Annotated in this window: 106 protein-coding genes and 1 pseudogene (1 of these 107 running past the window's edge); 102 read left to right on the forward strand and 5 right to left on the reverse strand. The window is 56.1% G+C overall.

Going from position 1 to position 115,343, the window contains the following annotated elements; translation table 11 throughout:
- From CDO73_RS26850 to CDO73_RS20175, 3 genes and pseudogenes are all read left to right on the forward strand, one after another.
- Positions 1-802, forward strand: a pseudogene (locus CDO73_RS26850) (flagellar hook-length control protein FliK); the annotation flags it as partial.
- Positions 799-1,104: an EscU/YscU/HrcU family type III secretion system export apparatus switch protein gene (locus CDO73_RS20170; RefSeq protein ID WP_088490331.1), complete on the forward strand. Its 306-nt coding sequence runs from the start codon at positions 799-801 to the stop codon at positions 1,102-1,104. The pseudogene CDO73_RS26850 and the gene CDO73_RS20170, both read left to right, overlap by 4 nt.
- Positions 1,101-1,541 carry a YraN family protein gene (locus CDO73_RS20175; protein WP_088490332.1) on the forward strand — a complete coding sequence of 147 codons (441 nt, stop codon included), beginning with the start codon at positions 1,101-1,103 and terminating at the stop codon, positions 1,539-1,541. The genes CDO73_RS20170 and CDO73_RS20175 overlap by 4 nt, the downstream gene beginning before the upstream one ends.
- A gap of 102 nt (positions 1,542-1,643) precedes the next feature.
- Here CDO73_RS20175 and CDO73_RS20180 read toward each other — a convergent pair whose 3' ends face one another.
- Entirely contained in the window at positions 1,644-3,227 is a 1,584-nt protein-coding gene (locus tag CDO73_RS20180) for a YifB family Mg chelatase-like AAA ATPase (RefSeq protein ID WP_088490437.1), read from the reverse strand.
- A 349-nt stretch (positions 3,228-3,576) separates the two neighbouring features.
- Here CDO73_RS20180 and CDO73_RS20185 point away from each other — a divergent pair, with 349 nt between their 5' ends.
- The 87 genes from CDO73_RS20185 to pduL all read left to right on the forward strand — a co-directional run bounded on the left by CDO73_RS20185 (position 3,577) and on the right by pduL (position 96,042).
- Complete coding sequence (locus CDO73_RS20185; RefSeq protein WP_088490333.1) at positions 3,577-4,044, forward strand: MarR family winged helix-turn-helix transcriptional regulator; 468 nt, start codon at positions 3,577-3,579, stop codon at positions 4,042-4,044.
- 303 nt (positions 4,045-4,347) lie between these two features.
- Complete coding sequence (sucC, locus tag CDO73_RS20190; RefSeq protein ID WP_088490334.1) at positions 4,348-5,505, forward strand: ADP-forming succinate--CoA ligase subunit beta; 1,158 nt, start codon at positions 4,348-4,350, stop codon at positions 5,503-5,505.
- Positions 5,506-5,567: 62 nt separating this feature from the next.
- Positions 5,568-6,497 carry a succinate--CoA ligase subunit alpha gene (gene sucD, locus CDO73_RS20195; RefSeq protein ID WP_088490438.1) on the forward strand — a complete coding sequence of 310 codons (930 nt, stop codon included), beginning with the start codon at positions 5,568-5,570 and terminating at the stop codon, positions 6,495-6,497.
- A 143-nt stretch (positions 6,498-6,640) separates the two neighbouring features.
- Entirely contained in the window at positions 6,641-7,783 is a 1,143-nt protein-coding gene (gene dprA / locus CDO73_RS20200; protein ID WP_088490335.1) for a DNA-processing protein DprA, read from the forward strand.
- Positions 7,784-7,880: 97 nt separating this feature from the next.
- Entirely contained in the window at positions 7,881-9,980 is a 2,100-nt protein-coding gene (gene topA / locus CDO73_RS20205; RefSeq protein ID WP_088490336.1) for a type I DNA topoisomerase, read from the forward strand.
- A 17-nt stretch (positions 9,981-9,997) separates the two neighbouring features.
- Entirely contained in the window at positions 9,998-11,332 is a 1,335-nt protein-coding gene (gene trmFO, locus CDO73_RS20210) for an FADH(2)-oxidizing methylenetetrahydrofolate--tRNA-(uracil(54)-C(5))-methyltransferase TrmFO (protein ID WP_088490337.1), read from the forward strand.
- 28 nt (positions 11,333-11,360) lie between these two features.
- Entirely contained in the window at positions 11,361-11,900 is a 540-nt protein-coding gene (gene hslV / locus CDO73_RS20215) for an ATP-dependent protease subunit HslV (protein WP_087800869.1), read from the forward strand.
- Positions 11,901-11,994: 94 nt separating this feature from the next.
- Positions 11,995-13,401 carry an ATP-dependent protease ATPase subunit HslU gene (hslU, locus tag CDO73_RS20220; RefSeq protein WP_088490439.1) on the forward strand — a complete coding sequence of 469 codons (1,407 nt, stop codon included), beginning with the start codon at positions 11,995-11,997 and terminating at the stop codon, positions 13,399-13,401.
- Positions 13,402-13,768: 367 nt separating this feature from the next.
- Positions 13,769-14,173, forward strand: a complete 405-nt coding sequence (gene flgB, locus CDO73_RS20225; protein WP_088490338.1) for a flagellar basal body rod protein FlgB — start codon at positions 13,769-13,771, stop codon at positions 14,171-14,173.
- Positions 14,173-14,625, forward strand: a complete 453-nt coding sequence (gene flgC / locus CDO73_RS20230; protein WP_088490339.1) for a flagellar basal body rod protein FlgC — start codon at positions 14,173-14,175, stop codon at positions 14,623-14,625. Before flgB ends, flgC begins: the two co-directional genes overlap by 1 nt.
- 51 nt (positions 14,626-14,676) lie before the next feature.
- A complete protein-coding gene (gene fliE / locus CDO73_RS20235; protein ID WP_088490340.1) occupies positions 14,677-14,988 on the forward strand; it encodes a flagellar hook-basal body complex protein FliE in 312 nt (103 codons plus the stop codon).
- A 42-nt stretch (positions 14,989-15,030) separates the two neighbouring features.
- Positions 15,031-16,620 (forward strand): flagellar basal-body MS-ring/collar protein FliF, encoded by a 1,590-nt coding sequence (gene fliF / locus CDO73_RS20240; protein ID WP_088490341.1) that lies wholly within the window; start codon positions 15,031-15,033, stop codon positions 16,618-16,620.
- Between the two features lie 12 nt (positions 16,621-16,632).
- The gene (gene fliG, locus CDO73_RS20245; RefSeq protein ID WP_088490342.1) at positions 16,633-17,649 is read left to right on the forward strand and encodes a flagellar motor switch protein FliG; all 1,017 of its coding nucleotides are present in this window, start codon (positions 16,633-16,635) and stop codon (positions 17,647-17,649) included.
- A complete protein-coding gene (locus CDO73_RS20250) occupies positions 17,642-18,463 on the forward strand; it encodes a FliH/SctL family protein (RefSeq protein WP_088490343.1) in 822 nt (273 codons plus the stop codon). Before fliG ends, CDO73_RS20250 begins: the two co-directional genes overlap by 8 nt.
- 174 nt (positions 18,464-18,637) lie before the next feature.
- The gene (gene fliI / locus CDO73_RS20255; RefSeq protein WP_088490344.1) at positions 18,638-19,957 is read left to right on the forward strand and encodes a flagellar protein export ATPase FliI; all 1,320 of its coding nucleotides are present in this window, start codon (positions 18,638-18,640) and stop codon (positions 19,955-19,957) included.
- Between the two features lie 12 nt (positions 19,958-19,969).
- Positions 19,970-20,413 carry a flagellar export protein FliJ gene (gene fliJ / locus CDO73_RS20260; protein WP_088490440.1) on the forward strand — a complete coding sequence of 148 codons (444 nt, stop codon included), beginning with the start codon at positions 19,970-19,972 and terminating at the stop codon, positions 20,411-20,413.
- A gap of 40 nt (positions 20,414-20,453) precedes the next feature.
- A complete protein-coding gene (locus CDO73_RS20265; RefSeq protein ID WP_088490345.1) occupies positions 20,454-21,413 on the forward strand; it encodes a MotE family protein in 960 nt (319 codons plus the stop codon).
- A gap of 29 nt (positions 21,414-21,442) precedes the next feature.
- Positions 21,443-22,849 (forward strand): flagellar hook-length control protein FliK, encoded by a 1,407-nt coding sequence (locus CDO73_RS20270; protein WP_088490346.1) that lies wholly within the window; start codon positions 21,443-21,445, stop codon positions 22,847-22,849.
- A gap of 21 nt (positions 22,850-22,870) precedes the next feature.
- The gene (locus CDO73_RS20275; protein ID WP_088490347.1) at positions 22,871-23,473 is read left to right on the forward strand and encodes a flagellar hook capping FlgD N-terminal domain-containing protein; all 603 of its coding nucleotides are present in this window, start codon (positions 22,871-22,873) and stop codon (positions 23,471-23,473) included.
- A 1-nt stretch (position 23,474) separates the two neighbouring features.
- Positions 23,475-23,849 carry a TIGR02530 family flagellar biosynthesis protein gene (locus tag CDO73_RS20280; protein WP_088490348.1) on the forward strand — a complete coding sequence of 125 codons (375 nt, stop codon included), beginning with the start codon at positions 23,475-23,477 and terminating at the stop codon, positions 23,847-23,849.
- Positions 23,850-24,013: 164 nt separating this feature from the next.
- Positions 24,014-24,835 carry a flagellar basal body rod protein FlgG gene (gene flgG, locus CDO73_RS20285; RefSeq protein WP_088490349.1) on the forward strand — a complete coding sequence of 274 codons (822 nt, stop codon included), beginning with the start codon at positions 24,014-24,016 and terminating at the stop codon, positions 24,833-24,835.
- Positions 24,836-24,906: 71 nt separating this feature from the next.
- Entirely contained in the window at positions 24,907-25,131 is a 225-nt protein-coding gene (locus CDO73_RS20290) for a flagellar FlbD family protein (protein WP_088490350.1), read from the forward strand.
- Positions 25,128-25,595, forward strand: a complete 468-nt coding sequence (locus CDO73_RS20295; RefSeq protein WP_088490351.1) for a flagellar basal body-associated FliL family protein — start codon at positions 25,128-25,130, stop codon at positions 25,593-25,595. The genes CDO73_RS20290 and CDO73_RS20295 overlap by 4 nt, the downstream gene beginning before the upstream one ends.
- An 83-nt stretch (positions 25,596-25,678) precedes the next feature.
- Positions 25,679-26,677 carry a flagellar motor switch protein FliM gene (gene fliM / locus CDO73_RS20300; RefSeq protein ID WP_088490352.1) on the forward strand — a complete coding sequence of 333 codons (999 nt, stop codon included), beginning with the start codon at positions 25,679-25,681 and terminating at the stop codon, positions 26,675-26,677.
- Positions 26,667-28,004, forward strand: a complete 1,338-nt coding sequence (gene fliY / locus CDO73_RS20305) for a flagellar motor switch phosphatase FliY (protein ID WP_088490353.1) — start codon at positions 26,667-26,669, stop codon at positions 28,002-28,004. Before fliM ends, fliY begins: the two co-directional genes overlap by 11 nt.
- A 28-nt stretch (positions 28,005-28,032) precedes the next feature.
- Positions 28,033-28,398, forward strand: a complete 366-nt coding sequence (locus tag CDO73_RS20310) for a response regulator (RefSeq protein WP_087800886.1) — start codon at positions 28,033-28,035, stop codon at positions 28,396-28,398.
- Positions 28,399-28,413: 15 nt separating this feature from the next.
- Positions 28,414-28,959, forward strand: a complete 546-nt coding sequence (locus tag CDO73_RS20315; RefSeq protein ID WP_088490354.1) for a flagellar biosynthetic protein FliO — start codon at positions 28,414-28,416, stop codon at positions 28,957-28,959.
- Positions 28,956-29,735 carry a flagellar type III secretion system pore protein FliP gene (gene fliP, locus CDO73_RS20320; protein ID WP_088490355.1) on the forward strand — a complete coding sequence of 260 codons (780 nt, stop codon included), beginning with the start codon at positions 28,956-28,958 and terminating at the stop codon, positions 29,733-29,735. The genes CDO73_RS20315 and fliP overlap by 4 nt, the downstream gene beginning before the upstream one ends.
- A 39-nt stretch (positions 29,736-29,774) precedes the next feature.
- Positions 29,775-30,044 carry a flagellar biosynthesis protein FliQ gene (gene fliQ / locus CDO73_RS20325; RefSeq protein WP_088490356.1) on the forward strand — a complete coding sequence of 90 codons (270 nt, stop codon included), beginning with the start codon at positions 29,775-29,777 and terminating at the stop codon, positions 30,042-30,044.
- 12 nt (positions 30,045-30,056) lie between these two features.
- Entirely contained in the window at positions 30,057-30,845 is a 789-nt protein-coding gene (gene fliR / locus CDO73_RS20330; protein WP_088490357.1) for a flagellar biosynthetic protein FliR, read from the forward strand.
- Positions 30,846-30,874: 29 nt separating this feature from the next.
- On the forward strand, positions 30,875-31,963 hold the full coding sequence (gene flhB / locus CDO73_RS20335; protein ID WP_179218773.1) for a flagellar biosynthesis protein FlhB: 1,089 nt from the start codon (positions 30,875-30,877) through the stop codon (positions 31,961-31,963).
- 28 nt (positions 31,964-31,991) lie between these two features.
- Entirely contained in the window at positions 31,992-34,025 is a 2,034-nt protein-coding gene (gene flhA / locus CDO73_RS20340) for a flagellar biosynthesis protein FlhA (RefSeq protein WP_088490358.1), read from the forward strand.
- A complete protein-coding gene (flhF, locus tag CDO73_RS20345; protein WP_088490359.1) occupies positions 34,022-35,461 on the forward strand; it encodes a flagellar biosynthesis GTPase FlhF in 1,440 nt (479 codons plus the stop codon). Before flhA ends, flhF begins: the two co-directional genes overlap by 4 nt.
- On the forward strand, positions 35,458-36,354 hold the full coding sequence (locus tag CDO73_RS20350) for a MinD/ParA family protein (RefSeq protein ID WP_088490360.1): 897 nt from the start codon (positions 35,458-35,460) through the stop codon (positions 36,352-36,354). Before flhF ends, CDO73_RS20350 begins: the two co-directional genes overlap by 4 nt.
- A 34-nt stretch (positions 36,355-36,388) precedes the next feature.
- The gene (locus tag CDO73_RS20355) at positions 36,389-37,900 is read left to right on the forward strand and encodes a chemotaxis protein CheB (RefSeq protein ID WP_088490361.1); all 1,512 of its coding nucleotides are present in this window, start codon (positions 36,389-36,391) and stop codon (positions 37,898-37,900) included.
- A 29-nt stretch (positions 37,901-37,929) separates the two neighbouring features.
- Positions 37,930-40,029 (forward strand): chemotaxis protein CheA, encoded by a 2,100-nt coding sequence (locus CDO73_RS20360; protein WP_088490362.1) that lies wholly within the window; start codon positions 37,930-37,932, stop codon positions 40,027-40,029.
- Between the two features lie 81 nt (positions 40,030-40,110).
- Entirely contained in the window at positions 40,111-40,572 is a 462-nt protein-coding gene (locus CDO73_RS20365) for a chemotaxis protein CheW (protein ID WP_088490363.1), read from the forward strand.
- Positions 40,573-40,574: 2 nt separating this feature from the next.
- Positions 40,575-41,201, forward strand: a complete 627-nt coding sequence (locus CDO73_RS20370) for a chemotaxis protein CheC (protein WP_088490364.1) — start codon at positions 40,575-40,577, stop codon at positions 41,199-41,201.
- Complete coding sequence (locus CDO73_RS20375) at positions 41,194-41,691, forward strand: chemotaxis protein CheD (RefSeq protein ID WP_088490365.1); 498 nt, start codon at positions 41,194-41,196, stop codon at positions 41,689-41,691. Before CDO73_RS20370 ends, CDO73_RS20375 begins: the two co-directional genes overlap by 8 nt.
- A gap of 2 nt (positions 41,692-41,693) precedes the next feature.
- On the forward strand, positions 41,694-42,155 hold the full coding sequence (locus CDO73_RS20380; protein ID WP_088490366.1) for a hypothetical protein: 462 nt from the start codon (positions 41,694-41,696) through the stop codon (positions 42,153-42,155).
- A gap of 2 nt (positions 42,156-42,157) precedes the next feature.
- Complete coding sequence (locus CDO73_RS20385) at positions 42,158-42,946, forward strand: FliA/WhiG family RNA polymerase sigma factor (RefSeq protein WP_088490367.1); 789 nt, start codon at positions 42,158-42,160, stop codon at positions 42,944-42,946.
- Between the two features lie 66 nt (positions 42,947-43,012).
- Positions 43,013-44,416 carry a FapA family protein gene (locus tag CDO73_RS20390; RefSeq protein ID WP_256972786.1) on the forward strand — a complete coding sequence of 468 codons (1,404 nt, stop codon included), beginning with the start codon at positions 43,013-43,015 and terminating at the stop codon, positions 44,414-44,416.
- Positions 44,417-44,440: 24 nt separating this feature from the next.
- The gene (locus CDO73_RS20395) at positions 44,441-44,758 is read left to right on the forward strand and encodes a hypothetical protein (protein WP_088490369.1); all 318 of its coding nucleotides are present in this window, start codon (positions 44,441-44,443) and stop codon (positions 44,756-44,758) included.
- 14 nt (positions 44,759-44,772) lie between these two features.
- Entirely contained in the window at positions 44,773-45,357 is a 585-nt protein-coding gene (locus tag CDO73_RS20400) for a hypothetical protein (RefSeq protein WP_088490370.1), read from the forward strand.
- Positions 45,357-46,175, forward strand: a complete 819-nt coding sequence (locus CDO73_RS20405; protein WP_088490371.1) for an endolytic transglycosylase MltG — start codon at positions 45,357-45,359, stop codon at positions 46,173-46,175. Before CDO73_RS20400 ends, CDO73_RS20405 begins: the two co-directional genes overlap by 1 nt.
- Positions 46,176-46,439: 264 nt before the next feature.
- The gene (rpsB, locus tag CDO73_RS20410; protein ID WP_087800905.1) at positions 46,440-47,138 is read left to right on the forward strand and encodes a 30S ribosomal protein S2; all 699 of its coding nucleotides are present in this window, start codon (positions 46,440-46,442) and stop codon (positions 47,136-47,138) included.
- 138 nt (positions 47,139-47,276) lie between these two features.
- The gene (tsf, locus tag CDO73_RS20415) at positions 47,277-47,924 is read left to right on the forward strand and encodes a translation elongation factor Ts (RefSeq protein WP_087800906.1); all 648 of its coding nucleotides are present in this window, start codon (positions 47,277-47,279) and stop codon (positions 47,922-47,924) included.
- Positions 47,925-48,046: 122 nt separating this feature from the next.
- Positions 48,047-48,775 carry a UMP kinase gene (gene pyrH / locus CDO73_RS20420; protein ID WP_087800907.1) on the forward strand — a complete coding sequence of 243 codons (729 nt, stop codon included), beginning with the start codon at positions 48,047-48,049 and terminating at the stop codon, positions 48,773-48,775.
- Positions 48,775-49,329: a ribosome recycling factor gene (gene frr, locus CDO73_RS20425; RefSeq protein WP_088490372.1), complete on the forward strand. Its 555-nt coding sequence runs from the start codon at positions 48,775-48,777 to the stop codon at positions 49,327-49,329. The genes pyrH and frr overlap by 1 nt, the downstream gene beginning before the upstream one ends.
- Positions 49,330-49,410: 81 nt before the next feature.
- Complete coding sequence (locus CDO73_RS20430; protein ID WP_088490373.1) at positions 49,411-50,187, forward strand: undecaprenyl pyrophosphate synthase; 777 nt, start codon at positions 49,411-49,413, stop codon at positions 50,185-50,187.
- 28 nt (positions 50,188-50,215) lie between these two features.
- Positions 50,216-51,016, forward strand: a complete 801-nt coding sequence (locus CDO73_RS20435) for a phosphatidate cytidylyltransferase (RefSeq protein ID WP_088490374.1) — start codon at positions 50,216-50,218, stop codon at positions 51,014-51,016.
- A 47-nt stretch (positions 51,017-51,063) separates the two neighbouring features.
- Positions 51,064-52,203, forward strand: a complete 1,140-nt coding sequence (locus CDO73_RS20440) for a 1-deoxy-D-xylulose-5-phosphate reductoisomerase (RefSeq protein ID WP_088490375.1) — start codon at positions 51,064-51,066, stop codon at positions 52,201-52,203.
- 135 nt (positions 52,204-52,338) lie between these two features.
- Positions 52,339-53,625: an RIP metalloprotease RseP gene (rseP, locus tag CDO73_RS20445; RefSeq protein ID WP_088490376.1), complete on the forward strand. Its 1,287-nt coding sequence runs from the start codon at positions 52,339-52,341 to the stop codon at positions 53,623-53,625.
- 87 nt (positions 53,626-53,712) lie between these two features.
- The gene (gene proS, locus CDO73_RS20450) at positions 53,713-55,170 is read left to right on the forward strand and encodes a proline--tRNA ligase (RefSeq protein WP_088490377.1); all 1,458 of its coding nucleotides are present in this window, start codon (positions 53,713-53,715) and stop codon (positions 55,168-55,170) included.
- A 155-nt stretch (positions 55,171-55,325) separates the two neighbouring features.
- A complete protein-coding gene (locus CDO73_RS20455; protein WP_088490378.1) occupies positions 55,326-59,657 on the forward strand; it encodes a PolC-type DNA polymerase III in 4,332 nt (1,443 codons plus the stop codon).
- Positions 59,658-59,885: 228 nt separating this feature from the next.
- On the forward strand, positions 59,886-60,347 hold the full coding sequence (gene rimP / locus CDO73_RS20460; protein ID WP_088490379.1) for a ribosome maturation factor RimP: 462 nt from the start codon (positions 59,886-59,888) through the stop codon (positions 60,345-60,347).
- A 34-nt stretch (positions 60,348-60,381) separates the two neighbouring features.
- Complete coding sequence (nusA, locus tag CDO73_RS20465; protein WP_088490380.1) at positions 60,382-61,479, forward strand: transcription termination factor NusA; 1,098 nt, start codon at positions 60,382-60,384, stop codon at positions 61,477-61,479.
- A gap of 32 nt (positions 61,480-61,511) precedes the next feature.
- Positions 61,512-61,823: an RNase P modulator RnpM gene (gene rnpM / locus CDO73_RS20470; RefSeq protein WP_087800917.1), complete on the forward strand. Its 312-nt coding sequence runs from the start codon at positions 61,512-61,514 to the stop codon at positions 61,821-61,823.
- On the forward strand, positions 61,816-62,139 hold the full coding sequence (locus tag CDO73_RS20475; RefSeq protein ID WP_088490381.1) for a L7Ae/L30e/S12e/Gadd45 family ribosomal protein: 324 nt from the start codon (positions 61,816-61,818) through the stop codon (positions 62,137-62,139). Before rnpM ends, CDO73_RS20475 begins: the two co-directional genes overlap by 8 nt.
- Complete coding sequence (gene infB, locus CDO73_RS20480) at positions 62,132-64,717, forward strand: translation initiation factor IF-2 (RefSeq protein ID WP_088490382.1); 2,586 nt, start codon at positions 62,132-62,134, stop codon at positions 64,715-64,717. Before CDO73_RS20475 ends, infB begins: the two co-directional genes overlap by 8 nt.
- 19 nt (positions 64,718-64,736) lie before the next feature.
- Positions 64,737-65,150 carry a 30S ribosome-binding factor RbfA gene (rbfA, locus tag CDO73_RS20485; protein ID WP_088490383.1) on the forward strand — a complete coding sequence of 138 codons (414 nt, stop codon included), beginning with the start codon at positions 64,737-64,739 and terminating at the stop codon, positions 65,148-65,150.
- Positions 65,137-66,114, forward strand: a complete 978-nt coding sequence (locus CDO73_RS20490; protein ID WP_088490384.1) for a DHH family phosphoesterase — start codon at positions 65,137-65,139, stop codon at positions 66,112-66,114. The genes rbfA and CDO73_RS20490 overlap by 14 nt, the downstream gene beginning before the upstream one ends.
- Positions 66,111-67,025 (forward strand): tRNA pseudouridine(55) synthase TruB, encoded by a 915-nt coding sequence (gene truB, locus CDO73_RS20495; protein ID WP_088490385.1) that lies wholly within the window; start codon positions 66,111-66,113, stop codon positions 67,023-67,025. The genes CDO73_RS20490 and truB overlap by 4 nt, the downstream gene beginning before the upstream one ends.
- Before the next feature lie 67 nt (positions 67,026-67,092).
- Positions 67,093-68,034: a bifunctional riboflavin kinase/FAD synthetase gene (locus tag CDO73_RS20500; protein WP_088490386.1), complete on the forward strand. Its 942-nt coding sequence runs from the start codon at positions 67,093-67,095 to the stop codon at positions 68,032-68,034.
- 171 nt (positions 68,035-68,205) lie between these two features.
- Positions 68,206-68,475, forward strand: a complete 270-nt coding sequence (gene rpsO / locus CDO73_RS20505) for a 30S ribosomal protein S15 (protein ID WP_087800924.1) — start codon at positions 68,206-68,208, stop codon at positions 68,473-68,475.
- Between the two features lie 130 nt (positions 68,476-68,605).
- Positions 68,606-70,708, forward strand: a complete 2,103-nt coding sequence (locus CDO73_RS20510; protein ID WP_088490387.1) for a polyribonucleotide nucleotidyltransferase — start codon at positions 68,606-68,608, stop codon at positions 70,706-70,708.
- Between the two features lie 226 nt (positions 70,709-70,934).
- Positions 70,935-72,200 (forward strand): M16 family metallopeptidase, encoded by a 1,266-nt coding sequence (locus tag CDO73_RS20515; RefSeq protein ID WP_088490388.1) that lies wholly within the window; start codon positions 70,935-70,937, stop codon positions 72,198-72,200.
- Positions 72,172-72,624, forward strand: a complete 453-nt coding sequence (gene dut, locus CDO73_RS20520) for a dUTP diphosphatase (RefSeq protein WP_088490389.1) — start codon at positions 72,172-72,174, stop codon at positions 72,622-72,624. Before CDO73_RS20515 ends, dut begins: the two co-directional genes overlap by 29 nt.
- 194 nt (positions 72,625-72,818) lie before the next feature.
- Positions 72,819-73,862, forward strand: a complete 1,044-nt coding sequence (locus tag CDO73_RS20525) for an aspartate-semialdehyde dehydrogenase (protein ID WP_088490390.1) — start codon at positions 72,819-72,821, stop codon at positions 73,860-73,862.
- 15 nt (positions 73,863-73,877) lie between these two features.
- Positions 73,878-75,098: an aspartate kinase gene (gene dapG / locus CDO73_RS20530; RefSeq protein WP_088490391.1), complete on the forward strand. Its 1,221-nt coding sequence runs from the start codon at positions 73,878-73,880 to the stop codon at positions 75,096-75,098.
- A 79-nt stretch (positions 75,099-75,177) separates the two neighbouring features.
- Positions 75,178-76,062 (forward strand): 4-hydroxy-tetrahydrodipicolinate synthase, encoded by an 885-nt coding sequence (dapA, locus tag CDO73_RS20535; RefSeq protein ID WP_088490392.1) that lies wholly within the window; start codon positions 75,178-75,180, stop codon positions 76,060-76,062.
- 381 nt (positions 76,063-76,443) lie between these two features.
- Positions 76,444-78,126 (forward strand): ribonuclease J, encoded by a 1,683-nt coding sequence (locus tag CDO73_RS20540; protein ID WP_088490393.1) that lies wholly within the window; start codon positions 76,444-76,446, stop codon positions 78,124-78,126.
- Positions 78,127-78,400: 274 nt separating this feature from the next.
- Entirely contained in the window at positions 78,401-81,166 is a 2,766-nt protein-coding gene (locus CDO73_RS20545; RefSeq protein WP_306437538.1) for an FtsK/SpoIIIE family DNA translocase, read from the forward strand.
- A 238-nt stretch (positions 81,167-81,404) separates the two neighbouring features.
- Positions 81,405-82,691 carry an EF-P 5-aminopentanol modification-associated protein YfmF gene (gene yfmF / locus CDO73_RS20550; protein ID WP_088490395.1) on the forward strand — a complete coding sequence of 429 codons (1,287 nt, stop codon included), beginning with the start codon at positions 81,405-81,407 and terminating at the stop codon, positions 82,689-82,691.
- A gap of 2 nt (positions 82,692-82,693) precedes the next feature.
- Positions 82,694-83,974, forward strand: coding sequence for an EF-P 5-aminopentanol modification-associated protein YfmH (gene yfmH / locus CDO73_RS20555; protein WP_088490396.1), 1,281 nt, complete (start codon positions 82,694-82,696; stop codon positions 83,972-83,974).
- Positions 83,974-84,747: an elongation factor P 5-aminopentanone reductase gene (gene ymfI / locus CDO73_RS20560; RefSeq protein ID WP_088490397.1), complete on the forward strand. Its 774-nt coding sequence runs from the start codon at positions 83,974-83,976 to the stop codon at positions 84,745-84,747. The genes yfmH and ymfI overlap by 1 nt, the downstream gene beginning before the upstream one ends.
- A gap of 178 nt (positions 84,748-84,925) precedes the next feature.
- Positions 84,926-85,693 carry a YmfK family protein gene (locus tag CDO73_RS20565; protein WP_088490398.1) on the forward strand — a complete coding sequence of 256 codons (768 nt, stop codon included), beginning with the start codon at positions 84,926-84,928 and terminating at the stop codon, positions 85,691-85,693.
- A gap of 61 nt (positions 85,694-85,754) precedes the next feature.
- The gene (locus CDO73_RS20570) at positions 85,755-86,828 is read left to right on the forward strand and encodes a RodZ domain-containing protein (protein ID WP_088490399.1); all 1,074 of its coding nucleotides are present in this window, start codon (positions 85,755-85,757) and stop codon (positions 86,826-86,828) included.
- A gap of 194 nt (positions 86,829-87,022) precedes the next feature.
- On the forward strand, positions 87,023-87,514 hold the full coding sequence (locus tag CDO73_RS20575; RefSeq protein ID WP_088490400.1) for a YajQ family cyclic di-GMP-binding protein: 492 nt from the start codon (positions 87,023-87,025) through the stop codon (positions 87,512-87,514).
- Between the two features lie 175 nt (positions 87,515-87,689).
- Positions 87,690-88,277, forward strand: a complete 588-nt coding sequence (gene pgsA / locus CDO73_RS20580) for a CDP-diacylglycerol--glycerol-3-phosphate 3-phosphatidyltransferase (RefSeq protein WP_088490401.1) — start codon at positions 87,690-87,692, stop codon at positions 88,275-88,277.
- A gap of 199 nt (positions 88,278-88,476) precedes the next feature.
- Positions 88,477-89,742 carry a competence/damage-inducible protein A gene (locus tag CDO73_RS20585; protein WP_088490402.1) on the forward strand — a complete coding sequence of 422 codons (1,266 nt, stop codon included), beginning with the start codon at positions 88,477-88,479 and terminating at the stop codon, positions 89,740-89,742.
- Positions 89,743-90,027: 285 nt separating this feature from the next.
- Entirely contained in the window at positions 90,028-91,089 is a 1,062-nt protein-coding gene (recA, locus tag CDO73_RS20590; protein WP_088490403.1) for a recombinase RecA, read from the forward strand.
- A 145-nt stretch (positions 91,090-91,234) separates the two neighbouring features.
- A complete protein-coding gene (locus CDO73_RS20595; RefSeq protein WP_088490404.1) occupies positions 91,235-92,035 on the forward strand; it encodes a regulatory protein RecX in 801 nt (266 codons plus the stop codon).
- A 313-nt stretch (positions 92,036-92,348) separates the two neighbouring features.
- A complete protein-coding gene (gene rny / locus CDO73_RS20600; protein ID WP_088490405.1) occupies positions 92,349-93,893 on the forward strand; it encodes a ribonuclease Y in 1,545 nt (514 codons plus the stop codon).
- A gap of 110 nt (positions 93,894-94,003) precedes the next feature.
- Complete coding sequence (locus CDO73_RS20605) at positions 94,004-94,801, forward strand: TIGR00282 family metallophosphoesterase (protein WP_088490406.1); 798 nt, start codon at positions 94,004-94,006, stop codon at positions 94,799-94,801.
- Between the two features lie 159 nt (positions 94,802-94,960).
- Complete coding sequence (locus CDO73_RS20610) at positions 94,961-95,221, forward strand: stage V sporulation protein S (RefSeq protein ID WP_088490407.1); 261 nt, start codon at positions 94,961-94,963, stop codon at positions 95,219-95,221.
- 248 nt (positions 95,222-95,469) lie between these two features.
- A complete protein-coding gene (gene pduL / locus CDO73_RS20615; protein WP_088490408.1) occupies positions 95,470-96,042 on the forward strand; it encodes a phosphate propanoyltransferase in 573 nt (190 codons plus the stop codon).
- A 78-nt stretch (positions 96,043-96,120) separates the two neighbouring features.
- Here the strand turns inward: pduL and CDO73_RS20620 are convergent, their stop codons facing one another.
- Complete coding sequence (locus tag CDO73_RS20620; RefSeq protein WP_088490409.1) at positions 96,121-97,191, reverse strand: transglutaminase domain-containing protein; 1,071 nt, start codon at positions 97,189-97,191, stop codon at positions 96,121-96,123.
- Positions 97,192-97,405: 214 nt separating this feature from the next.
- Here CDO73_RS20620 and CDO73_RS20625 point away from each other — a divergent pair, with 214 nt between their 5' ends.
- From CDO73_RS20625 to CDO73_RS20670, 10 genes are all read left to right on the forward strand, one after another.
- Positions 97,406-97,831 carry a YlbF/YmcA family competence regulator gene (locus CDO73_RS20625; RefSeq protein WP_088490410.1) on the forward strand — a complete coding sequence of 142 codons (426 nt, stop codon included), beginning with the start codon at positions 97,406-97,408 and terminating at the stop codon, positions 97,829-97,831.
- Between the two features lie 89 nt (positions 97,832-97,920).
- The gene (locus CDO73_RS20630; RefSeq protein ID WP_179218775.1) at positions 97,921-98,988 is read left to right on the forward strand and encodes a GNAT family N-acetyltransferase; all 1,068 of its coding nucleotides are present in this window, start codon (positions 97,921-97,923) and stop codon (positions 98,986-98,988) included.
- Between the two features lie 79 nt (positions 98,989-99,067).
- Complete coding sequence (locus CDO73_RS20635; protein ID WP_088490442.1) at positions 99,068-99,868, forward strand: NUDIX hydrolase; 801 nt, start codon at positions 99,068-99,070, stop codon at positions 99,866-99,868.
- A gap of 41 nt (positions 99,869-99,909) precedes the next feature.
- On the forward strand, positions 99,910-100,449 hold the full coding sequence (locus CDO73_RS20640; protein WP_088490412.1) for a cysteine hydrolase family protein: 540 nt from the start codon (positions 99,910-99,912) through the stop codon (positions 100,447-100,449).
- Positions 100,450-100,563: 114 nt separating this feature from the next.
- Positions 100,564-102,030: a nicotinate phosphoribosyltransferase gene (locus CDO73_RS20645; protein ID WP_088490413.1), complete on the forward strand. Its 1,467-nt coding sequence runs from the start codon at positions 100,564-100,566 to the stop codon at positions 102,028-102,030.
- A gap of 265 nt (positions 102,031-102,295) precedes the next feature.
- Positions 102,296-103,291, forward strand: coding sequence for a 2-oxoacid:acceptor oxidoreductase family protein (locus CDO73_RS20650; protein ID WP_088490414.1), 996 nt, complete (start codon positions 102,296-102,298; stop codon positions 103,289-103,291).
- A gap of 30 nt (positions 103,292-103,321) precedes the next feature.
- Positions 103,322-105,628 (forward strand): thiamine pyrophosphate-dependent enzyme, encoded by a 2,307-nt coding sequence (locus CDO73_RS20655; protein WP_088490415.1) that lies wholly within the window; start codon positions 103,322-103,324, stop codon positions 105,626-105,628.
- Between the two features lie 188 nt (positions 105,629-105,816).
- Positions 105,817-106,818 carry an acrylyl-CoA reductase family protein gene (locus tag CDO73_RS20660; protein ID WP_088490416.1) on the forward strand — a complete coding sequence of 334 codons (1,002 nt, stop codon included), beginning with the start codon at positions 105,817-105,819 and terminating at the stop codon, positions 106,816-106,818.
- A 259-nt stretch (positions 106,819-107,077) separates the two neighbouring features.
- Positions 107,078-108,070 (forward strand): CobW family GTP-binding protein, encoded by a 993-nt coding sequence (locus tag CDO73_RS20665; RefSeq protein WP_088490417.1) that lies wholly within the window; start codon positions 107,078-107,080, stop codon positions 108,068-108,070.
- Between the two features lie 94 nt (positions 108,071-108,164).
- The gene (locus CDO73_RS20670; protein WP_088490418.1) at positions 108,165-108,509 is read left to right on the forward strand and encodes a four-helix bundle copper-binding protein; all 345 of its coding nucleotides are present in this window, start codon (positions 108,165-108,167) and stop codon (positions 108,507-108,509) included.
- 100 nt (positions 108,510-108,609) lie between these two features.
- Here the strand turns inward: CDO73_RS20670 and CDO73_RS20675 are convergent, their stop codons facing one another.
- From CDO73_RS20675 to CDO73_RS20685, 3 genes are all read right to left on the reverse strand, one after another.
- Entirely contained in the window at positions 108,610-109,521 is a 912-nt protein-coding gene (locus CDO73_RS20675; RefSeq protein WP_088490419.1) for a carbohydrate ABC transporter permease, read from the reverse strand.
- Positions 109,521-110,477, reverse strand: coding sequence for a carbohydrate ABC transporter permease (locus tag CDO73_RS20680; RefSeq protein WP_088490420.1), 957 nt, complete (start codon positions 110,475-110,477; stop codon positions 109,521-109,523). Before CDO73_RS20680 ends, CDO73_RS20675 begins: the two co-directional genes overlap by 1 nt.
- A 105-nt stretch (positions 110,478-110,582) precedes the next feature.
- Positions 110,583-111,914, reverse strand: a complete 1,332-nt coding sequence (locus CDO73_RS20685) for an ABC transporter substrate-binding protein (protein WP_256972790.1) — start codon at positions 111,912-111,914, stop codon at positions 110,583-110,585.
- Between the two features lie 557 nt (positions 111,915-112,471).
- Between CDO73_RS20685 and argS the strand changes: the two genes are divergently transcribed.
- Positions 112,472-114,157, forward strand: coding sequence for an arginine--tRNA ligase (argS, locus tag CDO73_RS20690; RefSeq protein WP_088490422.1), 1,686 nt, complete (start codon positions 112,472-112,474; stop codon positions 114,155-114,157).
- Positions 114,158-114,310: 153 nt separating this feature from the next.
- On the forward strand, positions 114,311-115,343 hold the 5' portion of the coding sequence (gene bcaP / locus CDO73_RS20695) for a branched-chain amino acid transporter BcaP (protein WP_373446995.1). Its footprint extends 365 nt past the window's final position; the window shows 1,033 of its 1,398 coding nt (coding positions 1-1,033); it begins with the start codon at positions 114,311-114,313; the stop codon falls past the right edge of the window.

Consider the following 115,343-nt stretch of genomic DNA (forward strand, 5'->3'; position numbering starts at 1 on the left):
GGCGCAGCAGGCCGCTCCGCAGGGCGGCGCCGCTTCGGCGCAGTCCGCCGCCGCGCCTGCCGCGGTGGGAACCCCGGCCGCCGCCGAGCAGGCGGCCTCCGCCCCGAACGCGGATTCTCGTCCGGGGGTCTCGGCGGCCGTGCGAGCCGCCGCCGAGCAGGCGCTGCGCGCGGTTCAAGGCGACGAGCTTCGCCCCGACGCCGCGACCGCCGACGGCAAAGCCGCGCAGCCTCAAGCCGCCCAGCCTGCGGCCGCCGAAGTGCGGGAGACGTTGAAGTCGCTGCTTCTGCAGCTCTCCTCGTCGGACACGCTTCCGGCCGGAATCAAAGACGCCGCGCAGCAGGCCGTCCAGCAGTTGACCGGACAGCAGCTTCTGCTGAATACGGACCGCACCGCGCCTTTCGCGCAGGTGACGATGTTCCTGCCGTTCGTCGGTCCGGACGGCAATCAGACGGCGTCCGTGCAGATCGAATCGAAGCGGGGACCCAAAGGCGAACTCGACGCTTCGAACTGCCGATTGTGGTTCGATCTCGACATGAAAGCGCTGGGACGTACCGTGATCGACGTGCAGGTGGTAGACCGCAAAGTCAGCTTGAATTTCCGCAACGACGAAGAATGGGCGCGTCCGCTGCTCGAAGCCGGACAAGCGGAGATTTCGTCGGCTTTGCATGCGGCGGGCTACCAACTGATGGCGCTGCGCACCGACGCGCTGCCTCAACGCACGGTGGACGCCGTCGGCGAAGGGAATACCACGCTCTCTTATACGCCGCAATCTTATCGCGGGGTGGATGTGAAGATATGAACGGGAAAGAACCGAAACCCGAAGAAACGGCCCGCAAACGGGCCGTCGCGCTTAAATATTCGCCGGATCAGATGAACGCGCCGGTGGTCGTCGCCAAAGGCAAAGGCAGCATCGCGGAAGCTATTCTCGCCCGCGCGCAGGATGCCGGCGTTCCGATTCAGGAAGACGCCGCATTGGTCGAAGTGTTATCCAAGCTCGATCTGGATCAGCAGATTCCGGCCGAACTGTACGGGCTGGTCGCCGAGCTGTTGGCTTTCGTTTATCGAAGCGACCGGGAAGCAGGCAGAAGGAGCGGCCGATGAGCGATAACGAACGCAAGACGAAGGAAGCGCCTGCTTCGGCCGGAGCCGCTTCCTTACATAGAGGACCCGCGCGGACGGCTTATACCCGCAAAGAAAAAGGCAAAGCCGCCGAAGACGCGGCGGCTTTGCATTTGGAGCGGAACGGCTGGACCGTCAAAGAACGCAATTGGAGCTGCCGGACCGGAGAGCTGGACCTGATCGCGGTCCGAGGCGAGACGATTCTGTTCGTCGAAGTGCGCAGCCGAAGCGGCAGCGGATTCGGTCTTCCGGCCGAATCGGTCGATGCCCGCAAGATTCGCAAAGTGCGCCATACGGCGGAAGCGTATCTGCACCGCTTCGGTTTGTCCGACCGACCGATCCGTTTCGACGTGATCGCGGTCATGTTGGGCCGAAATCTGGAGATCCGTTCGCTGGAACAGATCGAAGAAGCTTTTTGACTTTTGATTGGGGATAAACGACAAACAGGACCGCTCCCCGCGAGCGGTCCTGTTCGGTTTGTCCATATGCGAATCGCTTCGGAGTTTCCGTATCCGTCCGATTCAATCCCGCTCTCTGCGGTCCATCTGCCGATACTGCAAAGCCTCGGCGACATGTTCGGTGCGGATCTCCGCGCAATCTTCCAGATCGGCGATCGTCAGCGCCAATTTCAGAATCCGGTCCCGCGAACGCATGCTGAGTCCCAAAGCGCCGATCGCGGTATCGAGCAGCAGCGCCGCTTCGCGGCCGGGCGAAGCGTATTTGCGGAGCAGCGCTCCGCTCAGGTCGCTGTTCGATTCCGCCGGCAGTTCCCGATAGCGGGCCCGCTGACGTTCCGCAGCCGCTTCGACCCGATTTTTCAAATCGGCGGACGACAGACCGGGCGCGGCCGAATCGCCGGATGAAGGCTGCGGGACTTCGATCTGCATATCGATACGGTCGAGCAGCGGCCCCGAAATGCGGCTGCGGTAACGGGCGATCGCCGAAGCGGAACAGGTGCAGGCGGAATATCCGTCTTCGCCGCGTCCGCCGCCGCAAGGACAAGGATTCATCGAACAGGCCAGCATGAAATGGGCCGGGAAAGTAAACGAAGCCCGCGCGCGGCTGATCGTGACGATCCGGTCTTCGAGCGGTTGGCGCAGCACTTCGAGCGTGCCTCTGGAGAATTCCGGGAGTTCGTCGAGAAACAGCACGCCGCGGTGAGCCAAGCTGACTTCGCCCGGCCGCGGAATCGAGCCGCCGCCCGCAAGTCCCGAAGGCGAGATGGTATGATGCGGCGAACGGAACGGACGTTTCCGGATCAGGCCTTGACTCGCGCTTGGCAATCGTCCGGCCGCGCTCAGAATCTTGGTCGCTTCCAGCGCTTCGTTTTCGGACAACTCGGTCATGATGCTCGGCAGCCTTTTGATCAGCATCGTTTTGCCGGTACCGGGCGGACCCGAGAGCAGAATGTTGTGCATGCCCGACGCCGCGATCGTCAGCGCGCGTTTGGCATGTTCTTGCCCGAAGACGTCGATATAATCGTCGCCGTCCGGCGAAGCGGCAGCCGGAAAAGAAGCGGGCAGGCTTGCCTGCGGCAGATAGAGCAGTCCGTCCGCGTCGAAATCGTAACGCCGCTCCCGCCCGGCCGCCAATTCTTCGCGCTGGCTTTCGGGAACGAGCATGCGCAGATGGGGAAGCGCATAGATGTCGATCCCGTTGACCAGCGCGGCTTCGTTCGCGTTTTGCGGAGGGATCAAGACGGCGTCGAAGCCTTGCCGCTTAGCGCAGTCGGCCATCGCCAACACGCCGGGAACGGGCCGCAGCGTTCCGTCGAGCGAGAGTTCCCCGATCGCGACGAAGCGGCGCCCTTCGGGAAGCCGAAGCTGTTCGTCGGAGAGCAGGATTCCCAGCGCGATGGCGAGATCGAGCGAAGAGCCTTCTTTTCGCAGATCGGCTGGAGCGAGACTGATCGTGATCCGTCGATTGGGAAAGCGGAACCCGCAGTTTTTGAGCGCGGCTTTGACCCGGTCGGTCGCTTCGCGCACGGCGGAGTCCGGAAGTCCGATCACCGCCGTCGCCGGCAGCCCGTTCGTGATATCTACCTCGACTTCGACGATGACGCCGTCCACGCCGTACAGGCACGCGCTATAACTTTTTCCGTACACCAAAAACACCTCTTTTTCGTAAAATGGCGGCATGCTGCCGCGCGGCTCGAAAAAGGGTGCTTCCTCTTTTTTCGGAAATAGAACAGGGGCGATAACCGATCCCCTTCGACTTCTTCTATTGTAACGGGAGCTTGAAGGAAGTCAAGACGATCGAAGCGATCGAACGGGCGGCCGGACGATTCGATGTGCCGTATCCGGATCCGGCGCAAAAATCCGAAACCTGCAAAAAAGTGACCGTTCGAGTGAATTTTTCGACAAATTCTAGCCCAACGTATTTACAACAATCAAATTTAATGCGATTATGTTTGTAAATGAAAATCGGAAACGATCTAGGAGAGGGGTACGCATTATGGGCAAAACCGACGAGTATCCGCAGCTTCAATTGGACAACATGCTGTGCTTCTCGATCTATGCCAGTTCGCGCGAGATCACGAAGATGTATCAGCCGTATCTGGAACAATTGGGCGTGACTTATTCGCAGTATTTGGTGCTGATCGTGTTATGGGAACAAGACGAACGCACGGTGAAGGAATTGGGCGAGGAATTGTTCCTCGATTCGGGAACGTTGACTCCGCTGCTCAAACGTCTGGAGAGCGCCGGGTTGGTCGAACGCAACCGCTCCACCGAAGACGAACGCAAAGTATTCATTTCCTTGACCGAGAAAGGCAAGGAATTGAGAGAGAAAGCCGCTCCGATTCCCGAATGCATGGCGAGAGACCTGCAAATGGAAGTGCCGGAGTTCTTGGAACTGCTCGGCCGTTTCCAGAACCTGCTGGCTCGGGCGCATGAAGTCAATATCAAATCGTCGGGCAAATAAACAACGGATCGATCGTCACGAAAAGATTCGTTTACGCGGAAGCCGGAGTCCTAGGGGACTTCGGCTTTTTCGGCGTTCGATCGTTCGGAGAGACCGGGAGGGGAAACTCTTTTTGTCGAAAAAGAAAAGAGATGGCGAAAAGGGCGAACGAACGAAAAGAAAAACGTGTCGAAAAAAGCGGAATAGTTCGAATTTTAAGAAAGCGTTTTAAAATCACCTATCAGTCGTGCTATAATGATTGAGGTTGTACTTTTCTGCCTGGCAACCCGCCTGGTGCGAGCCAATTTGATAGGAGGATTCAAAATGAATATCCACGAATATCAAGGCAAAGAAGTTTTGCAGCAGTACGGAGTATCCGTGCCGCGCGGGAAGGTAGCGTTCAACGTCGAAGAAGCCGTGAACGCGGCCCGCGAACTCGGAAGTCCGGTCGTCGTCGTAAAGGCACAGATCCATGCGGGCGGACGGGGCAAAGCCGGAGGGGTCAAGATTGCGAAAAGTCTGGATGAAGTACGGACTTACGCCGAGGAGCTGCTCGGCAAAGTGCTCGTAACCCATCAGACCGGACCCGAAGGCAAAGAGATCAAGCGTCTTCTGATCGAAGAAGGCTGCGACATCAAAAAAGAATATTACGTCGGCGTCGTCGTGGACCGGGGAACCGGCAGCGTGGTGCTGATGGCTTCGGAAGAAGGCGGAACGGAGATCGAAGAAGTGGCGGCCGCCACTCCGGAGAAGATCTTCCGCGAAGTGGTCGACCCGGCCGTCGGATTGCAGCCTTTCCAGGCTCGCCGTCTGGCTTACGCGATCAACATTCCGAAAGAACTGGTGAACAAAGCGGCGAAGTTCATGATGGCGCTCTACACGGCCTTCGTGGACAAAGACTGCTCGATCGCCGAGATCAATCCGCTCGTCGTGACGGGCGCGGGCGACGTGATGGCGCTTGACGCCAAACTCAACTTCGATTCCAACTCGCTGTTCCGCCACAAAGACATTTTGGCGCTGCGCGATCTGGACGAAGAAGACGAGAAAGAAATCGCCGCATCCAAATTCGACCTGAGCTACATAGCGCTCGACGGCAATATCGGCTGTATGGTCAACGGCGCGGGCCTTGCGATGGCGACGATGGATATCATCAAATACTACGGCGGAGAACCCGCCAACTTCCTGGACGTAGGGGGCGGCGCGACGAAGGAGAAAGTTACCGAAGCCTTCAAGATCATTCTGTCCGACCCGGAAGTCAAAGGGATCTTCATCAACATCTTCGGCGGCATCATGCGCTGCGACGTCATCGCGGACGGCGTGGTGGAAGCGGCGAAGCAGATCAAACTGGACAAACCGCTCGTCGTGCGCCTCGAAGGCACGAACGTCGAACTGGGCAAGAAGATCCTGAACGAATCGGGACTCAATATCGTATCCGCGGACTCGATGGCCGACGGCGCGCAGAAGATCGTGGAATTGGTATAATCGACTGAAGCACCGCAGCGTCAGTTTCGCAAACCGACTTTAAACGGAGGATGTGGATCGGCATGAGTATTCTGGTGGATAAAAATACGAAGGTCATTACGCAGGGCATTACGGGCGAGACGGGGCTTTTCCATACGAAAGGCGCCTTGGAATACGGTACGCAGATGGTCGGCGGCGTTACGCCGGGCAAAGGCGGCACCGAAGTCGAGATTACCCTCGAAAACGGCAGTACCGTTAAACTTCCGGTATTCAATACGGTCAACGAAGCGGTAAAAGCGACAGGCGCGACGGCGAGCGTAATCTACGTTCCGCCGGCATTCGCCGCGGACTCCATCATGGAAGCCGTAGACGCCGAGCTGGATCTGGTCATCTGCATCACGGAAGGCATTCCGGTGCTGGACATGGTTAAGGTCAAGCGTTACATGGAAGGCAAAAAATCCGTGCTGATCGGACCGAACTGTCCGGGCGTCATCACGCCGGAAGCGTGCAAGATCGGCATTATGCCGGGCTATATTCATAAAGCGGGCAAAGTAGGCGTCGTATCCCGAAGCGGAACGCTGACGTACGAAGCCGTGCATCAGTTGACGACGCGCGGCATCGGCCAGTCTACCGCTGTAGGCATCGGCGGCGACCCGGTCAAAGGTTCGGAATTTATCGACATCCTGAAGCTCTTCAACGAAGACGAAGGCACGCAGGCGGTCGTCATGATCGGCGAGATCGGCGGTACCGCGGAAGAAGAAGCGGCCGAGTGGATCAAAGCCAACATGACCAAACCGGTCGTAGGCTTCATCGGCGGCGCTACCGCGCCTCCGGGCAAACGGATGGGCCATGCCGGCGCCATCATCTCGGGCGGCAAAGGTACGGCGGCCGAGAAGATCGCCAAGCTCGAAGAGTGCGGCATCCGCGTCGCGCCGACGCCTTCGGAGATGGGTTCGACGCTTGTCGCGGTTCTGGAAGAACGCGGCATTCTGGATACGTTCACGGCAGGTTGATTTTCGGCTTGATTCGAATCGAATAGCGTTCGTTTGTTGATTAGGCAAGCAGCCTTTCTTTCCCTATGGGGAGAAAGGCTGCTTTTTTTGCGCTGCGCGTCGAATAACGGAATCTCGAGGGAATTAAAAAGGAGGCATTCGGCATGACTTTATATTTACCGGCAGAGTCTCTCTGGCTGATCGGGCTGCACGAGACGCCGGGGATCGGTTGGTTAAGCATTCAAAGGTTGAAGGCGATCGCGGATGAACGGCAGATTCGCGCGGAAGACTTATTCGATCTTTCCCCGGAAGATTGGTCGTCGTTCGGAGCGGAACGGAAGCTTGCCGCGGCCGCCGGCAAACTGAATCGGAAGCGAACCGAAGAACGCGCGGAGATTTTGGCAAGCAAAGGCATCGTTCCGGTAACTTTCGCGGACGGAGAATATCCTACTTTAATGAAGGAAACTGCTCAGGCTCCGTGGGTGCTGTATACGATCGGCCGACGGGAACTGCTGGCCGATTTCGGAATCGCCGTAGTGGGAACCCGAATGCCGACTTCTTACGGACGCATCGTCTGCGAACGCATCTCCGGCACGCTGGCCGAACGCGGCGTCTGCCTGATCAGCGGCATGGCGCGGGGCATCGACGGATTCTGCCACCGGGAAGCGTTGAAGCGCGGAGGTTCCACCATCGCGGTGCTGGGGGCGGGCGTGGACGTCGTCTATCCGCCCGAACATCGGCAGCTGCATCAAGACATCGCCCGTCACGGATTGTTGGTTTCGGAATTTCCGCCGGGAACTCGTCCTTCGCCGGGACTGTTCCCTCTGCGCAACCGGATTATCGCCGGACTGTCCAGAGGCGTGCTGATCGTCGAGGCGGCGCAGCGGAGCGGTTCGCTGATCACCGCCGACTATGCCCTGGAAAACGGGCGCGACGTGTTCGCGGTACCCGGTTCCGTGACTTCGCCCAAAAGCGCGGGAACGTTCGAATTGATCAAACACGGGGCCAAACCTTGCGCGACCGCGGACGATATTTTGGAGGAGTATTCGCATTTGTTCGTTTCGGCCGCGGCGGATCGCGAAAAAAAAGAGGTACATGAAAAATTGACAAAAGAGGAGCGGAAGATATACGTTATATTGGAGCAAGGGGATGCAAGCATCGACGAACTGCAGCGGGAGACGTCCTGGGAGTTTGGACTTTTACATTCCGTTCTGCTATCGTTAATCATAAAAAGCCAGGTGAAGTCGCTCTCCGGCGCCGTGTATACCTGGACAGGTGACCGATCCGCTGACCCCGACCTACACTAAACCAATATTCGTACCACCCAACAATCGAAGAATGGCGCGGTTCAGGGCAAGGGGCCCGGAAAGCCGCGCGCATACAACTTGAGAGGAGGCCGAACCTATGGCAGATTCGCTCGTCATCGTGGAATCGCCCGCAAAGGCGAAAACGATCGGCAAATACTTAGGCAGCAAGTTCATCGTCAAGGCGTCCATGGGCCATATTCGGGATCTTCCGAAAAGCCAGATCGGGGTCGAAGTCGAGAACGAATTCAATCCGAAATACATCACGATCCGCGGCAAAGGTTCGATCTTGAAAGAACTGAAAGACGCGAGCAAAAAAGTCAAAAAAGTCTATCTGGCGGCCGACCCCGATCGCGAAGGCGAAGCGATTGCCTGGCATCTGGCGCACGCGCTCGATATCGATAACGTCCAAGACTGCCGCGTCGTGTTCAACGAAATCACCAAGCAGGCGGTCAAAGACGCGTTCAAGACGCCGAGACCGATCAATATGGATCTGGTCAACGCCCAACAGGCTCGCCGGATTCTGGATCGCCTCGTCGGGTATAAGATCAGCCCGCTGCTCTGGAAAAAAGTCAAAAAAGGCTTGTCGGCAGGACGCGTGCAGTCGGTAGCGGTGAAGCTGATCATCGACCGGGAAAACGAGATCGCGGAATTCGTGCCGGAAGAATACTGGAGCATTACCGCGCGTTTGGCCGTGAAAGGCAACGAATTCGAAGCCAAGTTCCATCAACTGAACGGCGCCAAAAAAGAGCTTCACAGCGAACAGGACGTGCAGGAAGTCATGGCCGCCTTCGAAGGCAAAGACTTCGTCGTGGGCGAAGTCAAAGAAAGAGAGCGTCAGCGTCACCCTTCGCCTCCGTTCACCACAAGCTCCCTGCAGCAGGAAGCCGCGCGCAAACTGAATTTCCGCGCCGCCAAAACGATGTCGGTCGCCCAACAGCTCTATGAAGGCATCGATCTCGGCAAGGAAGGCACGGTCGGTCTGATCACTTACATGCGTACCGACTCCACGCGAATCGCCGGAAGCGCGCAGGAAGAAGCGAAAGAGTTCATCGGCGAACGTTACGGCAGCGATTTCGTTCCGGAGACGCCTCGGCAGTACTCCAAGAAATCCGCCGGCGCGCAGGACGCGCACGAAGCCGTTCGTCCGACGTCGATCTCGCGCGATCCGGAATCGGTCAAAGCGTTCATGAGCCGCGATCAGTTCCGGCTGTACAAATTGGTATGGGAGCGTTTCGTCGCCAGCCAGATGTCTTCGGCCGTGTTGGACACGATGTCGGTCGATATCGAATCGGGCAGCGCGACGTTCCGGGCGGTCGGTTCGAAAGTCCGCTTCCAAGGTTTCATGAAAGTGTACGTGGAAGGCAACGACGACGGCAGCGTGGAAGAAGACAAGTTCCTTCCGGCACTTGCCAAAGGCGACAAGCTGACGCGCAAAGAAGTCGAACCGAAGCAGCATTTCACGCAGCCGCCTCCGCGTTACACGGAAGCCCGGCTCGTCAAGACGCTGGAGGAACTGGGGATCGGGCGTCCGAGTACGTACGCGCCGACGCTGGAGACGATCCAGAAGCGCGGCTACGTCGCGATCGAAGAGAAGAAGTTCGTTCCGACGGAACTCGGCGAACTGATCAACGAGCAGATGGAACAGTTTTTCCCGGAAATTCTCGACGCGGAATTCACGGCTCATATGGAAGAAAGCCTCGACCACGTGGAAGAAGGCGAAGAAGAATGGGTGCGGGTACTGCAAGAGTTCTACGGCACGTTCGAAAAAAGACTCGAAGTCGCCGAAGAAGAAATGAAAGAAATCGAGATTCAGGACGAAGTGTCCGACGAAATCTGCGATAAATGCGGCAAACCGATGGTCTACAAAATGGGGCGTTTCGGCAAGTTCTTGGCCTGCTCGGGCTTCCCGGACTGCCGCAATACGCGCCCGATCGTCAAAAATATCGGCGTGATCTGTCCGAAGTGCAAAGAAGGCCACGTGGTGGAACGCCGAAGCAAAAAAGGCCGCGTCTTCTACGGCTGCGACAAATATCCGGAATGCGATTTCGTATCGTGGGATCGCCCGTCGGCGAAGCCTTGCCCGGTATGCAGCTCGCTGATGGTCGAGAAGCGCAGCAAACAGGGCACGAAGCTGCAATGTACGTCGTGCGACCACACGGAAGTGCTCGAAGACAACGAAGATACGGCGGAAGCTTAACATAGGGGGAACATGAAGTGAGCAGCAATCAACGGGTAACGGTAATCGGTGCGGGACTGGCGGGAAGCGAGGCGGCTTGGCAGATCGCCAGCCGCGGCGTTCCGGTCACGCTTTACGAGATGCGGCCAAAAGTGAAGACGCCGGCGCATCACACATCCTATTTCGCGGAGCTGGTGTGCAGCAACTCGCTGCGCGCGAACGGCTTTACGGGCGCGGTCGGCGTTTTGAAAGAAGAGATGCGCAGGCTCGACTCGCTGGTCATCGGCAAAGCCGACGCCAGCGCCGTTCCGGCGGGCGGGGCGCTCGCGGTCGACCGGGATCTGTTCTCGGGCGGCATCACGCAGGCGCTCAAAGAGCATCCGCTCGTCGACGTGCGCGAAGAGGAAGTCACCGAGATTCCGGAAGACGGAATCACCGTCATCGCGACGGGACCTCTGACTTCGCCGTCGCTGTCGCAGCAGATCAAAGGCTTTATGGGCGAAGAATATTTCTACTTCTACGACGCGGCGGCGCCGATCATCGAGAAAGATTCGATCGATATGGACAAAGTCTATCTGGCTTCCCGCTACGACAAAGGCGAAGCGGCTTACTTGAACTGCCCGATGACCGAAGAAGAATTCGACCGCTTCTACGAAGCTTTGATCTCGGCGGAGACGGCGGAATTAAAAGAGTTCGAAAAAGAAATCTATTTCGAAGGCTGCATGCCGATCGAAGTGATGATGCGCAGAGGCCGTCAGACGGCGCTGTTCGGCCCGATGAAGCCGGTCGGTCTGCCCGACCCGCGTACCGGCAAGAACCCGTTCGCGGTCGTGCAGCTGCGTCAAGACAACGCTGCGGGCACCCTGTACAATCTGGTCGGTTTCCAGACGCACCTCAAATGGGGCGAACAGAAACGCGTGTTCCAGATGATTCCGGGACTCGAAAACGTGGATATCGTGCGCTACGGCGTCATGCACCGCAACACGTTCATCAATTCGCCGAAACTGCTCGAGCCGACGTACCAATGCAAGACCCGTCCGAATCTGTTCTTCGCCGGTCAAATGACGGGCGTGGAAGGATATGTCGAGTCGGCGGCTTCGGGGCTGATCGCGGGCATTAACGCCGCGCATCTGGCGCTCGGACAAGAGCCGATCGTCTTCCCGGAAGAAACGACGCTCGGCGGTATGGCCCGTTATATCACGACGGCCGACCCGGATCATTTCCAACCGATGAACGCGAACTTCGGCCTGCTGCCGAAACTCGAACAGAAGATCCGCAACAAAAAGGAAAAGAACGAAGCTTTGGCGCAGCGCGCATTGGATAAGCTTGCGGCCTTTACGGCGGAACGATCGCTGACGACCGCTCAGGGCTGATCCGCGCGCCCCGAAAAGGAGGATCACGATGGAGACTACGTTTCACGCCACAACGATTTGCGCGGTGCGCAAAAACGGCAAAGCGGCTATCGCCGGCGACGGCCAGGTCACGATGGGTCAGAACGTCATCATGAAACAGCACGCGAAAAAGGTTCGTCGTCTGTACCGCGGTCAGGTATTGGCCGGATTCGCGGGTTCGGTCGGCGACGCGATCACGCTGTTCGAGAAATTCGAAGGCAAGTTGGAAGAACATCAAGGCAACTTGCAGCGCGCGGCCGTCGAATTGGTCAAAGAATGGCGTACCGATCAGATGCTGCGGAAACTCGAAGCGCTGATGATCGTATTGGACAAAGAAGGCATGCTGCTGATCTCGGGCAACGGGGAGATCATCGAACCGGACGACGACATCATCGCGATCGGCTCGGGCGGCAACTTCGCGTTGTCCGCTGCGCGCGCGCTCAAACGCCACGCGGAGATGGACGCCAAAGAAATCGCTCAAGCTTCGCTGAAAATCGCGGCCGAGATCTGCGTGTATACCAACGACAACATCATCGTCGAGGAACTTTAACGCCAATAACGGCGCGCCCGGCCTTGCGAATCGGTCTTCCGCCGATCCGTACGAGCGGCCGCGCGCCCCAGAGTGGAGGGTATGGCTAATGGCTATGAAGAACGAAACCCTGACACCGCGAGAAATCGTGGCGGAACTGGATAAGTACATCGTGGGACAGAAAAAAGCGAAACGTTCGGTCGCGGTCGCTCTGCGGAACCGTTACCGCCGCAGCCTGCTGCCGGAAGAAACGCGCGACGAAGTCGTGCCGAAAAACATCTTGATGATCGGACCTACCGGCGTCGGCAAAACGGAAATCGCGCGACGTTTGGCGAAACTTGTCGGCGCTCCTTTTATCAAAGTCGAAGCGACAAAATTCACGGAAGTGGGTTACGTGGGACGCGACGTCGAAGCGATGGTGCGCGATCTCGTCGAGACTTCGATCCGCATGGTCAAAGCCGAACGTACGGAGAGCGTCAAAGACCGGGCCGAAGAAATGGCGAACGAACGGATCGTCGAGATTCTGGTTCCGGCCGCCAAGTCGGCATCCTCGCAGCGCAATCCGTTCGAAATGCTGTTCGGCGGCCAAGCCGCCAAAACGCCGGAACCGGAGCCGGAGAAAACGCGCTACGAAGAAGGCAGCCTGAGCGAACGCCGCCGCAAAGTCCGTTTCGATCTGTTGTCGGGCAAGCTGGAAGACGACGTGATCGAGATCGATATCGAGGACGCGATGCCGAACATGTTCGACATGTTGGCCGGTCAAGGCAACGAGCAGATGGGCAACATTCAAGAAATGCTCGGCAATTTCCTGCCTAAGCGCACCAAGCGGCGCAAACTGCCGATCCGCGAAGCGCGCAAAGCGCTGATCCAAGAAGAAGCCGCCAAGCTGATCGATATGGACGACGTCAATCAGGAAGCCGTTCGCCGCGCCGAGCAATCGGGCATCATTTTTATCGACGAGATCGACAAAGTGGCCGGAAGCGGCCGCGGGCACGGTCCCGACGTCTCGCGCGAAGGCGTGCAGCGGGATATCCTTCCTATCGTCGAAGGTTCGACCATCATGACCAAGTACGGTCCGGTGAAGACGGACTACGTTCTCTTTATCGCCGCAGGCGCTTTCCATGTCTCCAAGCCGTCCGATCTGATCCCCGAACTTCAAGGGCGTTTCCCGATTCGGGTAGAGTTGGAGAGCCTGACGTTGGAGGACTTTATCGCGATCTTGACCGAGCCGCAGAACGCGCTGACCAAACAGTATGTCGATCTGTTGAAGACCGAGAATATCGAGATCGGGTTCTCGGACGAAGCGATTCGCGAGATTGCGAGCATCGCGGCTTCCGTGAACCAGAATACCGAGAATATCGGCGCGCGCCGTCTGCATACCATTTTGGAAAAGCTGCTCGAAGATCTTTCTTTCGAAGCGCCGGAACTGAATCTGGAGCAGATGGTCATCACGCCGGAATACGTACGCGAGAAGCTGGCCGATATTGCCAAAGACCGCGACTTGAGCCAGTACATCCTCTAGGAAGTCACTAAGGGTTCCAGGCGGAGTATTCGACGTCCGATGGAAGAGTTGAGCCGTGTAAGCATATTCATTTTTCGAAATGCGTTTCAATGAAGCAACGGCTTAATCAAAATAAGAAAAAGCCCTGTCTTTCAACTAAGGAAAGATAGGGCTTTTTTCTTATTGTTTTATAGGTCCAACTCGAAGAAACTTAAGTAAGACGTTACGAAAAGCATAGGAATCTATCTGCTCTCCATTCATAAAGTCCGATAAAAAGAGCGCACTCGAAATATCGGTAACTTTTTTCAGAAAAACAATAGTTTAGCCGAATTTAATTTTGTATAATTTATAGAACGCACAATGCTTAATAACAGAAGGAGTGGAATCGATGAATATTTTCAACGATACGGGTTTTAACCGCCTGCGGAGCGCCATCGATGCTTCGAACACCAGACAGCAAGTCATTTCTAACAACATCGCCAATGCGGACACTCCGTTCTTCAAACGTTCCGAAGTGTCTTTCGAAAGTCTGCTTCAGTCGGAAATGAATGGTGTAGGTTCTATTAAGGGGCGAATTACCAATTCCCGCCATATCGCCATCGGTTCCGCTTCCGTTCCGACCGCTCAAGTCACGACCGACAAGAGCACCGTAATGAACAACAATTCCAACAACGTGGACATCGATACGGAAATGACGAACCTGGCGGAAAACCAGCTTCGCTACAATACGTATCTCGAAGAAGTCACCCACCAGATCAAGATGATGAGAACCGCATTGGGAGGTAACGCTTAATGAGAATCAGCAACGGATTTGACGTTAGCGCATCGGCTCTGACGGCTCAGCGGCTTCGGATGGACGTGATTTCTTCCAACATCGCCAACGCGGACACGACGAGAGCGCAAGTGGTCGACGGAAAAGCTCAACCTTATCGCCGCAAAGTGACCGTTTTTTCGGAAAACGAGACGAACTCGTTCGCGAACAAGCTGAAAACGGCGATGGACGGCAAAAGCTCGGCTTCGGGCGTGAAGGTTACCCAGATCCAAGAAGACCAAGAGCCGTTCAAACTGGTCTACAACCCGACTCATCCGGATGCGGACGCTAACGGATACGTGCAAATGCCCAACGTGGATATCGCCAAAGAAATGGTCGACATGATCTCCGCTACCCGTTCTTACGAAGCGAACGTGACGGCCCTCAACGCGAGCAAAGCCATGATTACCAAAGCGCTGCAAATCGGCAAGTAATCCCGCATTTAACATCACAGAGGCGAAGTCAAGCCGGAAAAGGAGCCTACCATGATTCAAAATCATATGTTTAACCCGGTACAAATGGCGAATCGCGTCGCTTCGAGCGTTCAGGAAGGAACGAAAGCGACCCCGCACGAGTCGATGCAGGAGTTCGGCCAATATTTGCAGAACGCGCTGCAAGGAGTCTCCGATATGGAAAAAACAGCGGACAACACCGGAAAGCAGTTCATGGTGGGTCAAGCGAGCGTGGATCAAGTCATGATCACCGCCGAACAAGCGCTGCTGGGTCTTCAGATGACTTCGCAAGTGCGCAACAAAGTGATCGAGGCTTATCAGGAGATCATGCGAACACAATTGTAACGGGAAGGAAATCAAGCATATGCTGCCTAGCGGGGTGAAAATGTGAACGAAAGATTGACCCGAATAAGGGATTCGCTCCTGGGCTACTGGAACCGGCTCAGCAAAACGCAAAAAGCCCTTCTGGTATCGACCGTCGCCATCACGCTGCTGACGATCGTCATACTGACCATGCAGTTCTCGAAAACGGAGTACGAGGTGGCTTTTCAAGATCTGAGCGCGGAAGACTCGGCGGCTACCATGACTTATCTGGATTCGGCAGGCATTCCTTACAAACTGAGTTCGGACGGCAAAACGTTGTCCGTGCCCAGCACGAACGCCGCCAGAGTTCGAATCGACGTAGCGTCCCAGGGCATCATTCAGAACGGTTCGATCGGCTTCAATAAGATGTTCGGAACGACGACGTCGGCATTGGGGATGACCGAAAACGAGTTTAACGTCAAATATAACAGCGCATTGAACGGCGAGGTCGAATCTTTACTCAAAATGATGGACGGCGTTGCCGGGGCAAAAGTTTTGGTGAATTTGCCGAAAGAAAGTCTTTTTGCCAGCGAAGAAGATCAAAGTCAAGCTTCGGCTTCGGTCGTGATGACGTTCAAACCGGGATTCCGTCCGAATCAGGACGTGATCGACAGTTACTTCAATCTCGTCAAAACGTCGGTGCCGAATCTGCCGATCGATAACATCACGATTTCGAGCGATAATACCATCTTGTACGCTTCCAATTCGGGAGAAGGATTCGGAGCGGGCTCGGCAGGCGCCATTCAGGACAATCTGACGATGCAGCGCAAATACGAGAGCGACATCGAAAAAAGCGTGAAGATGTTCCTCGGCAGCATCGTGGGAGCCGATAAAGTGAACGTATTGGTCGCTTCCAAGCTGAATTTCGATCAGGTGAATACCACGGAGAACTTGTATACGCCGGTTGACGAAGCCAACATGAAAGGCATCGAGATCAGCGTGCAGGACGTGCAGGAGAGTTATACCGGAGCGGCGGCAGCCGATAGCGGAGTAGCGGGAACGGGAACGCAGGCCGTGCCGACTTACCCGGGAAGCACCTCCAACGGGCAATCGACTTCGGAATCTTCCAACAAGATCGTGAATTACCAAGTTAACCAGATTACCAAGCAAATCGCGCAAAGCCCATATATCGTAAAAGATTTAACCATTAACGTCGCGATTGAACCACCCGACGGAGCGACGACGTTAGACGGAACGGTAAGAACCAACATCGAAGGGATCTTGTCCAATATCGTGGGCGCTTCGCTTGCCGATTCCGGAGTGACCTATTCGCCCGAGGAACTGGCCGCCAAAATCAAAGTCATTCCTTCGGTAGCCACGACTCAACCGGCACCAACTGCTGCAGGCATGTCTCCGGTTCTTTTCTGGAGCATCATCGGCGGCGTCGTGCTTCTGGCCGTAGTCGCGCTCTTCCTGATCTTGCGCCGCAGAAGAAAAACGCGCGAAGAGGAACTGCTCGAAGAAATGGCTCTGCCTACGCCGGCGGAAATGCCTTCCATCAATCTCGATACCGTCAGCGGAGAAAGCCAGATGCGCAAGCAGTTGGAATCTCTCGCCAAGAAAAAGCCGGATGAATTCGTTAATCTGCTGCGTACCTGGCTAGCCGATGAATAGGAGTGAAGAAGTGTGGCCAAAGCAAGCTCGCAAACGTTAAGCGGACGGCAGAAGGCAGCCATTCTGTTGATCTCGCTGGGGCCTGAGGTGTCGGCTCAAATCTTCAAGCATTTGCGGGACGAAGAAATCGAGCAATTGACTCTCGAAATCGCAAACGTACGTAAGGTGGACAGTTCCGAGAAGGACTCGGTGCTTGCCGAGTTCCACCAGATCTGTCTGGCTCAAGAATATATTTCCCAAGGCGGGATCAACTACGCCAAAGAGATTCTGCAAAAAGCGCTCGGCGAGCAAAAAGCCTTGGAAGTCATCAATCGATTGACCGCAACCTTGCAGGTGCGGCCGTTCGATTTTGCGCGTAAAGCCGATCCGAGCCAAATCTTGAACTTTATTCAAAACGAAAATCCGCAAACGATCGCGTTGGTGCTGTCGTATTTGCAGTTCGATCAGGCATCCATCATCCTTTCTTCGCTTCCGCAGGAAAAGCAGGCGGAAGTGGCACGGCGGATCGCGATGATGGACAGCACCTCTCCGGAAGTCATCGCTCAAGTCGAACGCGTGCTGGAACAGAAGCTGTCTTCGACCGTTACGCAGGACTTCGCGACGGCAGGCGGCATCGAATCGATCGTTTCGATCCTCAACGGCGTAGACCGGGGAACGGAACGCACGATTCTGGATTCGCTCGAAATTCAAGATCCGGAATTGGCGGAAGAAATCAAAAAGAGAATGTTCGTGTTCGAAGATATCGTCAACATCGACGACCGTTCGATTCAGCGCATCATCCGCGATGTGGAAAACGCCGACTTGCAGCTTGCGCTTAAAGTGGCCAGCGAAGAAGTTCGCGAAGTCGTATTCAAGAACATGTCCAAACGGATGGCCGAAACGTTCCGCGAGGAAATGGAATTCATGGGTCCTGTACGGCTGCGCGACGTCGAAGAAGCGCAGACTCGTATCGTAACGATTATCCGTAAGCTGGAAGAAGCTGGAGAGATCATTATCGCTCGCGGCGGAGGAGATGATATCATTGTCTAACCTCATTAAATCTTCGCAATACGTGCCTAAAGAAGAGTTTGTCAAACTGGATCTGCACCGGCACTATGCTTCGAAACACCAGCCTGAAGACGAGCAGAACGGACTTCGGGCTCCGGTTGCCGATCAACAGACGGTTATGCTCAAAGACGAGATGATTCGGGACGCCAAAGACTTCGCCGAGCTTCAGATTCGCGAAGCCGCCGATCAAGCGGAACGCATGTTGGCGGAAGCGCAGCAGCAGATCGAACTCTGGTGGCAGGAAAAGCGGGAGCAGGACGAGCATCTGATCGAAGCGGTCAAATCTCAGGGGTTTCGAGAAGGTTATGAGGAAGGCAAAGCTCAAGCCGAAGCCGAATTGGCTCTGCGGATGCAGCAGGCGGCCGAAGAAGCGCAAGCGCTGATCCAAGAAGGTGTCAGAACCAAAGAAGAAATGATTCAAGAAGCGGAACCTTTCCTGGTCGAGCTTAGCACGGCGATCGCGGAGAAAGTCATCGACCGCAAGTTGGCCGACGACGAAGAGCTGACGGTCGGCTTGATCCGTCAGACGCTTTCCCGGAAAAGAGAACAAGGCACGATCGCTTTGTGCGTAGCGCCTTCGCAATTTTCGATGATCAACTCGGCGCGCGAAGAGCTTGCCATGTCGATCGATTCGCAAGCCGAACTCGAGATTTTGCCCGATTCCACGGTCAAAGACCGCGGATGCGTGATCCGGTCGAATTTCGGCAGCGTGGATGCCCGAATCGATACTCAGCTTACCGAGATCAAACGGGAATTGCTCAGATTGGCTCTGCATGAGGAAGGTTCCGGGAACTAGAGGAATGCAGGACTTCCTAGTCCGGTCGGAAACCTATAGGAATTCCGGTAGGCTGCCGGGTTTTTTTAAATTCAGGAAATAGCACTTTTTAGCCTTAGCGGGTTTTTTATAAACGTGTAGAATAATCCTTGTAAGCATCACCGATAAACATTACAACGAAACGGAGGTGAGAGGGTGAAGAAAATTTTGGTCGACAAGTACTTGGATCAGCTCAGGCAGCTCGATCCGATCCGGGTGAACGGCAAAGTGACGCAGGTCATCGGACTGATGGTCGAATCCGAAGGACCGGACGCAAGCATCGGCGAAGTTTGCTACATTTACCCGACCAAGACGGCCCCTCCGCTCCAAGCCGAAGTCGTCGGTTTTCGGGACAACAAAGTGCTGCTGATGCCGCTCGGCGAACTGCAGTCGATCGGCCCGGGATGCGACGTGGTCGGCACGGGCAAGCCGCTGACGGTTCAAGTCGGATCGGAACTGCTGGGCAAAGTGCTCGACGGCCTCGGAAGACCTCTTGACGGCTCGATGCTTCCGGCGAGAATGGCGCATGCTTCGACCTTCAACATTCCGAGCAATCCGCTTCAGCGTCCGAGAGTGCACGAGCCGATCAGCGTCGGCGTAAGAGCGATCGACGGACTGCTGACGATCGGCAAAGGACAGCGGGTCGGCATCTTCGCCGGCTCGGGCGTCGGCAAGAGTACGCTGATGGGGATGATCGCCCGGAACACTTCGGCCGATATCAACGTGATCGCGCTGATCGGCGAACGGGGACGCGAAGTGCTGGACTTTATCGAACGGGACCTCGGCCCCGAAGGCTTGGCCCGCTCGGTAGTCATCGTCGCCACTTCCGACCAGCCCGCGCTGGTCCGGATCAAAGGAGCGTTGATTGCGACCAGCATCGCCGAATATTATCGGGATCGCGGAATGAACGTGATGATGATGATGGACTCGGTTACCCGCTACGCGATGGCGCAGCGCGAAGTCGGCCTCGCGGTCGGCGAGCCGCCGGCGATGAGAGGCTATACGCCTTCGGTCTTCGCCAGCCTGCCCAAGCTTCTCGAACGGGCCGGTACGGGACCGACCGGATCGATCACCGCGTTCTACACGGTACTGGTCGACGGCGACGATATGAACGAACCAATCGCCGACGCGGTCCGGGGCATCTTGGACGGACACATCGTCCTCAACCGGGGCATCGCGAACCGCGGACATTTTCCGGCGATCGACGTACTGGCCAGCATCAGCCGGGTCATGAAAGACATCTCGCCCGAGATTCAGACCGAAGCGGCGAACAATCTCAAACGGCTGCTCTCGGTATACAAAGAATCGGAAGACCTGATCAACATCGGCGCTTACCAACGAGGGTCGAGCGACGAGATCGACGAAGCGATCGAGAATATCCAGCGAATCTGGGATTTCACGAAGCAGAAGGTAAACGAAAAAACGACGTTGGACGAATCGATAGAACGTTTAATCCAAGAATTCTCAAGGAGCTGACCTTAGGAAATGTTGAAATTCACTTATGCATTCCAAAAAGTCGTGGATCTCAAAACGAGCGAAAAAAATCATGCGGAAATGCACCTGTCTTCGGCCATCGGACGTTTGCAAGCCGAAGAACAGACGCTGACGCAATTGTCTTCGGACAAGGATTCGATGGTCGATGCTCTTCAAGACCAAAGCGCGAATACCGTTTCGGCTTCCCAACTCCAACAGATGCAGGATTACATCAGCTATATCGACCAATGCATTCTTCAAAAGCGTCAAGATATTCAAACGGCCCAAGTAAAAGTCGAAGAAAAGAAAGAACAGCTCACGACGAAAATGCTGGACGAAAAAGTATGGATGCAAGCTCGCGGCAAAGCTTTGGAGTCTTTCCAAAAAGAGGAACTGCTGCGCGAGCAAAACGAGCTTGATGAGATGGCGACCGTTCGTTTCGCCTCCCGCGCCCATTAAACCGCAGGCGCGGCCGCAAGAGTAAAGGGAGGAGAAACGTATGGCAAAAACCGAAGTTCAACCTGAGATGGCTCTGGAAGAAGGTTCGGGCAGCAAAGCCGGTCGAATTCTGTTGTTCGCCGTCCCGATCCTGTTCACCATCGTATTGGTTGGCGTGCTGCTTACCTTATTGAATCCGAGCACTCGCAATTCGGTGCTGGAGACGGCAAACAAGATTCCTGTTGTCGGCACGATGCTTCCCAAACCGACGTACACGCCGGAACAGCAAGCCGCCATGAAGAAAGAGCAGCAGAAAGCCAGCGACGAAGCGACGATCAAACAGCTGAAAACGCAGCTGCAGCAAAAAACGACGGAATTGAACGCGGCCAAGCAAAAGCAAGCCAGCACTCAAACCGAAGTGGACAGCTTGAAAAAACAGGTCGAAGACGCCAAAGCCGCTCAGAAGAAAGCGGCTGCGGATCAACAAAGCAAAGAAAAACCGAAACCGAGCGATCAAGTCAGACAGCTCGCCGCCACTTATGCGGCAATGAGCGCCAGCAAGGCGGCTCCGATTCTGGAGACTTTGACCAATGAAGAAATCGCGATGGTTCTGAACGCGATGGGAACCGAACAACAATCGGCGATCCTGCAAAAGATGACGGCGGACAAAGCGGCCAAAATATCGATCATGCTCAAAAACGCCACGTCGCCGCAGCAATTGGAGACCGCGGCTAATGCAGCGCGAGCCGCCGCGGACAATGCCGATAAAGCCTCGGCTCAGCCGCAAACCAATTCGACCGGCGGTTCGTTGAACCAGACGCAGTTGGCTCAAACGTTCAGTTCGATGGATGCTGCAAGCGCGGCAACGCTGCTGGCGCAAATGGCCAAAACCAATCAAGCAAAGGTGCTGACAATCTTGAAATCGGTAGACGATACGACGCGTTCCGGCATTCTGTCTCAAATGGCCGGCACGGATAGCGAAACGGCCGCTGCTTTGGCCAATAAATTGATCGGAAGCTAATACACTCGAGAGGAGGTGAATAGAGGAAAATGGGAATGACGATTCCGGGAATGTCCACAGGTTCGGCCGCTCCGGCTTCCGGAGCAGGAGGCGGCAAAGCAGCGGCTTCCGCCACGACTTCGGCTGCCGCCTCGGCAAGCGGCGCGGCGGCGATCTTCGGCCAATCGCTTCAACAACTTATGGGGGCTGCGGTCGCAGGATCCGAAACAGGTTCCGAAACGCCGGCCAACCCGCTTCTGGCAGCTCTTCAACAACTGATCGCGGCCGCAGGCCAAGTCAGCGGAGACGAAAATTCGTCCGCAGAAGGCGACACCAAGCAGTTGGATGCCAAACTCGACGATCTGCTTGAACAGCTCGATTCTTTGGACGGGCAGCTGCAAGAACATCCCGAACTGATGTCGATGCTGCAAGGATGGATTCAACAAGCGCAAGCTCTTCTGAATCCGCAAGAAGGAGAAGCAGGCGGCGAAACCCAAGCATCCGCGGTGAACGCGCTGGCTTCCAATCCGGCAACGCTCAAATTCGCGCTTCAAGATACGGTCGTTCAGCTGATCGATATGCAAAAAAGCGATCAAACGGCACCGGACATGAAGGCGCTGGCCCAACAAGCGCTGACCGCTCTCCAACAAACGGTCGAAGAAGTCGGTAAAGAAACGAAGATCAACGCCAAATCGGTCGCGGCTCAACAGTCCGCAGGCGTGGTTCAAGGTCAAGAGATCGGAACCGCGGTCAAGAACGATTCGGCAGTCGGCAAAACCGATGCTCAGACGCAGTTGAAATCCGCAGCCGATCAAACGGTCGTGCAGTCGAAAAGTCAAGCTCAACAAAGCGGCGCAGATACGCAGCAGGGCGACGGAACCGATCAAGACGCTCAGCAGGAACTTAAACCGCAAGCTACGATCACGGCGGGCGAATTGGCGCTCCGGGCAAACGGAACGACGCCGGCCAAACCGGTCGAAGCCGTACCTGTACAGCGCATTCCGCAAGAGGTAGCCAAACTGGCCGTGGATCGATTGGAGATTTTGCGTAAAGAAGGATTTACCGAAGCGAAAATCTCGCTGACGCCGGATCATCTCGGCAAAGTGGATATCCGCTTGACGATGCACGCGGGACAGCTTGTCGCCCACTTCGTGACGGAACACGCGATGGCCAAAGATATGCTGGAACAGCAGATGGTACAGCTTCGCGGAACGCTTCAGAGCCAAGGCATTACGGTAGAGCGGCTCGAAGTAACGCAAAGTTCGTCGCTGCAATCGCAAATGGATCAAAACGGCAATCAGTCCGGAAACGGACAGCAGCAAAACGGACGTTCCCGCTCGAGAGAAGAAGCGACCGACGATGCGAGATTGACGGCGGAGCTCGGCGAAGAACTCGGCGAATGGTTAAGACAGAAAACAGCAGCACAAAACGGAAGTTCTTTCGTAGCGGAAGCATAATTCAGTCAGGAGGTTCTGTCATTGGCAAACGAATCCGTTTCAACGACAAATATCTGGCCCAACTATTCTAAAGAAAACGTTCAGAAAGCGGCGGCCGCGTCTAAAAAAGAGAGCGATTCGGCGACGATGGGCAAAGACCAGTTCATGACCATCTTGATCGCGCAGCTTAAAAACCAAGATCCGTTGTCTCCGATGGACAATTCGCAGTTTACGGCTCAGATGGCCCAGTTCTCCTCGCTGGAGCAGCTGATGAACATGTCTACCCAGTTGACTCAAATGAACGCTTCGATGGGCACGGCGTCTCAATTGATCGGTCAGAAGATCACTTGGTACGACACGGAAACCAAAAATTATTTGACGGGCGACGTAACTTCGGTTCTGCAAAAAGACGGTAAAATGTTTGCGGCGGTCGATAGTTATCTGGTTCCTGTAAACGACATTACCGTGATCGAAAAAGCGGACGCGGGCAATAAAACGCCGACAACCGATTCGACGGATAAAGCCGCGACTCAAGCGGCGGCTCAGAGCGCTTCCGCTCCGGAAACGAAATCGGATGCCGCGCAGACTTCCCAAGAGGAGGCCGCGAGCACGACCGAGTCCGGCGATAGCGGAGGTGTAAAATGAAATGAATGATCCGATTCGCGTAGGCCAGCTGTATCCGAGCAAGATTCCGCCAGCGGTTTCACGAAATCAGGCCGGCAAACCGGCAAACGGAGAAGCGTTCCAATCCGTTCTGGACGAGCAGCTGTTGAAGTTCAGCGGACACGCTTCGAAAAGGCTGGAACAGCGAGGCATTCAGCTTAATTCCGAACAACTCCGCAAGATCGGCAGCGCGATCGACAAAGCCGCAGCCAAAGGATCCAAAGAGTCGCTGCTGCTCATGCAGGACATGGCTCTTATCGTAAACGTCAAAAATCGAACGGTCGTTACGGCCGTGGATGAAAATTCAATGAAAAACAATGTATTCACGCAGATCGACAGTGCAGTCATTGTTTCCTAGCTAGACCGGCTGGACCGATAGGAAGCCGGATCGCCGCCGAACGCATGACGCGGTGAAAGATAGCACTTTTTAGCCGGGATTTTTCATGGAATATAAAGTAAAATGTAAAAAGATCAAATCTGCTGAAAAAATCAAATTGACGAAATCATAGGAGGAATCATCTAATGTTGAGATCCATGTATTCGGGCGTGTCGGGCATGAAAGGCTTCCAAACGAAACTCGACGTCATCGGCAACAATATCGCGAACGTCAACACGACCGGATTCAAAGCTTCCCGCGTTATGTTCAAGGATATTCTCAGTCAGACTTCCGCAGGCGCAACGGCTCCGGGGGATGCAAACGGCGGTTCCAACGCCAAGCAAATCGGTCTGGGTGTTTCGATCGGTTCTATCGACACTCTGCATCTCGCTGGTAGCGCGATGACGACGAACAATCCTACCGACTTGCGGATCGACGGAGACGGATTCTTTGCAGTATCGCTGACCGGAGAAGACGGCGGAGACAATTTTTTGACTAGAGCCGGCGATTTCCATGTGGATGGAAACGGTGATTTGGTAAATGGGGACGGATTATATGTTCTTAACACAGGTGGCACCAAGATCAATATCCCTGCAGGGTCGAAGTCTTCGATCGGCAGTGACGGAACAGTTACGATTCGAGACGCGGCAGGGGAAATCAATACGGAAAACCGTATCGCAGTCGTTGTCGTACGAAACCCTGAAGGGTTGGAAAAGGCCGGCGGCAATCTGTATCGGGTAGGACAGAATGCGATGGCACCGGGAGAAACGATTTCGCTCGAAGCTGGAGCCGACGGCGCTAACGCGCAAGCAGGCGGTATCGTAGCCGGCCAACTCGAAATGTCGAACGTCGACCTGACGGGCGAATTCACCGAGATGATTACCGCTCAGCGCGGTTTCCAAGCCAACTCCAGAATCATCACCACGTCCGACGAAATTCTCCAAGAAGTTGTCAACCTGAAACGATAAGAGGAATGAATAGCGGCGCATCGGCCGGCTGATCCAAGCCGCCTTTGCGCCAGCTTTACGGGAGGAAAACCATGATTCCAGTGACTCGTTTGAACGGCTCGCCGCTCTGGCTTAACGCGCTGCAAATCGAGATGGTCGAAGAAACGCCCGACACTTATGTTACGCTGGTTAACGGCAAACGCATGATCGTGCTTGAAAAAGCCGCCGACGTGGTTAAGCTGATGACCGAATATTACGCCGCGATCGGGCTTCACACCGCTTCGATCAAAGTGCAAAACGTGGGGGAAGAAGAATGAAGAAACTTTTGCCGTGGCTGATTACGATGTTATTGGCCATCACGCTTATCGTCGTAGCCGTTTTCTTGGTATTCGGCAATAACGATAAGGAAACGACCGCATCGGGAGAAAAGAAACCCGAAGCCAAACAGGAGAAAAAACTGTCCGCCAAAGAAATCGTGGCCGTCAGCTCCGATATGACCGACATCAAGACTAACCTTTCGGACGCTTCCTTTATCGTCCAAGTCGATTTCTCGTTCCAACTCGACAGCGCCAAAACCAAAGCGGAATTCGACGAAATCAAAGAAATTACGGTAAAGCCGATCGTTTTGATGACGCTGGCCGATATGACGCCGGAAAGCTTGAGCACCGTCAAAGGAAAAACGCAGTTGAATACCAAGCTTAAAAATCTGATCAACAAATCGCTGCCCGAAGGCGAAGTGGTCAGCGTGAATATCACGAACTTCTTGCTGGCTACGATCTGATTCGCCCGGCCGGCAGACGGATCGCATGAGTTACAAGCCGTACCGTCAGGGACGGCTGTATCTATTGGGAGGGGGTGAAAGGTTTGGTTGATGTATTATCCCAGAACGAGATCGATGCCCTGCTAGCTGCGCTTTCTTCAGGAGAAATGGATGCCGAAGAACTGAAAAAAGAAGAGACGCAGCGTAAAATTCGTTCTTACGATTTCAAGCGCGCCGTGCGTTTCTCGAAAGACCATATTCGAAGCTTGACTCGAATTCATGAAAACTTTGCGCGGAACTTGACGACCTACTTCTCCGCCCAACTCCGTACCTTCGTTCAGATCAACGTCGTTCAGGTCGAACAACTGCCTTACGACGAATTCATTCGCTCCATTCCGAAAATGACCGTTCTGAACATTTTCGAAGCGGAGCCGCTCGAAGGCCGAATGGTGCTCGAAGTGCACCCCAACATCGCGTTCGCGATGGTGGACCGCATGTTGGGCGGCAGCGGAACGGCGCCGGTTAAGCCCGGAGCGCTCACCGAGATCGAATTGATGATCATGGAACGGATCTTCAGCAGGGCATTGGAGAATCTGCAAGAAGCATGGAAAACAGTGTATGACCTTTCGCCGCGAATGGAAGCTTTGGAGACGAATCCGCAGTTCATGCAGATCGTATCGCCGAACGAAACGATCGCGCTGATCTCGCTCAGCACCAAGATCGGCGATACGAGCGGCATGATCAACTTATGTATCCCTCACGTCGTGATCGAGCCGATCATGTCGAAATTGTCGGTGCATCATTGGTTCGTTTCGCAGAAAAAAGCGCGTGCTCCCGAAGAACTCGAAGCGCTGCGTCAACGCGTGACCCGTGCCGAGCTTCCGGTTATCGCCGAGCTCGGCCAATCCCAGCTGACGATCCGCGAATTTCTCAGTTTAGCTCCTGGAGACGTCATTACGCTGAATAAAGCCGCCGAAGAAGGACTGGCGATCCGGGTAGGAGACAACCTGAAATTCATCGGAAGTCCGGGCATGATCAAAGACCGGATCGCCGTGCAAATCGACGAGATCGTCAACGAAGGAGTTGAGGAGTTTGACCAGTAAAGATTATTTGTCGCAGGAAGAAATCGACGCTTTGCTCAAGCAGTCGGAACCTGACGATGCCGGCTCCGACGCGGGCAGCGCCAAGACTGTCGATGACTTCTTGAGTTCGCTCGAACAAGACGCTTTAGGCGAAATCGGGAACATTACGTTCGGCAGCGCCGCGACCGCATTGTCTACGCTGCTCGGCCGCAAAGTCGATATTACGACGCCGAAAGTTTCGATTATCACAAGAAGCCAATTCGAATCCGAATTCCCTAAACCGCATGTCGCCGTACACGTCAATTACGTGGACGGATTCCAAGGCATCAACTCTCTCGTGATCAAAAAAAGAGACGCTCAGATCATCGCCGACCTTATGCTCGGCGGAGAAGGGAATCCGCAGGATGAGGAACTGAACGAAATCCATATCAGCGCTGTACAAGAAGCAATGAATCAAATGATGGGCTCTTCGGCAACGTCGATGTCCACCATTTTTAACCGGTTTGTCAACATATCGCCTCCTGCTATCGATATTCTCGATGTCGCCAGCGGAGACGGGGTCAGCAATCTTCCGATGGAAGAAACCTTGATCAAAGTGTCGTTCCGTCTCTTGATCGGAGATTTGATCGATTCGACCATTATGCAGTTGATCACCATAGACTTTGCCAAAAGCATGGTCGAGATGCTGCTGGGAGGCGCGATGGAAGAAACGGCGCCGGAACCTCAGCCGACCGCAGCGCCGCAAGCTCAAGCTCCGGCGCAGCCGGAACCGCAAATGCAGCAGCCGCAAGCACCTGTTCAGAACACGCCGTATCCCGATCCGTACGCCGCTTCGGCCCAACAGCAGGGGATGCCTCCTTACGGGATGCCGCCGGCGCAGCAGCCTCCTTATCCGGGGTACGGAGCGCCGGGCGCGCAGCCCGATTACGGCATGCCTTACGGCGCATATCCGGGATACGGTCAGATGCCGATGCCGCAGCAGCAGCCTCCGCAGCCTAACCATTACGGCAGCGCGCCGGGACGCAACGTGAATGTTCAACCCGTGCAGTTCGGGAATCTTCAGAACGGCGGCTTCGGTCAAGGGGAAGAAAATAATTTAGGATTACTGATGGACATTCCCCTCAAAGTCACCGTAGAATTAGGAAGGACCCAAAAGCAGATCAAGGAGATTCTGGAGTTGTCCCAGGGCTCCATCGTCGAGCTGGATAAGCTGGCCGGCGAACCCGTCGATATCCTGGTTAACAATAAGCTGATCGCCAAAGGAGAAGTCGTCGTCATCGACGAAAACTTCGGCGTACGCGTAACCGATATCGTCAGTCAGTGGGACCGTATTCAAAACTTACAATAACGCAATCGACAGGGAGGATTTTTAATCAATGGCAAACCGTATTCTTATCGTGGACGACGCAGCTTTCATGCGCATGATGATCAGAGATATTCTGACGAAAAATGGCTTTGAAGTCGTAGGGGAAGCTCAAGACGGCTCGCAAGCCGTAGAAAAATTCAAGGAGCTTAAACCGGATCTCATCACGATGGATATCACGATGCCGGAAATGGACGGAATCGCCGCCCTGAAAGAAATCAAAAAGCTGGACGCCAGCGCCAAAGTCATTATGTGCTCCGCCATGGGTCAACAGGCGATGGTTATCGACGCGATCCAAGCGGGCGCCAAAGACTTCATCGTAAAACCGTTCCAATCCGACCGCGTTATCGAAGCGATCAACAAGACGCTCGGCGCGTAAGGCGGCACACCGCCTATGCTTTTATTAAACGAAGAGCAGCCGAACTTTACGGCGGATACCGGCGCGTATTCCTATCTCGTATGGGTAATCTTCGTCCTGATCGCGATTGTCGTCCTTATTGTTTTTTTGATCCGGTATCTGGGCAAAAAAAATCGGGGCTGGTTCGGCGGCCGCTCTGTCCGTACACTGGGCGGAGTCGGCCTCGGCCAAAATAAATCGCTACAGATCGTCGAGATCGGCCGCAGCGTTTATTTGATCGGCGTCGGCGAAAATATTACTCTGATCGACAAAATCTCTGAAGCCGAAGAGGTGGAGATGCTGATCGAAGCGCTGGAGCAACAAAGCACCGGCCCGAACATCGCTCTGCCCGATTGGGCGGAGAAACTTACATCCAGATTCCGAGGCCGCGCGAATACCGTTTCCGAAGACGCGGAAGAGCTCGATTCAGCTTCGTTCCAACAATTATTCGAAACGAGGTTGAAAGAAGCCACCGATCGGAGACGCAAAGTCGACGACCTGCTGGAAAAAGAGGAATCTGTCGAACGATCGAGGGAACCATGAAAAAAAAGCTGATCATTACGTTGATTTTGTCTATAGTCTTTATCTTCATCCATGTTTTGCCGTCCGCGCATGCGACCGGCACCGAAAATCCGATCCCGAATATCGATATTCAGGTAGGCGGAGATTCCAATTCGGACGGTGCGCCGGCAACCAGCACCTTGTCCGTTCTGCTGCTGATCACGGTCATCAGCATCGCGCCGGCCCTTCTGGTTTTGATGACCAGTTTCACACGCATCGTCATTGTGCTCAGTTTCGTCAGAACGTCGCTCGGTACGCAGCAAATGCCGCCGAATCAGGTGCTCGTGGGACTGGCACTTTTTTTGACGCTTTTTATCATGTCGCCGACGTTGTCGTCTATTAACGATACGGCCCTTCAGCCTTACGTAAAAGGCGAGCTGACGCAGATGGAGGCGCTGGACAAAGCCGCGATCCCGATGAAAGAATTCATGTTCAAGCATACGCGGGAGAAAGACCTGCTGCTGTTCATGGATTATACGGGCATGGAGAAGCCGAAAAGTTTCGAAGATATTCCGCTGACCGTTATGGTGCCGGCTTATGCCATCAGCGAGATGAAGACCGCTTTTCAGATGGGCTTCATGATTTATATTCCGTTTCTGGTCATCGATATTGTCGTTTCCAGCACGCTCATGGCAATGGGCATGATGATGCTTCCGCCGACCGTCATTTCGCTTCCGTTCAAGATCTTGTTGTTCGTGCTCGTGGATGGTTGGTATCTGGTCGTCAAATCGCTGCTTCTCAGCTTCAATTCCGGTTAAGATGCCGCAGAGGCCGGATCAAATCGGGAGGGGAACGCAATGGATTCAAATTTTATTATCGGTCTTGCCGGTCAAGCGGTGTACGTGGTGTTGAAAGCCAGCGCGCCTATGCTGATTCTCGGACTGGTCGTAGGCTTGATCGTCAGTATTTTTCAAGCGACGACCCAGATTCAGGAACAAACGCTCGCTTTCGTTCCGAAAATCGTCGCGGTCATGTTATCGATTCTGGTGTTCGGTCCATGGATTCTGAACACGCTTGTCGATTTCACGTATCGGATTCTAAACAACTTGTATTTATATATCGGGTAAGGTCGGTTTATGATGAATAACTTATTACAGACGTTTCCGGTATTTTTGCTGATTTTCTGTCGGGTGACTTCGTTTTTCGTCGTCGCTCCGCTGATCTCGTCGCGCAATATTCCGACGCGGTTCAAAGTGGGCGTCGCGACCATGGTGTCGATTCTGGTCTATCTGAGTTACGGAACGAATCAGACGGCCGCGTTCGACGGGAGTTACGTGCTGCTGATCGTACGCGAGATTTTGATGGGATTGCTGCTCGGCTACTGCGCGTATATCATCATCATTGCCGTTCAGATCGCCGGCGCGGTACTGGATATCCAGATCGGTTTCGGCATGGCAACGTTGTTCGATCCGACGACCGGCGCGGTTACCCCGCTGACGGGACAATTCAAATACATGATCGCCATGCTGCTTTTCTTGTCGATGAACGGTCATCATAGGCTGCTCGACGCGATCGTGTACAGTTACGACTGGGTGCCGATAGATAACGAGTTGTTTGTTCGGATCTATGACGGGAGTTTGATGGAATTTCTGCTGAAAGCATTCGCGATGTCGATGATGGTGGCGTTTCAGATGGCCGCTCCGATCGTGGTCGCGTTGTTCCTGACAGACGTCGGTCTGGGATTCTTGGCCAAAACGGCTCCGCAGTTCAATATCTTCGTTATCGGTATTCCGATCAAGATCATTGTAGGACTTTTGCTGCTACTGCTTCTGATGCCGAGTTTGACCTACATTTTCGATCAACTGTTTTCGCTTATGGCGCAAACGATGCAGGGAGTGTTGGGAACGGTCGGGAAGCGCCCTCAGTAAAAGCGGCTTACGGCAGGAGGAGAAAGAACGTGGAACTTCGTCTGAAACTTGACTTGCAGTTGTTCTCTGGCGAGAAGACGGAGAAAGCGACGCCCAAAAAGCGGGAAGAAAGCCGAAAGAAAGGTCAGGTCGCCAAAAGCCAGGAGCTGCCCGCCGCAGCCGTCTTGGTCGGGGCCATGGCGATGCTGATGATCTTCGGAAGCAATTACCGGACGGTCATCACCAAATTGTTTACCGACGTGTTCACGGAATGGATGACGATGGATATCACCATCGATAACGTCATGAACATGATGAGGCAGTATATGGTAGAGATTCTCAAACTGCTGGCTCCGATCTTCATTATCGCGATCATTATTCCGATTGTCGCGAGCTTCGGTCAATACGGTCTTCTTTTTGCAAGCGAAGGACTCAAACCCAAATTCAGCAAGCTGGATCCGATCAAAGGATTCAAAAATATATTCTCGATGCGTTCATTGGTAGAAATGTTGAAATCGCTGCTTAAAATGACCGTTATCGGTTTTCTGGTCTACAGCACGCTTCGAGGCGAGATCGCAGCTATTTCCAAACTGCATGCAATGTCGCTCGAAGATACCTTGAGTTTTGCCGCATCCGTCACGATTTCGCTCGGCATCAAGATCGGTGCCGCTCTGCTCGTGCTGGGAGCGCTGGATTATATGTATCAGAAGTACGAATTCGAAAAAGGCATACGGATGTCCAAGCAGGATATCAAAGACGAATACAAAAAAGCGGAAGGCGATCCGATGATCAAAGGCAAAATTCGCGAACGGCAGCGCCGCATGGCGATGCAGCGGATGATGCAGGACGTTCCGACCGCGGACGTCATCATCACCAACCCGACGCATTACGCGGTCGCGTTGAAATACGACGGCACTCAGATGCAAGCTCCCGAAATCGTCGCCAAAGGACAGGATTTCACGGCGCTGCGCATTCGGGAAATCGCCAAAGAAAACGGCGTCATGATTATGGAAAACAAGCCGCTGGCACGCGCTTTGTTCGCTCAGGCCGAGATCGGGGACACGGTTCCCGCGGATCTTTTCCAAGCGGTCGCGGAAGTGCTGGCCTATGTATATAAGCTTAAAGGCAAAGTAAAGTAAATTCATCAAGCCGGGAAGGAGAACAAGTATGAAGAAAACGGACATAGTGGTTCTTGCCGGGGTGCTCGGGATCGTCCTGATGATGATTCTCCCCATTCCTACCTGGCTGCTCGACGTTCTGATCGTCATTAATATTTCGGCCGCGATGCTGATCATGCTGCTCGCGATGAGCACCAAAGAAGCGCTGCAGTTTTCGATCTTCCCGGCGCTGCTGCTGATCACGACGTTGTTCCGGCTGTCTTTGAACATTTCGACGACCAAATTGATTCTCGGGAAAGCAGATGCAGGCTCCGTCGTTCGAACGTTCGGCGAATTCGTGGCCGGCGGGGAGATCGCGATCGGCTTCATCATCTTCCTGATCCTCGTCGCCGTTCAATTTATCGTTATCGTCAAAGGTTCCGAACGCGTAGCCGAAGTAGGAGCGCGCTTTACGCTCGACGCGATGCCCGGCAAACAGATGAGCATTGACGCCGATCTGAACGCAGGCCTGATCAATGAACAGCAGGCGCGCGAGAGACGTTCTAAAATCGAGCGCGAAGCGGACTTCTACGGCGCAATGGACGGTGCGAGCAAATTCGTCAAAGGCGACGCGATCGCCAGCATCATCCTGCTGATCATCAACTTGGTCGGCGGTTTCATTATCGGTATGACCATTCACGGCATGGACTTCGGAACCGCGCTGTCGACCTACTCGATCTTGACGATCGGGGACGGCTTGGTCAGCCAGATTCCGGCGCTGCTGATCTCCACGGCATCCGGTCTGATCGTGACCCGCGCCACTTCGGAAGGCAACTTGGCCGACGACGTGGTCGGACAGCTCTTTTCTTATCCGAAACTCCTGTATATCGTCGCTGCGGCTATCGCCTTATTGGGTCTCTTGACTCCGATCCATTGGTATTCCACGCTTCCGTTGGCCGGCCTGATCTTCTTTGCGGCCCGGCGCATGCAGTCCAATCTGGACCAGAAGCAGGTGGCGGAGGAACTTCAAGTCGAAGAAAAAGAGATCGAAGAAGTGCGCAGTCCCGAGAGCGTGGTCAGCCTGCTTCAGATCGATCCGATCGAATTCGAATTCGGTTACGGGTTGATTCCGCTGGCCGATATGCAGCAGGGCGGAGACCTGCTTGACCGGATCATCATGATTCGCAGACAATGCGCGCTGGAACTGGGCCTTGTGGTCCCGGTTATTCGGATTCGCGACAATATCCAGCTTAGACCGAACGAATACATCATCAAGATCAAAGGGAATATCGTCGGGCGCGGAGAACTCCTATTAAACCATTACCTGGCGATGAGTCCGGGCTTCGACGACGAAAGCATCACCGGCATCGAAACGATGGAACCGGCTTTCGGGCTTCCGGCGCTCTGGATCGACGAAGCGACCAAAGAACGCGCGGAATTGTCCGGATATACGGTGGTCGATCCTCCTTCCGTCGTCGCGACGCATCTGACGGAACTCGTCAAACGCCATGCGCACGAGCTGCTGGGACGCCAAGAAACAAGAGCTCTGATCGACAATCTCAAAGAAAGTTATCCGGTGCTCGTCGACGAATTGATTCCTTCCATATTAGCTGTCGGCGATATTCAGAAGGTGCTCGCGAAGCTGCTTAAAGAGAAAATTTCGATTCGCGACATGGTGACCATATTCGAGACGCTTGCCGATTACGGGACTTACACCAAAGACCCCGACATTTTGACGGAATACGTGCGCCAAGCGCTGTCTCGTCAGATCACGCAGCAGTTTACGCAGCAGGGCGAGACGATGAGGGTGATCACGGTAGGACCTAATCTGGAGAAGAAGATCGCGGAAAGCGTTCAGCAGACCGAGCAGGGCAGCTATCTGGCCTTAGACCCCGTTTCGACGCAAACCGTCTATCAGAAACTTACGGAACAGGTGAACCGCGCGATCCAGTCCGGTCAACAGCCGATCCTGCTGGCCTCGCCGACGATCCGGATGTACATGCGCCAGATCATCGAACGCACGATGCAGGATATTCCGGTTCTTTCTTACAGCGAGCTTGAACCGAGCGTAGAAATTCAAAGTGTCGGAGTGGTGAACTTATGATCGTAAAGCGTTACGTGGTCGAAACCATGATCGAGGCGATGCAGAAAATCAGAACCGATCTCGGGTCGGACGCCGTCATTCTGAGCACGAAAGAGACGAAGGTAGGCGGAGTATTCGGATTGTTCGGCAAAAAGAAACTGGAAGTCGTAGCGGCTCTGGAAAACGATAAAGCCGAATCTCAAGAACCCAAAGTCAAAGCGGCAGCCAATTCCGAAACCGTGAATATCCCCGCAGCCATTCCGCGAAGCGCGGGAGCCGGGGCTTACCGCAAAGCGAGCGCGGCGGCGGCTCCTCAACAAACGCCTTCGCCGGCGCAGCAGATCGAACCGTCCGGAAAAGGGAATCGCGAAGCGGAACATAGGTCTAATGTCGCGGTTCCTGCTCTTCAAAAGAGCCATGAAGGCCTTAATATAAAACCTGAGGCCCAATATACCGATAATTCCTCTAACGGGAGCGTTCCGGCGCCTCGCCTAGCCGTCACGCCCGAACCGAACTTGGCGATGCAAGCCGAGCAGCAGCGACGCTTGGAACAAAGCATTCGCGAATATCAAGGGGAACGGGACCAGACGAAAGAGGACCGCTTGTACGAAGAACTTCATCAAATGCGGCTGATGATCGATAAGTTATCGAGAAACCGGGCCGAGGAACTGCCTTTGCCCGAGAATCTGGAACGCATGCTTGATCGTTTACGACAACAGCATGTAGACGAAGCTCTGATCGAAGAGTGGTTGAAAGCGCTGAGAAAAGAGGAAGCGGCAGCCTATCCGGAAACGTCCGCCGACGAGTTGAAGCAGCAGATCCGCAGCTATGCGGCGGCTCGGGAAGGCGGAGGCATATCGCCGCAGACGCGTATCGTGTATATCGCCGGTCCGACGGGGGTCGGCAAGACGACGACGATCGCCAAGCTGGCGGCCGAGCAGATGTTCAAGCATAAGCGGAAGGTCGGATTCATCACTTCCGACACGTACCGGATCTCCGCCATCGAACAGCTGCGAACGTACGCCTCCATTCTCAACGTTCCGCTCGAAGTCGTGCAGTCGCCGGGAGATCTTCAGAGGGCTTTTCAGAAGCTGGAAAGCTGCGATCTGATCCTGATGGATACCGCAGGGCGCAATTATCGCAACGAGCTTCTGGTGTCCGAATTGCAGGCGCTGATCGCCCCCGTGGAACACAGCGAGACGTATCTTGTGCTCAGCCTGACTTCCAAATACATGGACATGGCCGAGATCACGGATAACTTCAGCCAGTACAGGCTGGACAAAGTCATTTTTACCAAAGCGGACGAGACCGGAAGCTTTGGCAGCATTTTCAGCTTGCTTCACCGTTATCCGCTTAAGTATTCTTACATCACGAACGGACAAAACGTGCCGGATGATCTGCTGCTTCCCGGCGGAGACCTGCTCGTGGACGTCCTGCTGGGAGAACAAACCATATGAGTGATCAGGCCGCGGCGCTCAGGGAGCTGATTTCCACGCTAAGAACCGATCCTTCGAAGCAGACGGATTCTTCCGAACCGCCGGGTAAAACGGCGCATGTCATTGCCGTAACCAGCGGAAAAGGGGGCGTCGGGAAATCGAACTTTACCCTAAACTTCGCTCTCGAGCTGCAGAAATTAGGGAAAAAGGTGCTTGTGTTCGATGCGGATATCGGGATGGCCAATATCGACGTATTGATGGGCGTTCGTTCGCAGTACAATTTGTTTCATCTGCTCAAACGGGAAAAAAGCATGAGCGAAATCATTCAATCCGGCCCGAACTCGCTTCCTTATATTGCAGGCGGTTCGGGCATGACAGAACTGTTCTCGTTGTCGGAAGAAGATCTGCTCTACTTCACGAGGCAGATCGAAGACATCGCTCATGACATGGATTACATTCTGTTTGATACCGGTGCGGGACTGTCCAAAGAGACAATCCGCTTCATTACCGCTTCCGATGAATGCATCGTCGTCACGACGCCGGAACCGACCGCGATCACCGACGCTTACGCGTTGGTCAAGGTGGTCCATGATCTGGAACATGCCGCGCTGTTCCGGTTAGTCGTCAATCGGGCTTCGGACCGACGAGAGGCTCAACAGACCGCCGACAAAATCCGGTTGGTCGCAGAGAAGTTCCTGCATCTCGATATTCCGATTCTCGGTCATGTCAGCGACGACCCGCATGTCAGTCAGGCGGTTAAGAAACAAACCCCGTTCTCTATCCGGTTTCCGAACAGTCAGGCTTCGAAAGACATCCAAGAGCTGGCACTTCGTTACGCGCAATATTCGTCGCAGGTTCGAGCCGATTCGCCGAAAGGGATCAAAGGCTTTGTACGCAGATTATTAAAACGGTGAAAACTGATTCTGGAGCAGGACAGGAGTTGAGGTTATGACGCCATATCGCGTGTTAGTAGTCGACGATTCGGCCTTCATGCGAAAGATCGTATCCGATCTAATCGAACGGGACGTTTCGTTCTCCGTCGTCGATACGGCCCGAAACGGGCGGGAAGCCGTCGAGAAAATCAGAAAAATCAAACCCGATATCGTCACGATGGACGTAGAAATGCCGGAGATGAACGGACTGGAGTCGCTGCAGCATATCATGCGCGAATATCCGCTTCCGGTTATCATGCTCTCCGGGATCAACGAAGAAGGAATGAGAGAAACGATTATGGCGCTGGAAGCCGGCGCTTTCGATTTTATTCGTAAACCTTCCGTGTCTAATTCCCAAGATATCGAGGCGGTCGGGGAAGCGCTGCTGCGCCAACTGCATGCCGCCGTTCATGATTCCGCTTGGCGCAAAGAGAAGCCGGCAACGACGAAGGCGCCGATCGTGTTAGCTCCCGAACCGGCCGAGCCGGAACTGCGCGAGGCGACGGCGGAACCGCCGTCCGTCGATCCTCGCCGGCCGGAAGATCGCACGTCGGATCTTCCGCGTCCGAAGATCGAGCCTTCGGCGCCGGAGCTGCGTCCACGCAAAGACGGCAATTCCGGATTTACGCCGGCGCCGCGCACTGCGGCTCCGACGCCGACGCCGAAGAAGAATCCTCTGGCGCCGCCGCCGAGCGCCGCGCCTTCGAAACCGGCCCGTCCGCCGGCCGTCCAGCCCGAGCGTCCGGCCGCAGCGCGTTCGACCGCTCCCGCGGACAAACCGGGAGCGCGAATCGAGCCTGCCGCGGCTCCGGCCAAAAAGCCGGCCTCGACCGCTCCGGCGCAAGATTCGTTCAAGAGTCCCGCGCAGGAACGAAAAACGCCCGATCGTCAAGCGGATCGTCCGGTGTCGCCTCCTGCGGCTCCGCTTTCCCGGGCCGGAGGCGGAACGATCGATCAGATCGTCGCCGTCGGCTGCTCGACCGGCGGGCCGAGAGCGCTCAAAGAGCTGCTGGAGAATATTCCGGCTTCGTTCCCGGCGCCGATCGTCATCGTTCAGCACATGCCGCCGAAGTTCACTCATTCGCTGGCTCAACGTTTGAATACGCTGAGTCCGCTCGAAGTGGTCGAGGCGCAGCAGGGAATGCCGCTTCGCAAAGGCACGGCTTATATCGCGCCGGGAGGACAGCATCTGCTCGTCAAACGTTCGGGCAGCGGCCAATACGCCATCGAGCTGTCGGACGCGCCGCCGCAAAACGGCCATAAGCCTTCCGTCGGCGCGATGTTCGATTCCGTGCTTCAGTTGAACGAAGTTCGCCGACATGCGGTCATCATGACGGGAATGGGCAGCGACGGAGCCAAAGAAATGAAGAAATTGTACGACTCGGGAATTTCCACCACGATTGCAGAAAGCGAAGAGACCTGCGTAGTTTACGGCATGCCGCGCGCGGCCGCCGAATTAAACTGTGTTATGCACCTGCTTCCTCTGCCGCAAATCGCAACAAAGTTAAACCAGGTCGTCAAATCTTAACTGCACTTTAATGGAGGAGGTGTCTCGCAATGGACATGAACCAATATCTATCCATGTTTATTGATGAGTCGAATGATCATCTACAGTCGCTGAACGAAAAAATGCTGGAGCTCGAAGCCAGCCCCGAAGACATCAGCATCGTACAAGTCATTTTCCGCTCGGCGCATACGCTGAAAGGGATGGCCGCGACGATGGGATTTGAAGATCTGGCGGCGTTGACCCATCAGATGGAAAACGTGCTCGATTTGGTTCGCAACGACAAGCTGAAGATGCAGAACTTTATCTTCGATACGTTGTTCAAGAGTCTCGATGCGCTGGAAGCCATGGTTCAAGACATTACGCAGGGCGGAGAAGGCAAAGCCGACGTTTCGACGATCGTGGCTTCGCTGCAAGCGATCGTTCGCGGCGAAACGCCGGGAGCGGCCGCGGAAACTCCGTCGGGAAGCGCTCCGAACGCAGAAGCGCAGCCGTCCGGCCCGGCGATCTCCAAAGAGCAAGTTCAATTGGACGAATTCCAACATTCGATCCTCGAACAGTCGCTCGCGGCAGGACATCGGGTGCTCTTTATCGAAGTTTCCATTCGCGAGGATTGCCAACTCAAAGCGGCACGTGCTTATATGGTGTTCGATCTGCTCGAAAGAAGCGGCGAAGTCGTCAAATCGTACCCGACGGTACAAGAGATCGAACAAGAAAAATTCGATCGGAGCTTCTCTTTGTACTTCATTACGGAGAAAAATCCGGACGAACTGCGCACCATGATTCTGAACCTCTCCGAGATCGAAGACGCGAAGCTGGTTTCCATCGATTCCGATACGCTGGCTCAACTCGGAGAAGCGATCAAAGCGCAAGAAGAAGCGGGCGCCGTCGAAGCGCCTGCGGCGGTCGCCGAAGCCGTTCCCGCCGAACCGGCGGCGGCGGAAGAGAAGGCTGTGCAAGGGGACAAACAGCCGGCGGCGACCAAAAAAGTGGTAGCTGCGCCTTCCCGTACGATTCGCGTCGATATCGAACGTCTCGACGTGCTGATGAACCTGTTCAGCGAACTGCTGATCGACCGCGTGCGTCTGGAGCAGTTGGCGACGGAGATCAAGAGCCAGGAATTGACGGAATCGGTCGAGCATATGGGCCGAGTCAGCAGCGACCTGCAGAACATCGTCATGAAGCTGCGGATGGTCGCGATCGATACGGTGTTCAACCGCTTCCCTCGGATGGTACGCGACTTGGCGAAATCGCTGGGCAAGAAGCTCGATCTGGTCATTACGGGCGCCGAGACCGAACTGGACCGCACCGTCATCGACGAGATCGGCGATCCGCTCGTCCACCTGCTTCGCAACTCGGTCGACCACGGCATCGAATCGATCGCCGAACGCGTCGCGGCCGGCAAGCCGGAGACGGGTACCGTCAACCTTCGCGCATTCCACAGCGGCAACCACGTCTTCATCGAAATTCAAGACGACGGCAAAGGCATCGATCGTTCGAAAGTGCTCGCTTCCGCCATCAAAAAAGGCGTCGTGACCGAAGACGAATCGCGTTCGATGACCGACGAACAGGTCTATCAACTGCTGTTCGCGCCGGGCTTCAGCACCGCGGAGAAAATTTCCGATATTTCCGGGCGCGGGGTCGGTCTGGACGTCGTCAAGTCCAAGATCGCTTCGCTCGGCGGCCATGTCGCGGTCACTTCGACATTGGGCGAAGGAACGCTGTTCTCCGTACAGCTGCCGTTGACGTTGTCGATCATTTCCGCAATGATGATTCGTCTGGGGTCCGAGAAATACGCGATTCCGCTGTCTTCGATCGTAGAGACGGGCATCATTCGCAAAAATCAAGTCCGCAACGTGCACGGAAGCAAGTTGATTCCTTACCGCGATGCGCATATTCCGCTGATGTCGCTCAGCCGTTTCTTCGATGCTCCGGACTTTAACGAGGACGACGAAGACGAAACGGAAATCGTCGTCATTCGCAAAGGAGATCGCATGGCGGCGCTGGCCATCGATTCGTTCATCGGACAGAACGAAATCGTCATCAAGAACTTGGGCAAATACCTGCCGCAAGTTCAAGGAATTTCCGGCGCGACGATTCTCGGCGACGGCCAAGTGGCTCTGATTCTCGATCCGAACGCGCTTATCAAATGATCGGGGCACGATGCCTTGACCGCGTTCGATCACGAGCGCGAATGCGGTCAAGGAGCGAGGCCCAATAAAGGGGGATTTTTTGTGGCAGAACAAATTAAGGTAATTGTGTTTGCTTTGGGTAATGAAGAATACGGGATCGACGTCGATAAGGTTCGGACGATCGAACGGATGATGCCGATTACTCGCGTGCCGAAGACCTTCTCTTTCATCAAAGGCGTGATCAACCTGCGCGGGGTTGTCATTCCGGTCATTGATCTAAGAGGGCGCTTCAATCTCGTGGAAACGGAATATACCGATCAAACCCGCATTATCATCGTGGCCGTCGGCGACATGGAAGTCGGATTTATCGTGGATGCCGCCAACGACGTTGTCGATCTGGATCGCGACAACATCGATTCGCCTCCGGAAGTCGTGGGCGGGGTCAAAGCGAAATATCTCGACGGCGTGGCCAAAGTCGGCGAAGATCGCTTGCTGATCATGCTTAATCTTGCGGAAGTTCTGAACCGGGGTGAAGTGGCGCATCTCGAACAGCTGGAGGATTAAGAATGGAGATTTTGTCGAAGCTTGAGGGCTTCAAGCTTGACGTACTGAAGGAAGTCGGCAATATCGGAGCGGGTCACGCTGCCACGGCGTTATCGCAACTGCTGAATAAACCTATCGATATGGCCGTTCCTAAAGTCCAGATCCTTCCTTTCGAAGACATCGCGGAGAAAGTCGGCGGCGCCGAAAAGATCGTGCTTACGGTCTTTTTCCGGGTCGAAGGGGATGCGCCCGGCAACTTGTTTTATATCATGGGACCGGAAGCCGGCAAGTCGCTCCTGAATCGTTTGGGCGTTTTCGAGCCGACGGAAGGGTTGGATTTGACCGAGATGGAGCAGTCGGCACTGGGGGAAATCGGCAATATTTTGGCGGGTTCCTACCTGTCTTCGCTGGCCGACTTCACGAACCTGTCCATGTCTCCTACCGTTCCGGCGCTGGCGCTTGACATGGCGGGGGCGATCCTCAGCTACGGAATGATCCAATTCGGCGAGATGGGCGATGCGGCGCTTCTGATCGACACGACCTTTGTTCAAGGCAACGATGAGGTTGAGGGACAATTTTTCCTCATTCCGGATCCGGAATCGTTCAATAAGATCTTTACCGCGCTTGGAGTTCCGTTCGACAATGATTGACGGACAAAATTTAGTAAAAGTCGGCATGGCCGATCTGAACGTAGTCGGGAATTCCGGAATTCTTCGCACCACGGGACTCGGTTCATGCGTCGGTTTGACGCTATACGATCCGCAGATCAAAGTAGCCGGCATGGCGCATGTGATGCTTCCCTCGTCGGACATTGCGCGCGAAAGCCAGATCAATGTCGCTAAATACGCAGATACGGCCCTGCCGATCCTCGTCGACAAACTGCTTGAACTCGGAGCGTCGAAGCGGCGCTTGGTCGCCAAGATGGCCGGAGGCGCGCAAATGTTCGCCTTCGCCGGAAGCGGGGATACGATGCGAATCGGACCTCGAAACGTCGAATCCTGCAAAGAAATGTTGAATAAACTCGGTATTTCTTTGTTGGCGGAAGATACGGGCGCCAACTATGGCCGAACGATCGAAATCAGCTCGGATACAGGAATTTTGACTATACGCAGCGTTCAAAAAGGGGTAAAGGAATTGTAGCGATGAAGGGAACCATACGAGTCAATCTGATATTCGCTTTGATCGGATTTGTTATTACGTTTTTATTCGCGATCCGAACCAACCTTCCCGTGACCAGCTTGATCCGGGGAGGGATCGGAGCATTCGTCTGGTTTCTCCTAGCGTTTCTTTTTCGCATCGTGCTCGGTGCCCTCGAGCCGCTGCCCAAAGAAAAAACGGGCGGCGGCTCTTTGACACCAAGTGCCGCATCGAATCAGGACACGCGCGGCATGGCGCTCGACATGGTTACGCCGGACGAAAGCGACGAGCTAAACGATTTATTGAAGCCGGATGCGGATAAGACTCGGGCAACCGAAGAGCGAACGGCGCAGATAAACGATTTTCAGCCGCTCAATCCGCCGAAGCTGGTAACGACGCAAGACAAAGATCCCGAAGAACTGGCGAAAGCCGTACGTCATCTTACGGAGGATGAAGGAGGGAGATAACAATGGATGAACGCAAATCCGGTCAGTTGAACCATCTGGATTTATGGATCAGTTGGAAAGAACATCAGGATGTCGAAGCTAAGAAGAAACTGATCGAGAATCACTTATCCATTGTCGATTACGTCTCTTCGCGGCTTGCGGTGGGACTTCCGAAGAACGTTTCCAAAGACGATCTGGCCAGCAACGGAGTCATGGGGCTGATCGACGCGATCGAGAAGTTCGATTACAAGCGGGGACTGCAATTCGAGACCTACGCGTCTTGGCGGGTACGCGGAGCCATTCTTGACGGTCTGCGTCAAGGCGATTGGGTGCCGAGATCCGTCCGGGAAAAAGCGAAAAAGATCGAGGAAGCGTACCAGAAGCTCGAGCAGGAGAACATGCGCGGAGCTTCCGACAAAGAAATGAGCGCGTTTTTGGGCGTTTCCGAGAAAGAATTCCAGCAAATGCTTCAAGACGTTTCCGTCATGTCGCTCGTTTCGCTGGAAGATCCGATTCGCGAGGAAGAGTCGGAGACCCGCATGTCCGTGATGATCGACGAAAAGGCGAAAAATCCGGATCATAAGGTCAACGAATTTTATTTGAAAGAAGCTTTGGCCAAAGGAATCGAAAAGCTGACGGAAAAAGAGCGGATCGTAATCTCGCTGCTCTATTACGAAGACTTGTCGCTTAGCGAAATCGCCGAAGTCATGTCTTTGTCTCCGTCTCGAATCTCGCAGCTGCATTCCAAAGCGATCTTGCGTCTGCGGGGGACGTTGGATAAACAAAAAAGTTTGCTGATGCAAGACCGTTAATGTCGGATGGAAGCAGCCGGGGGGCTTCTGGCCATCGATAAGCCAAGTCGAAAAGAGGGATTGTCCGTGGTTGAGCATCTGGCTTTGGACCGGCATCTTGCCGTTTCGTTTGAAGCATCGAAAATGTCGGCCAGTCTTCGTTTCGTAAAGCCTGAGGAGGGCTTTGCTTGTACGGAGGAAAGTCTGCGACAATTTTTACAAGATCACAATGTGCGCTTCGGGTTGTTGGACGAAGTGCTTCGTCGGTTTGCGGCCGCGCCGGAAAGCTTTTTCTTCGAAGAAGTCGAGGTGGCGAGAGGCATTGCGCCGATCGAGGGTCAGAACGGCCGAATCGAATTCATGTTCGACGAGGAAGAAGAAGCACGGCCTATGCAGAGAGAAGACGGTCGGGTCGATTACAAAGAACTGATTCGTCTGAAAAACGTCGGCAAAGGCCAGCTTTTGGCTCGTCGCCATCCTTCTCAACCGGGAAAACCGGGGCTCGCGGTTACGGGAGAAGAAGTTCCGTTCAAGCCCGGCAAGGAAGCTCGTTTCAAAATCGGAAAAAACGTCGTGACGGACGAAAATCATACATCGCTCTACGCGACGATCGAAGGCATGGTCAGCCGCACCGATAACGGAAAAATCAACGTGTTTACCGTTTACGAAGTGCACGGAGACGTGGATTACAGCACGGGGAACGTCGACTTCGTCGGAACCGTCGTCATCCGAGGCAGCGTCCTGCCGGGATTCCGCGTAAAAGCGGCCGGAGACATTCGCGTTCAAGGCGGCGTGGAGGGCGCGGAATTGTTCGCGGACGGTTCGATCGAGATTTCCGGCGGCGTGATCGGCTATCATAAAGGGATCGTCAAAGCCGGCATCAACGTCAAAAGTTCCTTCATTCAAGACGGGAACGTCGAAGCGGGCGAAGACGTGATCGTATCGCAAAGCATCATGCATTCCGACGTCAGAGCCGGCAAGCACGTCATTTGCGAAGGCAGCAAAGGATTGATCGTCGGAGGCCATGTTCAGGCGGGCGAAGGCGTCACGGCGCGAACGATCGGAAACAACATGGCAACAGTCACCGCTATTGAAGTAGGCGTTCTGCCGAATCTTCGCAACGAATTGGCGGACCTACATAAAAAATTGCGGGAAACTTCGGACAACCTTCAGAAAACGAATCAAGCGCTCAACCTGCTCGATCAAATGGCCAAAGCCGGTACGCTGGCAGCCGATAAATTGGCGATGCGCGCGAAGCTTACGGTCACCAGACGCCAGCAGGAGCAGGAAAAAGCATATGCCAAAGAACGAATCTTCGAAATCGAAAAGATTCTCGAAGATACCGGCCGTGCCAAAGTGGTCGTCAAAGATCAGATTTACGGCGGCGCCAAGATCGTGATCGGACGGTATACGAAATTCATCAAAGAAACGTCTGCCCGAGTGTCGTTCCAATATCTCGAAGGCGATATCGCGATGAGTGCAAATCTTTAACGATCGAAAAAGGGGTGTCCAATCATGAAAGCGATCGAAGTTCAATTGGCGGTTCATCGCGCTCCGGAAACGAGCCGGATGCAGCAAGATCAGCTGCATCGCCCTCTGATCGATCAGGCGCAGCTTGCCGGGCAGGCAAACGCGGAAATGGAGCGCGCGCGTCATCGCAGCGCGCCTGCCGCGGAAGCGGCCGATGCGCGCATTCGCAAAGACGGCGAAGGGCATGGGCGTCATGAAGGCGGACAAGCCGGCCAGCGCGAGCGGGGGCAATCGGATACGCCGTCTCAGCCGGCTGCAGCGCCTCATCCGTTCAAAGGAAAACACTTTGACTTGTCACTGTAAGAAAGGAAACTAAAATGAACGATGCCTGGCTTTACGTAGTACTGCTTGGAGCGGCTGCGATCGTATATGCTTTTCTTATTCCCAAGCCCAAAGCGGACAAGACGATTTCAGGCGGCGATCGGGTCGTTCGCGAAATGGAACAGACCTTGGAACAGTATATGGTCGAAATGGAGAAAGAAAACGACGACCTCGTCAATCTGCTGGTCCAAATCCGTCAAGAGACGGGCGCCAAGCAGCTGGCGCTTCAGGAACAGCTCTCCGACGTAAGAGGGCGTCTCGCCGATATGGAACGTACGGCGGGCAAACACGAAGCCCGCATCGAACAATTGTCTGCCGGCGATCTTCAGGCGGTTGCCGTTCGCGAGATGCAGGAAGCCGCCGGCCGGCTGCGCAACGAATTGATCGAAGCGGCAGCCTCCCCGCAATCCGAAGAACCGCTGCCCGAGATGGAGCCGGTCGAATCGGTGCGAAGCCGCTATCCTCAGCTGTTCGAATTGCATGATCAAGGCAAATCGGTGGACGCGATCGCCAAAGCCATCGGACTTCAGCGCGGCGAGATTCAGTTGATTCTGCGCCTGGCGAAAAGGGAGGAAGACTAGTGTTCAAGAACCGCTCTTTTATGCTCGGCTTAGGGGTCGGAATCATTGCGGGAGCTTTGCTGCTGCAGCTGATGATGTTGGCTCAAAGCGGCCGCCCGGAGCAGCCGGCTGCCGCGAACGTTCCGGCCGCGGAACAAACCGGGACGGGCGGCGCGGACGCGCTTCTGTCCGGCGCGGACGAAACATCGGAGCCGTCGACGGACGATAAAGCTCAGACGCAAAGCGAACAGCCGGCTTCCGAAGAAGCCGACGTTTCCGCGGAAGCCGAACCTCAGAAAAGCGCAGCGGATGCCCGGAAAGATACGGCGGTCAAACAAGAAGCGCCGGCTTCCGGCGAAGCGGCGCAGTCGACGACGGATTCGCCGTCCAAACCGACTTCTCAAGCGACGCAGAAGCCGGCGGCCTCCGCGCCCCAATCGACAGAGAAATCCGCGTCTCCGACCGCCCAGAAGCCTCAGACGCCTGCAGCGCAGAGTACGGCGAAACCTTCCGAACCGGCAAAGACCGCCGAACCCGAAAAGTCGGCTCAAGCACCTTCGGCGCCGACCAAACCGGAGACTTCCGGAAACGTGGAAGCGCAGCGGTCGGAAGAAGCGGAATCTTCCCGCGTTTCTTTCGAGATCGAAAGCGGAATGAACCTCAAAGCCGTATCGAAAGCGCTCGAGAGCGCCGGAATCGTGAAAGACGCCTCGGATTTTCAGCGTCAAGCGGCGGAAGCGGGCGTAACCGCCAAACTGCAAGTCGGCGATTACTCGTTCAAACCCGGCGATTCCTACTCGGATATCATCAAAGAGATTTCCACGCCCAAAGTCGAATAAGTCATGCGACGCGAATGTTGTTCGAGCCGCGATTCTTGCCGAGAATCGCGGCTTTTTGCTTGTTCGAGCCGACTTGCCGCGATCGAACAAAAAATCCATGTCGGGGATTGCGCCGGGTGTAGGATTATGCTAAACTAAACAACGGTGTTAAAACACACGCCGATTAATTCCGCGGAAGGTGCTTCGCCCGGGGCGGAGTCTCCACGGGAAATGATTTCGGCGGAGGTACATCAAAAAAACCAAACCTTAGGAGGTGTATGGAGAATGGCAGTTATCTCCATGAAACAGCTTCTCGAAGCTGGCGTACACTTCGGTCACCAAACTCGTCGTTGGAACCCGAAGATGGACCGTTACATTTTCACAGAAAGAAACGGAATCTACATCATCGACCTGCAAAAAACGGTCAAGAAAGTTGACGAAGCGTACAACTTCGTTAAAAACCTGGCCGGAGAAGGCGGTACGATCCTGTTCGTAGGTACCAAAAAACAAGCTCAAGATTCCGTGAAAGAAGAAGCGGAACGTTGCGGCATGTACTTCATCAACCAACGTTGGCTCGGCGGCACGCTGACCAACTTCCAAACGATCCAAAAACGGATCGACCGTCTGAAAAAGCTGGAACTTTGGGAAGAGGACGGCACTTTCGAAGTGCTGCCTAAAAAAGAAGTTATCCTGCTCCGCAAAGAAAAAGATCGCCTCGAGAAATTCCTCGGCGGCATCAAGAACATGAAGAAGCTGCCTAGCGCGCTGTTCATCATCGACCCGCGCAAAGAGCGCATCGCGGTTGCTGAAGCACGCAAGCTGAACATTCCGATCGTGGGTATCGTCGATACCAACTGCGATCCGGACGAAATCGACTACGTGATCCCGGGCAACGACGACGCGATTCGCGCCGTTAAACTGCTGACAGGCAAAATCGCGGAAGCGGTCATCGAAGCGAACCAAGGCGAACAAACGACTGCTTAAGTTCGGACCTGCCGATCTCGGCAACTGATCCTAGCATAGTAAAAAAAGAGGGTGGTTGGTGGTGAATAGCCTCTTAACCGCCCTTTTTTTAGGGATATAAGCTTCAAAATCTTACTTAAACTCTGGAGGGACTCAACAATGGCAGTAAACGCGAGCGCAGTAAAAGAACTTCGTGAAAGAACGGGCGCAGGTATGCTCGATTGCAAAAAAGCACTGGAAGAAACAAACGGCGATATCGACAAAGCGGTAGACGTACTTCGCGAAAAAGGCCTGTCCGCAGCAGCGAACAAAGCCGGCCGCGCAGCTACCGAAGGTACGGTAGAATCGTACATCCACGCAGGCGGACGCATCGGCGTTCTGGTCGAAATCAACTGCGAAACGGACTTCGTAGGCAAAACCGACCAATTCAAGAGCTTCGCTCGCGACATCGCGATGCACATCGCGGCAGCAAGCCCGCTCTACGTTCGTCGCGAAGAAGTTCCGGCTGAAGTCGTAGAAAAAGAAAAAGAAATCTTGAAGGCTCAAGCCCTGAACGAAGGCAAGCCTGAAAAGATCGTCGAAAAAATGGTCGAAGGCCGCGTCAACAAATACTACGAAGAAAACTGCCTGCTTGAGCAAAGCTTCGTAAAAGACCCGGACAAAACGATCTCCCAACTGCTGAACGAAAAAATCAGCACGATCGGCGAAAACATCTCCATCCGTCGTTTCGCTCGTTTCGAGCTGGGCGAAGGTCTGGAAAAGAAAGTCGATAACTTCGTAGAAGAAGTTATGGCTCAAGTAAAGTAATTTAAAAAACGCAATTAAAGATCAATCACAGCTTCTGTGCATGGGGGGAACACTTGGTGTTCCTTCTTTTTTAACCAGGGTTCCCCATATGCGCGGACAGCGGAAAAAAGCGGAGGGTAAAATTGATGCAGCCTGCATTTAAGCGAGTGGTACTCAAAGTCAGCGGCGAGTCGCTTGCGGGACAGAACGGATACGGAATCGACGGACTGATGATTTCGGAGATTGCCGAACAAATCAAAGAAGTCGTACAATTGGGCGTGGAGGTAGCGGTCGTTTGCGGAGGCGGCAATATCTGGCGGGGAATCGCCGGCAGCGCCAGCGGAATCGATCGCTCGACTGCGGATTACATGGGTATGCTGGCTACGGTGATGAACTCGCTGGCGCTTCAGGACGCACTTGAATCGATCGATGTGCCGACCCGCGTACAAACGTCGATCGCCATGCAGCAGATTGCCGAGCCGTACATTCGCCGCAGAGCGATCCGCCACCTGGAAAAAGGCCGCGTCGTCATCTTTGCCGCAGGTACAGGGAATCCGTTTTTCTCGACCGATACGACGGCCGCGCTGCGCGCAGCCGAGATCGAAGCGGAAGTCATTTTGATGGCGAAAAACAAAGTGGACGGCGTGTACTCGGCCGACCCGTTCGTCGATCCTACCGCCGAGAAGTTCGATCAACTCACCTACATGGAAGTGATCAGCCGCAACCTGGGCGTGATGGATTCTACCGCATCTTCCCTGTGCATGGACAACAATATTCCGCTGATCGTATTTGCTATTACCGAACAAGGCAATATCAAAAAAGTCGTTCTCGGTGAAAAAATCGGAACGATCGTCAAAGGGAGTGTAGATTAATGCCTCAAACCGTGAAGAAAAACGCGGAAGAACGCATGGGCAAAGCCATTCAGGCGCTTCAGCGCGATCTGAGCACGCTGCGCGCCGGACGCGCGGTGCCGGCTCTGCTCGACCGGATTCAAGTCGAATATTACGGCGCTCCGACTCCGCTGAACCAATTGGCGAACATCAATACGCCGGATTCCCGCACGCTGTTGATTCAGCCGTGGGACAAGTCTTCGCTGTCGGAAATCGAGCGCGCGATTCAGAAATCGGATCTCGGCCTGACGCCGGCGAACGACGGCATCGCGATCCGCTTGACGATTCCGCCGCTGACGGAAGAACGTCGCGCGGAACTCGTGAAGCTGACGAAAAAGTTCGGCGAAGAAGGCAAGGTGGCGATTCGCAACATTCGCCGCGACGCCAACGACGACATCAAGAAGAAAGAAAAAGGCGAAATCTCCGAAGACGAATCCCGTGGCCATCAGGAAGACATCCAGAAGCTTACGGATAAATATATCGCGGAAGTCGACAAAGTGCTCGCTGCAAAAGAAAAAGAAATTATGGAAGTTTAAGACCCCGCGACCCCTCCGTTCCAGGTGGGGTTGTGTCTTTTTTAGGGACATCCGCGGGAGCTGAAGCATGGAGGAGAAGACATGATCAATCGGTTTCGCTCATGGATCGGTCCCAAAGAGCGCGAGCGGGTCTCGGGGCCGGCCGAACCGTCGACGGAGAACGTGCCGGAGCATATCGCCATCATTATGGACGGCAACGGGCGTTGGGCCAAGAAGCTCGGCATGCCGCGAATCGTCGGCCACCAGAGCGGGATGAAGGCGGTCAAGCGCGCCACGATCGCCGCGGACGAATTAGGCGTTCGTTATCTGACGCTGTATGCCTTTTCCACGGAGAATTGGAGCAGGCCCAAAGAAGAAGTCGATTTCCTGATGCGGCTGCCGCAGGAGTTCCTGGCGCTGGAGCTTGAAGAGCTGATCGAGAAGAACGTGCAGGTTCGGATGATGGGGAACTTGGAGAATCTGCCGGAGCATACGCTTAAAGCGATGAGGGAAGCGATAAAGCGCACGCAAAACAATACGGGCTTGGTATTGAATTTTGCGCTGAATTACGGTGCTCGGCGCGAACTGGTGGAAGGAATCCGCGAGATCGCCAAACGGGTCGAAGCGGGCGAGCTTCGCGCGGAAGACATCGATCAGGAGATGATCTCGGCCCATCTGCAAAGCGGCGGCATGCCCGACCCCGATCTGTTGATTCGCACAAGCGGCGAGCTGCGTATCAGCAACTTTATGCTGTGGCAGATCGCATATAGCGAACTATGGTTTACGGACGCTTACTGGCCGGAATTCGGCAGAGAACATCTGAGGGAAGCCGTAGCCGAATACCAGCGGCGTTCGCGAAGATACGGCGGTTTGAAATAGCGGCGTCGCCCGGACGGAGGATGAGACGGTGAAACAGCGAATTATAACTGGCGTCGTGGCCGGGGTATTATTTCTGGGCTTATGCGTGGTCGGCGGCTTCTGGTATCCCGCGTTGGTCATGCTGATGGCGCTTGTCGGTTACTATGAGTTTGCAAAAATGAGTACGGGCGCTCCTTTTCGCTCGGAAGCCTGGATCGGTTATGCAGCTGTTGCGTATTTGACGTTCCCCTGGCAGTTCTGGGGACTGGCATTCCCGCTTCCGCCTCAGCACGTCATCTGGCTGGCGCTGCTGCTGCTGCTCTGCACGACGGTGCTGACCAAAAACGAAATCAATATCAAGCAGACTTCGCTGCTGCTTCTGGGCGCGGTGTATGTCGGTTTGGGTTTTTATTATATTGCCGTTTCCCGGGACACGCCGGACGGACACGGTTTATTCTGGACGTTCCTGCTGCTGCTGAGCATCTGGGGAAGCGACGCGGGCGCTTATTTTACGGGGAAAGCGTTCGGCAAAAACAAACTGTGGCCGGCGATCAGTCCGAACAAAACGATCGAAGGGGCCGTCGGCGGCATCTTGATCGCGGTTCTGATCGCGCTCGGATTCTCGCTCGCGTTTCCGGATCTGCTGGACCCGCTGCGCGGCATGCTGATCGGGTTGGCGGCATCGGTCGTCGGACAGATGGGCGATTTGATCCAGTCCGCTTATAAACGGGTATACGGAATCAAAGATTCGGGCAGCATTCTTCCGGGACACGGAGGGATATTGGATCGCTGCGACAGTTGGTTGGCCGTATTCCCGTTCGTACATATCCTGCTGCTGCTTCCTTATTAGCAGGCTCGAGATATCGTATCGGCAACGTACGGAAGGGGAAAATAACGATGACGAAAAAGATAGCACTGCTCGGCTCTACCGGTTCGATCGGCACGCAAACCCTTCAAGTGGCGGAAGAGCATCCGGAGCTTTTTAAGATCGAAGCATTGTCGGCCGGTCGCAACGTCGAGCTGCTGCTCGAACAGGTGCGCCGGTTTCGGCCGTCCAAAGTATCGGTAGCGAGCCGGGAAGACGCGGAATCGCTCAGAACCCGAGTTCCCGAAGGAACCCGCGTTTATTACGGCGAAGAAGGGTTGATCGAGATCGCGGCCGGCACGGAAGCGGATACCGTCGTGACCGCCGTTACGGGCAGCATGGGCCTTCCGGCGACGCTTGCCGCGATCGACGAAGGCAAAACGATCGCGCTCGCGAACAAAGAAACGCTGGTGACCGCCGGACATCTCGTGATGCAGCGGGCCGCCGAACGCAACGTGGCGATTCTGCCGGTAGACAGCGAACATTCGGCGATCTTCCAATGTTTGAACGGCGAGCCGAGAAAACGGCTGCGCGGCATTACGCTCACCGCTTCCGGCGGTTCGTTCCGCCATTTGAGCCGGGAAGAACTGCGGGACGTGACCGTGGAAGACGCGCTCAAACATCCCAATTGGTCGATGGGCGCGAAGATCACGATCGATTCCGCGACGATGGTCAACAAAGGCCTCGAAGTAATCGAAGCGCATTGGCTGTTCGGTCTGGGCTACGACGAGATCGGCGTGCTGCTGCATCCCGAAAGCATCATCCACTCGTTCGTCGAATTCGAAGACACTAGCATCATCGCGCAGCTCGGCAATCCCGATATGCGGGTGCCTATTCAATACGCTTTGACTTATCCGGATCGCGCTTCGCTGAACGCCAAACGCTTGTCGCTCGCGGAAGTCGCCCAATTGAATTTCCGGGAAATGGATTTCGGCCGCTTCCCTTGTTTAAGGATGGCCTACGAGTGTGGTAGAATGGGGGGAACCGCACCGACCGTATTCAATGCAGCGAACGAAGTGGCGGTCGCGCGCTTTTTGCGCCGCGAAATTTCTTTCCTGCAAATCGAAGATACGCTCGAGAAAGTCGTGCAGAACCATCAGGCCGTCGCCGATCCGGATCTGGATACGATTCGCGAAGCCGATGCTTGGGCGAGACGCTTTGCGGCGGAGTAAAGGCAAAGATGCTCCGAGCCGCTTCTTCCGAAGACGTCTCGATGTTCGCATGGATTTTTCCGCTATTCTTCGGCCGGACGGAATCATCGCTCCATTCGATTCGGGGCTTCACCAACAGGGAGGATCAGACCAGACATGATGACACTTCAGATTGTCGTGCTGACCGTATTGATGTTTTTCGTCGTCGTTACGGTGCACGAATGGGGACATTATTATTTTGCCAAACGCGCGGGCATTCTCGTTCGCGAGTTCGCGATCGGCTTCGGTCCCAAGCTATTTGCTTATAAACGAGACGAAACGACGTTTACCCTGCGCATGCTGCCGCTCGGCGGTTATGCGAGAATGGCGGGCGAAGATCCGGAACTCGATCCGATCCAGCCGGGGCAGACGATTGCCGTCCGTTTATCGGATAAAGGCGTCGTCAAGAAGATTTATCTGGATCAGCTCGACAACCGTCGCAACGTGGTTCGCGGCGAGATCGAGTGGATCGATATCGAAGAACGGATGCAGATTCGTCTGAACGTGGACGGAGAAACGCAGCATCTGGACGTCGACCGTCAAGCCGACATCGTTTCGCGCGGCCAAGAGCTTCAAGTCGCGCCGAAAGACCGGCAGTTCCGCAGCAAAAGCGTCGGAAAACGCGCGTTGGCGATTTTTGCCGGTCCGCTCATGAACTTCGTGCTCGCGTTCGTCCTTTTCCTGATCTATGTGCAGGTATCGGGCGTGCCGGACGAAAAAGCGACGGGCGTCGAGATCGGCGAAGTCGTGGCGGGCAGCCCGGCTGCGTCCGCGGGACTGCAAAAAGGCGACGTGGTCCAAAGCATCGACGGGCAAGCCGTCAACGGAGACCTGTCCAAAGTGACGGAGCTGGTCAACGCTTCCGGCGGCAGCGAAGTTCAGGTGTCGTTGGAACGCAAAGGCGAAACGCTGCAGGTTCCGGTCACGCCGAAGATGGTCAAGACCGAAGACGGACGCGAAGTGCTGCAAGTCGGAATCGCGCTGAGCCAGCTGAAAAGAACCGCTTCGTTCACGGAAAGCTTCCAATTCGCGGGCGATTCGTTCGTCAAAGGCAGCACGGCGATTCTGGACGCGCTGCGCAAGCTGGTCTTCGAACGCTTCGACATCAATCAACTTGCCGGACCGGTGGGCACGCTGCAAGCGACCGGACAGATCGCGAGTCAAGGGATCGATCAGATGATCATCTGGACCGCTTTCGTCAGCATCAACTTGGGGATCTTCAACCTGCTTCCGATTCCGATGTTGGACGGCAGCCGATTGATCTTCTTGGCGATCGAAGCGATCCGCAGACGGCCGATCGATCCGAACAAGGAAGGCATCGTGCATTTCGTCGGTTTCGCTTTGATCTTCCTGCTCATGATCGCCGTCACTTATAACGATATCTTGCGAATCATCAAGGGGTAATCCCGCATCAGCGTCGAAACGGTTAGGAACCGGCCGTGCCGCCTTCGGGCGGCAGAAGCGGTTCGCTCGATAAACGGAGGGACTTACATGGCAAGCGATAAACAGGACAAACAATTCGTTACGGAAATCACGCCGCAGAGCGAAGATTTCTCGCGTTGGTACATCGACGTCATCAAAAAAGCGGAGCTGATGGATTATTCGCCGGTACGCGGCTGCATCGTGTTCCGTCCGGACGGCTATGCGATCTGGGAACATATCCAACAGGAGATGGACCGCCGATTCAAAGAAACGGGACATCGCAACGCGTATTTCCCGATGCTGATTCCGGAAAGCTTTTTCCAAAAAGAAAAAGAGCATATCGAAGGCTTCAATCCGGAGCTGCCTTTCGTTACCGAAGCGGGCGGCGACATTCTGGAAGAACGTTTGGCCGTGCGTCCGACGTCGGAAACCATGTTCGGCCATATGTATTCCAAATGGATCAAGTCGTACCGCGATCTGCCGGTATTGATCAACCAGTGGGCGAACGTGATGCGTTGGGAGAAGCGGACGCTTCCGTTCCTGCGCACGAGCGAATTCCTATGGCAGGAAGGCCATACGGCGCACGAAGACGAGAAAGACGCGCGCGAAGAAACGATGCGCATGCTCGAACTGTACCGCGATTTCGTGCAGGACTATCTCGCGCTTCCGGTCGTGATGGGGCAGAAGACGCCTTCGGAGAAATTCGCGGGCGCGGTCGACACGTTCTCGATCGAAGCCATGATGAAAGACGGCAAAGCCGTGCAGGCGGGCACTTCCCACTACATGGGGACCAACTTCGCCAAAGCGTTCGAGATTCAATACCTCAACCGCGACAACGAACTCGAATACACGCATACGACGTCTTGGGGCACCAGCACGCGTCTGATCGGCTCGCTGATCATGGCGCACGGCGACGACCGCGGTCTGGTCATCCCGCCTAAAGTGGCGCCGACGCAGGTCATGATCATTCCGATCGGCCCGCCGAAAACGCGCGACGTCGTGATCGAACGCGCGGACGCTTTGTTCGCCGAACTCAAAGCCGCCGGCATCCGCGTCGGCATGGACGACCGCGCCGACGTACGTCCGGGCTGGAAATTCAACGAATACGAAATGCGCGGCGTACCGGTACGGATCGAGATCGGTCCCCGCGATATCGAGAACGGCGTCTGCTTGCTCGCTTCGCGTCTGGGCGGAGACAAACTGACGGTACAGCTCGACAACGTCACGGCCGAAGTTCAGCAGCTGCTGGACAGCGTGCAAAAAGAAATGTTCGAACGCGCGCTCGAATTCCGGGCGAGCAATTTCCACTCGGTGGACACGCTCGACGAAATGAAAGCGCAGATGGAAGAAAAACGCGGCTTCTTCCTCGCCGGCTGGTGCGGAAGCGAAGCTTGCGAAGAAACGGTGCGTGCCGAGACCGGCGCGACAAGCCGCAATATCCCGTTCGAACCGCAGGAGCATAAACATACCTGCGTGGCTTGCGGCGAAGCAGCCAAGCATACGGTCGTGTTCGCGAAAGCTTATTAAGCCGAACGCGGCGCGAGAGATCCAAGAAACGCCGGGCCGGAACGCCGGATAATCGGATGAAGAAAGGCTCGGAATGAAGCTTCCGGCGGCAGGGGACGACATTTGACCCTCCGCGGAAGCTCTTCGCTTTTTAAGAATCAAAAGGGGGACAGACGATGAGTGAGACGGCGGAGCGCAGGCAGCGCCTCGAACTGCTGATGAAGCAGGCCGAGATGCCCGCCAGCGCGGCGGACCCTTATTTTAACGACGGATATATCGATCGGGTAGAGATCAGCCGTTCGAACCGGGACTGGAAGATCGTGCTGGTCAAAGACACGTTGGTGCCGGCGGCGATTTACCGGACATTTTGTTTGCAGATTCAGGAGCGGCTTAAGCATATCGCGAAGATCCGCTTCCTTTTTCAATACACGGGCGAGAATCGCCAAAGCGAAATCATCGACGAATACTGGAAGTTGTTCATCGAATGGGCGCAGCGGGAGATCCCGTCGGTCAACGGCTGGATGGCTCGTGCCCAAGCGGTGACCGAAGGGTCGACGACGACGGTATCTTTTGCCGATGCCATGTCGCTCGAATTGGCGCGCAAGCGCAATATCGACCGGGCGTTGATCGATTTCTACGAGCGTTATTTCGGCTTGCAGCTTCAAGTGAAGCTTAACGTCAATCAAGGCGAAACCGCGGCGCAGGAAGCTAAAGCGGCGTTCGACGAGATGCGCAGACGCGAGGAGCTTGCGGCGATCGAGAAGATGATGGCCGAGATCGATGCCGAAGTCAGCGCGGGCGAGAGCAGCGCCGACGACGAGAATCTCAAGCTTCAGATCGGTTACGATATTCGCGACGACGCGGTTCCGCTGCAAAATATCCAAGACGAAGAGAAAAAAGTCACGATCCAAGGCATTATTTTCGGTCTGGAGAGCAAGGAGCTTCGCAACGGCAGCACGCTGTTCACGTATTACCTCACCGATTACAGCGACTCGCTTCAGATGAAGATGTTCGCCAAGACCAAAGACGATCTCAAAGTCATGAGCCTGCTCGCCAACGGCAAATGGGTCAAAGCGCGCGGGCGCGTCGAGCTGGACCGCTTCATGCAGATTCCGGAACTGGTCATGATTCCTTCGGACCTGACGGAGGTCAAATCTCCGCCGATCCGTATGGACAACGCCGAAGAGAAACGGGTCGAGTTCCATCTGCATACGAAGATGAGCACGATGGACGCGGTCTGCTCGATCGAAGAATACGTCAAACGCGCCGCCAAATGGGGGCACAAAGCGATCGCGGTCACGGATCACGGCGGCGTGCAGTGTTACCCGGACGCGGCCAAAGCGGCGAAGAAAAACGGCATCAAAATGATCTACGGCGTCGAAGCCAACGTGGTCAACGATTCGGTGGCGGTCGTGATCAATCCTCGCGACGAAGAACTCAAAACGGCCGAGTACGTCGTGTTCGATATCGAGACCACGGGTCTGTCGATCACGCAGAACAAGATCATCGAGATCGCGGCGGTCAAAATGAAAGAGGGACAGGAAATCGGACGGTATTCGACGTTCGTCGATCCGCATGAACGGATTCCGTACCATATCCAACAGTTGACCAATATCACGGACGATATGGTGCGCGGCGCGCCGGAGATCGACAGCGTCATCCGCGAATTCGTGGAGTTCTCCGGAGACGCGATTCTGGTCGCGCACAACGCGCGGTTCGATATCGGCTTCATTCAAGCGATTCTGAAAGGGTTCGATCTGCCGCAGATGGAGAACCCGGTGCTCGATACGCTGGAATTGGCGCGTCTGCTGCATCCGAGCATGAAAAACCACCGGTTGAACACGCTCGCGACCAAATACAAAGTGGCGCTCGAAAGCCATCACCGCGCCATCGACGATACGATCGCGCTGGGCGGCATCTTGAACGGCCTGATCGAAGACGCGGTCAAAGAGCGCAATCTCAAAAACTTGAATCGTCTGAACGATTTCGTCGGGATGGATTTGTCCAATACCCGGCCTTTCCACTGCGGGATCTATGCGCTGAATGCGGTAGGCAAAAAGAATCTGTACAAGCTGATCTCCATGTCGCATACCGAACATTTCAAGCGCGTTCCGTGCATTCCGAAATCGAAGCTGGAGAAGATGCGCGAAGGCCTGCTGATCCTGTCGGGCTGCGAAAAAGGCGAGTTCTTCGAAGCGGTGCTCAACAAAACGGTCGAAGAAGCGGAAGACGTGGCGCAGTTCTACGATATTCTGGAGATCCAGCCGCTGACCATGTACATGCATCTGGTGGACAAAGGTCTGGTCGGCAGTCCGGAAGAATTGAAGATCGCGGTCGAGAAAGTCTGCAAGATCGGCAACAAGCTGAACAAACCGGTCGTGGCGACGGGCAACGCGCATTACCTCGACCCGCGCGACAAACTGTTCCGCGATATCACCATTCACGGCATTACGGGTTTCAGCCCGCTCAAAGACCAGAACAAACCGGACGCGCATCTGCGCACGACGGAAGAAATGCTGGAAGAATTCAAGTTCTTGGGCGAAGCCAAAGCCAAAGAAGTCGTCATCACCAACACGTCCGAGCTAGCCGACCGTTTCGAAGAGATCAAGCTGTTCCCGTCGGAACTGTATACGCCGATCATCGAAGGGGCCGATCAAGAGATTCGCGATACCTGCTACAATACCGCCAAAGAAATGTACGGGGAAGAACTGCCGGAAGTCATCATCGCGCGTCTGGAAAAGGAACTGGAGCCGATTATCAAATACGGTTTCTCGGCCAACTATCTGATCTCCGAACGTCTGGTCAAAAAGTCCAACAGCGACGGGTATCTGGTCGGTTCGCGGGGTTCCGTCGGTTCGTCCGTCGTCGCCATGTTCCTCGGGATCTCCGAGGTCAATCCGCTGCCGCCGCATTACATCTGCCGGAACAAAGAATGCAAGCACAGCGAATGGTTCCTGGACGGCAGCGTGCGAAGCGGATTCGACCTGCCGAACAAAGAGTGTCCGGACTGCGGTTCGACGATGCTCGGCGAAGGGCACGATATTCCGTTCGAGACGTTCCTCGGCTTCAAAGGCGACAAAGTTCCCGATATCGACTTGAACTTCTCGGGCGAATACCAACCGCAGGCGCATAACTTCACCAAAGTCATGTTCGGGCCCGACAACGTGTTCCGCGCGGGCACGATCGGCACGGTGGCGGAAAAGACGGCGTTCGGTTTCGCGAAAAAATACGAAGAAGAGCATATGAAACGCTGGCGCGCGGCGGAGCTGAACCGTTTGGCCGCCGGCTGTACCGGCGTCAAACGAAGCACCGGCCAGCACCCGGGCGGCATCGTCGTTCTGCCGGACTACATGGAGATCGAAGACATCACGCCGGTCCAGTACCCGGCCGACGACGTCAACGCCGAATGGAAAACGACGCATTTCGATTACCACGCGTTCGACGAGAACCTGCTGAAGCTCGATATTCTGGGACACGACGATCCGACGATGATGCGGATGCTGCAGGACTTGACCGGCGTCGATCCGACGACCATTCCGATGAACGATCCGAAAGTCATGAGCATGTTCAACTCGACGGACGCGCTCGGCGTCTCGCCGGAGCAGATCCGCACGCCGGTCGCGACGTACGGCGTGCCGGAGATGGGAACGAAGTTCGTCCGCCAGATGTTGATCGAAGCCAAACCGTCCAGCTTCGCCGACCTTCTGCAAATTTCGGGATTGTCGCACGGAACGGGCGTATGGTTGGGGAATGCCGACGAACTGATCAAGAACGGCACCTGCAACATCAAGACCGTAATCGGCTGCCGGGACGATATCATGTTGTTCCTGATCTACAAAGCGGGCATGGACGCGGGTCTCGCCTTCAAGATTACGGAAAGCGTGCGTAAAGGCAAAGGCTTGTCGCAGGAATGGATCGACGAGATGAAGCGCTGCAAAGTGCCGAACTGGTACATCGACTCCTGCCTGAAGATCCAGTACATGTTCCCGAAAGCCCACGCCGCGGCCTACGTTATCTCGGCCGTGCGGACGGCTTACTTCAAGCTGTACCATCCGATCGAATACTACGCGACGTACTTCTCGGTCCGCGCGGCGGATTTCGATATCGAATTGTTCTGCCAAGGTTACGAAGCGATCGGACGCAAGATCGTGGAGATCGAGCAGAAAGGGTTCCAAGCGATGCCGAAAGAAAAAGCGATGCTTCCGATTCTGGAAATGGCGTTGGAGATGACGGCGCGCGGATTCACGTTCAAGTCGATCGATTTGTACCGTTCCGACGCGACCAAGTTCATCGTGGACGGCACCAGCTTGATCTTCCCGTTCGCGGCGCTCGGCGGTCTCGGCGACAACGCGGCCCGCGGCATCGCGGCGGCCCGCGAGCACGGCGAATACCTGTCGATCGAAGACTTCCAGCAGAAATCCAAAGCGTCCAAGACGATCGTGGAACTGCTCGGCCAGCTCGGTTGTTTCCGCGGCTTGCCGGAGAGCAATCAGCTTTCGTTGTTCTGATCGGCAGGGCGCGCAGAAGCGCGAAAAGCGCCGAAAAGCGGTTTGTAAAGCCCTCGTACTTGTCACCACAACGGGCTTGTGATATAATTGGAACGGGAAATTGGAGTTTGACACAGTAGGCGATAGACCTTTTCGTAGAGAGTGGGGCAACCCACTCTTTACTTTTGGGCGCATATCGCTTAGGCCGCCCTTGCGGACGGAACCTGACAACGCTTGGAGGGTGAATGCTTGAGCACACCGAAGATCAAAACAACCGTAGAAGAGATGATCGAACCTTATCTGGCCGAACACGGATTCGAGCTGGTGGACGTGGAGTACGTGAAGGAAGGCGGAAGTTACTTCCTGCGGATCTACGTGGACAAAGAAGGCGGAATCGATATTGACGACTGCGGGCAAATCAGCGAGTACATGAGCCAGAAACTGGACGAGAACGACCCGATCGACGAGGCTTACTTCCTGGAAGTATCGTCTCCCGGAGCGGAGCGTCCGCTCAAAAAAGCGGACGACGTACGCAAAGCGGTCGGCAAAGACGTTTTCGTTACGACTTACGAACCGATCGGCGGATCGAAAGAATTCGAAGGCAAACTGCTTTCGTTTGACGACGACGAGCTTGTGATCGTTTTCGGCAAGAAGCAGGCAACGGTGCCTTACGACAAGGTCGCCAGCGCCAGACTGGCCATTATTTTCTAATATAGATAGTTTCGAAAGGGGGAGCGTTAGAGAAATGAGTACGGATTTTATTGAAGCTTTGAACGAGCTGGAGCGTGAGAGGGGGATCAGCAAAGAGGTGCTTTTCGAAGCCATTGAAGCGGCGCTGATCTCCAGCTACAAGCGCAATTTCAATACGGCTCAGAACGTGCGCGTGGATATGAACCGCAATACTGGGGTAATCAAGGTATATGCGCGCAAATTGGTCGCGGAGGAAGTCCTGGACGAAAGAACCGAAATTTCGCTCGAAAACGCTCGGGAGATTAACCCGCATCTGCAAATCGACGATATCGCGGAAATCGAAGTGACGCCTCGCGACTTCGGACGCATCGCCGCCCAAACGGCCAAACAGGTCGTGACGCAGCGGATTCGCGAAGCCGAGCGCGGCTTGATCTACAATGCTTTCGTCGACAAGACGGAGGACATCGTGACGGGCACCGTGCAGCGCATGGACACCCGCAACTTGTACGTGGACCTCGGCAAGATCGAAGCGGCCCTGCCGCTGACCGAACTGATGCCGGGCGAGAAGTTCGCGCACAACGAGCGGATCAAAGGTTACATCACGAAGGTCGAGAATACGACCAAAGGCCCGCAGATCATCTTGTCCCGCACCCATCCGGGCCTGCTCAAGCGTCTGTTCGAACTCGAAGTGCCGGAGATTTTCGACGGCGTCGTCGAGATCAAATCGGTCGCGCGCGAAGCGGGCTTCCGCTCGAAGATCGCGGTGTACTCCCGTAACCCGGAAGTCGACCCGGTCGGTTCCTGCGTAGGCCCGAAAGGCGTGCGCGTGCAAACGATCGTAGGCGAACTTCGCGGCGAGAAGATCGACATCGTGAATTATTCGGACAGCGTGGCCGAGTACGTGGCGAATGCGCTCAGCCCGTCCAAAGTTCTTGAAGTCGAAGTATTCGAAGCCGAAAAAATGGCCCGTGTGATCGTGCCCGATTATCAGCTTTCGCTGGCGATCGGCATCAAAGGCCAAAACGCCCGCCTCGCGGCGAAGCTGACCGGCTGGAAAATCGACATCAAGAGCGAGACCCAAGCCGAAGAAGAATTCGGCCGGGAACGGACTTACGACGGCGAGCTGCCGCAGGACTCCGTGTCCTTCGACTGATAGCCGGGTCGGCGAAAGCGGGGGAACGAAAGATGAAGAAGAAAAAAGTACCGCTGCGCAAATGCGTAGCCAGTCAAGAAATGCTGCCCAAGAAGGAATTGATCCGGGTCGTCCGCACGCCGGAAGGCCAAATCGAGATCGACCTGACGGGCAAAAAATCCGGCAGAGGCGCTTATCTGCGCGCGGACGCGGACTGCTTCCGGCTTGCCCAGAAGAACAAAGCGCTCGATCGTGCACTTAAGCAGCCGGTACCGGCCGAGATCTATGAACAGCTTGCCCGGGATTTTATCCGGGTCGAACAACAATTCCGCGAATTACAGGAGAGAGAAACAGACGATGAATAATGAGCTTTCGGGACTGGGGCTGGCCATGCGCGCCGGAAAGATGGTTACCGGAGACGAATTGGTCCTCAAAGCCGTCCGGTCGCGCGAAGCCAAGTTGGTCGTCTTGGCCGGCGACGCCTCGTCCAATACCCAGAAAAAGTTTCGCGACAAATGCGCTTCGTACGGCATCCCTCTGCTCATCGGTTTCGACCGCGAGCGGCTCGGCGCCAGTATCGGCAAGCCGGAACGTCTTGTACTCGCATTAACCGAACAGGGATTTGCCGACATGATCCGCAGGAAACTGGGGACAACGTCGGAGGTGGAGTATATTGAGTAAACCAGACAATAAAGTTCGGGTCTATGAATACGCCAAATCGCTCGACATGAGCAGTAAAGAAATCATTACCATTTTGAAGAAACTCGAGATGCCGGTGAACAATCACATGAGCGTGATGGAACCGGACGCGATCGGCAAAGTGGAACAATTTTTTCAGAAGATCAAGTCGAATGCCTCTAAACCGGCATCTCCTAGCAGCAAGCCGCAATCGAACGGCGATAATCAATCCAAAAATTCACAAGAAAAGCAGGTAGGTATGAATAATAAACCTCAAACCCCAAACAGCAGTCAGTCGCAAAGTCAAGGCGGTAACCGTCCTCAGGGCAACCGCAGTTCTTCGGTAGGCAGTCAGAGCCGTCCGCAAAGCAGCGGCGGCGCAAGCCGTCCTCAATCGAGCGGTCAAGGACAACGTCCGAGCGGCGGTCAAGGCGGTTCGCGTCCGAGCGGCCAAGGGCAAGGCGGATCGCGTCCTAGCGGCAGCGGCCAAGGCGGTTCGCGCCCGGGCGGTCAAGGTCAAGGCGGCCAGCGTCCTTCGGGCGGCGGCACGTCGCAAAACCGCGGAGGCGGTTCTTCGCCTAGCGGACGCACGCAAAGCGATTCGTCCAACACGTACGGAAGCCGCAGCGCGAGCAGCGGCCAAGGCGGCAATCGCGGCGGCCAAGGCGGCAACCGCGGAGGTCAAGGCGGTCAGGGCGGACGTCCGGGCGGCAACCGCCGTTCCGAAGACGGACGCGGCGGATTCCGCGGCGGTCAAGGCGGACGCGGAGGCAAAGGCGGACGCGGAGGCAACAACCGCAACAACCAGCCGCCTAGAGAGAAGATCGACAACACGCCGAAGAAAATCATCGTGCGCGGCACGATGACGGTCGGCGAAACGGCGAAGCTTCTGCACAAAGACGCTTCGGAAGTCATCAAGAAGCTGATTACGCTCGGCGTGATGGCGACGATCAACCAAGAGCTGGATCTCGATACGATTCAACTGCTCGCCGGCGATTTCGGCGTCGAAGTCGAAATCAAGATCCCGGTCGAAGACGATCGTTTCGAGACGCTCGAAGAGACCGACGAAGAAGCCGATCTGAAAGAACGTCCGCCGGTCGTAACGATCATGGGTCACGTCGACCATGGTAAAACGACGCTCCTCGACGCTATTCGTTCGACGAACGTAACGGGCGGCGAAGCCGGCGGCATCACGCAGCATATCGGTGCGTACCAAGTCGAAATCAACGGCAAAAAGATCACGTTCCTGGATACGCCGGGTCACGAAGCCTTTACGGCGATGCGTGCCCGCGGTGCGCAGGTAACCGACATGACGATCATCGTCGTGGCAGCCGACGACGGCGTAATGCCGCAGACGGTCGAAGCGGTTAACCATGCCAAGGCAGCCAACCTGCCGATCATCGTGGCCGTCAACAAGATCGACAAACCGGACTCCAATCCGGACCGCGTGAAGCAGGAACTGACCGAATACGGCCTCGTTCCGGAAGAGTGGGGCGGAGACACCATCTTCGTCAACGTATCCGCGAAACAGAAGATGGGCTTGGAAGGTCTGCTCGAGATGATCCTGCTCGTGGCGGAAGTCAACGATTACAAAGCGAACCCGGACAAGCGCGCTCGCGGCACGGTCATCGAAGCCGAGCTGGACAAAGGCCGCGGACCGGTTGCCCGCATCCTCGTTCAACACGGCACGCTCAAAGTGGGAGACGCCTTCGTGGCGGGCAACTGCTTCGGCCGCGTACGGGCGATGGTCAACGATAAAGGACGCCGTCTCAAAGAAGCCGGTCCTTCGACTCCGGTCGAAATCACGGGCCTGACGGAAGTGCCGCTGGCCGGCGATCCGTTCATGGTCTTCGAAGACGAGCGCAAAGCGCGCAGCATCGCCGACAAACGCGCGATCACGCAGCGCGAGTCCGATATGGGCGCGAACACTCGCGTAACGTTGGACGATCTGTTCAAACATATCAAAGACGGCGAGATCAAAGACCTCAACGTCATCATCAAAGGCGACGTTCAAGGTTCGGTCGAAGCCCTCAAAGGCTCGCTCGCGAAGATCGAAGTCGAAGGCGTGCGCGTCAAGATCATTCACAGCGGCGCCGGCGCGATCAACGAATCCGATATTATTTTGGCAGCGGCTTCCAACGCCATCGTGATCGGCTTCAACGTTCGTCCGGATAACCAAGCGGCGCTGACGGCCGAGCAGGAGAAAGTCGACGTTCGCCTGCATCGCGTCATCTACAACGCGATCGAAGAGATCGAACAAGCCATGAAAGGCATGCTCGATCCGGTCTTCAAAGAGAAAGTCATCGGCCAAGCCGAAGTCCGCAGCGTGTTCAAGGTCAGCAAAGTGGGCACGATCGCGGGTTCGATGGTCATTCAAGGCAAAATCGCCCGCAACGCGGAAGCGCGCTTGATCCGCGGCGGCATCGTGATTCACGAAGGCAAGATCGACTCGCTCAAACGTTTCAAAGACGACGCGAAAGAAGTCGCTCAAGGTTACGAGTGCGGGATTACGGTCGACTATGCGGACGTTAAGGAAGGCGACATCATCGAAGCCTTCGTAATGGAAGCCGTCGAGCGTTAAGAAAGCGGGGTGAACACCAATGGCGAAGATTAGAGTAGGCCGGGTTGCCGAAGAAATCAAAAAGGAACTCAGCCAGATGATCCAGAGCGAACTGAAAGATCCCCGGATCGGATTCGTCACCGTTACCGATGTCGAGGTAACGGGAGACTTGTCCCAGGCGAACGTTTATCTGAGCATTTTCGGCGACGACGAACAGAAGGAAAAGTCGCTTGCGGGCATTACCAAAGCGACCGGTTTCCTTCGCAGCGAGATCGGCAAACGGATCCGCCTGCGCCATGCGCCGGAACTGCTGTTCCATATCGACCAATCGATCGAATACGGCAGCAAGATCGAGACGCTGCTCGGACAGATCAAGTCGGAAGAGCCGGTCAAGTCCGAAGAACCGGGCAAGGCCAATCAAGAGAATAAAGGAGACGGCGATGCGGACGTATGAGCAGGAATTGATCGGTGCCAAGCAGTTTATCGAACAGCACGATGACTTCCTGATCGTGGCGCACGTACAGCCCGACGGAGATGCAGTCAGTTCCACCCTTGCGGTGGGCTGGCTTCTCTCGCGTTTGGGCAAAACCTTCGCCATGATCAACGAAGGGCCGATTCCTCAACGAATGACGTACATGCACAAAGCGGACGAAATTCTCGATATGAGCCTGACTCCGCGAACGCGCACGTACGGCAACGTGATCTGCGTGGACTGCGCGGACTTCAAACGCGTAGGCCGGGTATCGGAATGGATGGAAGAAGGAGCGAACATGCTCAATATCGACCATCACCCGACGAACGACGGTTACGGCACGCAAACGCTGATCAAAGCGGATGCCGCGGCGACCGCCGAAGTGCTGTACGACCTGATCGCTTTGTTCGATCTGGGCTGGGACCGCAATCTTGCGGAGATGCTGTACACGGGGATCTTGACCGATACCGGCGGGTTCCGTTATTCGAGCACTTCTCCCAAAGTCATGCAGATCGCTTCGCATTTGTTGGAACTCGGAGTGAACGGACCGGATCTTGCGGATTCGCTGCTGGAGCAGTTGACCAAGCCGCAGTTCGACGTATTGACGCTGGCTCTCGGCACGCTGCGCATGTCGGACAACGGCAAAGTGGCCTGGGTTCACGTGACGCCCGAGCATATGGAGCAGGCGGGAGCGGCCAACGAAGATCTCGAAGGCATCGTGAATTATCCGCGGAATATTCAAGGCGTCGAAGTCGGCGTGCTGTTCAAAGTCATCGACGAAGGCGCGGTCAAAGCGAGCATGCGCTCGGCCGGCAAGGTGGACGTGGCCGCCGTTGCTGCCGAATTCGGCGGGGGCGGCCATGTACGCGCGGCCGGATGCCGTTTGGAAGGCACGCTGGAAGAAGTGACGACCCGCGTCATCGAAAGGATCAGTCGGGCGCTATGAACGAATTCGACGGCGTACTGCCGGTACTCAAGCCCGCAGGCATGACTTCCCACGACGTCGTAGCCAAATGCCGGCGGCTGCTTCAGATGAGACGAATCGGACATACCGGCACGCTTGATCCTTCCGTGACCGGCGTACTCCCGCTTTGTTTGGGACGCGCGACGCGGATGGTCGAGTATTTGCAGGAAATGCCCAAAGAGTATCGCGCCGTGCTGAAGCTCGGCATTTCGACCGATACCGAAGATTTGACGGGAACCGTTCTCGAAGAACAGGCGAAAGTCGACGTGACGGAAGAACAGGTCAGAGAAGCATTGAAAGGCTTTATCGGTCCGATCATGCAGACTCCGCCTATGTATTCCGCAGTCAAGATCGACGGCAAGCGGCTGTACGAGCTGGCGCGCGAAGGCAAAACGGTCGAACGCAAAGCGCGCGAAGTCGTGATTCACGAGATCGAGCTGACCGCGTTCGAAGACGGCGACCAGCCCGAAGTCTCGCTGCGCGTCTTGTGCTCCAAAGGGACTTACATCCGGACGCTATGCGTCGATCTGGGCGCCGCGTTGGGCGTTCCGTCGACGATGGCGAAGCTGGAACGCACTTTGTCGGCGGGAATCGGCCTGGAAGGCTGTTTGACTTTCGAGGAGATCGCCGAGCGCGTAGAAGCCGGAACGCTTGAAGAAGCGCTGATCCGGGCAGACAAAGCGGCCGTCCATATGCCTGAACATCAGGTGGACGAAAGCAGGCTGGACAACGCGTTAAAAGGACAGAAGTTGGCATCTTGGGCCGTTCGGCCTTCGCCGGAAGGCGCGCAAAGCCAATTCAGGCTGTACGCGCCGGATGACCGCTTTATCGGGATTTACAGATGGGACGAAGAAGCCGGCAGAGTCGTTCCGGTCAAGGTCTTTCTTCCTTAACGCTCGGCGTTCGGGAAAAAGGCAGGGCAGCGGACGGCATTCGGCGGAAAATGCAGGTGATCGAAGAGTGAAGACGGTAACGTTAACTTATCCTTTGACCGGTATCGGAGAGACCGTTCCGGTTCAGCGTCAAATCATGGCGATCGGGCAGTTCGACGGTCTCCATCTCGGACATGTCAGCGTCATCCGGCGCGCGCAGGAGATGGGCCGCATCTTGGGCCTGCCCGTCGCGGTGCTGACGTTTCACCCCCATCCCAAGGAAGTTATGGGCAAAGGGGATTACGAAGGCTATCTGACGCCGCTGCGCGACAAAGAGCAGATTCTCGAAGAGCTCGGCGTGGACTATATGTATGTCGGCGAATTTACGCCGGACTTCTCCAAAGTGTCTCCGACCGACTTCGTGAATCGGGTGCTGATGCCGCTCGAAGTCGCTACCGCGGTCGTCGGCTTCGATTTCCGTTTCGGTTTTATGGGCGAAGGCACGGCGGACGCGATCGGACCGCTCAGCGGCGGCAAGATCGCGGTCGAGACGGTGGAACCGTTTTTGATGGACGGGGAGAAAGTCGCCAGCTCGGGCATCCGCGCCGCGCTCAAAGCAGGCGACGCCGAGACCGCCGAGCGGTGGCTGGGACGGCCTTATCGCGTGCAAGGAACGGTCGTGGGCGGCGATAAACGCGGCCGCACGATCGGATTCCCGACGGCGAACGTCGATCCTTCGGGCTTGTACGTGACGCCGGCCAAAGGCGTATATGCCGTACGATTCGGCCTCGGAGGCGAAATCTACGGAGGCGTCATGAACGTGGGAGTCAAGCCGACCTTTACCGACGGAAGCATCAAGCCGACGTTCGAGACGCATCTGTTCGACTTCGACCGCAGCATCTACGGCGAGGAAGTCTGGATCGATCTCGTTCGTTACATTCGTCCGGAACGCAAATTTTCGGGCATCGACGAGTTGGTCGCGCAGATCGCCAAAGACGCCGAAGAAGCGCGAGGCATTCTCGGAAATTGAAGAGATGCTTTTTATCGCGCGAAGGTTTACTTTTAAGTGAACGTTTGTTATACTGATTTACGTTGCCTGCCTTCGTGCGAGCGACTTAACCATGGCTTGGTTTCTGGCTTTCACCGGCCGATACGAGGCTTTTGGGGATTGGATTGGCTAATTTATTAGGAGGTGAATTGGATGGCATTGACTCAAGAACGTAAACAGCAACTGATCGAAGAGCACAGAACTCACGAATCCGATACAGGATCGCCGGAGGTTCAAGTCGCTATTCTGACGGAGAACATCACGAACTTGACGGATCACCTGCGTACGCACAAGAAAGATCACCACTCGCGTCGCGGTCTTCTGAAAATGGTCGGACAACGTCGCAGACTGCTGGCTTACCTGAAAAACAATGACGTAAGACGTTACAGCGCCCTGATCGAAAAACTCGGACTGCGTCGCTAAAATTAAAAAGCAATGCACAAGCAGCCTGGTTGTGAACCGTATGGTCTTTTTTGGAGCCGACGGCAACAGCCGGGTTGTTTTTGTAACTTATACTTAAGGATTGACCGAAGACGATTCGAGGAGGAGTTTCATGGAACAGCAAGTAGAAATGCAGCTCGGGGGACGTACCCTTACGCTGAAGACGGGCCGTTTGGCCAAGCAAGCGAACGCGGCGGTCATGGTTCACTACGGCGAAACCGTCGTGCTCTGTACCGTTACGGCGTCCACTCAGCCTAAAGATCTCGACTTTTTCCCGTTGACCGTCAACTACGAAGAAAGAATGTACGCCGTAGGCAAAATTCCCGGCGGATTCATCAAACGCGAAGGACGTCCGAGCGAAAAAGCCATTCTGGCCAGCCGCTTGACCGACCGTCCGATCCGTCCGCTGTTCCCGGAAGGGTTCCGCAACGACGTGCAAATCCAAAATATCGTCATGAGCGTGGACCAAGACAACGAACCGCAAATCGCGGCTATGATCGGGACTTCGGCGGCGCTCAGCATTTCCGACGTTCCGTTTGACGGACCGATCGGCGGCGTGGCCGTCGGACGCGTAGACGGTCAATTTGTCGTGAACCCGACTCTGGCGCAGCAGGAAGCGAGCGATCTCTACCTCGTGGTCGCGGGGACGAAGGACGCGATCATGATGGTCGAAGCCGAAGCGAACGAAGTGCCGGAAGAAGTCATGCTGGAAGCGATCATGTTCGGTCACGACGCGGTCAAAGAAATCGTGGCCTCGATCGAACAATTGGTCGAAAAAGCCGGCAAACCGAAAATGGAAGTCAAGCTGCACGCGGTCGACGCCGAAGTGAACGAAGCGGTTCGCGCGTTCGCGTCGGAACGTCTGGTCGAAGCGGTGCGCATCGCCGAGAAGCATGCCCGCCAAGACGCGATCGATGCCGTGAACGACGAAGCGGTTGCGCATTTCTCCGATCTGTATCTGGAAACGCCGGACAAAGTGGACGACGTCAAAGAAGTGCTGCACGATATCGTCAAAGAAGAAGTGCGCCGCTTGATCACGCACGACAAAGTCCGTCCGGACGGACGCGGCTTGGCCGAAATCCGCCCGATCAGCTCCGACGTGGCGCTGCTGCCGCGCGTGCACGGTTCGGGTCTTTTCACCCGCGGCCAAACGCAGGCGCTCAGCATCTGTACGCTCGGCGTGCTGGGCGACGCGCAAATGCTCGACGGCGTGGCGCCGGAAGACACCAAACGCTTCATGCACCACTATAACTTCCCTCCGTTCAGCGTAGGCGAAGCCCGTCCGCTGAGAGCTCCGGGCCGCCGCGAGATCGGACACGGCGCATTGGGCGAACGCGCGCTGATGAAGGTCATTCCTTCGGAGTCCGAATTCCCTTATACGATTCGTCTCGTTTCGGAAGTCTTGGAATCGAACGGTTCCACTTCGCAAGCGAGCATCTGCGCCAGCACGCTGGCGATGATGGACGCGGGCGTACCGCTCAAAGCGCCGGTTGCCGGCGTGGCGATGGGCCTGATCAAAGACGGCGAACACGTCTCGATCCTGTCCGACATTCAAGGCATGGAAGACCATCTCGGCGATATGGACTTCAAAGTAGCGGGTACCAAAGAAGGCGTGACGGCGATTCAAATGGACATCAAGATCGACGGCATCAGCCGCGAGATCCTGTCCGAAGCGCTGACGCAAGCTCGCGAAGGACGTATGCATATCCTCGAGCAAATGCTGCAAGCGATCCAAACGCCGCGCGAGAAAATGTCGAAATACGCGCCGAAGATCATGATCATCAACATCAAGCCGGAGAAGATCCGCGACGTGATCGGAGCGGGCGGCAAAGTGATCAACAAGATCATCGAAGATACGGGCGTCAAGATCGATATCGAACAGGACGGCCGCGTGTTCATCGCTTCTTCCGACGAAGACATGAACAACAAAGCCGCCGAGATCATTCAGAATATCGTTCGCGAAGTCGCGGTCGGCGAAATCTATGACGGTACCGTAAGACGGATCGAGAAATTCGGCGCGTTCGTCGAACTCATTCCGGGCAAAGACGGCCTCGTTCATATTTCGCAGTTGGCGGCGGAACGCGTAGCCAAAGTCGAAGACGTGGTGGCGGTCGGCGACAAGCTGAAAGTCAAAGTCACGGAAATCGACGCGCAAGGCCGTGTCAATCTGTCGCATAAAGTGCTGCTGAGCGCGGAAACGCCGGCCAAGTCCTAAGACGCGAACGGATAAACGAACTTCATTTATAATGAACGAAAAAGAGACAGAGTCGATTTCTGGCTCTTTTTTTGTGTATTCGCCGTCCGCGGACAACGCTTCTGCGAAGCGGAGTCTTCGGAAGTCCGAATCCGGTTGAGTACGGCCGCGAAATTTGCTAGGATAGAGTTTGCACGTTTACAGAACCGATACCTATCGGAAGGGCGCACGGGAGGGGAATAACGCTTTGGAAAAATATACGCTGAGCAGCGGGTTACGGGTAGTAGCCGAGCATATCCCGGGTTCGCGCTCCGTTTCGTTCGGCATCTGGGTCAAAAACGGATCGCGAAACGAAACGGAAGCCGACAACGGCATCTCGCACTTTATCGAGCATATGCTGTTCAAAGGCACGGAACGTTATGACGCGAGAGCGATCGCCGAGCAGTTCGACGCGATCGGCGGCAACGTCAATGCGTTCACGTCGAAAGAATATACGAGCTATTACGCCAAAGTGCTGGACGAACATCTGCCGATCGCGATGGACGTGCTGGCCGACATGTTTTTCAACTCCAAGTTCGATCCGGAAGAACTCGCCCGGGAGAAAAACGTCATCTTCGAAGAGATCTCGATGTATCTGGACGACCCGGACGATCTGGTCCACGATCTGATCGTAGAGGCCGCTTACGAAGGACATCCGCTGGCGATGCCGATTCTGGGCACGGAAGAACATCTGGCGAGAATGTCTTCGCAAGATCTGAAAGATTTCATGCGCGAACGGTATACGGTCGAAAATACGATCGTGGCGATCGCGGGGAATCTGGGCGAAGATGTCCGCGAACTGCTGGAGCGTCATTTCGGCGCTTTCGATCGCCGGGGCTCGCAGCCGATTCTGACCGAACCGTCCTTCGGCGGCGGACTCGTCTACCGGAAGAAGAAGACCGAACAGAACCATATCTGCATGGCGTTTCAAGGGTTCGGCTACGACGATCCTCGCCAGTACGCGATGGCTCTGCTGAACAATTCGATCGGCGGAGGCATGAGTTCGAAGCTGTTTCAGGAGATTCGGGAAAAACGCGGCTTGGCGTATTCCGTCTATTCGTATCACAGCGCGCATGCCGACAGCGGATATTTCACGATCTACGCGGGCACGGCGCCGAAACAGACGGCGGAAGTGCTCAAGCTGACGCGGGAAGTGCTGCACGAAGTCCAAGCGAACGGATTGAGCGCGGAGGAGATTCATAAAGGCAAACAGCAGCTCAAAGGCAGCCTGATCATGGGCCTCGAAGGCAGCGGAAGCCGCATGAACCGTCTCGGCAAAAACGAGCTGATGCTCGGACGGCACGAGACGATCGACGAGACGCTCGCCAAGATCGAAGCCGTAACCGAAGCCGACGTGCGGCTCGCGCTGGACCATCTGTTCGCACAACCGTATGCCGTGGCGATGGTCGGCAATTCTGATCGCGCGCTCGGCTCATTAAGGAGAGATGAACTTGTCCCATCTGGTACAAATTAAACGATTTGCCGGCAACGAAGATCTGGCGCTGCCGCGCAAAATGACCGAACTCGCCGCCGGCTACGATCTGCAAGCCGCGGTATTGGAACCTCTGGTGCTTCAGCCGATGCAGCGCGCGCTCGTGCCGACGGGCCTTGCGATCGCGATGCCGGGCGGCCTGGAAGCGCAGATTCGTCCGCGCAGCGGATTGGCGTTCAAGCACGGCATTACCTGCCTGAATTCGCCGGGCACGATCGACGCGGATTACCGCGGCGAGATCAAAGTGCTGCTGATCAATCTGGGTCAAGAACCGTTCACGATCGCGCGCGGCGAACGAATCGCGCAGATGGTATTCCAAGAAGTGCCGGAGATCGAATTGGCGCCGGTCGAAGAACTGTCGGAGACCGTTCGCGGCGCCGGCGGATTCGGTCATACGGGGCAATAACGAGTACGTTCGAAACGGAACTTGCGGGAAGCCGCGGCCTCTTCCCAGCGAAGAAAGCCGCGGGCTTTTTTTGTTTCCGAATCCTGACATCAGACGTCAACGTCTTGCTTTTTAATCCGATACAAACTATGATATTCACAATGCAAACCTTGATGTTTAGCGATTTTGCCCCATATAAAGGAGAGACAAGCCAGATGTCGAATGAAACGTTTAACGTAGCTGTCGTCGGCTCGACCGGCGCGGTCGGCGAACAAATCCTCAGATTGCTCGAAGAGCGCAATTTCCCGATCAAGACCCTGAAACTGCTGTCGTCCGCGAGAAGCGCAGGCAGCAAGCTCAAGTTCAAGGGACAAGACATCACGGTCGAAGAAGCGAAGCCGGAGAGCTTCGAAGGCGTTCAGATCGCGCTGTTCAGCGCGGGCGGAGATGTCAGCAAGGCGCTCGTGCCGGAAGCGATCAAGCGCGGCACCGTCTGCATCGACAATACGAGCGCGTTCCGCATGGACCCTACCGCTCCGCTGGTCGTGCCGGAAGTCAACGAGGAGAAAATCTTCGAGCATAACGGCGTCATCGCCAATCCGAACTGCTCGACGATCCAGATGGTCGCCGCGCTGAAGCCGCTTCAGGATCGCTACGGACTTAAACGGATCATCGTGTCGACGTATCAAGCGGTATCCGGCTCGGGCGCCAAAGCGATCGCGGAACTGAACCGCCAGACCAAAGCGATCGTGAACGGCGAACCGGTCAATCCGGACGTGCTGCCGGTGTCTTCGCTTCCGGTGAAGCATCAGATCGCCTACAACGCGATTCCGCAGATCGATAAATTCATGGATAACGGCTTCACTTACGAAGAAATGAAGATGGTGAACGAAACCAAAAAGATCATGGGCGACGAGTCGATTCAGGTGACAGCGACTTGCGTGCGGATTCCGGTCGTCTACGGGCACTCGGAGTCGGTATACGTCGAACTGGGATCGGAATACGATCTGCAGGAAGTCCGTTCGCTGCTGGAAAACGCGCCGGGCATCACGGTGGTCGACGATCCGGCCAATCAGGCTTATCCGCTGGCGACCGACGCGGCCGGCAAAAACGACGTGTTCGTGGGCCGTCTGCGCCGCGACCTCGATTCGCCGACCGGGCTGAACATGTGGATCGTTTCGGACAATCTGCTCAAAGGCGCGGCTTGGAACGCCGTGCAAATCGCGGAAATCATTGCGGCACGTTCGCAGCAGGCCTAACGAAAGGAAGAGACCATGGCTATTCGGGTTCAAAAATTCGGCGGTACGTCGCTCTCGACGGAAGAAGCGAGAGCGCACGTCGTCCGCCATATCCGGCGCGAGCTGGCTGTCGGTTATCAATTGGTCGTCGTCGTTTCCGCGATGGGACGCACGGGCGATCCGTACGCGACCGACACGCTGCTCGGCTGGGCGGCATCGACAAGCGGCAAGGCTCTGCCTGCCAAAGAAAAAGATTTGTTAATGGGCTGCGGAGAGATCATTTCCGCGGCTACGCTTTGCGGCATTTTGCATCAGGAAGGCATCGATGCGACCGTGCTAACGGGGGCGCAGGCCGGCTTCATGACGGACAGCCATTTCGGCAACGCGCGGATTCTCGAGATGCGTCCCGAGCGCGTGCTGCGCGAATTGCAGGATCACAGCGTCGTCATCGTGACCGGTTTTCAAGGACAGAACGAATACGGCGACCTCACCACGCTCGGAAGAGGCGGAAGCGACACGTCGGCAACGGCGCTGGGCGCCGCTCTTCACGCGGAGATCGTCGATATCTATACGGACGTCAACGGCATCTTGACCGCGGACCCGCGCTTGGTGGAAGACGCCAAGCCGCTCGAAGTGGTCAGCTACACCGAAATTTGCAATATGGCGTACCAAGGAGCGAAGGTCATTCACCCTCGCGCCGTGGAGATCGCCATGCAGGCGCAGATTCCGGTTCGGGTACGTTCGACGTTCTCCGAAGAAGAAGGTACGCTCGTCACGCATCCCGAGAACTTCGCGGACGTGTCCGCGGGCGTCGTGGACCGCTTCGTTACGGGGATCGCGTACGTCAGCAACGTGACGCAGATCACCGTGGAGCAGCCGGACCCGAGCGGTCAGCTGTCGCTGAACGTGTTCAAAGCGATGGCGGAAAACGCGATCAGCGTCGACTTTATCAACGTGACTCCCGTCGGCGCGGTCTACACGGTATTCGATACCGAAGCGGAACGCGCTTTGACGGCGCTCCGCGCGATCGGTTACGAGCCGCGGGCGTTGAACGGCTGCGCCAAAGTCTCGGTCATCGGCGGCGGAATCAACGGCGTGCCGGGCATCATGTCGCATATCGTCGAAGCGCTGACCACGCAGAACGTGCAAATTCTGCAATCGGCCGATTCCAATACGACGATCTGGGTGCTGGTCAAGAAAGAGGACATGGTCAAAGCGCTTAAGGCGCTGCATGCCCGTTTCGAACTGCATCGTTGACGGAAAAGCGGTTGGCGGATCGGCTTCGGCCGGCAAAGATCGCGCGGCCGCGTAAAGCACGAAGAAGGGAAGTGTGAAAATGGATTTCGGAAGACTCATAACCGCCATGGTCACTCCTTTCGACGAGCAGGGAGAAGTGGCGTGGGAGCAGATTCCTCCGCTCATGGACATGTTGATCGATCGGCAGCGAACAGAGTCGATCGTCGTGTTCGGCACGACGGGCGAATCGCCGACCCTGACGGACGAGGAAAAGATCAAGCTGCTGGAAATCGCGGTGAACCATGCCGCCGGGCGCTGCAAGATCATCGCGGGCACCGGAAGCAACGATACGCATCACAGCATCGAGCTGACCCGAGCCGCCGAACAGGCGGGCGCGGACGGCGTGCTGTTGGTCGTGCCGTATTATAACCGGCCGAATCAGGAAGGGTTGTACGCGCATTTTTCCGCGATCGCGCAGGCGACGTCGCTGCCTGTCATGTTGTATAACGTTCCCGGGCGGACGGCGACGAATCTGGACGGCGCGACGACGATTCGTCTGGCGCAGCTGCCGAACGTCGTCGCGGTCAAAGAATGCGCGCCCGCGGATCAAGTGGCCTATATCGCGTCGCGCGCTCCGGAAGGCTTCCTCGTCTATTCCGGCGACGATTCGGCTTCGCTGCCGGCGCTCTCCGTGGGCGCTTACGGCATCGTGAGCGTGGCCAGCCACGTCGTGGGCGCAAGCATGAGCCGGATGCTCGCCGCGCACGCGGCAGGCGATGCCGGGGAAGCGACGCGGATTTATCATTCGCTGCTGCCGGTATTCAAAGGTTTGTTCGCTTGTCCGCATCCGGTTCCGAATCCGGTGGCGGTCAAATACGCGTTGACGCTGCGCGGATACGAAGTCGGCGGAGTCCGTCTTCCGCTCGTCGACGCGACGGACGAAGAGAAAGCGTATATTGCCGAATTCATGGCCGATTTCGACTGAACATCGACCTGCCGAAGCGCCGTTCCCGATCGGGGACGGCGCTTTTTGCCGTGCGGAAAAAGCAGAAAATCAGGACTTCGCGCGCGCTTAAAAGGGGCCGCAAAGGGAATGACAGGGCTTTCGACTTGTATTTTGGGTTTTCGTTCATGTATAATGGACGCAAGTGACTGGGTGCGGGTTATAGAAAAACAACACGAACCATATTTGACGGAGGTTCGTGCATCGGCTTGATCGTAGGGTGTCGAGCGGCTTTTGCGTATAAAAAGCCTTTTTTAAGACACCACGGTGAAAGTCCTTGTTCGAGCTATGCCAAAAACCGGAAAAATAGCAAACGTCCAACTTTTATAGAACAAACATTAAATCCTAGGAGGTTTACTTATCTTGGCAAAGAAAAATAATACTACGGATAAGCTGACGATTTTCGCTCTGGGCGGCGTCGGCGAAATTGGCAAAAACATGTATGTCGTTCAGTACGGCAACGATATCGTCGTCATAGACGCCGGACTGAAATTCCCCGAAGAAGATATGCTGGGCATCGACCTGGTCATCCCGGATATCAGCTACTTGACCGAGAACCGCGACAAAGTCAGAGGCATCATTATCACGCACGGCCACGAAGACCATATCGGCGGCCTGCCTTACGTGATGAAGCATCTGAACGTTCCGCTCTACGCGACCAAGCTTACGCTCGGTCTGATCGAAAATAAACTTCGCGAAGCGAACCTGCTGGGCGAAACCAAACGGATTCTGATCAACGCGGATTCGGAACTGAAGCTGGGCAGCACGCTGACGGCCACGTTCTTCAAAACGAACCACAGTATTCCGGATTCCGTCGGCGTCTGCATCGAAACGCCGGAAGGCAACGTCGTGCATACGGGCGACTTCAAGTTCGACCATACGCCGGTGAACGGTCAATTCGCGGACTTGCAGCGGATGGCCGAGATCGGTCAAAAAGGCGTATTGGCGCTGCTGTCGGACAGCACGAACGCGGAAAAGCCGGGCTTCACGCCTTCTGAACGCAGCGTAGGCGTCGTCTTGGAAGACATCTTCCGCAAAGCCCGCCAGCGCGTGGTCGTGGCGACGTTCGCTTCGAACGTTCACCGGATTCAGCAGGTCGTGAACGCGGCGATCGCCACGGACCGCAAGATCGTCGTCGTCGGCCGCAGCATGGTCAACGTCGTGACGATCGCTTCGGAACTGGGCTACTTGGAAATTCCGGAAGGCATGATCATCGAGCCGGAAGAAATCAACCGCATCGGCGCTGACCGCGTAGCCATTCTGTGCACGGGCAGCCAAGGCGAACCGATGTCGGCGCTCAGCCGCATGGCGCGTTCGACGCACCGCAAAGTGGACATCCTGCCGGGCGACACGGTCATCATCGCGGCGACTCCGGTACCGGGCAACGAAAAATACGTCGGACGCACGATCGACGCTCTGTTCCGTCTCGGCGCGGAAGTCATCTACAGCGGTTCGAACAAAGGCGTTCACGTATCGGGTCACGGCTCGCAGGAAGAGCTCAAACTGATGCTTAACCTGATGACTCCGAAGTTCTTTATTCCGATTCACGGCGAATACCGCATGCTCCGCAAACACGCGCAGCTCGGCGAATCCGTCGGCGTCGAACCGGACAACATCTTCCTGATCGATATCGGCGACACCGTCGAGATTCAGAACGGCGAAGCGCGCAAAGCCGGCAAGGTGCCTTCCGGCAACGTGCTGATCGACGGACTGGGCGTCGGCGACGTCGGCAACATCGTGCTCCGCGATCGCAAGCTGCTGTCTCAAGACGGCATCCTGGTCGTGGTGGTCACGCTGAGCAAGCAGGACGGACGCATCGTATCCGGTCCGGACATCATCTCCCGCGGTTTCGTGTACGTACGCGAATCCGAAGGACTCTTGGACGAAGCGAACCGCGTCGTGACGAGCACGCTTCAGCGTTTGATGAGCGAGAACGTCAACGAATGGGCTTCGCTCAAGTCGGGCGTCAAAGACTCGCTGGGACGTTTCCTGTTCGACCAGACGCGCCGTCGTCCGATGATCCTGCCGATCATCATGGAAGTATAATCGACTTTCGAACAACCCCTCTCCTGCCGGCATATTGGACGGTGCCGCAGGAGAGGTTTTTTTGCGTGTTCGGAAACGGAGCAAGCAGGTTTTGTTCTGCCTTTTGGCGAACTTATGTGCTATTATGGGGAGAGTGCGTTCAAGGCGGGAGGGGTAACGATTGGCTCAGAAAAAAAGTACGGGCACGCGCGCCGCGGGGACTAAAAGCGGAAGTTCTTCCCGTGCGGGAAGCGGCCGAACTTCGTCCAAAAGCAAGAAAAAAAAGCAAAGTTCGCTGGCAAGCGCCCTTAAATACGAAATCTACGGAATCGTGCTGATTACCTTGTCGGTGATCGGGTTGTCCGGGCAGGCGTTCGTCGGGCAACTGCTGTCGGCGGGATTCGGACTGATCCTCGGCAAAGCTTATGCGGTCATCCCGATCTTGGGGGTCTATACGGGATTGTTCCTGATGATCCGCCGTAGCCTGCCGTACGGCTGGAGTCCGCGCAAAAGCGGGTTGATGCTGGCCGCTTTGGCCGGGGTGCTGATGCTGTCGATCGGGGAAGCGCAGAGCCATCCTTCGCTTCAGAAAGGAATGAGCGCGGGCGGAATCTTGTCGGCCGCGCAAAGCGATCTGCACCGTTCTTTGATCGCGCCGGACGGTCCGATGAGCCAAACCACGCCGTTCCTGCGTCCGATCGGAGGCGGGTATTTCGGCGCGCTGCTGCTGTCGCTGCTCTATCTGATGGTCGGACTGACCGGCGCGAAGCTGGCGTCCGCGGTGCTGCTGATCATCGGCATCATGTTGGTGACGCAGATGTCTTACGTGGACCTGATGAGCCTGCTCCGCCGCAGAGCGGGCGAAGCCGCGCGCTCGGCTCGCGAGCGCATGCAGGAGGACCGGAAGTTGGCCGAGCAGCGCAGGCTCGAAGCCGATCGCAGAGCCGAGGAACGGGCGATCGAAAAAGCGGAAGCCGCCGAGCGGAGACGCGCGGCGCTGCCGGAGCCGGCCTCCGGCGAGGACGAGGAAGAGCGGCGCGGATCGAACGCCGCTCTCAAAGGGCGGCGGCGCAAAGCGGCCGCGGAGCCGGAAGAAGAAAGTCCGCCGGCAGCGGACTTTAAAGTCACCGGCGTGTATCGGGTGCCGAGCGAGCTGCGCGATCGGCAATCTGTCGACGGCGCGGAAGCGGACGCCGCGGAAGCGATCGGCACGGCCGCGAACGCGGCAGCCGGGCAAGAGGCTGCCGAGCGGGAGCGCCAAGCGCCGATCATTCGCGATTTCTTCGAGCGCATTCGCTCGGAGAGAGAGCGGGAAGCCGATTCGGGCGCTGCGGCGCTGCCTTCGGTCGATGACGACGGCGACGATTTCGAAGACGCGCTCGAATCGACCGGCGCGGGCTTTGCCGCCGCGGCTGCGGGCGGCTCGGTAAGCGCCGCAGGCGGCGCGGCTTCGCAAGCGGACGGTCTTGCGGCTTCCGAAGCTTCGGCGGGCAGCGGAGCGGAAGCGATCGCCGCCGCGGCATCGCCGGGCGAAGCGGCCATCCTGCCGGAAGGCGATCCGTCTATTCCGGCGGCGGCCGGCGAACTGCTGGAGATCGGCGAAGGCGAGAAGATCAAGCCGCCGCCGAAGCCTTACAAGCTGCCGCCGCTCAAGCTGCTGGCGCCGCCCAAGCCGGACGACAACGCGTCGGCCAATCAGGCCGACTATATGCAGACCGCCCACAAGCTGGAGACCACGCTGGAGAGCTTTGGCGTTCGCGCCCGCGTGCTCGAAGTGGTGCGCGGCCCCGCGGTTACCCGCTACGAGATCCAGCCGGACGTCGGCGTCAAAGTCAGCCGGGTCGTCGGCTTGACCGACGATATCGCGCTGGCGCTGGCCGCCAAAGACATCCGGATGGAAGCGCCGATTCCCGGCAAATCCGCGATCGGCATCGAAGTGCCGAACAACGAAGTCTCCATGGTCACCATGCGCGAAGTCATGGACACCAACGTGTTCGCCGACGCGCCGTCGAAGCTGACCGTCGCGTTTGGCCGGGATATCTCCGGCCAGACCATCGTCGGCAATCTGGCGCGGATGCCCCATTTGCTGGTCGCGGGCGCGACCGGCTCGGGCAAATCGGTGTGCATCAACGGGATCATCGCCAGCATTTTGTACAAAGCCAAACCGGACGAAGTCAAGTTCCTGATGGTCGATCCCAAGATGGTCGAACTGAACGTCTACAACGGCATTCCGCATCTGCTGGCTCCCGTGGTGACCGATCCGAAACGCGCTTCGATGGCGCTCAAGAAGATCGTGGTGGAGATGGAGAAACGGTACGAGCTGTTCTCGAAGTCTTCGACCCGGAATATCGAAGGGTATAACACGCTCATGAAAGACAATCCTTCGGCGATCCTGCCGTATATCGTCGTGATCGTCGACGAGTTGGCCGACTTGATGATGGTCGCCGCCGGCGACGTCGAAGACGCGATCGCGCGTTTGGCGCAGATGGCGCGGGCGGCCGGCATCCATTTGATCATCGCGACCCAGCGGCCGTCCGTCGACGTCATCACGGGCGTGATCAAAGCGAATATCCCGTCGCGGATCGCGTTCGGCGTGTCGTCTCAAGTCGATTCGCGGACCATCCTCGACATGGGCGGAGCCGAAAAGCTGCTCGGACGCGGCGATATGCTGTTCATGCCGATGGGCGCTTCCAAACCCGTACGGGTGCAGGGCGCGTTCCTCAGCGATAACGAAGTCGAAGAGATCGTCGCCTACTGCAGCGGTCAAGCCGAAGCGCAGTACGATACCAGCTTGGTTCCGGAAGTCGACGACAGCGTGTCCGAACCGGAAGAGATCGTCGACGAATTGTACGATCAAGCCGTACAGATCGTGGTCGAAGCCAAGCAGGCGTCCGTATCGCTTCTCCAGCGGCGAATGAGGGTCGGCTACACGCGCGCGGCGCGTCTGGTCGACGCGATGGAAGCGCGCGGCGTCGTCGGCCCTTACGAGGGCAGCAAGCCGCGCGAAGTGCTGATCTCGATCGAGCAGCTTCAAGCGATGCGCGCCGCTTCGGGGTCTTGATTCCGATTCTTGCGGCGCAAAGCTTTTCCGGCGGATCCCGTCGTTCGTATTCGAGGCATCGACGCCTCGGACGAACGGCGGGATTTTTCGGTCTGCTTTTCCGAATGTCCGCTCTTTGCATACCCGCTTGAAGTTGATTCCCGTCTCGGCGGTAGTATAGAATAATCAAGAATGGTTAAAGTGTTAAAAGGAACGCGATAACGAGCGGAATCCGCCGAAAGCTTAAGGAGTGATACTGATGAGCAACCCCCAATTCGAACGGGCAGCCGAAGGTCGGATTCGGATCCATGTTCTGCCGACCAAGCGATTCAAAACGTTTGCCGTGTCGTTGTACGCCGGAGCCCCGCTTGCCGAAGAGACGGTCACGCCGTTCGCGCTGACTCCGTTCGTCCTGCGACGCGGCAACGCCTCGTACCCGGAGACGATTCAATTCCGCGAACGTCTGGAAGAACTGTACGGCGCCGGTTTCGGCTTCGACGTCTATAAGCGGGACGGAAGCCAGATCGTGCAGTTCCGCATGGACACGATCAACGACGCGTTCGTCCGCACGGAAGAATCGCTGCTCGAGAACTCGCTGGCGTTTCTCGGCGAGACCTTGACGCGTCCCGCGCTGGAGAACGGCGTGTTCAAAAGCAAGTTCGTCGACGCCGAGCGCGATAACGTGCGCAAGAAGCTTGACGCGATCATCAACAACAAAGCCCGTTACGCGGGCGCGCGCGCTCTGGAAGAGATGTTCGCGGGCGAAGCGTACCGGCTGAACGCGCTCGGCAAACGCGAAGCGCTGGACGAACTGGACGCTGCGGCTCTGCACGAGTCGTACCGCAAGTGGCTGTCGGAAGCCTCGCTCGATCTGTACGTGGTCGGCGACACGACGCTGGAAGAAGTGCGCGGAATCGTGCATCGGTATTTCGACCTCGCCGGCCCGGGCCACGAACCTTACGTGTATAAAAGAAGTGAAAAAAACGAAGGGGTGGGCAATCCCCGCATCGTCAAAGAAACGATGGACGTCTCCCAAGGCAAGCTGAACATCGGATTCAAGACGTCGATCGATTATGCCGACGACCGTTACGCGGCGGCGCTCGTCTATAACGGCATCCTCGGCGGTTATCCGCACTCCAAGCTGTTCCAGAACGTGCGCGAAAAAGCGAGCCTGGCGTATTACGCTTCGTCGCAATACGAACCGCACAAAGCGTTCGGCACGATTCAGTCGGGCATCGAGATCGGCAATTACGACCGCGCGCTGGAGATCATCCGGCTGCAGCTCGACGCGATGAAAGCCGGCGAGATCACGGAAACGGAACTGAGCCAGACGCAGGCGATGCTCGGCAACGACCTGCGCGAAGTGCGCGATTCGGCGTTCCAGATGATCCACCACGACTTCGGCGGCCGTTTGTCCGGACGCGAACGTTCCGTATCCGAGCTGATCGAACAGGTAGAGAGCATGACGGCGGAACAAGTCGCGGAAGCGGCGCAGGATTTCCGGCTCGATACCATTTACTTTTTGACGGGAAAAGAGGGGGAATGACGATGGAACGCTTGGTCTACGAACATTTGCAGGAAACGCTGTACCACGAAAAATTGGACAACGGCTTGAACGTTTACGTGCTGCCGAAAGAAGGTTTCCAGAAGACGTACGCGACCTTCTCGACCAACTACGGTTCGGTCGACAACCGTTTCCGCGTCGCCGGTCAAGAAGAACACCGGGTACCGGACGGCATCGCCCATTTTCTGGAGCATAAAGTCTTCGAGGAGCCGGAAGGCGACGTGTTCCTCAAATTCTCGACGCAGGGCGCTTCGTCCAACGCGTTCACCAGTTTCGATCAGACCGTGTACTTGTTCTCGGCGACGGAGAAGATCGAAGAGAATTTGGAGACGCTGATCGATTTCGTGCAGAATCCTTATTTCACCGACGAGAACGTGGAAAAAGAAAAAGGGATCATCGGCCAAGAAATTCAGATGTATCAGGATAACCCGGATTGGCGCGTCTATTACGGATTGATCGAGGCGCTGTACAGCGTCCATCCGGTTCATATCGATATCGCGGGCACGATCGAATCGATCAGCGAGATCACCAAAGAGACGCTCTACACCTGCTACAACACGTTCTACCATCCGAGCAACATGCTGCTGTTCGTGGTCGGCGGCGTCGATCCCGAGCAGGTCATCGAACAAGTAAGACGCAACCAAGCCGGGAAAAACTACGGTCCGCAGGCCGAGATCGAAAGATTTTTCGACGCGGAGCCGGAAGAAGTGGCGCAGGAGCGCAAAGAACTCAATCTGCCGGTATCGCTGCCCAAATGCCTGTTCGGCTTCAAAGAAACGGCGCCGGGAATCGACGGACCGGAGTTGGTCAAAATGGATTTGACGACCGAAGTCGTGTTCGATCTTCTGCTCGGAAGCAGCACGCCGCTGTATCAGAAATTGTATGACGAAGCGCTGATCACGGACGGCTTCGGCGGCGACTTCCGCGCGACCCCGCAGTACGCGTTCTCCGTCATCGGCGGCGATACGCGCGATCCGGACCTGCTGATGCAGCGCGTCCGCGAAGAGTCGGAACGCCTGATCGAGAGCGGCTTCGACGCTACGGCTTTCGAACGCGCCCGCAAAAAGAAAATCGGCAATTACCTGCGCATGCTCAATTCGCCGGAAAACATCGCCCACGAGTTTACCCGGTACAAATTCGGCGGCGGCGACCTGTTCGCGGTGCTGGAGATCTTCGAAAACATGACGCTGGAAGAAGTGAACGCGCGGCTGCGCGAGCATGTCCGTTGGGATCGCTGCGCCGCGTCGATCGTGCGGGGCGCGTAATGGCGGACGGCGAGCAAAAAGGACGGCGCAAGCCGTCCGACACCGCCGTGCTGATCACCGGCGCTTCGGGCGGTATCGGCTCCGCCATCGCAGAACGGTTCGCGGCCGACGGCTGCCGGGTGGCGCTGCATTATTCGGCGTCGGCGGAAGCCGTGCGCGCGGCCGCCGACCGCTGCGCGTCGCTCGGAGCGGCTCAGGTGCTGACCGCGCGCGCGAACGTGGGCGATAAAGCCGAGGTGCTGCGTATGCGCGACGAATTGGCCAAAGCCGGTTTCGTGCCGAACGTGCTCGTCAACAATGCCGGCGTGGCGCATTACGGCATGCTTCAGGACGTGACGGAAGAAGAGTGGGACCGCGTCATGAACATCAATCTCAAAGGCACTTTTTTATGCAGTCAAGCTTTTATGGGAGAAATGATCGCTCGCCGCTTCGGACGCATCGTCAATATCTCTTCGGTATGGGGATTGGCTGGCGCTTCGTGCGAAGTCGTCTATTCGGCGGCAAAAGGAGGAATCAACGCCTTTACCAAGGCGCTTGCCAAAGAACTCGCCCTGTCGGGCGTTTCGGTAAATGCGGTGGCTCCCGGAGCCGTACGGACGGCCATGCTCGATTCGCTGTCCGCGGAAGAACTGAACGATCTGGCCGAAGAAATCCCGATGGGACGTCTGGCCGAACCTCGGGAGATCGCGGAGACGGTCCGTTTCTTGTCGCTTCCGGAATCGGCCTACATGACCGGGCAGATCCTGAGTCCCAACGGCGGATGGGTAACGTAAAGCCCGTTCGGGGCCGTCGATCCGGTCGAATGCGAGATATTAGGTTAAGAATCTGTTTCTTGCGTTTAAACGGCATTTTTAATATCATTAGACGAAGATTGAAGTCGAAGCGCGGACCGTGCTCTGCGGCCGGCCGGGAGACTTCAAAATCGCGCGGGATACGGAAGTGAGAGGGATCATGGAAACCAAACAATGGTATATGGAATATCGCATACATAAGAATCGGCCGGGCCTGCTCGGGGACATCGCGTCGATTCTGGGGATGCTGGAAGTCAATATCATCACGATCAACGGCGTCGAAGGGCGGACGCGGGGCATGCTGCTGGAAACGACGGACGACGAGAAAATCCAACTGCTGGGCGCCATGCTCAAAAAAGTCGACAGCGTCACGGTGACGGCCCTGCGTCCTCCGAAGCTGGTCGATATTTTGGCTGTTCGCCACGGCCGCTACATCGAACGCGATTCGGACGATCGCAAGACGTTCCGTTTCACGCGCGACGAACTGGGGCTGCTGGTCGATTTTCTGGGCGAACTGTTCAAACGCGAAGGCAACCAAGTGATCGGGCTGCGAGGAATGCCGCGCGTCGGCAAGACCGAGTCGATCATCGCCGGCAGCGTCTGCGCCATGAAGCACTGGACGTTCGTTTCTTCGACGCTGCTGCGCCAAACGGTCCGCAGCCAGATGTCGGAAGACGAGATGAACCCGAACAACGTCTTTATCATCGACGGAATCGTAAGCACGATCCGCTCCAACGAAAAGCATTACCAACTGCTCAAAGAAATCATGGCGATGCCGTGCACCAAAGTGATCGAACATCCGGATATCTTTATGCGGGAGTCGGAATACGACCACTCCCAGTTCGATATGATCATCGAGCTTCGCAGTACGCCGGACGAAGAAATCATCTACGATACTTTCGCCAACAGCTACACCGACGACATCTAGGAATCTGAGCTTTCCGGCATGATCCGGAAGCTTTCGAATACGACGAGGAGGGATGAACGGAATGTCCGATCTGGGACAGCAACTCAAAGACGCCCGTTTGCAAAAAGGGCTATCGCTCGAAGACGTACAGGAAATGACCAAAATCCGTAAACGCTATTTGGAGGCGATCGAGCAAGGAGACTTCAAGGTTCTTCCCGGAAGTTTCTACGTGCGCGCCTTTATCAAAACTTATGCGGAAGCCGTGGATCTCGACGCGGAGACGCTGCTGCAAAACCATCCGAAAGACGTGCCGGCGGCCGAGCCGGAAAGCGTCATGGAGCCGGTATTGACCAAACGTTCGGCGCGCACTTCCGCTTCGGGCGGAGGCGGCGCGAGAACGGGCGGAGGACGCGGCGAAGGCAGCAAAGGCCTTTCGACGGCGCTGATGTGGACGTTCCCGATCCTGATTCTGATCATCGTGGCGATCGTCTACATCAACAGCACCAAACCGGAATCCGGTACGGCGAATAACAACGAAGAAACCAAAGCCACGACGCAGAAGCCGGCCGATAACGCCACCACCAAACCGGCCGACGACAAGACGACCGACCCGGGAACGACGGGCGGAGGCACGCAAAGCCCGGGAACGACGGAAGAAACCGATCCTGCGACGCCGCCTGCCGACAATGCCGGCGATACGACGGCGACGAACGACGCTCCGGCAGGAACGGACAATACGCAGACGGAAGAAGACCCGAATGCCCAAACAGGCACGGACCCGGCCGCCACGACCGAGGAAACGGGCACGGAAGAAACCGGCTCGACGCCGAACACGAGCGGATCGACCATCGTGACCCCTGCCGGCCAAGAAGGCAAAACGACCGTCTTCAACGCTCAGCCCGCGCAAGGCGGCACCGTCAAAGTGACGATCAACGCCAGCGGCGGCAGCTGGTTGGAAGTCTATCGCGGCAGCACGAGCGGCGAAAAGTTGTATTACAAGATGACCGAAGAAGGCGATTCGTTTACGTATGATCTGGATGCGCAAGGCCTGTACATCAAATCGGGCTATTCGCCGGTAACCGATATCCGGATCGACGGCCAACAGATCAAAGACGGCAAGACGACTTCCCGTTTTAAAATCAACTTGGTGCAATAACGTTTTTGGGCCTTCGAACGCTCCACTCGAAGGCCCAAAAACGTCAGATTCGTTCACGCCCCAAGAACGAATCGTTAAAGCAAATCCAAAACGAATCGTTAAAGCAAATCCCAAACGAATCGTTAAAGCAAATCCCAAACGAATCGTTAAATCGCATCCCTAACACGCATCCCCCTTCAGAAAGGAAGATCACTATGGCTTCTGAAAGCTCGATGGATATCGTATCCAAAATGGATATGCAAGAACTCAAAAACGCGATCGATCAAGCGGAGCGCGAAATCGCCAGCCGATTCGACTTCAAAGACACCAAAACCAGCTTCGATCTGCAAAAAGATTCGCTGACGGTCGTGTCCGACGACGATTACAAACTCGGCGCGGTAATCGATATTCTTCAATCGAAGATGATCAAACGCGGCGTGCCGTTCAAAAACTTGGAGTTCGGCAAAGTCGAAGCGGCTTCGCTGAACACGGTCCGCCAGAAACTCGGACTGAAATCCGGCATCGAATCGGACAGCTCGAAGAAGATCAACACGTTGATCCGCGATTCCAAGCTCAAAGTCAAAAGCCAGATCCAAGGCGATCAAATCCGCGTCACGTCAAAAAGCAAAGACGATCTTCAAGCCGTCATGAAACTGCTGCGCGAAGCGGACCTGCCGATCGAACTGCAATTCACGAATTTCAAATGATGATTCCCGCCTCGAACCCTTCGTTTTCGCCAGGAAAACGAAGGGTTTTTGCGTGTTAGCGAAGCCCGGCAAGAAGCAGGCAAGCGTTTTGACACCAAAAGTTTCGGATATTATACTTGTAAAGTTGAAAAGAGAAATCGGGTACAAAACCCGATCGGAAGGAATGGATAAACCAATGAATCTTCCCAACCGTATCACGATGAGCCGAATCGTGCTGATCCCGATCATGATGGTCTTTCTGCTGGCGGATCTGCCTTTTCTGCCGGAACCGATCGTCTGGCACGGCGTCGAACTGGGCTGGGGCCAGTTGATCGCCTGCATCATCTTCATCATCGCTTCGTGCACCGACGGGATCGACGGCTATATCGCGCGCAGCCGCAACCTCGTGACCAATCTGGGCAAACTGCTGGACCCGCTCGCCGACAAATTGCTCGTATCCGCGGCGTTCATCTCGCTCGTGCAAATGGATAAGCTCGCCGCGTGGATGGCGATCGTGATCATCAGCCGCGAGTTCGCCGTTACCGGCCTGCGCCAGATCGCGCTGCTCGACGGAGCCGTCATGGCCGCCGGAGCCGGAGGCAAGATCAAGACCGTGCTTCAGATCGTGGCGATCGCTCTGCTGCTGCTGAACAACCTGCCGTTCGAGATCTGGAACTTCCCCGCCGATACGATCTTCGTATGGGCAGCCGTGATCGTTACCGTTTATTCCGGAGTCGATTACTTTGTTCGTAACCGTCGATTACTGAAACAGTCGAACGCGTAAGCGCGACTTCGGTAATCGACGAACCGTCATTTGTTGAAATTGTCGAACGCGTAAGCGCGACTTCAACAAATGACGAACCGTCGATTACTGAAACAGTCGAACGCGTAAGCGCGACTTCAGTAATCGACGAACCGTCATTTGCCGAAACAGTCGAACGTCTAATTTCACCTACTCTCAAACCATTGGAGCGTGACGCATCGTGAAAGCCGAAATCATTGCCGTAGGAACCGAACTTTTGCTGGGTCAAATCGTAAACACGAACGCGCAGTATCTCTCGCGAGAGCTGGCGGCGCTCGGGATCGACGTTTATTTTCAAACCGTGGTCGGAGACAACAAAGACCGGCTCAAGCAGGCGATCGAATTGGCGAAAAGCCGGGCCGACGTGCTGGTATTCTCCGGCGGCATCGGACCGACCCAAGACGATCTGACCAAAGACGCGATCGCCGAGGTGCTGGGCCGCGAGCTGCGTACCGACCGGCCGGCGATGGACAAAATCACGGAATTTTTCGCGGACCGCGGCGTTGCCATGACCGAAAACAACAAACGTCAAGCTCTGGTCATCGACGGCTGTACGCCGCTTCCGAATTCGACCGGGCTGGCGGTGGGCGTGGCGATCAGCCAAGAGAACCATCATTACATCGTTCTGCCGGGACCGCCGAGCGAGCTGAAGCCGATGTTCGAGAACGAGGCGAAGCCTTGGCTGCTGCACCAAGTGCTGACGGACGAGATGCCGCTGTACTCGCGTATCCTCAAATTCTCGGGCATCGGCGAATCCGCGCTCGAAGACAAGCTGCTGGATCTGATCGACGCGCAGACGGACCCGACGATCGCGCCTTACGCCAAAGAAGGAGAAGTCGCGATCCGCTTGTCCACCAAAGCCGAGAACGTCGAACAAGCGAACGTTAAACTGACTTCGTTGGAAGTGCAGATCCAGAGCCGCTTGGCCGAATACATGTACGCGAGCGAGGACGTGCCGCTGGAAGAAACGGTCGTCAAGATGATGGGCGATCTCGGCCTGACGGTAAGCGCGGCGGAGAGCTGCACCGGCGGCATGGTCATGCAGAGCCTCACGACGGTTCCCGGCAGCGCGGCCATGCTCAAAGGCGGGATCGTCTGCTACTCCAACGAGATGAAAGAAAAGCTGCTCAACGTGCCTCACGAATATCTCGAAGGGACGGACGCGCCCGGCGCCGTGAGCCCGGAAGTGGCCAAAGTGCTCGCCGAACAGATGCGCATGATCGCCGATTCCGATTTCGGCATATCCGTAACCGGCGTCGCCGGACCGGGATTCTCCGAGCGCAAGCCGGCAGGGCTCGTCTATATCGCGATCGCCGAGCGGGGCGGAGAGACCGAGGTGCACGAACTGCGGATCAAAGGCAACCGCGAGACGATCCGCAGACGTTCGACGAAAACGCTGCTGTACCGCCTCTGGCGTCGTTTGGTACAAGCGGAGAAGAAGGATTGAACATCCAATAAAAGGCAGCAATGCGTTTGACCGGGAACACCGGTTTTGATATAATAGAGGTACGGAAGAACCGCGGCGATACCAGAGATTCGCCTGCGGTTTTTTTGCGGACCGGGGGGCTTTTTCTCTCTGTTTTCGCTTCGAAAACAGGCCGGAAGGAGCGATGCCCGCGTTCGAAAAAAATGCGAATATATGTTCGAAAAACGCTTGGCAAACCCGTCGAAAAGCGGTATGATAGAGGTACGGAATACGAACAATACCAATAAGATAAAGGGTGTGGACATATTGTCAGATCGTCGTGCTGCGCTGGATATGGCGCTTCGCCAAATAGAGAAACAATTCGGAAAAGGTTCCATCATGAAACTCGGAGAATCGACGCATATGAACGTCGAAGTCGTGCCTAGCGGCTCGATCGCGTTGGACGTAGCGCTCGGTACGGGCGGCATGCCGCGCGGCCGGATCGTAGAGATCTACGGACCGGAATCTTCGGGTAAAACGACCGTTGCGCTGCACGCGGTAGCGGAAGTACAAAAAGCGGGCGGACAAGCCGCGTTCATCGACGCCGAGCACGCCCTCGACCCGGCTTATGCCAGCAAACTCGGCGTAAACATCGACGAGCTGCTGCTGTCGCAGCCGGATACGGGCGAACAAGGCCTGGAGATCGCCGAAGCGCTCGTACGCAGCGGCGCGGTAGATATCATCGTTATCGACTCCGTAGCGGCTCTGGTACCTAAAGCGGAAATCGAAGGCGAAATGGGCGACTCCCACGTGGGTCTGCAAGCTCGTCTGATGTCGCAAGCGCTGCGCAAACTGTCGGGCGCGATCAGCAAATCCAAGACTATCGCGATCTTCATCAACCAACTTCGCGAAAAAGTCGGCGTTATGTTCGGGAACCCGGAAACGACTCCGGGCGGACGCGCGCTGAAATTCTATTCGACCGTGCGTCTTGACGTGCGCCGTATCGAATCCATCAAAATGGGTAACGACGTCGTCGGTAACCGTACGCGGATCAAAGTCGTGAAAAACAAAGTCGCGCCTCCGTTCAAACAAGCCGAAGTCGATATCATGTACGGAGAAGGCATTTCCAAAGAAGGCAGCTTGATCGACATGGGTACGGAAATGGACATCGTCGACAAGAGCGGCGCTTGGTACTCTTACTCGGGCGAACGTCTGGGTCAAGGCCGCGAGAACGCCAAACAGTTCCTCAAAGAACACAAAGACATTTCTTTCGCGATCGAAACCAAGATTCGCGAAGCGAGCAATCTGACGACGGCCGTTCCCGCTCCGAGCGAAGCCGACAAGAAGGCGGAAGAACTCGAAGAACAAGAACTGCTGGAACTGGAATAATTATCGGTCGCCGAACCGATTCCATATGTCGAAAAGCCTCGACCGTCAACGGTCGAGGCTTTTTATTTACACACAAGACTTTACGAAAGCCGGCTGCTCTTGCATGTATTTCGTTTCATCAATCCAACAGAAAGAAGGAATCGCTATGCCTTTCGGAAACAAGAATTACGGCGGTTATAGAAACGGCGGTCGCAAAAACTCGAACAAAAACGGAGAAAACGAAGAAACGCGGGAAAGCGCGCGCGAAGAAAAGCTGGCGAATCTTCATGATTTTCCGGAAGACGAACCTCAAGAAGTCACGTTGGTCGAATTGCTCAGACGTCCGCGAAGCTGTTATCGCATCTATTTCGGTCCGCATTACATTACCGTGCACGAGTCGACGATGATCCGGTACGGGATGACCAAAGGCAGTTTTTTCGGCAAAGAAGAAGTTCATGAGATCGTTCGCGACAACGAGCGGCAGATCGCCTATACGCAGGCGCTCAATTATCTGGGATTCCAGGCCCGAACGTCTGGCGAGATCGAGAAAAAGCTGCTCGAAAAAGAAATCGATCCCGAAGCCGCGGCGGAGACGGTTCGCAGGCTCGAAGAAGAGAAGTTGATCGACGATGCTTCTTATGCCCAAGAATGGGCCAAACAGCGCGTGACAGGCCGCAAAAAAGGTAAAGTGCTGGTCAAACAAGAACTGCGGCGCAAAGGCATCGATCAGGAACTGATCGAAGAAGCGCTTGACGCTTTGGGCGACGAAGACGAACTGCGAAGCGCCGAAGAACTTGCGGCCAAAAAGTGGCGCACGACCAAAGGCGAACTCTGGGATCGCAAACGCAAAACGGCCGCTTTTATCATGCGCCGCGGCTTCTCGAGCGATATTGCGCGCAAAGCGCTGGATCGTGTGTTGAGTCAGGAGAACGAAGACGCGGACGAACTCGGAAACGAATTCGATTAAAAGGGCTTTGAACCTTTCGAGCAAATCTGGCAATAGCTTGACAATAACTTTTGACCAAGACTACAATAAATGAGGAACGTTAGCGGGTCATCCTGCCGTTTTCCTTCCAAAAACGTGCGGGCATGCGCTAAGTTCTGCCTAATCGACTCTACCCCGACTGCAAAATCGGGCTTGGCAGCCGGTATTTTTTTCGCCGTCTTGCCTTATGGGAACAGCTTCGGGCTGTGCCATGAATGGACGAATGAGGGTATGAAAACCAAATGGATTTATCCCGAGGAATACCTTGGAGGAATCAACGAGGAGGTGAGCAGAAATGGACAGTTTCTGGGTCGCGATTCTCGTTGGAGTCGTAGCCTTATTCTTAGGGTTCGTGGTCGGATATTTTATTCGCAAATCTCTTGCTGAAGCTAAGATTTCCAGTGCCGAACAAGCCGCCGAACAAATCGTTCAAAACGCGAAAAAAGACGCGGAAGCACTGAAAAAAGAAACGGTTCTGGAAGCTAAGGACGAAGTCCACCGCATCCGGACCGAAGCTGAAAAAGACATTCGTGAACGTCGGAATGAAAATCAACGACTAGAGAGACGATTGTTGCAGAAAGAAGAGTCGCTGGATAAAAAATTGGAATCGCTCGAACGTAAAGAAGAGCAGGTGGCGAACAAAGAGAAACGCATTGAAGAAACCAAACAGCAGATCGAACGCACGCTTGCGGAGCAGTTGGCGGAGTTGGAACGCATCTCCAACCTGACGACCGACGACGCAAGAACGATCATTTTGAGCAGCGTGGAGCAGGAAACGCGCCATGAAGCCGCTCAGATGATGAAAGACATCGAGACGCAAGCCAAAGAAGAAGCGGACCGCAAAGCTCGGGAGATTATCTCGCTCTCGATCCAACGCTGCGCCGCCGATCACGTGGCCGAAACGACCGTGTCTGTCGTGACTCTGCCGAACGAGGAAATGAAGGGCCGAATCATCGGCCGCGAAGGACGGAACATCCGCGCGCTGGAGACGCTGACAGGGATCGACCTGATCATCGACGACACGCCGGAAGCGGTCATCCTGTCGGGCTTCGACCCGATCCGCCGCGAGATCGCCCGCACCGCGCTGGAGAAGCTGGTTGCGGACGGACGCATCCATCCGGCGCGGATCGAAGAAATGGTCGAGAAATCGCGTAAAGAAGTCGACGAACGCATTCGCGAATACGGCGAACAAGCGACGTTCGAAGTCGGCGCGCACGGCCTGCATCCGGATCTGATCAAGATTCTCGGACGCTTGCGTTTCCGTACCAGCTACGGTCAGAACGTGCTGAAGCACTCGATGGAAGTGGCTTACCTGACCGGTCTGATGGCCGGAGAACTGGGACAAGACGTCACGCTGGCAAGACGGGCGGGACTGCTGCACGACATCGGCAAAGCGCTGGATCACGAAGTGGAAGGTTCGCACGTCGAAATCGGCGTCGAATTGGCCAAGAAGTATAAGGAGCATCCGGTCGTCATCAACAGTATCGCTTCTCACCACGGCGATACCGAAGCGACTTCGATTATCGCCATGCTGGTCGGCGCGGCGGACGCTTTGTCCGCGGCAAGACCGGGAGCTCGGCGCGAGACGCTCGAGACGTACATTCGCAGACTCGAAAAGCTGGAAGAGATTTCCGAGTCGTTCGAAGGCGTCGAGAAGTCGTTCGCTATTCAAGCCGGTCGCGAAGTCCGCGTCATGGTACAGCCTGACCGGATCGGCGATACCGAGAGCTTCAAGCTGGCGCGCGATATCACGAAGAAGATCGAAAGCGAACTCGATTATCCGGGACATATCAAGGTCACCGTCATTCGCGAGACGCGAGCGGTCGAATACGCGAAGTAATCTTTTACGGAGCGTTTCGCACGGACAACGAGACAGTAGAGAAACGGCTGCTTTTCCTTCACGGGACGGAGCAGCCGTTTCTTCTTGCTTGCATAGAAAGGGAGACATTCATGAAATTGATTTTTATCGGCGATATCGTCGGAAGCCCGGGCCGCAAAGCGGTCAAAGACACGCTGCCTTACCTGAAGTCCAAATACAATCCTCATGTCATCATCGCCAACGGAGAGAACGCCGCCGCAGGACGAGGGATCACCCATTCGATCGCTCGGCAGTTGTTCGAACAAGGCGTTCACGGCATCACGATGGGCAACCATACTTGGGACAACAAAGAAATCTTCGAATTCATCGATGACGAGCCGCGCATGGTGCGTCCGGCCAACTTCCCTCCGGGAACGCCGGGCCGAGGTTACACGGTAATCAAGGCAGGCGGCAAAGAACTCGCGATCGTTAATTTGCAAGGCCGCACTTTCCTGCCGGCGATCGATTGTCCGTTCCGCGCGGCCGACGAGATCGTGGACGAACTGCGCCGCAAACACAAATGCATTCTGGTCGACTTCCACGCCGAAGCGACTTCCGAGAAGATCGCCATGGGATGGCATCTCGACGGCCGCGCTTCGCTGGTTGTCGGGACGCATACGCATGTGCAGAGCAACGACGACCGGATTCTGCCCGGCGGAACCGCCTACCTGACGGATGCCGGCATGGTCGGTCCCCGGGACGGGATTCTCGGCATGCAGCAAGAAGGGGTGCTCTACCGTTTCAAGACGCAGCTTCCTTCGCGTTTTAACGTCGACGAAGACGGCAAATGGCATTTCCACGGCGTTTATGTCGATATCGACGAAGATACCGGACGCGCCCGCAAGATCGAGAAAATCCGCATGATGGAAGACGAATGGAGAATGGACTAAACTTTTGACGAGCCGCCTCGAAAAAGAAGGATTTTACGGAAGTGCCGCGAATACTATTCAAACAGTTGCGAACTTGCAAACTGCCGGCCGTCATCGCTGCTTCGCCAACACTATGCCGTACTACTGTTTATCACTTCTTCCCAGAGGAGGTACCTGCTCATGGATGTATTAAAAGTTTCTGCCAAGTCCAATCCCAATTCCGTTGCCGGTGCGCTTGCAGGCGTCCTGCGCGAGCAAGGAGCCGCCGAACTACAGGCGATTGGCGCGGGAGCGCTCAACCAAGCGGTTAAAGCAGTGGCGATCGCCCGAGGATTCGTGGCGCCGGGCGGAGTCGATCTCATCTGTATTCCGGCATTCACCGACGTCATTATCGACGGGGAAGAGCGAACGGCGATCAAGTTGATTGTAGAACCCAGATAGTTTGCGTGCAGAGATGCGAATTTAGCGAAAGGGAGCGTTTTGCGCCGAAGGGTGCGGAATCTCCCTTTTTTGCATGCGGTCCCGTTCGGATCATGCGGACGCCGGCCCATGTCAATCGTGTGACTGCTTGCCGAACGCCTTTTTCTTTTGACGAAGAAGGTGTATAATAAAGGTTGCGCGAGTATTTTCAAATACTTGACATCGAACGATAACGATCAGATAGAGAAAAGAAGAGGAGTGACTCGCAAATGAGTAAAATCGTACCTGTCGGCGTGTCCGCACGTCACATCCATCTCTCGCAACAAGACGTAGAAACATTGTTTGGACAAGGATACCAACTGACCGAGATGAAACCTCTGTCGCAGCCCGGACAATTCGCCGCTAACGAAACGGTAGAAGTAACGGGTTCCAAAGGTTCGTTCCCGAAAGTCCGTATTCTGGGACCTGCACGCGCGGCTACCCAACTGGAGATCTCCCAGACCGACTCGTTCGCGCTGGGCGTCAAAGCTCCCGTTCGCGAATCGGGCAACATCGCCGGCACGCCGGGCATCACGATCAAAGGCCCTGCAGGCGAAGTGACGATCGAAGAAGGCGTCATCGTGGCGGCCCGCCATATCCACTTCCATACTTCCGATGCGGAAAAATGGAACATTCAAGACAAACAAATGCTGAAAGTGCGTTTCGGCGGAGACCGCGGCGTCGTGTTCGAAAACGTCGTAGCTCGCGTGTCGGATTCGTTCGCGCTGGATATGCATATCGATACCGATGAAGCCAATGCCGTATTGGCGAAAACCGGCGACACGGCCGAAATCATCGACTAACCCGAAACTCGGATCGCGAATAACAAAAGGGATCTCCCTCATGGGAGATCCCTTTTTTCGTTCAGGCGCCTGCACGTCTCAATAGACGAAAGTGAACATGACCGTCGCGATGCCGTTATCGGCGATCTGGTAGCCGTATTGGTACTGCTGAACGTCGGTATCCGAAAGAGCGCCCATCACTTGTTCGAGTACCGCGTCGGGCGAAGACGAACCGAAATCGTGCATCAGCGTCAAGCTTGTTTGGCTGCCGTTTACCGCGGTCAGCATCTTTTTCTGAAGCAGAGCGGAAGTGGACGTGATTTCTCCGCCGATCGCGGCCAACAAATTGCGCGAAGCCGGACTCGATGCCGCTTTCTTCGCCAACTGGGCGCGGTAATCGATCGCAGCGGCCGGATAATTTTTCTGCTGCCAGGTATGGTCGCGAGCCAGAAGTTTATCCGTTACGAGATAATAATTGTAAGAAATTTCGCCTTTTCGGTCCGGAGTCGGGTCGTCCCAAGTGAGGTCCAGATTGTACCAGTTTCCGCTCAGTTTGACTTTGTTCCAGACATGCAGGTCTCCGCCCGCGTAACCTTCGACGATTTTGGTTTCGATGCCCGCCAGATTCAGCATCCGGTAGCCGAGCAGCGCATATCCCTGACATACGGTCGTGCCTTTCGTCAGTCCGTCGTAGGCGGAATAGCGGGTCAGCGATTCGTCGTAAGCGAATTTTTTCACGACGTAATCATGGATCGCTTTGACTTTGTCTTCTTGGGTCATGCCGGGCTTCAAGATGCTTTTCAGCGTGGCCTTCACTTGAGCCGTCACGTAATCGCTCTGCTGCTTGTTCTCCAAGTAGCTGGCAGAGAACGCCACGCTCGCTTTGCTGCCGAGCGTCTCGGTCGTCATCTCGAATTGATCCACCGTATAACGCGTATAAGGCTCGGCGTTCGCGATGGCGCTGTCGATCAGCGACAACACCCGGGAAGCTTGGCTGCTGCTCATTTTGAGGGTAAAAGAAGTCTTTTTCTGTTCGAGCGCGGTGGTGATCGAGCTGATCACCGAGGCGTCGGACGAGGCGGCCATTGCCGTGCGCGGAGCGATCGGCAGAACGGCGGATGAAGCCAGCAGGTACGCGGCCAGGCTTAAGGCGATGCGTTTTTTCTTCAAAAGTAGTTCCTCCTTGAGATGGGGCGTGCCCGTTTACTCTGTAAGTATACCGCAGAACGAATGGAATGAAGGAGAACGGTATGATATAATTTTTTATCGTACAACCGAAAACATTTCATGAATCGCGCAAAAAAGGCGAAAGACCGAAACGGAAGTCTGCGTCTTACGAGATAAAAGCAGCCAAGTTGGGTAAAAGACAAAGGAGGGGCGCACTATGGATACATCGCATGCAAGAAACGACGCTCCGGCGCGGTGGACTCGGGAAGAGATCCTCGGCAAAACGCGCGAGTTGGCGGGGTTGATCTCGTCCAGCGAGGAAGTGCGGATATTTCAACAAGCCGAACGTCAGATTCAAGGGCATGAACGGATTCAGACCTTGATCTCGACGATCAAGAAGAAGCAAAAAGAGATCGTGGCGTTCGAAGCGATGAAAAACGCCAAAATGGCGGCCGTGATCGAAGCGGAGCTGCGCGAGCTGCAAGAAGAGCTTGACGCGATTCCGATCGTCGGCGATTACCAAGAAGGACAGGTCGAGATCAACGATTTGCTTCAGATGGTGATTTCCGCGATCCATTCGACCGTCTCCGAGAAGATTGCCGTAGAGCGCGGAGCGGATAGCCCGCCTTCTTCCTGCGGCTGAACCGGCGAAAGCCGAAAAGGCGCGGACGATTCTCTCCGCGTCTTTTGGTTATGGAAGAAATCCGTAAGAATGGCGAAGGAGCGGACCGAATGGATAGCGATCGGATCAGCGAACAAGAACCGTTAATCGACGTGACGAACCCGGAAAAGCTGCCGAAGGAATTGTTGAAGCGCGGAGATACGTTAGAATGGCGCGTCGAAGCTTATCTGCACGAAGCCGAATGGCTGCTGATCGAAGACCGTGACGGCGAAGCGGCTGCCGTATTGGGTTGTCTTCGTACCGGCGCGGAAGAAGCCGAGATCGTCAATGCCGCCGTGCGGGAATGGAATGAAGAAGGGAAGGCGCGGCTGCTGCGTTTAGTGTCCGTTTTGCGCGGCAAACTCCAAGATCGCGGCGTGCGGCGTCTGATCGCGTACGCGGGGAATTGGGAAACGGAGCTGCTTGCGGCTTATCAACGGTCCGGATTTCGCATCATCGCGGCGGAATCGGATTATTACGCCGATTGCTGGGCGCAGCAGTCTCGGCCGGGCGAGATGCTTCGGGCCGATCGTTTGATGCTGGAACTGCTCTGGACAGGCCTCGGAAGTTCGCGAGCGGCTTCGGACGCGCGGACGGATTCGGCTCCCGCGCCTGTTATTCGCCGAGTGGAGCTGCGCGACAGCCGGGCGCTGCTGGCGATGAAAAAGCAGCTTGACCGCGAAACCACTTCGATGTTGTTCGAACCGGGAGAACGCAGAATGACCGACGGCGATCAGCTCGAACAGATCCGCGTTCTGCTGCGCAGTCCCAATTCGCTCTTATGGGTCGCGGAGTCGGAAGACCGAATCGTGGGCTATTTGGAAGCGACGGGAGGAAAAGTCCGGCGCAATCAGCATACCGTATACGTCGTCATCGGGATTCTGGAGACGCATACCGGTCACGGATTGGGACGCCGGCTGTTCGATCAGTTGTTCGAATGGGCGACGAGGCGGCAGATCCTGCGCGCGGAATTGACCGTTCAAGCACCGAATCAGCGGGCTTATCGATTGTACCGGTCGGTCGGTTTCAAACTCGAGGGCATTATGCGCGGTGCGCTGATGGTCGAAGGCGAACCGGTCGACCTCTATCAGATGGGCTGCGATATGCGCACGATCGGGCGAAGCAGGGTTGACAAATAATTCGAGTGTGTCATAATGATAATATCATATTCGAAACTTGTAAGACCGATTTTATCAAAAAGCTGCGATGGTGATGCTGATGAACGAACAAAACGAAAAAAACGCGCAAGAAGAACGGGACGAGCAGATCAACTACGACGCCAAAAAGTATCGGACGCCCGACGGAGCGCCCGCGGACATCGTGATGTTCACGCTGACGAAACGCGAGCGCAAGACGGTGACCAAGACGCTTCCGCTGCGCGAGCTTCGCGTGATGCTGATCCGTCGGCGCGCTTGGCCTTATGCGGGAAAATGGGCGCTTCCGGGCGGATTCTCGCGCGACGACGAATCGTTGTACGAAACGGCGATGCGCGAACTCAAAGAAGAAACCGGAGTCGTCGGGCGTCATTTGGAATACTTGAGCGTCTACAGCGACCCGGGCCGCGACCCGAGAGGCTGGATCATCTCGCATGCGTTCTTCGCGCTGGTGGAAGAAGAAGTGTTAGAGAAGCGCCAAGCCGCCGACGATGCCGAAGAAGTGGGATTGTTCACGATCGAAGAAGCGTTGGAAGAACTGGACCTCGGATTCGACCACCGCGATATCATCGCCGACGCTTACCGGAGAATTCAAGAGAAAATGCTGCAAACGACGATCGCGCGCAAATTTTTGCCTCAAGAATTCACGCTCAGCGAGCTGTATCAGGTCATCAAGGCCGTCGTGCCGGATTTCGAAGAACCGAACTTTATCCGCAAGATCACGTCGACGCGCAGCCGCAAAGGCATTCTTGAAGAAGTGCGCGACGAGAACGGCATTCCGGTCAGCTCGAACCAGTATTCGCAGCGGCCGGCTCAATTGTATCGTTTTCTGGACAACGTTCCTCGTCTGTCGATCTATTCCTGAAGATTCGTCCGCTCGTAACAAGCGTACAAGGAGGAGTTCGAATGAAAGCTCTGATCGTGATCGATTATACCAACGATTTCGTGGACGGCAGCCTTCCGGTCGGAGAACCGGCTATCGCGATCGAAGACCGGATCGTCGCGTTGACGCAGCAATTCGCGGCCCGCGGCGATTATACGGTCATGGCCGTCGATCTTCACGAAGAAGGCGATCCGTATCATCCGGAGAGCAAGCTTTTCCCGCCGCACAATATTCGGGGAACCTCGGGAAGAGCGTTATACGGCCGATTGCAAGAGACGTACGACCGGCATCGAGACGACATCCATTGGATGGACAAAACGAGATACAGCGCCTTCGCGGGCACGGATCTGGCGATTCGGCTGCGGGCGAGAGGCATTACCGAGGTGCATCTGATCGGCGTGTGCACGGACATCTGCGTTCTGCATACGGCCGTGGACGCTTATAATCTGGGTTTCGATATCGTCGTGCACGAAGACGCGGTCGCCAGTTTCAACGCCGCGGGGCACGATTGGGCATTAGGCCATTTCCGAAGCAGTCTGGGAGCGGCAGTCGTAACGGGATAAAAGCGCGCATCGCGCTTGACGCCCCATATTCGAGAAGCAGCCGGCGGCCGCGCATCCGATCGCAACGACGGAATCGCGGCCGGCAGCCGGCGCGGGATTGAAGGAGGAGACGGTATGGAGACGCCAGGCATGGCTTTACATACGGACAAATATCAGATCAATATGATGTACGCGCATTGGATGCACGGCACGCACAAACATCGCGCGGTGTTCGAAGCTTATTTCCGGACCCTGCCGTTCGGCAACGGTTACGCCGTATTCGCGGGTCTCGAACGGATCGTCGATTATGTATCGAACCTGCGTTTTCACGAAGACGATCTTCGTTATCTGGCGGAGCAAGAAGAGAATTACGATCCTCGTTTCTTGGAAGAACTTCGCACGTTCCGCTTCGGCGGCAGTATCCATTCCATGCGCGAAGGCGCGATCGTGTTCCCGAACGAACCGCTGGTACGCGTCGAAGGTACCATCTTCGAAGCGCAGTTGATCGAGACGGCGCTGCTGAACTTCATGAACTTCCAGACGCTGATCGCGACCAAAGCGGCCCGGATCAAGCAGGCGGCCGACGGGGATACGCTGCTGGAGTTCGGCACGCGCCGCGCCCAAGAAGCCGATGCCGCCGTATGGGGCGCGCGCTCCGCTTATCTGGCCGGATTCCATGCCACGTCGAACATGATGGCGGGCAAACGCTTCGGCATTCCGACCAAAGGCACGCACGCCCATTCGTGGGTCCAGAGTTTCCCGAGCGAACAAGAAGCTTTCGATAAATACGCCGAAGTGCTGCCCGACGGTTCGACGCTGCTCGTCGATACGTTCGATACGCTTCGCAGCGGCGTGCCGAACGCGATCCGCACCGCGAAGAAACTGGAAGAGCGCGGCAAGCGCTTGAGTTCGATCCGGCTCGACAGCGGCGACTTGGCTTATCTGTCGATCGAAGCGCGCAAGATGCTGGACGAAGCGGGTCTGGATTACGTAAAGATCGTGGCTTCGAACGACCTCGACGAAAATACGATTACCGAGCTGAAAATGCAGGATGCGCGCATCGATATCTGGGGCGTAGGCACGCAGCTGATCACGGCGCATGATCAACCTTCGCTCGGCGGCGTGTACAAGCTGGTCGAACGCGAAGTCGAAGGCAAGATGGAGCCGACGATCAAGATCTCGGCCAATCCGGAGAAAGTGACGACGCCGGGCAAAAAAGAGGTCTACCGGATCATCGATCGCGGAACGGGCAAAGCGGTAGCGGATTACATGTGTTTCCCGGACGAACCGGAACCGCGCGAAGGACAACAGCTTAAACTGTTCAATCCGCTGCATACCTATATTCGCCGTTATATCAAAAATTACGAAGCGCAGAGCATGCTGGTGCCGATCTTCGAGGAAGGCCGTCTCGTTTACGAGATGCCTTCGCTGGACGAAGCCCGCGATTATCACGCTTCGCAGTTGAAGCTATTCTGGCCGCAGTACTTGCGCAAGCTGAATCCGGAAATTTACCGCGTCAATATCAGCGAGAAAGCTTGGAATCTCAAGCAAGGGCTGATCGACCGTTATATGGAAGAAAACGAAGCGCCGCAAGAAGGTTAAGCGAATCGGCGTTCGAACAAACGATCCGATAGCATCGGGGCAGAAAAGAAAGAGGTATAAGCAAAAGCGGGAGTTCCTTAGGGAAATCCCGCTTTTTTGCGTTTCGCATACAAACCGGGAAAGACGTTCGAGCGCGCGGTTGCGGCGAAAGCGGGACGAAAAGCGGAATCGCGCTTATTTCGGCAGGCTGCGCATGTGATTTTTGTTACAGTGACACCGCATGTAAATTGTTAAATTTAAAATAAAATACGGAGGGGGAAAAAGTGTGGCTGTACTGCCTGAAGTGAATCAACTCGGCTTTTTCGAAATCCGTCTGGAATCGATCGGGGGACTCGGAGCGAATCTGGCCGGCAAAATGCTGGCCGAAGCCGGGATCATCGGAGCGGGCATGGACGGAGTCAGTTTCTCGTCGTACGGTTCGGAGAAAAAAGGATCGCCGGTCAAAGCGCATATCCGTTTCTGCGAAATGGGGACGCCGATCCGCAGCGCGACGCCGATCGAGCATCCGCACGTCATCGGGATTTTCCATGAAGCGTTATTGAAATCGGGAGCGGCGTCGGGCGTGCTTCCGGGCGGCATCGTGCTGGTGAACTCCGCGCGCGAGGCCGCCCGAATCGCGGACGAAGCCGTGCTTAGCGGCTGCACGGTAGCCGTGTTGGACGCGACGCGCATCGCGCTCGAAGAAAAAAATAAAGTCAATATGGCCATGCTGGGCGGCTTGTTCCGTCTCTGCGGCTTCTTGGACCCGGCATTCATGAAAGACGTCATCGCCGCATCGCTGGGCAAAAAATATCCGCAGGCCGTCGAACAAGCGGTACGGGCGTTCGAACGCGGTTACGCGGAGGTCGAAATGTTGGAAGTCGCGCCGGCGGCGGAACTTCCGCTCGCGCCCGCTGCGGCGGCTCCGCTCGGTTATCTGAACCAGCCGCTCGGCGGCATGGTCGTCACGCCGGGCAGCAGCCTGCTCAAAGACCTCAGCGTCTCGCGTTCCGGCATGCTGCCGGCGTTCGACCGGGCGACCTGCATCGACTGCGCCCAGTGCGATACGGCTTGTCCGGATCTGTGCTTCGTCTGGGAAGAACAACCGGATAAGCGCGGCCGCATGCAGATGGTGCTGCAAGGCATCGATTATCAGTATTGCAAAGGCTGCTTGAAATGCGTCGAAGCCTGCCCGACCGAATCGCTGTCTCGGATGCTCGAACAAGAAGGTTATGCCGCAGCTCATCAGGTGAAACACCGCTTCGATCTGATCGAAGCCTGATTTCGACCGACCCGAAAGGAAGGAAACCGCATGGCAATCGATTATTCCAAAGAAGTCCGAGCCGGCCGCGTCAAGCAGCGGATGGTCTATGAATCGGGCAACGAGATGGCCGCGTATGCCGCGCACCAGATCGACTATCATATCATGGGTTATTTCCCGATCTCGCCTTCGACCGAAGTGGCGCAGCATCTGGACCTGATGAAGACGGAAGGCAAGCACGGCATCCGGCTGGTTCCGTCGGACGGCGAACACAGTTCGGCGGGAATCTGCTACGGCGCGTCCACCGGCGGCGGCCGGGTATTCAACGCGACAAGCGCTCAAGGCTACCTGTACATGATGGAACAGATGCCGGTACAGTCGGGAACCCGGTTCCCGATGGTGTTGAATTTGGTCTGCCGCTCGGTATCGGGTCCTCTGAATATCCACGGCGATCATTCGGACTTGTATTTCGCGCTGAACACCGGTTGGCCGATCTTGATGTGCCGCGATCCGCAGGCCGTCTACGATATGAACCTGATGGCGCTCAAGCTCGCCGAAGATCCCGAAGTGCGCCTGCCGGTCATGGTGGCTTACGACGGTTACTTTACTTCCCACCAGAAGCGCCGCGTGCAGACGTTCGAAGATCGCGCCGACGTGATGGCGTTCGTCGGAGAGAAACCGCCGGAAGGCTTCGCGCACGCGCTCGACCGCGAGAATCCGATCACGATCGGACCTTACATGAACGAACCCGATTATATCAATAACCGCTATCAGATGTCGCAGGCGATGTACCGCGCGGAATCCGTGTTCGAACGGATCTCGGCCGAGTATTTCGAGCTGACCGGCCGGGAGTACCCGATGCTCGATCTCTATCGCATGGATGATGCGGAAGTCGCCGTATTCGTGATGAACTCGGCTTCCGAGAGCATCAAAGACATCGTCGACGAACTGCGTTCGCAAGGCGTCCGAGCAGGTTCGATCGCGCCGAACATGATCCGTCCGTTCCCGCAGCGTCAGATCGCCGAAGCGCTGAAGAACGTCAAAGCGATCACCGTCGGCGACCGGGCGGATTCCTGCGGCGCCCACGGCGGCAATATGTTGAACGAGATCAAAGCGGCGCTGTTCACCTACGGCAACAGCTCCACGCAGGTGGTCGGCCGGATCTACGGTCTCGGCGGCAAAGAATTCATGGCCGAAGACGGCCGCCATTTCTTCGAGCTGGCGATCGAAGCCGCGCGCAAGAATGCCGTCGACGTCCCGTTCGATTTCTACGGCCATACGCCGGGCGATCCGGCGAAGGCGCCGAAACGTCTGCTCAAGCCGTTGAATTTCGACGCGTTGAAAACGGGCTTGATCACCGTCACGCCGAACGAAGAAACAGGCAAACTCGCGGTCAAGATTCCGCCGCTGCGCTCGCTGACCAAAAAGCCGAAACGGCTGGCTCCGGGTCACGGCGCATGTCCGGGCTGCGGCATTTTCTCGGGTCTCGAACTGTTCTTCAAAGGCATCGAAGGCGATATCGTGACGCTGTTCCATACCGGCTGCGCGATGGTCACGACGACCGGCTATCCGCATTCTTCGCACAAAGCGACGTATCTTCACAATCTGTTCCAGAACGGGGCGGCGACGCTGTCCGGTCTGGTCGAGATGTTCTGGGAACGCAAGCGCCGCGGCGAATTCGAAGGCATGGGGCTGCAGGAAGATTTCACGTTCGTGATGGTCACCGGCGACGGCGGCATGGATATCGGCATGGGGCCGGCGATCGGAGCCGCGCTTCGCGGACATCGCATGATCATCGTCGAATACGATAACGAAGGCTACATGAACACCGGCGCCCAATTGTCGTATTCCACGCCGCTGGGCCACCGTACGTCGACGTCCGGCGTCGGCAAGCAGCAGCAGGGCAAGTCGTTCCATCACAAAGATACGGCGCAAATCATGGCCGCTACGGGCATCCCGTACGTCTTTACGGGCAGCGAAGCGTTTCCGCAGGACCTGGTCAAAAAAGCGGCCAAAGCCCAGTGGTACGCGCAAAACGCCGGTCTGGTCTACGGCAAGATTCTGATCGCTTGTCCGCTCAACTGGATGTCGCCGGACGATCAAGGCGCGGTCATCGTGGATGCCGCCGTCAGCTCGAACTTCTTCCCGCTGTACGAAGTCGAGCAGGGCATCACGACGATCACTTACGATCCCGAAGCGAAAAACAAAAAAGTGCCCGTGAGCGATTGGCTCAAACGCATGGGCAAAACGCGCCATCTGCTCAAGCCGGAGAACGAAGCGGCTCTTCAAGAATTCGAACGCGAAGTGGATCGTCGTTGGAATCGTCTGAAAGCCAAACACGAACATCCGGATCTGTAAAAAGTCGCGATAAAGCGCCGGGCACGAAGGCGCCCTGCCGATAAGGCGGAACGGAAAGCGGCCGGAATCTACCGGCCGCTTTTGTGCTGCGCCGAGTGGGCAAAGAAAGAGTATGCGGCGTTTACTGGCATCGGGCGAACCGGAAGAGTAGGATAATACAGAAGGGTTATGAAGAGGAGGAAACAAAGATGACGGAAACATTTCGCGCTTATTGGTTGGAAGAAACGGAAGGAAAGGTAAACGGTTCGATCCGGAAGATCGCCGCTTCGGACCTGCCGCAGGGCGAGGTACTTGTACGGGTGCAGTATTCCGACGTCAATTACAAAGATGGACTAGCCAGCATCAAAGAAGGACGAATCGTCCGCGAATATCCGTTTATCGCGGGCATCGACTTGTCCGGCGAAGTGATCGCGTCGGAAGACGAACGTTTCGCGCCGGGCGACAAAGTGCTGTGCACGGGGTACGGGCTGGGGGTCTCGCATTTCGGCGGTTACAGCGAACAGGCGCGCGTGCCGGCCGACTGGCTGATCAAGCTGCCGGAAGGGCTGTCGCTGCGCGAAGCCATGATTCTGGGCACGGCCGGATTTACGGCAGGCATGTCCGTCGAAGCGATTCTCGGCGCCGGCATCACGCCGGAGAGCGGTCCGGTACTGGTGACCGGCGCATCCGGCGGCGTAGGCAGCGTGGCCGTCGCCATTCTGGCGAAACTGGGTTTCGAAGTGACGGCCAGCAGCGGCAAGGAACAAGAGTGGGAACTGCTGAAGAAGTTGGGAGCCGCGCATACGATCTCCCGGGAAGAAGCGCAGGCGCCTTCCAAAGGTCCGCTGGGAAAAGGGATTTGGGCCGCGATCGTCGATCCGGTCGGCGGCGCGGGTACGGGCGAACGGCTTAAAGCGGTTCGTTATCGCGGCGTGCTGGCTTTGTCGGGCTTGACGGGCGGCGGAGATTTCGGCACGAGCGTGCATCCGTTCATCTTGCGCGGCGTCACGTTGGCCGGCATCGATTCGGTCCAATGTCCGCTTCCGCTGCGCTTGGAAGTTTGGAACAAGCTGGCGACGGAATGGAAGCCGGATGCGCTGTTCGAACAAGCCGTGCACGAGCTGCCGCTCGAAGAACTGCCGGAAGCGCTGGCTCGCATCCTGAAAGGCGAGGCCGTAGGCCGTCAATTGGTCAAAGTGTCGGCGGAGTAAGGTTTTCGTTTGATCGCGAACCCGTGAACGGAGCGAAAAGCAAAAGTTCCAAGCGCGCGGCACAGGCCGCGCGCTTTTTGGCGATCGCTTTGCTGCGGATCCGTTCATGTCCGATGATTTATGCGATGCCGAAGCGGCGTTGCGCTTCGCGGCTCCGTATAGTACACTCAAACATCGGGAGCGCGGAGAAGCCGCCGGGAAAAGAAAGCCGGTAGGCGCATCCGATCGCACGTTTAGGTATATACGGGAGGTTTTACATATGAGCCAATCAATCGAAGTGCCGGTGTATCTGTTGTCCGGCTTTCTGGGCAGCGGCAAAACGACGCTGCTTCAGCGCCTGATCGCTTACTGGCAGGAGCAGGGGCTGAAGCCCGGCGTGATTATCAACGAACTGGGCGACGTCAATCTCGACGGGCTGCTGGTCGAGAAAGAAGTGCCGTCGGCAGAGCTGCTGGGCGGCTGCATCTGCTGCACGGTGCGCGAGGATCTCGCGGGCGAACTGATGATGCTGGTCGAGCGCGATCGGCCGGACGTCATATTGATCGAAGCGACCGGAGCGGCGAATCCGATCGATCTGCTCGATTCGGCGACCGAGACGGCGATGTATGCCGGCATCGATATCAAAGGGCTGATTACGGTAGCCGACGCCGCCCATCTGCTGGAGATGGCCCGGAACCGCGGCGGGCGCACGTATGCGCTGATGCAGGATCAGATCCGCTGCGCGTCGATCGTGCTGCTGAACAAAGTCGACCGGGTCAGCGAAGACGAGGCGGCGGAGCTGGAACAAGCCATCGAGGGTTGGAACGCTTACGCGCCGATTATCCGTACCGTGCGCTGCGAGACTGATCTCGCCGCGCTGCTCGCGGCGGGATTCACGTCGGAGCAATCGGCTGCCGGACTGCCCGAGAAGACGCCGTCCGGCGGATTCCGGATGCACGGTTCGGGACACGGCCATGTCACCTCGTATACGCACCGTTTCGCCCGCCCGATCGACAGCGTACGGTTCCAGGCATTGATCGACGCGCTGCCGCGCGAGATCTATCGGGCCAAAGGGCTGTTGACCTTCTCGGACACGGCCAGCCGGTTTCTGTTCCAATACGCGTTCCGCGAGCTGGATTTTATCAAAGTCACGCCTCAAGGACAGCTCGACGATATGGCGGTATTCATCGGCGAACATTTCTCGGCATCGGACCTGCGCGCCAAACTCGAAGAATTGGAAGCTTCCGCGCAGCCATTTCAAGACGACAAGTAAGCAGCGCGAAAGGGTTTCAGTTTTGTCATCTTTCGGGTAATAACCAACTACAGCAGGCCGACGAGCCTGAACCTTATACCGGGAGGCAAACAACATGACCAACCTGACCGTGACTACATACAAAGAGTGCATTGATGCTTGCATCCGCTGCATGAACGTCTGCAATACGAGCTACGTATCGAGCCTCAAAGGCCTTGATATTTTCGAACTTCGCGAATGCTTGCGTCTGGACCGCGAATGCGCGGATCTGTGCGGAATGGCCGTTCAAGCCATGACCCGCAACAGCCCGTTCGTCGCCGAGATCTGCGAGCTGGTCGCCAAAGCGTGCGACGCCTGCGCCGACGAGTGCATGAAGCATCCGCACGAGCACTGCCAAGAATGCGTGAAAGTATGCCGCGAATGCGCGAGCGTATGCCGCAGCATGCTGGTCGCGGCTTAAGCCAACTTCAGGAGCGGGCCGCTTCGGGCGAATCCGTTTCGACAGTCAAAAGACCTTCCGAGCCTTTGCGGCCGGAAGGTCTTTTCGCGTTTTCTTCGACTCAACCTTTGGTGCCCGCGGTCAAGTTCATGCCTTCGATAAAATACTTTTGGAACAGGAAGAACAGGACGATTACCGGCAGCAGCACGATGACCGAGCCGGCCATCAGATAATTCCACTGCGTCTGCACGCTGCCGCGGAACGATTGCAGTCCGATTTGCAGCGTGTATAAGACTTCGTCGTTAACGTAGAGCAGCGGACCGAGAAAATCGTTCCAAGCGCCGTTGAACGCGAAGATCGCGATCGCGGCCAACGCCGGTTTGGACAAGGGAATGACGATCCGCGCCCAAATGTACAGATGGTTGGCTCCGTCGATCTTCGCCGCTTCGGTCAATTCTTTGGGAATGCCCATGTAGAACTGCCGAAGCATGAAGATGTAGAAGGCGCTGCCGAGAAACTGCGGGATGATCAGCGGATAATAGGTGCCGACCAGATGCAGCTTCGAGAACAGCACGTACTGCGGAATCAAGGTGACGAAGCCGGGAATCATCATCGTCGCCAGCAGCACGGAGAACCAGAACTTTTTGCCGCGAAAAGAAATCCGGGCGAAGCCGTAAGCGATAAACGAATTGACCAGTACGTTGCCGACGACCGCGAAAAAGGCCAACATCAGCGTGTTGAACGCATAGAGCGTGAACGGAGCCGCATGCCAAGTATGAACATAATTTTCGAAATGAAACTCTTTAGGAATAAAAGTCGGCGGATACTGCGCGATTTCCTGCGGCGACTTGAGCGAAGTGGAGATCATCCACCACAGAGGCAGCAAGAACAGCAGGCTTCCGGCCGACAGCAAAACAAACACCAGCACTTCTCTCGGCGAACGCCGGCGTTTGCCGACCGGAACGCTGTAAGCATCGATCTTCGGCGCGCCGCCGGAACTTTTCCCGGTAGCGGGAGCTGCGGAACGGTTCATCAGTCTTCGCCTCCTTCGTAATACACCCAGCGTTTGGACATCCGAAGATTGATCAGCGTCAGCACCAGCACGATCGCGAACAGTACCCAAGCCATCGCCATGGCGTATCCCATATCGAACAGCTTGAAAGCCTGATTCCACATGTACAGGTTATAGAAGAGCAGCGAGCCCATAGGGCCGCCGCTTCCGCTGTCGGTCATGACATAGCCTTCCTGAAAGATCTGGAACCCGCCGATAAAACTGGTCACCACGTCGAAAAAGATGACCGGCGAGATCATCGGAAGCGTGATATGCCAAAAACGGCGGAAAGCGGAAGCGCCGTCCAATTTGGCCGATTCATAGAGCTGCGAGGGAACGCCCTGCAGGCTCGCCAGATACAGCAGCATGCCGCCTCCGACGCTCCACAGCTTCATCATGATGATCGCCGGCTTGGTCCACATCGGATCGCTCAGCCACGCGGGACCGGGAATGCCGACCCAACCGAGCATCGTATTGATCAGCCCGGTCGACGGGTTCAGGAGTTGAATCCACAGGAAATAGACGCCGACGCCCGACAGCACGGCCGGCAGATAATAGATCGTCCGAAACACCCGCATGCCGGCGATCCGTTCGTTGAGCATCAGCGCCAGCAGCACCGAACCGATCGTGGTCAGCGGAACCATCAGCGCGACGTAGAAAAGGGTATTATAAAGCGATTTCCAAAACAACGGATCGTCCCGGAACATTCGCGCGTAGTTGCCGAGTCCGATAAAATCCATGCGCGAGGTGACGTCGTAATTCGTGAAGCTGCCGTACAGCGAGAAGAGCATGGGGAACAGCGTGATACCGAACAGGCCGATCAGCCAAGGGAGAATGAACAGATAACCCTGAAGCTCTTCGCGTCGCGCCAATCTGGACCGTTTTTTCTTTTGCGGTCCGGACGCGCCTGGCTTGAGCGTTTCCGCGGTCGTTTTCATGACGAACCTCCTTCGTAAAAGGGTAAGGAGCCGCGTACCGGTCTCGACCGGAAGCGGCTCCCGCTTTGCAGGAATTCTCGAGTGCGACATATAAGGCTTGAAGATTTATTTGCTTTTCGCCATTAAGGCTTGAACGTCTTTTTCCGCGCCTTGAAGCGCTTGTTCCGGCGTTTCTTTGCCCAAGAACACGGCGTCCGTATGCGGATTGATCAGATCTTTGTAACCGGAAGCGCTGAGCGGAACCTGAAAGACTTTCGTATCGGCGAGGTTCTCGACGGAAGCTTTGTAGACCGCGTTTTTGTTCGCTTCCGGATCTTCCGCCGCTTCGATATTGGCGACGTTGTCGAAGTTCTTGAGCGCCCAATATTTCTGCGCGTCGACGCCCGTCAGGTATTTCATGAATTCCCACGCTTCGTCCGGGTGCTTCGCGCCTTTCGGAATCTCGACGACGAAACCGCCGCCGCTGCTCCAATGGCCCGAGCCTTCTTCGCGTTCCGGAATCGGCGCGACGCCGATCTCGAGATCTTTGCCGAATTCTTCGATCTGCGTGTTATAGGTGCCGGTCTGAATATACATCGCGACTTTGCCGGAGATGAACGGATCGCTGACTCCGCTGCCGAAATCGGCTTTCATGGCGTCCACGGTCTGGCGGCCCAGACGGTCCTGCCAAGACTTCAACCATTCCAACGTGGAGATTTTGCCCGGGGTATCGAAGGCAAGTTGGTCGTTTTCTCCGAAATAGCCGTTTCCGCCGTCGCCGTTGATCAGCCAGCTGTCGACGCCGAAATCTCCCCAGAGCGGATAGAAGCCGACGCGTTCATAAGTACTGCCGTTTTTCTTGTCCAACTTCTGCGCGTATTCTTCGAGCTGCTTCCAAGTTTGCGGCGGCTGCTTCGGATCGAGACCGGCTTCTCGGAACGCTGCCTTGTTGTAATAGAGCAGACGGGTATCCGTATTGAAAGGAAGGGCATAAGCTTTGTCTTCGTACAGCACGTTTTTCCATAGTTCCGGATAAAACTGCTTTTCGATATCGTCTTTGCTCAGGTATTCAGACAGATCGGTATTTTGGTTTTTGCTGGCGCGCAGGTTGACGTCCGCGTAGTCGTTGATGATGACGTCGGCCGGATTGCCGGCAGCGATCGAAGCCAGATTTTTGGTCCAGATATCTCCGAAGGGCAGGTATGTATGTTTGACCGTGATTCGATCCTGCGAATTATTGAAGTCTTCGATGATTTTTTCGATGATCGGACGGCGGGTTTCCGAACCCCAGAACGTCCAGAAATCGATCGTGACTTTTTCGGCCGTGCTTTCGTTTCCGCCGCTGGCGGCCTTCGGCGCTCCGCTGGAAGAACGCGATTCGGGCGTACAGGCGGCAAGCAGCAGCACAAGCGACAGCGCGGCTAGCCCTAAGAGATAAGACAGGCGTTTCGGTTTCAAATCGATGATTCCTCCTCTTGATGAAATGATGCGCTGAGTTCGAAACCGGATTTCCGACATCACGCCTTATAGATTACACATGCTGATCTTGCTTGAACCCTGTAAAGCGTTCTCTTTTACAAAAAAGTAGACTTTTCCTTCGGAAAAAGCAAACTCCCTGAATACGGAAAAACCGAAATCCGCTTGCTTATTCGCCTGCAACCTTCTATAATGTCGGGAAAGACTGATCGACAACGTCCATGAACGGGAGAGTATCCGAAGACGCGTCAGCGGCAGCAGCGAGCCGGGAGGGTGGGAGCCGGCGCCGCGCGATTCGGAGAAGCGCGCCCGGGAGACGACGGTTCGAACGAACGCTTTGCTTGCCGCAAGGCTTCCGCGTAGAATCGCCCGGTCACGGCGCCGTTACCGCCGCTCGAGAGGCCGGGTCCGTCCGTTTGGACGGCGCCGGGCTATAAGAGTGGTACCGCGGGATCGAAAGCTCTCGTCTCTTTTTTGGAGACGAGAGCTTTTTGGCGTGTTCGGACACCGGTGTCGAAATGATAAGGAGGACGAAATCGATGGTATTATCGCAGATCGGCGCAGCGCTCGATACGCTGCTGGAATGGGAGCAAGGAACGGCGGAGCCGATGTTGGAGCTGCCGCCCGATCCCGGATTGGGAGACGCGGCGTTTCCGTGCTTCTCGCTGGCCAAGACGCTGCGCAAAGCGCCTCAGCAGATCGCGGCGGAGCTGGCGCGGCGCTTCGCGCTGGAAGGCGTGGAAGCCGAAGCGGCAGGGCCGTATCTGAATTTCCGGTTGAACCGGGCGGCGTATGCGGCCGCGCTGCTGCGCGAAGCGGAAAAGCAGCCTCGCTGCGGTACGGGCGAGACGGTCGTGATCGACATGTCGTCGCCGAATATCGCCAAGCCGTTCGGCGTCGGTCATCTGCGCTCGACGGTTATCGGCGCCGCGCTCTACCGGATGTATGCCGAAGCGGGCGATCGTCCGATCAGCGTCAACCATATCGGCGATTGGGGCACCCAGTTCGGCAAGCAGATCACGGCGTACAAACGTTGGGGCAGCGAAAAGAAATTGAACGCTGCGCCGATTCGCGAATCCTTGGACCTGTACGTCAAGTTTCACGATGAAGCTCCCGACGATCCGAGTCTGGAAACGGAAGCGCGCGAATGGTTCCGGAAGTTGGAAGACGGCGACGAAGAAGCGCTGCGGTTATGGCGGTATTTCGTGGACGTCAGCTTGGCCGAATTCGACCGCATGTACGAGCGCCTCGGCGTCTCGTTCGATAAAGTGCTGGGCGAGAGTTTCTATAACGACAAGATGGGCAAGGTCGTCGACGAGCTTCGGGAACGCGGACTGCTGGAAGAAAGCGACGGCGCGCAGGTCGTCCGGTTGGACGACCAAGACATGCCGCCGTGCCTGATCCTCAAATCCGACGGCACGACCATCTACCCGACCCGCGATCTCGCGACGGCCGTTTATCGCCACGATCAGCTGGGCGCGCAAAAGCTGCTGTACGTCGTAGGCGCGGAACAAACGCTGCATTTCCGTCAAGTGTTCGCCGTGCTGCGCAAAATGGAGCGGAAGTGGGCGGACGACTGCAAGCATATCCCGTTCGGATTGATGAAGTTCGAAGGCAAAAAGATGTCGACGCGCCGGGGCAAAGTCGTCTTTTTGGAAGAAGTGTTGGACGAAGCCGCGGCGCGGGCGTCCGCGATCATCGAACAGAAAAATCCCCAGCTTCAAGATCGTAAGGCCGTTGCCGAAGCGATCGGAATCGGAGCGATCATTTTCGGCGATCTGAAAAATAACCGGATCGGGGAGATCGACTTTTCGTTGGAGGAAGCGGTGCAGTTCGAAGGCGAGACGGGACCGTACGTGCAATATACCCATGCGCGGGCATGCAGCGTGCTGCGCAAAGTATCGGCCGATTCGTTAACGGACGCTCCGACCTTGCCCGAAGCTCTTGCGAAGTATTCGTGGGACGAAGCGTCGTGGGAACTGCTGAAACGGCTCGGCGACCACGAAGAGGAGTTGAGACGTGGACTGCGTCGGCATGAACCGTCCGTTCTGGCCCGTTATGCGCTGGATCTCGCCAAGCTGTTCAACCGCTTCTATCATCATAATAAAGTGCTGACGGATATCGGGCATGAACGGACGGTAAGAGCGGAACTGACCCGGTTGGCGGCGCTGCGCCTTCGTCGGTCGCTGGACTTGCTCGGCATTCGGTCGCCCGAAGAGATTTAAGACAATCTTGAACATTTTATTACGTTAAAGGAGCAAATGTTCAATATTTTAACGCGGTGAAATGTAGGAATGCGTAGTTTTCCGTAGGCAGGGGTTAAGATGATCTTAAAATGTCATTATACCTTACAAACGGAAAGGATTTTACGTATGGGCATGATCAAAAAACAGTCCTCTTTGTTTCGCCGCAAAACGATCGAGCAGCATGAAAGCAATCTGAAACGGGTATTGGGACCGCTTGACCTCACCACGCTCGGCATAGGCGCGATCATCGGAACGGGGATTTTCGTATTGACCGGCGTCGCGGCCGCGAAATACGCGGGGCCCGGCCTCGTGTTATCGTTTATGCTTGCCGGAATCATCTGTACGTTCGCCGCGCTGTGTTATGCCGAATTCGCTTCGACCGTGCCGGCCTCGGGCAGCGCTTATACTTACAGTTATACGACGTTCGGCGAACTGATCGCTTGGATCTTGGGTTGGGACCTGATTCTGGAGTACGGGTTCGCCAGCGCGGCCGTTGCCAGCGGATGGTCGGGATATTTCCAAAGTCTGTTGGCCGGTCTGGGCATTCATCTTCCTCACGTGCTGACCGGCGCGTTCAATCCGGAAAAAGGCACTTATATCGACGTCACCGCGGTCGTGATTACGATGATCATCGCTTTGCTGCTCACTCGCGGCATTCGGGAAGCGTCGCGCGCCAACGGCATCATGGTCGCGATCAAATTGGTCGTCGTGTTGATCTTTATCGGCGTCGGCGTCTTCTACGTCAAGCCGGATAACTGGCATCCGTTCCTGCCGTTCGGATTCCAGGGGGTAGCCGCAGGAGCGGCGACGGTCTTCTTCGCTTATATCGGATTCGACGCGGTATCGACGGCGGCCGAAGAAGTCAAACGTCCGCAGCGCGACCTGCCGATCGGCATCATCGCTTCGTTGGCCGTCTGCACGGTGCTGTACATCATCGTTTCCTTGATTCTGACGGGCATCGTGCCTTACCATATGTTGAACGTCAGCGATCCGGTCGCGTTCGCGCTCGAGTTCGTCAACATGAACGGCATCGCTTGGATCATCTCGCTCGGAGCGATTACGGGGATCACCACCGTACTGCTGGTGATGATGTACGGTCAGACGCGCCTGCTGTATTCGATGTCCCGCGACGGACTGCTTTCCCCGGTCTTTTCGAAAGTCAGCG

Origin of the sequence: Saccharibacillus sp. O23, from assembly GCF_002205895.1 — a bacterium.
GTDB lineage: Bacteria > Bacillota > Bacilli > Paenibacillales > Paenibacillaceae > Saccharibacillus.

What these genes read in the sequence shown, in the direction of transcription:
- CDO73_RS20170 (WP_088490331.1), top strand. Translation starts at nt 799, where the DNA reads ATGAACGGGAAAGAACCGAAACCCGAAGAAACGGCCCGCAAACGGGCC.
- CDO73_RS20175 (WP_088490332.1), top strand. Translation starts at nt 1,101, where the DNA reads ATGAGCGATAACGAACGCAAGACGAAGGAAGCGCCTGCTTCGGCCGGA.
- CDO73_RS20185 (WP_088490333.1), top strand. Translation starts at nt 3,577, where the DNA reads ATGGGCAAAACCGACGAGTATCCGCAGCTTCAATTGGACAACATGCTG.
- sucC (WP_088490334.1), top strand. Translation starts at nt 4,348, where the DNA reads ATGAATATCCACGAATATCAAGGCAAAGAAGTTTTGCAGCAGTACGGA.
- sucD (WP_088490438.1), top strand. Translation starts at nt 5,568, where the DNA reads ATGAGTATTCTGGTGGATAAAAATACGAAGGTCATTACGCAGGGCATT.
- dprA (WP_088490335.1), top strand. Translation starts at nt 6,641, where the DNA reads ATGACTTTATATTTACCGGCAGAGTCTCTCTGGCTGATCGGGCTGCAC.
- topA (WP_088490336.1), top strand. Translation starts at nt 7,881, where the DNA reads ATGGCAGATTCGCTCGTCATCGTGGAATCGCCCGCAAAGGCGAAAACG.
- hslV (WP_087800869.1), top strand. Translation starts at nt 11,361, where the DNA reads ATGGAGACTACGTTTCACGCCACAACGATTTGCGCGGTGCGCAAAAAC.
- hslU (WP_088490439.1), top strand. Translation starts at nt 11,995, where the DNA reads ATGAAGAACGAAACCCTGACACCGCGAGAAATCGTGGCGGAACTGGAT.
- flgB (WP_088490338.1), top strand. Translation starts at nt 13,769, where the DNA reads ATGAATATTTTCAACGATACGGGTTTTAACCGCCTGCGGAGCGCCATC.
- flgC (WP_088490339.1), top strand. Translation starts at nt 14,173, where the DNA reads ATGAGAATCAGCAACGGATTTGACGTTAGCGCATCGGCTCTGACGGCT.
- fliE (WP_088490340.1), top strand. Translation starts at nt 14,677, where the DNA reads ATGATTCAAAATCATATGTTTAACCCGGTACAAATGGCGAATCGCGTC.
- CDO73_RS20265 (WP_088490345.1), top strand. Translation starts at nt 20,454, where the DNA reads ATGGCAAAAACCGAAGTTCAACCTGAGATGGCTCTGGAAGAAGGTTCG.
- CDO73_RS20270 (WP_088490346.1), top strand. Translation starts at nt 21,443, where the DNA reads ATGGGAATGACGATTCCGGGAATGTCCACAGGTTCGGCCGCTCCGGCT.
- CDO73_RS20280 (WP_088490348.1), top strand. Translation starts at nt 23,475, where the DNA reads ATGAATGATCCGATTCGCGTAGGCCAGCTGTATCCGAGCAAGATTCCG.
- flgG (WP_088490349.1), top strand. Translation starts at nt 24,014, where the DNA reads ATGTTGAGATCCATGTATTCGGGCGTGTCGGGCATGAAAGGCTTCCAA.
- CDO73_RS20290 (WP_088490350.1), top strand. Translation starts at nt 24,907, where the DNA reads ATGATTCCAGTGACTCGTTTGAACGGCTCGCCGCTCTGGCTTAACGCG.
- CDO73_RS20295 (WP_088490351.1), top strand. Translation starts at nt 25,128, where the DNA reads ATGAAGAAACTTTTGCCGTGGCTGATTACGATGTTATTGGCCATCACG.
- CDO73_RS20310 (WP_087800886.1), top strand. Translation starts at nt 28,033, where the DNA reads ATGGCAAACCGTATTCTTATCGTGGACGACGCAGCTTTCATGCGCATG.
- CDO73_RS20315 (WP_088490354.1), top strand. Translation starts at nt 28,414, where the DNA reads ATGCTTTTATTAAACGAAGAGCAGCCGAACTTTACGGCGGATACCGGC.
- fliP (WP_088490355.1), top strand. Translation starts at nt 28,956, where the DNA reads ATGAAAAAAAAGCTGATCATTACGTTGATTTTGTCTATAGTCTTTATC.
- fliQ (WP_088490356.1), top strand. Translation starts at nt 29,775, where the DNA reads ATGGATTCAAATTTTATTATCGGTCTTGCCGGTCAAGCGGTGTACGTG.
- fliR (WP_088490357.1), top strand. Translation starts at nt 30,057, where the DNA reads ATGAATAACTTATTACAGACGTTTCCGGTATTTTTGCTGATTTTCTGT.
- flhA (WP_088490358.1), top strand. Translation starts at nt 31,992, where the DNA reads ATGAAGAAAACGGACATAGTGGTTCTTGCCGGGGTGCTCGGGATCGTC.
- flhF (WP_088490359.1), top strand. Translation starts at nt 34,022, where the DNA reads ATGATCGTAAAGCGTTACGTGGTCGAAACCATGATCGAGGCGATGCAG.
- CDO73_RS20350 (WP_088490360.1), top strand. Translation starts at nt 35,458, where the DNA reads ATGAGTGATCAGGCCGCGGCGCTCAGGGAGCTGATTTCCACGCTAAGA.
- CDO73_RS20355 (WP_088490361.1), top strand. Translation starts at nt 36,389, where the DNA reads ATGACGCCATATCGCGTGTTAGTAGTCGACGATTCGGCCTTCATGCGA.
- CDO73_RS20360 (WP_088490362.1), top strand. Translation starts at nt 37,930, where the DNA reads ATGGACATGAACCAATATCTATCCATGTTTATTGATGAGTCGAATGAT.
- CDO73_RS20370 (WP_088490364.1), top strand. Translation starts at nt 40,575, where the DNA reads ATGGAGATTTTGTCGAAGCTTGAGGGCTTCAAGCTTGACGTACTGAAG.
- CDO73_RS20375 (WP_088490365.1), top strand. Translation starts at nt 41,194, where the DNA reads ATGATTGACGGACAAAATTTAGTAAAAGTCGGCATGGCCGATCTGAAC.
- CDO73_RS20380 (WP_088490366.1), top strand. Translation starts at nt 41,694, where the DNA reads ATGAAGGGAACCATACGAGTCAATCTGATATTCGCTTTGATCGGATTT.
- CDO73_RS20385 (WP_088490367.1), top strand. Translation starts at nt 42,158, where the DNA reads ATGGATGAACGCAAATCCGGTCAGTTGAACCATCTGGATTTATGGATC.
- CDO73_RS20395 (WP_088490369.1), top strand. Translation starts at nt 44,441, where the DNA reads ATGAAAGCGATCGAAGTTCAATTGGCGGTTCATCGCGCTCCGGAAACG.
- CDO73_RS20400 (WP_088490370.1), top strand. Translation starts at nt 44,773, where the DNA reads ATGAACGATGCCTGGCTTTACGTAGTACTGCTTGGAGCGGCTGCGATC.
- rpsB (WP_087800905.1), top strand. Translation starts at nt 46,440, where the DNA reads ATGGCAGTTATCTCCATGAAACAGCTTCTCGAAGCTGGCGTACACTTC.
- tsf (WP_087800906.1), top strand. Translation starts at nt 47,277, where the DNA reads ATGGCAGTAAACGCGAGCGCAGTAAAAGAACTTCGTGAAAGAACGGGC.
- frr (WP_088490372.1), top strand. Translation starts at nt 48,775, where the DNA reads ATGCCTCAAACCGTGAAGAAAAACGCGGAAGAACGCATGGGCAAAGCC.
- CDO73_RS20430 (WP_088490373.1), top strand. Translation starts at nt 49,411, where the DNA reads ATGATCAATCGGTTTCGCTCATGGATCGGTCCCAAAGAGCGCGAGCGG.
- CDO73_RS20440 (WP_088490375.1), top strand. Translation starts at nt 51,064, where the DNA reads ATGACGAAAAAGATAGCACTGCTCGGCTCTACCGGTTCGATCGGCACG.
- rseP (WP_088490376.1), top strand. Translation starts at nt 52,339, where the DNA reads ATGATGACACTTCAGATTGTCGTGCTGACCGTATTGATGTTTTTCGTC.
- proS (WP_088490377.1), top strand. Translation starts at nt 53,713, where the DNA reads ATGGCAAGCGATAAACAGGACAAACAATTCGTTACGGAAATCACGCCG.
- CDO73_RS20455 (WP_088490378.1), top strand. Translation starts at nt 55,326, where the DNA reads ATGAGTGAGACGGCGGAGCGCAGGCAGCGCCTCGAACTGCTGATGAAG.
- nusA (WP_088490380.1), top strand. Translation starts at nt 60,382, where the DNA reads ATGAGTACGGATTTTATTGAAGCTTTGAACGAGCTGGAGCGTGAGAGG.
- rnpM (WP_087800917.1), top strand. Translation starts at nt 61,512, where the DNA reads ATGAAGAAGAAAAAAGTACCGCTGCGCAAATGCGTAGCCAGTCAAGAA.
- CDO73_RS20475 (WP_088490381.1), top strand. Translation starts at nt 61,816, where the DNA reads ATGAATAATGAGCTTTCGGGACTGGGGCTGGCCATGCGCGCCGGAAAG.
- rbfA (WP_088490383.1), top strand. Translation starts at nt 64,737, where the DNA reads ATGGCGAAGATTAGAGTAGGCCGGGTTGCCGAAGAAATCAAAAAGGAA.
- CDO73_RS20490 (WP_088490384.1), top strand. Translation starts at nt 65,137, where the DNA reads ATGCGGACGTATGAGCAGGAATTGATCGGTGCCAAGCAGTTTATCGAA.
- truB (WP_088490385.1), top strand. Translation starts at nt 66,111, where the DNA reads ATGAACGAATTCGACGGCGTACTGCCGGTACTCAAGCCCGCAGGCATG.
- rpsO (WP_087800924.1), top strand. Translation starts at nt 68,206, where the DNA reads ATGGCATTGACTCAAGAACGTAAACAGCAACTGATCGAAGAGCACAGA.
- CDO73_RS20510 (WP_088490387.1), top strand. Translation starts at nt 68,606, where the DNA reads ATGGAACAGCAAGTAGAAATGCAGCTCGGGGGACGTACCCTTACGCTG.
- dut (WP_088490389.1), top strand. Translation starts at nt 72,172, where the DNA reads ATGAACTTGTCCCATCTGGTACAAATTAAACGATTTGCCGGCAACGAA.
- CDO73_RS20525 (WP_088490390.1), top strand. Translation starts at nt 72,819, where the DNA reads ATGTCGAATGAAACGTTTAACGTAGCTGTCGTCGGCTCGACCGGCGCG.
- dapG (WP_088490391.1), top strand. Translation starts at nt 73,878, where the DNA reads ATGGCTATTCGGGTTCAAAAATTCGGCGGTACGTCGCTCTCGACGGAA.
- dapA (WP_088490392.1), top strand. Translation starts at nt 75,178, where the DNA reads ATGGATTTCGGAAGACTCATAACCGCCATGGTCACTCCTTTCGACGAG.
- yfmF (WP_088490395.1), top strand. Translation starts at nt 81,405, where the DNA reads ATGAGCAACCCCCAATTCGAACGGGCAGCCGAAGGTCGGATTCGGATC.
- yfmH (WP_088490396.1), top strand. Translation starts at nt 82,694, where the DNA reads ATGGAACGCTTGGTCTACGAACATTTGCAGGAAACGCTGTACCACGAA.
- ymfI (WP_088490397.1), top strand. Translation starts at nt 83,974, where the DNA reads ATGGCGGACGGCGAGCAAAAAGGACGGCGCAAGCCGTCCGACACCGCC.
- CDO73_RS20565 (WP_088490398.1), top strand. Translation starts at nt 84,926, where the DNA reads ATGGAAACCAAACAATGGTATATGGAATATCGCATACATAAGAATCGG.
- CDO73_RS20570 (WP_088490399.1), top strand. Translation starts at nt 85,755, where the DNA reads ATGTCCGATCTGGGACAGCAACTCAAAGACGCCCGTTTGCAAAAAGGG.
- CDO73_RS20575 (WP_088490400.1), top strand. Translation starts at nt 87,023, where the DNA reads ATGGCTTCTGAAAGCTCGATGGATATCGTATCCAAAATGGATATGCAA.
- pgsA (WP_088490401.1), top strand. Translation starts at nt 87,690, where the DNA reads ATGAATCTTCCCAACCGTATCACGATGAGCCGAATCGTGCTGATCCCG.
- CDO73_RS20595 (WP_088490404.1), top strand. Translation starts at nt 91,235, where the DNA reads ATGCCTTTCGGAAACAAGAATTACGGCGGTTATAGAAACGGCGGTCGC.
- rny (WP_088490405.1), top strand. Translation starts at nt 92,349, where the DNA reads ATGGACAGTTTCTGGGTCGCGATTCTCGTTGGAGTCGTAGCCTTATTC.
- CDO73_RS20605 (WP_088490406.1), top strand. Translation starts at nt 94,004, where the DNA reads ATGAAATTGATTTTTATCGGCGATATCGTCGGAAGCCCGGGCCGCAAA.
- CDO73_RS20610 (WP_088490407.1), top strand. Translation starts at nt 94,961, where the DNA reads ATGGATGTATTAAAAGTTTCTGCCAAGTCCAATCCCAATTCCGTTGCC.
- pduL (WP_088490408.1), top strand. Translation starts at nt 95,470, where the DNA reads ATGAGTAAAATCGTACCTGTCGGCGTGTCCGCACGTCACATCCATCTC.
- CDO73_RS20625 (WP_088490410.1), top strand. Translation starts at nt 97,406, where the DNA reads ATGGATACATCGCATGCAAGAAACGACGCTCCGGCGCGGTGGACTCGG.
- CDO73_RS20630 (WP_179218775.1), top strand. Translation starts at nt 97,921, where the DNA reads ATGGATAGCGATCGGATCAGCGAACAAGAACCGTTAATCGACGTGACG.
- CDO73_RS20635 (WP_088490442.1), top strand. Translation starts at nt 99,068, where the DNA reads ATGAACGAACAAAACGAAAAAAACGCGCAAGAAGAACGGGACGAGCAG.
- CDO73_RS20640 (WP_088490412.1), top strand. Translation starts at nt 99,910, where the DNA reads ATGAAAGCTCTGATCGTGATCGATTATACCAACGATTTCGTGGACGGC.
- CDO73_RS20645 (WP_088490413.1), top strand. Translation starts at nt 100,564, where the DNA reads ATGGAGACGCCAGGCATGGCTTTACATACGGACAAATATCAGATCAAT.
- CDO73_RS20655 (WP_088490415.1), top strand. Translation starts at nt 103,322, where the DNA reads ATGGCAATCGATTATTCCAAAGAAGTCCGAGCCGGCCGCGTCAAGCAG.
- CDO73_RS20660 (WP_088490416.1), top strand. Translation starts at nt 105,817, where the DNA reads ATGACGGAAACATTTCGCGCTTATTGGTTGGAAGAAACGGAAGGAAAG.
- CDO73_RS20665 (WP_088490417.1), top strand. Translation starts at nt 107,078, where the DNA reads ATGAGCCAATCAATCGAAGTGCCGGTGTATCTGTTGTCCGGCTTTCTG.
- CDO73_RS20670 (WP_088490418.1), top strand. Translation starts at nt 108,165, where the DNA reads ATGACCAACCTGACCGTGACTACATACAAAGAGTGCATTGATGCTTGC.
- CDO73_RS20675 (WP_088490419.1), bottom strand. Translation starts at nt 109,521, where the DNA reads ATGAACCGTTCCGCAGCTCCCGCTACCGGGAAAAGTTCCGGCGGCGCG.
- CDO73_RS20680 (WP_088490420.1), bottom strand. Translation starts at nt 110,477, where the DNA reads ATGAAAACGACCGCGGAAACGCTCAAGCCAGGCGCGTCCGGACCGCAA.
- argS (WP_088490422.1), top strand. Translation starts at nt 112,472, where the DNA reads ATGGTATTATCGCAGATCGGCGCAGCGCTCGATACGCTGCTGGAATGG.